The sequence below is a fragment of the Veillonella sp. CNR 79/14 genome (assembly GCF_003992185.1).
GTDB lineage: Bacteria > Bacillota > Negativicutes > Veillonellales > Veillonellaceae > F0422.
Genome location: NZ_RQVH01000002.1, coordinates 1 through 91,514, shown reverse-complemented (window position 1 = coordinate 91,514; position 91,514 = coordinate 1). Strand labels below are relative to the sequence as shown.

The window sequence follows — 91,514 nt, the reverse complement described above, 5'->3', positions numbered from 1 at the left end:
TTCTTATACTATCTATTAGTAAGAGAAAAATTTAAAAACTATCACTATACTAGTATACACTAATCTAGTACTAGGAGATATAGGTAGGTTTTGAATTAAAGGTATGACACCCAAAATATAGCTGAATAGAGACATTGTTAAACTTGATGTTTCATTGAGAGCGATATATAAGAGAAGAATAATGCATATCTGAATTAGCAGTGAAATAAAATTTCTAACTATAGTAACGTTATGGTAGATATAGATTAGAGCAAATAAAACGTTTTATTTTTACTCCTACCGTGCTATACTGAAAGGTAAGAAATAGAACGGAAACGCGAGGTAAATCCATGAACAGTATGACAGGCTTTGGTCGCGGCATAGTGACTACAGAAACAGGAAGTTTCCAAGTAGAGATTAAAACGGTAAACACAAGATATTGTGACATTACTATTAAAAGCCCTAAACAATTTAATATCTTTGAGGATAAAGTACGACGGTTAATCCAATCTGCCTTTCAACGTGGTAAGGTAGAGGTGGCTATTCTCTATAAAGAATCTGGTGAGCAAGAAAAAGACTTGCGGATGAATCGTGCTTTATGTGGACAGATTAAACAGTTTTTAGTAGATGAAGGATTCTATACAGATGTGAAAGAGGTCCCTTTATCGGCAATTATGTCCATTTCTTCAGATTGGATTACTGTAGAGGAACCACCTACTGACGAAGATGCCATAGGACGTGCCTTAGAAGAGGCTACAAAATTGGCCATAGACGGTGTTCTTGATATGCGTGCTAAAGAAGGCATTGCGATGAAAGAGGATATTACAAAACGACTTCAAGGAATTGAAACATTATTTGCTTACATGGAAAGTCGAAGAGACGTAGCCTTAGCGCACCATGAAGAGCGATTATTGCAAAGAATCCAAACTATGCTAGATAAAGTGGGCGTAGATTTTCAAGAAGAACGGTTTATGCAAGAAGTGGCTATACTTTCAGATAAGGTAGATATTTCAGAAGAGATTGCCCGATTTGCCTCACATGTGGTACAATTAAAGGAAATCCTTGAGGAAGAAGGGCCTATTGGACGCAAGTTAGATTTCTTGTTACAAGAAATGAACCGTGAGGTCAATACAATGGGATCTAAGGGGAATGAAATTACAATTGTAGATACAGTTGTACAGTTGAAAGTAGAGTTAGAAAAAGTAAGAGAGCAAATTCAGAATATAGAATAATGTGTAAGTAGTATTGGAGTTATCATGTCTGATAAAGGAATATTAATCGTCATTTCAGGACCATCTGGGGCAGGAAAAGGCACGATTTGTGCAGAACTCCGTAAACAAATGCCGAATTTGGTCTATTCTGTATCGATGACTACACGTCAACCACGAGTGGGTGAAGAAGAGGGCATTAGCTATTTCTTCCGAGATGTAGATACATTCGAAAAATTAATCAAAGAAGATGCATTCTTAGAATATGCAAAAGTGTACGATAATTACTATGGTACACCGAAAGAGCACGTCATGAACTTACTAGAAGAAGGTAAGAGTGTGATTTTGGAGATTGATATTCAAGGAGCTATGAAGGTAAAAGAATCCTACAGCGATGCTGTCTTTATCTACGTTGTGCCGCCATCCTTAGATGTGTTAACATCTCGTTTGCATGGTCGTGGTACGGATGATAAAGAAGTGATTCATAAACGTTTATCTTTAGCTTGTTCAGAATTAGCATTAGCACATCGTTATGACTACATAGTGGTGAATGATGATTTGGAAGATGCCATTGAACGAACAGCTTCTATCTTGCGAGCTGAAACATGTAAGATTAGTCGCAACAAAGAAAAGATTCAATACATTTATAAACGGTATAGCAATGAACAAGGACAGCAATAATATAGTAAGTAGATAAAGGAGACGTTCATTATGATGGTAGAACCGCATTTAAAAGATTTAGAAAAACAGGTGGACAGCAAATACACGTTGGTAACATTAGCAGCTAAGCGTGCTCGTGAACTGACAGATGGAGATCCATCCCTTGTAGGTGAAGTAGGAACAGAAAACCCTGTATCTATTGCTTTATATGAAATCGCTGCAGAACAAGTAGGTTTCGAACGCACTAAAGATGGTGTGAAATAAGTTTATATTATGATGATAAGATACCTAATGAATAGAGGAATCAAAGCTGTATTCATTAGGTATTTTTTTAACGTATACTACATTCCTAAAAGCTATAATAAAAGCACCTGAAAAGGTAGAAAATATAAGGTATTTAGGGTATAATTAAACTGTTCATGTAAATAATTATTGGAGGTTTATATGGCTAAAGATTGTTCATTTGATGTTGTATCCGAAGTGGATATGCAAGAAGTAGATAATGCAGTAAATCAAGCGAAGAAAGAAATCGGTACACGCTATGATTTTCGTAATAGCAAAGCAGATATAGAACATGATGGTGATACCATTAAAATTCATTGTGATGATGAATATAAATTAGGAGCCATTATTGATGTCCTAAAAGGTAAAATGGTAAAACGTAATGTAGCCATTAAAAATTTAGAGTATGGTAAAATCGAACCAGCATCTGGCGGCACTGTACGTCAAGTTGTGACTATTAAGAATGGTATCTCTAAAGAGGTGGCTAAAGATGTTGTCAAATTAATTAAAAATATGAAATTAAAAGTGACGGCTCAAATTATGGAAGACCAAGTACGTGTAGCAGGAAAAGATAAAGATCAATTGCAAGCAGTGATTACTATGCTTCGTGAACAAGATTTACCTGTGGAATTACAATTTGTGAATTTCCGATCTTAATTAAATAAAGGAGCATCACCCAATGGATGCTCCTATTTTATCATGTGAGGGACTATGAACGTAGAAGATATGCGTGGTGGATACACCACTGGTTCCTGTGCAACAGCAGGGGTAAAGGCTGGACTCCTTGCTCTCATTGAAGAAGAAATTGTAGATCAAGTTTCTATACGAAATCCTCAAGATGCATTCATTGATGTGCCTATTTCTAAGGTTGAGGTTCTCTCTCCTGCAGAAGTAATGGTGACAGTTGTAAAAGATGGTGGTGATGATCCAGATGTGACCCATGGTACAGATATTGTGACCACGGTAACATTAAATCAATCAGGAGCCATTACGTATGAAGCTGGGTTTGGAGTGGGTATAGTGACTAAGCCGGGCCTAGCCTTACCTGTAGGAGAACCTGCTATCAATCCAGGGCCTAGAACGATGATTTCCTATGTATTCGAAGAGCTCGTACCAAAGGGCATGGGCATTCATGTGAAAGTATCCGTACCAGCTGGGGAGACCTTAGCTAGAAAGACCTTGAATGGCACTCTTGGTATTGAAGGTGGTATTTCCATCATTGGTACAACAGGTATTGTAAAACCAATGAGTGAAGAAGGGTTCAAAAACTCTTTAGTACCGCAATTGCGTGTCATGAAAGAAGCAGGCTATACAACAGCTATCTTAGTGCCGGGGCGTATTGGTCAAGAAATCGCAAAAGAACAACTAGGAATTTCTATCAATCAAATGGCAGAAACAAGTAATTTTATTGGCTTCATGCTAGAACAATGTGTCAAAATTGGATTTAAAAATATCCTCATCATTGGTCACATTGGTAAAATTATCAAATTGGCTAGCGGCAGCTTTCATACCCATAATCGCATGAGTGATGGACGTATGGAAACGATTGTAGCTTATGCAGCCTTAGAAGGGGCATCTCGAGAAGTTTGTGAAGAATTGATGGACTGTCGCACAACAGAGGCTGCCATGCCAATTATTGAACGGGAACACTTAGAGGGCATTTATCAGCGTGTAGCGGATCGAGCGTCCTTGCGTTCTATGCGCTATATTGCGCAAGATGCAAAGGTTGGTATTATCATATCTACCCTAGATGGCACTATATTGGCCGTCGATGAGGTAGCGAAGGAAATAGGAGAAGAAGAATCATGGCACATACCTTGTATGTCGTAGGTATTGGCCCTGGGAACCCAGAGTATGTAGTACCTAGAGGATTACATCTAATCAAGCAGGCTAAAGTTCTGGTAGGAAGTGAGCGAGCATTAGAAGATTTTGCTCAGCCAGGTCAGGAAACCTTTCCTATTGCGAAACTAGCACCTATGGCAGAGTGGATGGGACAGCAACTACAATCCAATGACATTGTAGTCTTAGTCAGCGGTGATACAGGATATTATTCTTTATTGCCGTATTTAAAAACTAAGTTTCCTAACCATCCTATCGATGTAACACCAGGAATTAGCTCTATGACATTTGCCTTTGCTAGACTTGGAGAAGTATGGCACAATGCAGATTTAATGAGCTTTCACGGTCGTCGACCAGAGGAAACAGATTTGTATTATGCAGAAGGACGTAAGTTAGGTTTCTTAACGGATCCTGAACAAAATCCTGCCTATATTGCAAGATATTTAATCGAAGAGCATGGTTGGCCGAAGAATACAAAAGCGGCAGCCTGTGAACGATTGAGTTATGAAGATGAGCGTATTGAACGCGGTACATTAGAAGAATTACAAAAATTGGAGGGCTTTGGGCACTCCGTAATGGTGGTATTAGGATGAGACATTTTTTTGGAATTGAAGACGAGGAATTTATTCGTGGCGATGTGCCAATGACGAAAAAAGAAATTCGTATGGTAGTCATGAATGCAGCTCGTGTGGAAGAAGATAGCGTGGTTCTCGATGTGGGAGCTGGTACTGGTTCCATTTCGATTGAAGCTGCCATAGCTGCTCCGAAAGGACATGTATACGCTATCGAACGCTTTGAAAAAGCGACAGATTTAATTCGCCAAAATCAAGAAAAATTTGGTGTAAAAAACTTAACAATTATTGAAGCTAAAGCGCCAGAAGGTATGGAAGATTTACCAGAATTAGACGCTGTTATCATCGGTGGTAGCGCTGGTGGTATGGGGACGATTATGGACGAAGCCACACGGTTGTTAAAAGTGGGCGGTCGTCTTGTAGTAACCGCTGTGACTATGGAAACAGGATATACCATTTTAAAAGAACTAAAAGGTAGACCGTATACTTATGAAGGGTTTCAAATGCAAGTGAGCCGTTTCAGAAAAGCTGGTCCATACCATTTATTAAATCCATTGAGCCCTATTTTTATCGTAACTGCAGTGAAACAGGAGGCATAATATGGCACAAGTGCATATCGTGGGCGCAGGCCCTGGAGATCCGGAATTAATTACCCGTAAGGGATACCGATTGGTACAAGAAGCAGATGTAGTAATCTACGCTGGTTCCTTGGTGAACCCAGCAATTTTAGAAGCTTGTAAAGAAGGCTGTGAAATACATAATTCTGCGTCTATGAGCTTAGATGATGTATTAGCAGTCACAAAAGCTAGAGTGGCAGAAGGTAAAACGGTAGTGCGTTTACACACAGGTGACCCAGCTATCTATGGAGCGATCCAAGAGCAAATGGATGCTTTGAAAGAAATGGGGATCACTTATGATGTAACACCTGGGGTAAGCTCCTTCTTAGCAACAGCAGCAGCCTTGCAACAAGAGTACACACTGCCAAATGTAACCCAAACTGTGATCATCACTCGCATGGAAGGCAGAACGCCTATGCCAGAAAAAGAAAAATTATCTATGTTGGCTAGCCATGGCGCTACTATGTGCATTTTCTTGTCTGTACAAATGATTGATAAAGTGGCAGCAGAATTAATTGAAGGTGGATACGATAAAACGACACCAGTGGCTATCGTTGTGAAAGCATCTTGGCCAGACCAACGCATCATTCGTGGTACTTTAGAAACGATTGCTGATGTGGTGGCAGAAGAAGGCGTTATCCGCCAAGCTATGATTGTAGTAAGCCGTGTACTGGATACAGATTATGAATTATCTAAACTCTATGACAAAGGCTTTGCTCATATGTATCGAGATGCTAAGTAATGAAGATTGCTATCGTATCTGTTACAAAACGTGGGGCTAAGCTAGGCCAACAAGTACGCAGTGCCTATATACAGGAACATGTGGTGGACTGTTATGAAAAAGTAGAGCGTGAAAGTGGAGACACAGCCATATCCTTTTCTTCTTTGAAAATGCATATAGAACAGTTGTGGAAAGACTATGACCGCATCTTATTCGTTATGGCCACAGGCATTGTAGTGCGTATGATTGCACCTTTTATCAAGCATAAATCGGAAGATCCAGCTATTTTAGTGATGGATGAAGGTGGTCACTTTGTGATTAGCCTATTATCTGGACATTTAGGTGGCGCTAATGAATGGACTAGCGAGGTGGCAATGATTACGGGTGCAACTCCAGTGATTACGACAGCTACAGACGTGAATCAGTTGCCCGCACCAGATGTATTGGCTCGTAAGATAGGCGCCAAGGTAGAAGACTTCTCCATGCTTATCAAGGTGAATGCGGCTATCGTCAATGGAGAAACTGTCAAATATTATTTAGATAGTACTTTGGCAGATGACTTTGAAAGGGCTGTACAAGCACATCAAGTGGACTATGCTCTCTTCCATCCAGAGGAAGCATTCCCATGGGGGAATGAGCCAAAGGTTGTCATTACAGATAGAACCATTGATTGTATAGGTGTTACACTGGTGCTGCGACCACCGACTATGACGGTAGGCATCGGATGTCGCCGTGATACACCGAAAGAATTGATACTTTCAGCCGTAGCAGAATCATTGCAAAATGTAGGACGATCCCCATTAAGTGTCAAAGGAGCGGGCTCAGTCATCGTAAAAGCTGATGAAATAGGATTATTGGAAGCCGTGGAAGAACTTAAATGGCCTATCCAATTTTATACACAAGAAGAAATGGCCCCTTGTATTGAAGAGGCACAAATTATAGAATCAAATTTTGTTAAACAAACCATAGGAGTAGGAAACGTATGCGAAACGACAGCACTATTACTAGCGCAGGGGCAGGAGCTACTGCAACACAAAACAATATTTCCGAGAACAACCGTAGCCATTGCACGGGTACATTACAAGTCATCGGAATCGGACCTGGTAATCCAGAATTCATGACGCCAGAAGCACGCGAAGCGATTCTACAAGCTGACCGTGTAGTAGGTTACATTACCTATTTAGATTTAATTAAAGACCTTGTAGCAGACAAAGTAACTGTAGGTACAGGCATGATGCAAGAAGTAGATCGTTGCCAACAAGCAGTGGATTTAGCTGTAGAAGGTTATAAAGTGGTGGTAGTATCTAGCGGTGACCCTGGTGTATACGGTATGGCTGGACTTGTTATCGAATTGGCTAATAAAGTGGCAGAGGAAAAACGCCCTCCTGTACATATCGTACCAGGTTTAAGCGCTGTAAACATGGCAGCAGCTGTGTTAGGTGCTCCATTGATGCATGATTTTGCTGTTATTAGCTTGAGCGATTTGATGACACCATGGGACTTAATCAAAAAACGTGCAGCTCTATGTGCAGAAGGTGATATGGTTATCGCTTTATACAACCCACGCAGTAAAAAACGTGTGACACATTTAGATGAAGTACGTGAACTAGTATTGCAACATCGTGACCCTAAAACGCCAGTAGGCATTGTCCAAAAAGCAGGTCGTGTAGGTCAACATATTATTATTTCTGATTTAGAACATTTCCACAAAGAAGAAATCGATATGCAAACATTAGTTATCATTGGTAACAGCCAAACGTATGTGGAAAATGGTAAAATCATTACGCCGCGAGGATATAAACTGTGATTTGGGTTATAGCGGGTACGCTAGATGGCCGTAATTTGGCGGTAGCAGTACAAGAGCATACAGGATTACCTGTGTTGGTGTCTGTGGTGAGCCAATATGGGGCACAATTAGCATCTCATCCAGGCATTGAAGTTCATGAAGGACGCTTAAATTTAGAGGAGATGAAAGCTCTCATTCAAAATAAAGGCATAACGATGCTTATTGATGCGAGCCATCCCTATGCGGCGATTGTGACTGCCACAGCTCGCGAAGCCGCTGCAGATATGGAAATTCCTTTCATTCGATTTGAACGGAAAGAAGTGTCATTGCCAGAGTATGATAAATTACATCATGTGAGCAATGAAGAAGAGGCAGCTACTTTAGCAGGTGAATTAGGTAAGGTGGTATATCTTACAACAGGTAGTAAGACGATGCATGTCTTTGCCAAGTCCGAAGCTCTACAAGATAAGGAAGTATGGACCCGTGTATTACCGACGGCGGAAGTGCTGCAAATGATGGAAGATTTGGGAGTATCTCCTAAACATACCATTGCTATGCAAGGACCATTTTCTTATGACATGAATAAGGTCATGTTCCAAGATACAAAAGCAGAGGTAGTAGTCATGAAAAACTCTGGCCTTGTAGGAGGTTCGGACACTAAGTTACAAGCTGCTATCGATTTAGATGTTCATGTCATTGTTATCGATCGCCCAACACCGGCGAAAGGAGCAGTGACGATTTCAACAGTAGAAGAATTTAAAACCCTATGGGAGGATTACGATGGATTACATTAAAAACCCGAAAGCAATTGAAGATAAAAGTATGGAAATTATCTATCCATATGTTAAAGATATGGGATTTACTGAGGACGAAATTCGTGTGGTATCTCGTACCATTCATGCGTCTGGTGACGTAGAATATGCAAAATTATTCCGTACTAGTGAAGGTGCTGTAGCGGCTGGAATTGCAGCTGTTAACAATGGCGCTCATGTTTACACTGACGTGGAAATGGTGCGCACAGGTATTTCTAAACCAGCATTGAAACTTCATAACAGTGAAGCACATTGCTTAATTCGTGACGAAAAAGTGGCTGAAATGGCAAAAGAATTAGGCGTAACACGCTCTATTGCTGCGATGCGTACATTCGGTAAACAGTTAGAAGGCCAAATCGTGGCAATTGGTAATGCACCAACTGCTTTATACGAAGTATTGCGCCTTGCCTTAGAAGAAGGCATTCGTCCTGCTTTAATCATTGGGATTCCAGTAGGCTTCGTAGGTGCTGCAGAATCTAAAGATTATTTGGCAGAAGTATCTCCAGTTCCTTACATTACAATTCAAGGTAACAAAGGTGGTAGCTCCATTGCTGCATCCGTTGTTAACGCATTGTTCTACACAGATGTAAAACGTAACGACATGTTATTTGTAGAAGGAAAAGAAAAGAAATAATGAATAGAACGAGTAAAACACGCAATGCATGGCGTATGTTTCTCGTTCTAGTGTTTGGGGCAGCAGCGATTGCTGCCCTCATCTTGTCTTTAGTATTTGGGTCCGCCCAGACTACATTGGCTCAAATATGGCATACATTGTGGTCTCCCACTTTATCTGATACAAATTCACTAGTCATATGGAACATTCGCTTACCGAGAAATATAGTCGCGGCCCTAGTAGGCTCGAATCTAGCTGTAGCAGGTGCTATCTTACAAGCAGTTATGAAAAATCCATTAGCAGATCCGCAAATCGTAGGGGTTTCCTCAGGTGCAGGATTAGCTGGTGTCATAGTATTAATTTTATTTCCTTACCTAGAATATGCGGTGCCATTCATCGCCTTTATTGGCGCTTTGACAGCGGCCATACTTGTATATGCCTTGGCCTGGAAACAGGGTATACGTCCAAGTCGTATTATCTTGGCTGGCGTAGCCGTAGCAGCATTCTTAGGGTCCATGATATCTGCCCTTCTCGTATTCTATGGAGATCGAGTGCAAGGGGCTCTACTATGGATGGTTGGCGGTCTAGCCGCTCGTAGTTGGCCGCAAGTGTATGTCTTAATTCCGTATACCATAGGGGGCTTGTTATTTGCCTTCTTAGGGGCAAAACGATTGACCATACTCAGCTTAGGCGATGAAACAGCACGCAGTTTAGGCTTAGCCGTTGAAAAAACACGGTTTATGATGACAGCTGTGGCAGCATTATTAGCAGCCAGTGCCGTATCAGTAGCGGGTTTAATTGGTTTCGTAGGATTGATTATTCCACACATTGCGCGCATGATGTTGGGCACAGATTATCGCTTCTTATTGCCAGGATCTGCCTTCTTAGGAGCCTTTGTGCTTGTTATCAGCGACACAGTGGGACGTACATTATTTAGTCCTATCGAGATTCCAGTAGGCATCATTATGGCTTTCTTCGGCGCTCCATTCTTCTTGTATTTATTGAGGAGGGATGACTAATGAAACCAGTAATTTCTGTGAAAGATTGTCGTGTCTCCTTCGGTGAAAAAGAAGTCTTAAAGAGCATTGATTGGACGGTCTATGAAGGGGAAATCGCTACCTTAATCGGTCCTAATGGTTGTGGTAAAAGTACATTATTACATGCCATTACTAGTGCAATTAAAAGTACCGGAACCATCCAAATTGCAGGGAAAGAGGCAAAGGGCTATTCTAATAAAGAATTAGCTAGATATATGGCATTCTTACCACAAGTACCATCTATCCCGAAAGATATGTTAGTAGAAGAACTTGTCAACTGTGGTCGATTCCCTTACCAATCTTGGTGGAAGCAACAAGAGTCTCATGATAAAGAAGTGGTAGATGCTGCCTTAGAGGCCACACAAGTGAGTCATTTGCGGAATCAGCTAGTATCTTCCTTATCCGGTGGGGAACGGCAACGTGTATGGATTGCCATGGCATTAGCTCAAGAACCAAAAGTGTTAATCTTGGATGAGCCTACTACGTATTTAGATATTAACCACCAATTGGAGATTATGGAGTTATTACAGGACTTAAATCGCCGTGAAGGGTTAACAGTTGTCATGGTTCTTCATGAATTGAACCAAGCTGCACAATATTCCCATCGGGTCGGTGTACTCTATCAAGGACAGATCTTAGCCGATGGCTCACCAAAAGATGTGATGACAGAAGAATTACTAGAGAAAGTATTTGCTGTTAGAACCGATGTAGAAGTAGGGGAGTTTCCTTATATACGGATACAGGGGTTGCTTTAAAGTTAGAGAAATCTGATTATGGTTTATGAAAATTATTAAGAGAAAAAATCTAACATGAGCATTTAATTCAGTTGTACGAAAATATCGTACAACTGATATAGCTAATACTAATTTTCCCAACTTTTAAAGAATCAAAAAGATAGTAAAAATGACTACACAGGAGTAAACACACTCTCGTGTAGTCATTTTATGTTATACAGAGTTCCTTTTGAAGGGGTCCTCAAAAAATGTTATTGTATCATCTAAAATTGTACTTTCACACCATAGATAATATTGACTAATTCAGCCATAGCTTCTGGTGTTTCTAGTCCTGGATTCAATAAGAACCATTGGGATGGTAAGAAAATAACTTTGTCGTTTTTCACAGCTTGTAATTGATTCCAAGCTGGGTTGCTAGTCATTTCTTTGGCAAAGGTTGCATTGATTTCATCCTTCTTACCCATGGTAACGACAAGGATTATGTCCGGGTTATCTACTGTTAATGTTTCTAAGGAATAAGGCACTGTTTTAGAAGTTACATTATCTTTTAAATGCTGTTCTACTACATTAGTAATGCCTAATTCATGAACCATAGATGCCGTGATTGCTAAAGGAGTTTCTGCTGTTACCGATTTACCGGTAGCACGTAAAACAGCGACTTTGACAGGTTTATCTTTTGGAATCGAGGCTTTCACTGTATCGATTTTTTTATTGTAATCTTCGATGACAGATTTGGCCTTGTCTTCTGTATGGAAAATATTGCCCAATAATGTTAATAATGGAATATTATCATTGATTCCATCATAGTTAATCAAAATAGATGGAATGTTATTGCTATCTAGTTGCCCTTTGAATTTTTCATGCTGGCTAGGTAATCCTAATACTAAATCGGGATGTAGACCCACTAATTGTTCCATATTAGGACTGGCTGTATGGCCTATGCTTGGTAATGATTCAATTTCACTAGGTAATTTTTCGTTACTTTCAACACGAGCGATGGCTTTGCCACCTACAGCATAGATCATTTTAGAAATAGAGTTAGATAGGGATACCACCTTGGATGGGTTAGCAGGAATTGTGTAGGACTGATCTTGGTAAGAGACAGTGCGAGTTGTTTCTGTTGTAGTAGGACCTGTTTTTGCACATCCACCTAGTAACAAAGAAGTGGAGAGTAAGACAGCGCTACAAATTTTTAAATATATTTTCATTGTTTATTTCTTTCAAATAAGGGGATACGAATCGTATCCCCTATTGTTATTGCTACTATAGTGTTGTTATGCGATTATTTTACTAATGCATCATATGCTTCGGAAGCACGTTCAGCAAAGATATCACGGATTAGTTGGTTTTCACCAGCACCATGGATGTAAGTATCTACAGTGAAGCCTTCTTTCATAAGGATGCTTTTGTGTGAATCAGGTTCGTCACCAGCCATGTCGTTGTTTGCATGGTCACCAGCCACCATCATTAATGGCATTAATGTAACGTGTTTGATACCTTTTTCTTTCAATTGAGGGATTACTGTTTCAAGGTTTGGCCATCCTTCAACTGTGTAAAGGTATGTATTTTGGAATCCCATGGAATCGATACGATCTTGGATTACTGCATAGTACGCATTAGATGGATCTGGAGTACCATGAGCCATGATCAATACAGCAGAATCTTTTGTTTGGATCATAGGGAATTGGGAAGAGTATGCTTTTAATGCTTGTTCAATATCATCGCGTTGTTCTTCTTGGCCCATCCAGTACATTAAAGGTAAACCTAATGTCATTTTTTTGAAATCTTGTTTATGATGGTTGAATACAGCACCAGCATAGTTATATTCCATGCCTGGAATCATATTTAATGTTGTTAAAGCAACACGAGTGTATCCATCAGCTTTTAATTGGTCTAATGCTTCTTCTGGAGTAGGGTATGTAATACCTTCATGGGCTTTAATGCGATCAATAATAATATGGGATGTAAAAGCAGTTACAACTTTAACATTTGGATGTTGTGCTTTGATTTCATTGATAGTAGCATCAATTGTTTTTGCACGAGTATCTTTGAAAGTAGTGCCAAAGGACATAACTACGATAGCATCTTTATTCATTGCGTTTTTCATCATTGGATTTTCATATGTGCGAACACCAATGGAAGCAGCTTCTTGTAATGCTGGAGTTGCATCTTTTACTTCAGAGTTTAACATGTACGCCGCATCAGTAGATTGAGAAACGCCGAAAGCTGCAGTTACTGCTAATGCCGCAATCATAGCGCTTTTAGAAAAGAATTTCATAATAATTCTCCTTACCTAAAACTAGAATATACCCAAAAGCATGAATCTTTATTTCCCTATTCATACTCATTTATTATTATATTCCTAGCTGTGATAAGTGTCAATGAAATATAAACATATAATCATGAAAGTTAGATATAATTAAAGTATATTATCATGAACTCATCGTCTAAAATATAAATATAATTTTACAATTCGTGAATCAAATGGAGCATTTGAAATCCATATGGAGTAGATGTGATATTTGATTAGGTCTATAATACAAATGATTAATATTATCAAATTTATTTGTATTTATAGGAAGATGGTGGAATGCTATGCATTATTCTAAGCCGTATCAGAAGCGTTTACTTACTGGTGCAGTCATGAGTTGGATGGCTTGTTCTTGGTATCTACTTGGTGGATTAGCACCTGTACAGGCAGAAGGATCTGTGTTTGTTACAGCAGACCGTGCACAAGAAGAAGCAAAATATAACTCTCAACAAGTGCAAATCATTACTAAAAAAGATATTGAACAAAAACAGGCTAAATCTGTGGAAGATATTGTATTTACACAAGCTGGTGTGAGTCGTACAGTGGACAGCATGGGTCGTGTCGGTGTATCGATTCGTGGTGCTGAACCTCGTCATACATTAATTCTTGTAGATGGGCAGCCAGTGATGGGTGAATTTGCAAAATACCAAGGTCAAGGTGATGAATTACAACGACTAGGTACAGAAAATGTAGAACGTATAGAAATTATCCAAGGCGCTGCGAGTGCAAAATATGGATCCGATGCTATTGGTGGTGTTATCAATGTAATTACGAATAAACCAAATAAAAATGCGAATATCCGTATCAATGGTGAAAGCATTCGTTCCCGTGGCGATCAAGGTTTGTTCCCATATAGTAACTTCTTTATGCGTGCTGACTCTGGTCAACAAGGTAAATTACGTGTCAATATTCATGGTAGTAAACGTGATATCGTTCCTGTATATGCTGCGAGGGAAAGAAAAGAAGTTCCATTTGGAAATGCTACTGTCAATGAACAGTTTCCTAAAAACTCCCTAAGATATTATGGGACAAATTCCAATTTAGGATTGTCTGCGATTTATGATGTGAATCAAAATAATTCGTTTACCTTTACAACAGACCGTTATAACGAAGATTTAGAACGTTTTGTAAAACGTACAAATTCTGAAGATGAACCACAAGTTCATTACAAACGTGATTTAGATAGAAATAAAAGTAACCTTTCCTATGCAGGACAAGATGAAAAAAGCAATTGGAAGGTTGAATTAAACTATACTCGTACGAAAGAAGATGATGTAACCTTAACAAGTGAGTATGGTCGCAGTAATTATGAAGGTAAAAACACATTGAACTATGTGGACAATGTGGACCATAAGCAGTGGAGCTTTAATATCACTGGAGACACACAGGCAAATGATAATCACTTACTTTCTTATGGTTTTGGATATACTACTGAAAGTGGTGAAGGTAGCCGACTAAAAAGTGCACCTCATACATGGGTACGTAATATTGACCCGTGGGACTATGATAAGAGTTTAGCTGTAAAACACGGAAAACCAGATAGTACAATCTATCGTCATTCTTTCAAAGAAAATGGAGAAGGCGTATTACGGTGGGATAAAGAAAAAGAGTGGTATGGTTATGATGGTTCAGATAAAACAAGTGTACCAGAGTTCACCTACGAAGACTTTAAAAACTATCTAGATCCAGAAGCAGGATTAGATCCAGCCGCATTCCATGGACTTGTGTATAACTCTGGATATACGCCAAACAATATGGAATCCCGTAACCCAGAAGCATTGAAACGATTCAAGGCATTTAATGATAAATTAAATGAAATTCCATACAATAAAGAACTGATTGCTAAGTATGGCCCAGGTCATCAAGGTACAGAAACCATTGATGGGGTCAAACCACCTGTAATTAATAAAGATTATTTAGCTTTATTCTATTACATGGAAGATCCGTCCTTCAAAATTGTACGACCTCAATTTAATGGCGGTCATTTCAAAGATGAATACAATAAACGCATTAACCAACAAACCATGGGTAGTGCAAGATTACGGAAACAGCACTTCTTCTTGCAAGACACATGGCAAATCAACAAAGATACTTTGTTACAACCAATTGTACGTTTAGATCATAGTGATTTATTTGGATCTCATATGACGTTCAATATGGGTGTTACTCACAATGTCAATGGGAATGCACATCGTCGATTGAAAGCAAATGTCGGCACTAGTTATACAGAGCCAGGTATGGGTGAATTATACTATAACTGGGAAATGTTTGGACCTACGGTAACGAATGTGGCTCCATTGTCTGGTGGACGTGCTCGCTTAGGTTGGTATTGGATTGGCAACCCTACATTAAAACCTGAAACGTCAAAAAATATAGATATTTCCTTTGAAGGAGAAAATAAAAATACCTATATGAAATTGACGGCTTTCCGTAATCAAATTCGCAACTATATGACCATTGCTAATACTGGACATTTAATGGATTTCTATCCATATCTCGATGAAAGCACTTATTTCGGGGCTACAAAATATGCGCATGCACCAGATATGCTTTATACATTCCGCAATATCGGAAAAGCTCGTGTCAATGGTGTTGAACTAGAAGTGAAACAACGGTTGAATGACCATGCGAAATTGAAAGTAGGTTATACATATTTAGATGCAGTGAACAAAACAAATCCAGATATGCCGAAACGATTGTTGGATAAACCAATGCATAAATTGGATTTAGGATTGGAGTTAGAAGATAAAGTAAGTGGCTGGAGTGGCAACATTTGGACTGATTACTATTATGGTATGTTAGATAGTAACTCTGTTGCTGGTGGTGGTAACTACATTACATCACAAGTGGACCCTGCTAATAATGATAAGTCTATTATCACATACGAGTTCAATACGAAAAAAACAGCTGATATGTACAAGAAGAAAACCTATGGCATTTGGAATATGATTGTACAGAAAAAAATCGATAAAGATTCCCTTGTGTACTTTGGTATGAACAATCTATTTAATCATCGTGATGACGACCGTGCCTTACAAGGACGTCAGTTCCGATTCGGTATGAACTTAAAATTTGGTTCCGATGGATCTAGTAGTTCCAAATATACTGATACTAAGACTGTAGCAGTGAATAATGGTACAACTCCAATGACGGAACATTCTGTATCGAAAGCTCAAGGATCTCTAACATCATCTGTATTAGAGTCTCAATTTGATCAACATCGAGAAAAAGGTGCTACCGTAGTGGGAGATATTCGCTTTGGTGGAGATAGTCATTTAGGTAGCGATCGCCCAGCGAACCGTGTGACAGCAGTCAGCTCAATTAGCGATGGTGCATTGAAAAACTTACAAGATAAAAATGAACATGGCTTCCATAGTCGTTTACGATTAGGTGTTGATGCTCGTGTAGGAGATCATACGAATGTAAAAGTAGTAGCTACAGCACAAGGTCAAGAGGGGGTGGATGCATCCCATGTGACAACAGGATCTAAAGGACTTTCTCATAGCCGTTTAGAAACAATAGATGTCACAAACCATCATGCTAAATGGGATTTCAGTGTCGGTCGATTGACTGAGAAATTTGGTATGACCGGATACTGGTTTAATAAGGAGTTTGATGGATTACGTACTGTTTGGACTAGTGATAAAGACCAATTACGTATTGGTTACGGTGATTTCCGTCATAGTACAGGTATTGAAGATTCTGCATATACCCATGCAATCTTCACTAAATTTAAACGACCTCCGACTGTTGATGAATTCATAGGAACAACCTTTGATTACACGGGTCTTTCTGAAGAAGAGAAAAAATTAGTAGGTGGTGCAAAAGTTGAAAAAGTTGTGAAAGATGCACCAAATACTATCAACTTCTATCAACAGCTGAAAGCTTTACAAGGGGATTATAAATCACTAAGTGAGAAAAAAGAAACATTTGCTAGTGAAATTGCTACCTTAAAAGATTATATGGACAATGACTACATTGCTGATACGCCTGAAAAGAAAGCGCAATACAAAAAAGATATTGATGCAAAAACAAAAGAACTTGAAGAAGTTACTACTAAATTAGATGCCAATATTGATGCTCAATATGGTGTTGTTGCTCACATGCAAGAGCTTGCTGTAAAAGCCTATGGACATGATAAAGGCTTTAAAAAATATAATGTAGCTAAAAAAGCAGAAGAAGAAATTACGATTCCAATTAAGATGCCAGAAATAACTTATAGACTAACTGGTAAAGAAAAAAGCTATAAGTATGATGATGATGGAGAACTAGTATATGGACCTGATGATCAACCTGTAGTGGATGGGCCAGATAAGGAAAGTTCCTTTACTAAAGCAATCAGTCCGAGTGGTGCAAACCTAGATAACCCTATCTTTAAATTAAAATTAACTGATATGAAAGTTCTGGGAAATAATAAAAAAGAGTTTTTAAAAGAATGGTTTAAAGCGAATAAAGAAGCAATCCTAAAAGGTTATCAAGAACAAGCAGAAGCTATTGCTAAAAACTCATTTAATGCAGGGGTAGTAAAAGTTGAGGCAGAGAGTAGCTTGTTAGATAACATAGGCGATAAACTTTATGAAATGAATTATCTTGCTATCGGTACTCCTGGTGAATCTTCTATTGCTAAAACATATGAATCAGGTATGTATCCATATCTTGTAGCGCAATATTTCAATGAAATCGTAAGTGCCTTAGAAGCCACAGATGGACATAGTAAATTACCACGAGAAGCTTTCATTCCATATACTGGCGCTATCATTCCAGCAGAAGGTATCGTATTACAACGTGATGTCATTCCACCGATTAAACGAGCGGCCTATGTACAGTTACGCCATATGGTAGGTCAACAATTAGGTTTGACTGCTTGGTACTTACGCTCTATGGGTAATGATACAAATACAGTACAATTTGCTAGTGGCTTAGGTACATCAAGTACCACTTTCAAAGGTGTGGCTAATGTAGTCGGTATTGGAGCAAAATATAGTACAGGTAATGCATCCGTATCCTTTGATTACGGTCAAAATAGAACTGATTTTGGACGGTATATGAATGGACGCACTGTGTATAACTATGTTCCAGGTAGTATTAACTTTACACCAACTGGTCGTTCAATGGGAGGAAATCCAAGCTTCTGGGTAGTACGTTTTGATATTGGTCAATCCGACTATAAACGTGCAGGTAGTTGGAATGGTTTCATCGATTACAAACGATTTGATCATGGTTCCTTCTTTGGCGGCAATGGTAGTGGTTCTGTACCAGATCGTTACTTAGATGGTATTAGTAGCTTTACTGTTGGAGGCGGCTATGTTCCACGTAAAGACTTGTTATTAGAAGCATTCTACACATTTGATGCAAAAGCGACTGGACAACGTGATACATTATATGGTGGAGAAAACTTTAAATTAGGAAATTATACAAGAATTCAAGGAACGTATAAATTCTAAGTATCTCATACATTTGTATGAATCTATACAATAGTATAAGAAACTATTTTTAATGCCTAATGAGTACATCTATGGTGCTCATTAGGCATTTATTATGTTACATATACTTGGAATGTAAAAGAAGAAAAACAAAAGTAATAGTTATACACATGAAAAATATGAGAATTATTTGCAAAAAATATAACGGAATGGGCTAATTGAAAACGTTTCGGAGTAGATATGATAGAAAAATTGGTATAAAATTAAAGCAAAATGATATTTTTTGTCATTTGTGTTATTATTTGTGTTAATTTTATGATTAGTATTTAGGAGTAGATTGCAATGACGACAAATCGTAGAAAGCAACAGAAGTACTTCATGCTATCTTGTGCGATTGCTACATGGATAGCACTACCAGGGTTGATGTACTCAAACTCAGTACAAGCTGAGGGGTCTGTATATGTTACGGCTGATAGAGCTCATGAAGAGGCTAAATATAACTCACAACAAGTGAGCATTATTACTAAAAAGGACATTGAACAAAAGCAAGCTAAATCAGTAGAAGATATCATTTTCACTGAAAGCGGTGTATCTCGTACTGTAGATTCTATGGGTCGTGTGGGTGTATCTATTCGTGGTGCGGAAGCACGTCATACGTTGATCTTAGTGGATGGTCAAGCCGTACTAGGCGACTTAGCTAAATTTAGTGGCGCAGCGGATGAAGTAATGCGCCTTGGTACAGAAAATGTAGAGCGTATTGAAATTGTTCAAGGCTCTGCCAGTGCGAAATATGGCTCTGATGCTATTGGTGGTGTTGTGAATATCATCACTAAAAAAGCAGCTAAAAAACCAACTATCCAAATCAATGGGGAAGGCTCTCGCGCTAAAGGTGGAGAAACTGGATATGGTAATTCCAATTTCTTCTTGCGTGCCGATTCTGGACAAATGGGTAAAGTTCGTGTAGCTATTTCTGGTAGTAAACGTGATATTTTACCAGTATATGCATCTCAAGAAAGAAGAGATACTGGTGATAAACTAGAAGGCGAATTTAAACCAAATGTGCTTCGTTTCTATGGGGATACATCTGATATTGGGTTAAATGCTATCTATGATATTAATAAAGAGCATAATGTACAATTACGTTTAAATCGTTTTACGGAAGATTTACAACGTGATGTAAAACATAGTACATCTCCTATGGAACCGCAACGTCATTTTAAACGTGATAGTAACCGTAACACATTGAACATGATTTGGAATGGTCGTGGTGGTGCTAGTGATTGGAAATTAGAGTTGAATCATTCTCGCATCAATGAAAATGATATTTCATTGATTAACTATACTGGTCGTTCCCAATACGAAGGTAAAAATGAATTACGTTATATTGATGATGTAGATCATCGTCAAACAGATATCCGTTTCAATGCTAACTCTGCCATTGGTGATAAACATACTTTGAGTTGGGGAATTGCACAAACTCACGAAACGGGAGCAGGTAGCCGACTTAAAAGTTCTCCTAACGTAAAAACTCGTTATATCGATCCATGGGACTACGATAAAAATTTACTAGTAGCAGGTGTAGACCGTTTAGAACGTAGACCTGGTGATAATAGTTTACGTGTTTATTCTCATATTCACGATTACAAATTTAAACCAAGTAAAGATGGATTGCCAATTTGGGATAAAGATTATGAATACTATGGAGCAGAAAACGAAAGCGATATTCCGCCGATTACTTACGAATACTTCCGTGACCATAAATTAGACGACCCTATTAAACCAACAGATCCAGCCTCATGGTATAATAACTTAACAGATTTTGGTGTAGATGACGAACATTGGGAGAAAATTCGAGATTTCAACGATGCATTAAAAAAAGAAAATGATATAAATGGATCATCGGTATATGTGAAATACTTTATGCAAGGAGAATCTTTAGATCCAGCAGAACGTGCTAAAGCGCCAAAATTTAAAGGTGTTAAATTCCTAGAAAAATATCGTGAACGTGAACAACGTATTACTGAAGGTGAAGGTAGTATTGATAAGAGAAATTACTACATAGCAGATGCATGGCAAGTAAATAAAGACTTGTTATTACAACCTACTGTACGTATTGATAAGAGTAATTTATTTGGTTCTCATGTATCTTGGAATTTTGGTGCTACCTATAATGTAAACTCTAATGCTCATCGTCGTTTGAAAGCGAATATTGGCACTGGTTATTCTGAGCCAGGTATGGGTGAACTATGGTATAACTGGCAAATGTTCGCATCCAATCCAGTAGCGCAAGGTGTTGCAAAAATGGGCTGGTACTGGGCAGGTAATCCAAACTTAAAACCTGAAACGTCTAAAAATATTGACATTAGCTTTGAAGGGGAAGGTAAAAATGATTACGCTCGCATTGGCGTTTTCCAAAATCGTATTCGTAACTATATGTCCGTATACTTTACAGGAGAATTACAAGACTGGGCACCACAATTATCAAAAAAAGATAAATGGATGCAAGCACCAGATTTAATTTATAGCTTTAAAAATATTGGTAAAGCAAAAATTACTGGTGTACAGTTAGAATGGAAACATAAATTTGGTTCTAAATGGAGTACACGTTTCGGCTGGACTCGTTTGCAAGCGTTGAATCAATCTGATCCTACAATGCCTGCACATTTATTAGACCGCCCAACTAACAAAATCGATTTTGGTATTACCTATGAAACTAAGAAGTGGAATGCACAATTGTGGGCAGATTATTATCATAAAATGCTTGATAGTAATACACAAAAGAATCGATCCAACTACTGGATTAGTGGTATTGATTCCGATAGTGCCATCTATAATGTATCTAATGAGTACGAAGAAAAATCTTACGGTACATGGAATGCCATGGTACAACGTAAATTTGGCAACGATTCCTTAGTATACTTTGGTATTAACAATATCTTTGATCATCGTGATGATGATAGAGCAACACAATCTCGCGTATATCGTTTTGGTGTAAATCTTAAATTTGGTGCAGGTGGAGATAGTAAAGCTCAAGATGCGAAGATGCAAAATCCTGCAGTAACAAATGGTATAAATGGTAAAACTTCTATTACAAAAGTTCATGTAGATAAAGCTATAGCTACTGTGAATGGCGATGATATGGGACGTGAACATCAATTCTTAGAAAGACCATTTGATGCTAAGAAAGAAAAAGGAACTGAATTTATTGGCGATTATCGTGCACGCTTAATGGCACATGGTGGTTCTGAACGTCCACAATCTTTATACACAAGCACATCCTATGTTGGTAACGCTGAATATAATCTAAAAGATCAAAAAGAACATGGTTTAGAACAACGTATACGCTTTGGTGTAGATGCAAGAATTAATGATAATACAAATGTAAAAGTTCTTGCTAGTGCTAGTGGTACTCACTCTATAGATACAGCAAACACAACAATTAACTCTAAAGGATTAAATAAACAACGATTAGAAAATCTAGATGTTACCCACTCTGGCGGACATTGGGATTTCTCGATTGGTCGCTTATCTGAATCCATGGGTGCTACTGGATACTGGTTCAATAAAACATTTGATGGAGTTCGTGCTGTATGGACGGACCAAAGAAGTCAATTCCGTACCGGTATTGGGTCCTTTAAAGCAAGTACGGGTATTACAGATTCTGCCTATAACCATAGTACGTACTCTACCTATTTTAGAGCTCCAACATTGGAAGAGTTTATTGGTTTAAATAAAATTTATGGGGATAGTGAGACTATAGCGGCAATTTATGGAAATATTTGGAAGACACCAGTAAAAGAAGTTGATGGTAAAAAGGTTCCACAAGAAGGCTCGTTCATGGATATATACCTAAAAGAATTTAAAGGGAAAAATGAAAACCTATACTTTATGGAACAATTAAGTGATGTAGATAATACGATGCCAAATGCAACAGAAGAAGAAAAAATTGCTAAAAGAACTGAAATCATCAAACGTATGGCAAATATCATCAATAAAGCATATCCAGAGTTGGTAAACCATAAATATATAAGCTATAATCCTGTTATATCGGCTGGCAAGGTTAAGGTAGTATATGAAGTAGAGGATGAAAATCATAATGTGGGATATTTAGCGGGTGATATATCATCGTATGCTGAAAGCGATCAATATAGACCTGAAAAAATTGAAAAAGATGATCCAAATAAATTGTATAAGGAAGAAAAAAATAAAGTACTCGGTGAAATAAATGGTACATTGAAAAATGAAGTTAACGAAAAATTTGGAGAATCATTGGGAAATCCATCTTTATTAGATAGAAACTATCTGGAAAATAATAAAGAGAAACTAGAGGAAGGTTATAAGGCTGTTGCTGAATGGGCTGCTAAATCTCATTTTTACGGCACATTAGTGTATCAAACTGATACTAGAGATAAAACCTTAGCTTCCGTCATTAAGGAAGAAATGACCAATTACAATGAGGGGGCTAAGATTACAGCTGTTCTACCAAAGAACCAACCTTTGAATACATTGAATAGTCCTATACATAAATATAAATTTAAGCGTGTAGTAGGCATAAAGAAAGTAGGTCCTTATGACTACACTACATCTTCATATAAAATCGAAGATGTAAACGTTATTAATGAATTAAAAGAGGCAAATTTTAGTTCTATTGAAAATTATTATAGTGAGGGTACAGTTACTAATATTGTGAAAAAATATCTTGAGGAATTAAAAGTAACTATTCAAGACTCTGAACAAGGTAACACATTACCACGTGCAGCTCTCGAAAAAGTAATTGGAAAACCAATTAAAGTGACAGGCCTGAAGTTGGAACGAGATGTAATTCCAGCAATCGATAAGGCATTATTTGCTCAATATAAAACACAAATTAACCCTCGTTTAGGCTTACAAGCATGGTTCTTACGTTCCTTGAACAATAATGCTCATTCTATGCAAGCAGGTCATGCGAAAACTAAGATGGTAACTCATACGGGTATTACGGGATATAATAAAGATTGGGCTGGGGATATCGATCTAAATGATCCTATTTACGGAGAGGTAACATCGGAAGTTCCTGATTTAACCAATGATATGTATACGACAAAACGATTGGCTAATATTTTCGCTATTGGTGCACAATATCAGGTCGGTGATAATGCTCTTATCTCCTTAGATTATGGTTTCAATCGCAGTGATTTTGGTCGCTATATGAACGGTCATACTAATTTTGACCATATTCGTAGTACAGCTGACTTTACAGTAAAAGGCCACTCCATGGGCGGCACTCCACACTTCTGGACAGCTCGTCTTGATCTTGGACAGTCTGATTTCACAAGACCTGGTAGTTGGAATGCCTTCATGGATTACAAATACTTCGCTCACGGCTCCTTCTTCGGTGGCAATGGTACAGGTGCTGTACCAGATCGTTACTTAGATGGTATTCGTAGCTTTACATTGGGTGGTGGCTATGTTCCTCGCAAAGACTTCTTGGTAGAAGCATTCTACACATTCGATGCAAAAGGTATTGGACAACGTGATACTTTATACGGTGGAGAAAACTTTAAATTGGGTAACTACACTCGTATCCAAGGTACATATAAATTCTAATAAAAAATAGTATTTTGCTGAAATTACAATCAATAATGGCTAAGTATATATCTTATAACAGTTATTTGTTGAATGAAAAGTGAAATACCTATAGGAAAAGCTATAACTTAGTTGAGGTATATACTCAATTGGTTATAGCTTTTCTATATGTTATGAAAATGGTCTATCTTACCTATTCAATAGACGAAGTTAATATAATATCAATATTTTTTAATTGTTAACATGAATAATTATTGCTATTTAGTAAGGATTTATATATTAAAGTATAAAAATCAAAAATATAATAAAAATAATTCTTAAAATGTCGCAATGGATTAGTTAGAAACTTTTTAGAGTAGAAAAAGATTATCAATACAAGGTACAATAATAGTAATTTGACTTATTTTCTCATTACTAAGAGAGTTTTGTTCTAATAGGAGGATACCAATGACAAGGAAAAGCGAAGCAAGAAATAAATATTTTATGCTTTCCTGTGCCATTGCTACATGGGTTGGGGGCGCAAGTTTTTTAGTTCCGACTGTAGCACATGCAGAAGGATCTGTATATGTTACAGCGAATCGTGCACAAGAAGAGGCGAAGTATAATTCGCAACAAGTGCAAATTATTACTAAAAAAGATATTGAAGCTAAGCAAGCTAAATCTGCTGAGGATATCGTATTTAGTGAAACTGGTGTGAGTCGTACTGTAGATGCTATGGGTAGGGTTGGTGTATCCATTCGTGGTGCAGAACCTCGTCATACATTAATTTTGGTAGATGGTCAGCCTGTGATGGGTGATTTGGCGAAATATCAAGGTGCAGGCGATGAATTGCAACGTTTAGGTACAGAAAATCTAGACCATATCGAAATCGTTCAAGGTGCTGCTAGTGCTAAATATGGCTCTGATGCTATGGGTGGTGTTATTAACGTTATCACGAATAAACCACGCAATAAAGAAGGTTTACAATTTAACTTTGAAGGTATTCGTGAAAAAGGGAATAGCGATATTCTACCTTTTAATAATGTATTTGTGCGAGCTGACTCTGGTAAAATTGGTAAGGTTAAAGTGAATATCTTTGGTAGCAAACGAGATATTATGCCTATTTATGCTAGTGAAAGTCCTAGACAATCTGCACTAGGAGCTGATGATACTGTCGACCATGGATTCCTAAAAAATTCTTTACGGTATTATGGAACGAATGCTAATGTAGGTGTGGCTAGTATTATAGATGTGAAAGATAATCAAACGATCAGCATGAAGCTAGATCGTTATCGTGAAGATTTAGAGCGCTATGTGAAAAATAGTGATTCTTTCATGGTGCCACAAATGCACTATAAACGTGATCTAAATCGTAATACTATGAACTTAACTTACGAAGGTAGAGACGATGTCTCTAATTGGAAAGCGGAAGTTAACTATACTCGTACCAATGAAAACGATTTAACGTTGAGCAGTGACTATGGTAAAAGCACCTATGAAGGTAAAAACACTTTAGAATACACAGATAATATTGATCATAGACAATGGAATTTTGGAGTATCTGGAGATATCCAAGCCAACGACAATCACCTAGTATCCTATGGTGTTGGCATGTCTCGTGAAACAGGTACAGGTAGTCGTTTGAAAAATGCACCGCATACCTATGTGCGTGATATAGATCCTTGGGATTATGATAAGAGCTTATCTGTAGATCGTAATGGTAATCCAAAATCTAATATTTATGACTATTCTTTCAGTAAAGGCAAAGATGGCATTATCGAACGTAATAAAGAAAAAGAATGGTACAATACAAACAAATCCAATCCAAATAGTAAGGTGCCTGAGTTTACCTACGAAGATTTCTTGAATTATAAAGAGAAGTTGACAGAAGGGGATCCGGCTAACGCTCAAGCTTGGATTTTTGGAACAACAGATAATACATTAAAGAAAAAATATCCTGAAGCTTATGCTAAATATATGGAGTTTGCTGCCACATTAATGGCGGAAAATAAGGCAGCCATTGATGAAAATAATGCGACAGCAACTAGTTGGAGAGATAGAATTTATAGCTCCGATGTAGAAAAGTTGCCATTGTATTATTACGATAATACTGTTAATCCTAAATTAAGTAAAATTATAAAGCTAAATGGGGCTAACTTTAAAGAAGAATCTAACAAACGTATCAATAAACAAACAGTTGGTACTGGTACGATTAACAAACAATATCTATTTGTGCAAGATACATGGCAGTTAAATAAAAACACGATGTTAACTCCAATTGCTCGTTTTGATCACAGTAGCTTATTTGGTTCTAACTTATCTTTCAATATGGGATTAACTCATAATTTGAATGGTAATTCACATCGTCGATTCAAAGCTAACGTAGGTAGTAGTTATGTTGAACCAGGTATGGGAGAATTGTACTATAACTGGGAAATGTTCCCATCCCATATTACAGCATTTAGTTTAAATGGTGGCGAAGCTCGAATGGGTTGGTACTGGCAAGGAAATCCTAACTTAAAACCAGAGAAATCCTTAAATTTTGATGTCTCCATTGAAGGGGAAAATAAAAATACTTACAGTAAATTGACTGTATTTAGAAATAATATTAAAAACTATATTACTGCTTATAATACAGGCCATGTGTTAGATTTCCACACAGATTTAAATGAAAATACAGAACGTGGTATCTATAAATTCTTATATGCACCAGATATGATTTATAGCTTTAAAAATATTGGTAAAGCAAAAATTACTGGTCTTGAATGGGAATTAAAACAAAAACTTTCCAATAAATGGAAAGCTCGTTTTGGATATACATTCTTGCATGCTGTGAATAAAAGTAATCCAGATATGCCACGTCAATTATTAGATAAACCAAGTCATAAAGTGGGTATCGGAGTAGACTACGAAGATGAAAAAACAGGTTGGTCTGGTAGTCTTTGGGCGGATTATTACATCAATATGTTAGATAGTAACTCTGTATCTGGTGGTGGTGGATATATGACATCTGGTACAGCCTATGAAAGAGATCCGATTACAAATGCTATCGTATTTGATCCTGTTACAAGAAAAGCTAAGAAAATAGAAGGTAAATCTGAAATTTCCTACTCTGGATCTGACCGTCGTACCAGCGACATGTATGAACGTAAAACATATGGCATTTGGAATATGATCGTTCAAAAGAAAATCAATAAAGATTCCCGTGTATACTTTGGTATTAACAACTTATTCAACCATCGAGATGATGATCGTGCTTTGTCTACACGTCAATTCCGTATGGGTATTAATTTAAAATTTGGTGCGGATGCGACTACAGATAAGAGTCAACCAAATATGGCGAAAGTAGAAGTGAAAACACAAGTGGTAGACCATTTGAATACTTTCATTCATCGTGACTTTAATGTAGATAAAAAATCTGGTGTAGAGTTTGTTGGTGATTTTAGAAATCGTTGGGATAGCCATTTAGGCTTTGACCGCCCAACTAGTCGTGTAACTGCTACAAGCTATATTGAGGATGACGCAGCAGATAATCTTCGTGATGAAAATAATCACGGTATTACATCACGAGTTCGTGCAGGAGTGGATGCTCGTATTGGCAAAGATGTAGATGTACGTGTGGTAGCTAGTGCCAGTGGTCAACGTGGTGTAGATACAGATCACCAATTAAAAGTGACAAAAGGATTCAACCATCAACGTATTGATGAAGCGACAGTAACTAAACATACCAATAAATGGGACTTAACAGCTGGCCGTATGACGGAACCAATGGGCGTCACAGGATATTGGTTTGGTAAAGAATACGATGGTGTTCGCGGTGTTTGGACAAATGATACAAAACAAGTTCGTGTCGGCTATGGTGATTTCTCACATAGCACAGGGGTAACAGATTCTGCCTATACACATGCTATTTATAATGCATTTAAACGAGCTCCAACTGTACAAGAATTCATGGGTGCAGACCTAAATGGATATAAAGAAATTACCACAGATAAATCCGTCAATACAGTTGGCTTCTATAACCAATTGAAAGAAATTAAAGAGGCTGAAGAAAAAGCTATCGAAGCTGGTCAAGATAAAATTGCAGCTGCCGGTACAACTATCAAAGCAGTAATTGCAGCAACAGAAGCTAATATTGAGGCAACATCAAAACCTATTAATGACCAAATCGAAGTAGTCAATGCAAAAGTAGAAGAAATCAGTACTAAATATGATGAAGCTTCTGAAGCCTATTATGCTGCAGAAGATGGGCCTGAAAAAGAAGCATTAGAAACTAAAAAAGATGATTTAGAAAAAGAGCTTAACGCTGAACGTGCTAAATTAAAACCATTATATGAAAACTTGCGTCTTGCTACGGCTGATGATAAAGCGAAAAAAGAAGCCCTAGAAAAAACATTGGCAAATACTGAAAAAACAGTAAAAGATGAAATTCGCAAACCATTTGTAGAAAAACAATTCGAAGTAGTAAAACACATGCAAGAGTTGGCAAGCAAAGCGTATAGTGCGGACTTCAACAGCGATAAGAATAAATTAATTCTTGAAATACCTGCATTGAAGTTTGATACCTTATGGTCAGAACCAATTTATAGAGAAGAGCCAGATCCAGAAGATTATTATGGTTATAACACAATTAAAGTAAAAGTAGGAGAAACTCCAAATGTTCCACGCACCTTGAACGTAACTCCTAATGATGGTAAAAATAATGGTATTGACAGCCGTTTAGATCTCTTTAAAGTAACACTTACTAATGAAGATTTACTAAAAGACGGTGGTAGAGAATACATCTCTAAATGGTTCGATGCTAATAAAGAGGCTATTGTAGCTGCGTATAAAACAACAGCAGATAGAGAAGTACCACAAAATACTAATGGTACAGCTCATACTGCTGATGGTAATGGTGTATACACATTTGATGAAAAACAAATCGAAACTCTAAAAGAGAAAATTATCGAAATGAATATTTTGACAGATGATACCATAAATGTGACAGGATCTAAACCATATCCTAAATTGTTAGTAAACTTCTTCAAAAAAGTAAACTCTGTATTAGAACGAGCTGACCATTACAGTAAACTTCCTCGTGAGGCTCTAGGAAATGCAACAGGTAAAGTCATTCCAACGGAAGGTGTTATTATCCAACGTGATGTAATTCCTGCGGTTAGACGTGCTGGTTTTATCCAATATCGTCAACAAGTAAATAATAAATTAGGTGTCACAGCTTGGTACTTACGCTCTACAGGCCATGAAAATCATACTGTACATTATACAAGCGATAAAGGAAATGAGTCTCGCAGTTTTGGTCGTTTAGCGAATGTATTTGGTTTAGGCTTAAAATACCAAATTGGTTATAATACAGCTGTATCTTTCGACTATGGTCAAAATAGAACAGACTTTGCTCGCTATATGAATGGTGGAAGTATCTATCAATCTACAGCAGGTAAAGTATATGATAATCCAGCAGGTAATCCTCAGTTTGAATTGAAAGGCCATAAAACAGGTGGTACTCCACACTTCTGGGCACTTCGTTTTGATGTAGGAAAATCTGATTATTATCGTCCTGGTAGCTGGAATGCATTTATTGACTACAAATACTTCGGGCATGGTGCTTTCTTAGGTGGTAATGGCACAGGGGCTGTACCAGATCGTTACTTAGATGGTATTCGAAGCTTCACATTAGGTGGTGGATATGTACCAGCAAAAGATTTCTTAGTAGAAGCATTCTACACATTCGATGCAAAAGGTATTGGACAACGTGATACATTATACGGTGGAGAAAACTTTAAATTAGGTAACTACACTCGTATCCAAGGTACGTACAAGTTCTAAGATAAAGGAATAGAATTCTTATAGATGTTGGACTATGCCTGTGTATAACTACATAGGAAGATAGACTGGCATTCAGTACATTATGATAAACCATAGAGGATAGTTAACGATGTAAGTTAGCTATCCTCTATTATCGTGCTATGTGTACTAGTATGGGAACAAGGGATTGCAAGCTATCTAATGGTATGGGTCATTCTCTGTGTATCCAAAATTATATTGTGATATAATAACTACATTGCGATTAAAGATTGCATTGAAACGCAAAAATTGTCTATTATAGAATAAAAATTACATCGGAATGCAAAAAGTAATTTATTTAAAATAAAGATTGCAATCAAATGCAATCTTAGTTAAAATTATACTAAAGATTGCATTGTAATGTATTTTTGCAATATGCTGAGAGTATGAATAACACTTTCATTGTATTGAAAGGTATCACAAATGATAGAGGAGTAGACATGAAGCTAATTAATAGGGAAAAGTACATACAGTTTCTGAGAAATCACAGAGAAAAACGCGTTATAAAAATTGTGTCTGGCGTGCGCAGATGTGGTAAATCAACTCTATTTTATCTCTTTCAACAAGAGTTACTACAAGAAGGGGTAAAAGAAAATCAAATCATCGCCATTAACTTTGAAGATTTGGAATACAGGGACTTAACGGATTATATACAGTTGTATGAATACATAAAGTCCAAAATAATTCCTAATCAACAAATGTATATATTTTTGGATGAGGTCCAACATGTGCAAGGGTTCGAACGTGTGGTAGATAGTTTCTATATTAAAGATAATGTAGATATCTATATTACAGGATCTAATGCGTACTTTATGTCTTCAGAAATGGCTACCTTATTAGCGGGTCGGTATGTTCAGTTGGATATGTTACCTTTATCATTTAAAGAGTTTTTTGAAGCACATAAAGATACAACCAATCTATCTTTGAATGGTTTGTATCGCCTCTTTGTAGAGGTAAGTGGTTTCCCAGGGACATTAGAATATTCTGGACATGATGAAATGCTACGTACCTATTTAGAAGGTATAGTTAATTCTGTAGTGCTGAAAGATGTTATGACGCGTTTAAAGGGGAGCGATATTTTAATATTAGAAAGTATTATTCGGTATATTGCTGCCAATGTGGGAAGCTTATTAACGCCTAAAAAGATAGCTGATTCTCTTACTAGTATGGGTAGAAAGGTAGATAGCCGTACTGTAGAAAGGTATATGGCAGCCCTGCGAGATGCATTATTAATTTATGAAGCTACTAGATTTGATGTGCGGGGGAAAGAACTACTTAGACTATACTCTAAATTTTATTTAGTGGATCCGGGATTACGAGCGTTTTTCGTGCCTAACACGGGACGAGATACAGGCCATATACTTGAGAATGTGGTGTATTTAGAATTATTACGCCGAGGCTATACGGTCCATGTAGGTATCCTAAAAAATGGTGAAATCGATTTTGTAGCTCAGAAACATGGAGTATTTGAGTATTATCAAGTGAGTCAAAGTGTGTTAGATCCTACTACTTTAGATAGAGAACTAGCTCCCTTATTTGAGGTGAAAGATTATCATCCTAAATTTTTGCTTACCTTGGATGAGATTAATAGCAATGCATCCTATGAGGGAATACAACAAAAAAATGCGCTGGAATGGCTGTTGGAATAGTTTTTTTAGTATTGAGTAAACGTACTAAAATATATGTTATATAGGGGTGACAAGTGAAAGAAGAAATAAAAAAAGAAGTGCAAGAATCAACGGGTGTGATTCGTTATATTTGGATTGTACTGGGTGCTATAAGCTTTGCCTTAGGGTCCTTGGGAATCGTATTGCCTTTATTGCCGACGGTACCGTTTTATTTGTTTGCTGTATTTTGTTTTGCTAGAGGTTCTAAACGATTCCATGAGAAGTTTGTAAACTCTAAACTGTATGCAAACTATGTAGAACCATTTAAAAATAAAAGTGGCATGCCATTGCGTACTAAGATTAATATTTTAGTGTCTGTGTCTATTTTATTAGGTATTGGTGCTTACGGTATGCGCAATATGCCAGTAGCCTTATATGTTATGGGTGCAGTATGGATAGGTCATGTCATTGCCCTTGCATTTATCGTGAAAACAGCACCAGCAGAAGCTAAATAGAAATCTGATTGATATACATAGTATTAATCAATTGAAATATAAAAGAGCCAGATTATGGAGTGAAAGACTTCATAATTTGGCTTTTATTATAAGGTTCCATATGGTATAGTGTTATCGATTATATTTACTTTAGTAATAGACAAGACTGAGTATAATAGTAGTATCTTAAAAACTTTATTTGGATATGTAATATGTCTAAATGCATATATCATGAGGAGGTATAGATGACTAAAAAACTAACAAGTAGTCCAATACAAATTAATACCTGTGCCATTTGCGTTCCTATTGTAGGACCGACGGTAGAAGATATACTTTCACAGGTACAAGAGGCAGTGCAAGCAAAAGTGGACCTTATTGAGCTGCGCCCAGATATGTGGATGAAGGGTTCTCATCTACATGAAGAAGAGTACATACCAACAATAGTAAACTTGGTAGAAGAAGTGCACTCCAGATATGAAAAAATGTCGATATTGTTTACATGGCGCACCTTAGCTGAGGGTGGAGAAACGCTCTTGAGTAACGAAAATTACTGTAACTTATTACAAGCAATTGTGGATCAAAATCTAGTTGATGCGGTGGATGTGGAATTATTTACTTATACAGATACGATCGGTCAAATTATCAAACAAGCTCATCATCAAAACATACAAACGGTGATGAGTTATCATAACTTTCAAAGTACACAAAAACTAGAAACACTGCATGGCTATGCAGAACGTATGATATCTGCAGGAGCCTCAGCAATTAAGTTTGCATTGATGCCAACAACGAGTGATGATGTACTTTCAGTATTACAATTTACAAAAGAATTAACGGAACGGTATCCACAGTTGCCACGTATTACTATGTCTATGGGAAAGTTAGGACAGATGACACGGACCTGTGGCAATGTGTTTGGTAATTGCTTGACCTTTGGCACACTTGGACAAGCATCGGCACCGGGTCAGGTAGACGTTAATCTATTACAACAATTATTGTACTGAGTATATTGTCAATTTATAGTAGACAAATGTTTTTTATTGTGCTAGTATAGTTACATAATTTAATACTCGCCTAACAAACCGATGAGGTGGAGATAAAAATAGAACGTGCACTTCCAGAGAGTGGGGGTAGCTGAGAGCCCCGCAGAACGCAGTCTATTAAATGGACCACCGAGGGTATGGGGAACGGACAATGTGTCTTAGTATAGCATAACGTGTCATGAGCGTTAATCGTGAGGGATATGATAGTATCCTGCAAAGGGGAATGCATGCATTCAAACAAGGTGGTACCGCGATTTATATGAATCTTTCTGCGCAGTAGTGCAGTTATTTGGCATATGAACTCGTCCTTGACAGTTACGTCTAGGGCGAGTTTTTTTATTGCAGGAGGACTTATGAAACCATCAATAGAAACGGTAAAACAATTAGGACAGGGATTTGATATCGTACCGGTTTACGTGGAATTATTATCGGATATACGCACACCTATTTCTGTACTGAAAGCTTTAAAAAAGGTGAGCGCTCATACATTCTTATTGGAAAGTGCAGATAACACCCATCACTGGGGGCGATATTCCTTCTTAGGATATAATCCATTGTTAGAAGTCACATGTAAAAACCATACTATGACGATCAAGGGCGATATGACACGTACTTTCACATGTCATAACCCTGCGGAAGAGATTCGAAATATATTGGGTCAATATAAAAGCCCTAGGGTAGAAGAATTGCCAACTTTCACAGGTGGATTTGTAGGATACTTTGCCTATGAATACATTCGATACCTAGAACCTACCTTGGATCAACACATCAGTGATACAGACACGAGCATGGTTAACGATGTGGACCTTATGCTCTTTGATAAAGTCATTGCGTTCGACCATTATAAAAATAAAATCTATATCATCGGTCATGTACGTACAGACGATATTGAACGTAATTACGAGCGTACCCAATTGGAATTGCAAGCCTTAGCAGACCTAGTGAAAGAAGGCGAAGAGGCTCAAATCGAGCGAGGTGTATTAGAAAGTGAATTCACCTCGGAGTTTACTTCCGAAGAATACCAAGAAGTAGTACGAAAAACACAACATTACATCACGGAAGGAGATATCTTTCAAGCCGTCGTATCCAATCGTAGAGAAGCAAAATTCAAAGGAAGTTTACTCAATGCTTATCGTGTACTAAGAACGATGAATCCATCTCCGTATATGTTCTATATGAGTGGTAAGTCTGTAGAATTAACGGGAGCTTCACCGGAAACATTGGTGAAATTGCAAGATAGAAGCGTCTATACATTCCCAATTGCGGGTACACTGCCACGGGGCAAGAATGAAGAGGAAGATAGAGCGCAAGAGGCTAAGTTAAGCAAAGATGAAAAAGAATTAGCAGAACATAATATGCTCGTCGATTTAGGACGTAACGACATTGGTAAAGTCTGTGAGTTCGGGTCCGTCCAAGTAGAAACGTTACATCAATTACAACGGTTCTCTCACGTGATTCATTTAACGAGTACTGTGAAAGGAACATTAAGAGAAGAGTTTGATGCCTTAGATGCTATTGGCGCTACTTTGCCGGCAGGTACTTTATCGGGAGCTCCTAAAATTCGTGCCATTCAGATTCTACAAGAATTAGAGAAAAGCCCTCGTGGTGTTTATGGCGGTGCTGTAGGGTACTTAGATTTTTCTGGCAATATGGATGTGTGTATTGGCATTCGTATGGCTATGGCAAAAGAGGGGCGTGTCTTTGTTCGGTCTGGTGGTGGCATTGTGCGAGATAGTGTACCAGTAAATGAGTACAATGAAACTATTCACAAGGCACAATCTATGGTGACAGCTATCACATTGGCGCAGGAGGTGTAACATGGTATTACTTATCGATCATTACGATAGTTTTTCGTTCAATATATATCAATTAATCGGTTCTTTAGTGAAAGACATTAAAGTCATCCGCAGTGACGAAATGACAGTGAAAGAGATTCGAGAGCTTTCACCTGACTGTGTCATCCTTTCACCAGGAACAGGACGACCAAAGGATGCAGGAGTGTATGAAGAATTACTAAAAACATATCAAGGTGAGTTTCCTATTTTAGGCATCTGCTTGGGCCATCAAGCAATGGGCGAAGTGTATGGAGCTACTGTAGGGTATGCAAAAGAAGTGATGCACGGTAAACAAAGTGTGGCTACCCAATGTTATCCATCCATATTATGGAAAGACATTCCTCAAGAATTCCCAGTAGCACGGTATCATTCCTTAGCAGTACTAGAAGATACATTAGGAGATGAACTAGTGGTAACAGCTCGCACAGTAGATGGAGAAATTATGGCCATGGAACATAGAACACATCCGATATATGGAGTGCAATTCCATCCAGAATCTATTTTGACACCACAGGGAACGCAAATGGTTAAGAATTTCTTAGAACACCATAAGATTATATAAGGGAGAGATAGAGTATGATTCAACAAGCAATACGCCTCGTCACAGAGGGTCAAGATATGCCGTATGAAGTGGCAAAAGCAACGATGAATGCGATTATGAGTGGAGACGTACAGGAAGTGCCTATGGCAGCCTTTTTAGGGGGCTTACAAGCGAAAGGACCTAGCGTGACAGAGATTACAGCCTTTGCTGAAGTGATGCGAGAAAAAGCTGGTTCTGTGCCACATGACAGTACCGTAGTAGAAATTGTAGGCACTGGTGGAGATGGTAGTAGTACTTTCAACATTTCTACCACATCTGCCATCCTATTAGCTGCAGCAGGGATTCCGATTGCTAAGCATGGTAACCGCAGTGTATCTAGTAAGTGCGGTGCTGCCGACGTGTTAGAAGCACTGGGTGTGAAACTAGAACTGAATGGAGAGCAGAATAAAAAAGTTCTAGAGGAAGCGAATATTTGCTTTATGTTTGCCCCTGTGTACCATGAAGCTATGAAATATGCTGGACCCGTACGAAAAGCTATGGGGGTCAGAACCGTATTTAATATCTTGGGACCTTTGGCAAACCCAGCAGGTGCAACGGTAGAACTGATGGGTGTATACGATCGGTCCTTAGTGGAACCATTGGCACAGGTTTTATCTAACTTAGGTGTTCATCGTGGTGCTGTCGTATATGGTAGCGATGGGCTAGATGAAATTACAGCAACCGGAACAACGATAGTGTGCGAAATCAATCATGGTACGTTCAAGACCTATGAATTAGATCCTAAGGACTATGGATTTGACTGCGCCACACCAGATGAACTTGTAGGTGGTGACGCAAAAGTTAATGCAGAGATTACACGCACTTTATTAGAAGGTAAAGATAAAAGCGGTCGTGCTACTGCAGTGATTTTAAATGCAGGAATGGCATACTACTTAGCTAAAGATGGAGAAGTAACCTTAAAAAGTGCTTTCAAAACAGTAGAAGAACTGTTGTATTCCAGTGCGGGTGCAGAGACGCTTTCAAAATTTGTGGAAGCCTCGCAGAATGCATAATAGAGTGTAATTGTATTTATATAGTTGGACTATCCTTTAGGAATAACATATTCTATGCCTTATTTAGTCATCTTTGTAACTATATAGTGTAGATTCAGGGAGTATATGGATATCATCTAGCTATATGAATACTACTGAGATTAATTTGGCATATACATACTATTAATAAGGTTATTAAAAAATATTTGGATAGAAACAGAGATAGTTATGATATTAGATAAAATAGTTGCCGCTACTGAAAGGCGTGTCAAGGAAGCAAAAGTCAAGCTGCCCTTGCTAGAGTTGCAACAGCAAGTAGAAGGAATGCCAATCACGAAGGACTTCCCTTTTGAACAGGCATTACAAGAATTAGATTTTAATTTTATATGTGAAGTGAAGAAAGCGTCTCCCTCAAAAGGAATTATTGCAGAGGACTTTCCTTATTTAGATATTGCCAAGGACTATGAAATGGCAGGAGCTGCAGCGATTTCTGTGTTGACAGAGCCAGATTTCTTCCTAGGTAGCCCGCAATATTTACAAGAAATTGCTGAAGTGGTACAGATTCCTGTATTACGGAAGGACTTTATTATCGATGAATATCAAATCTATGAAGCAAAATTGTGGGGTGCCTCAGCTATATTACTCATAGCCGCTATCTTGAATGATGAAACAATGGCATGCTTTCATAAGTTGGCAGATAGTTTGGGTCTATCTTGTTTGGTAGAAGCTCACGATGAAACGGAAGTATTGCGAGCAGTGAATATAGGGGCCCGCATCATTGGGGTCAATAACCGAAATTTAAAAGATTTTACGGTGGACGTGAACAATAGCATTCGCCTACGAAGGCTAGTGGATGATTCAGTGATTTTCGTTTCTGAAAGTGGCCTAGATACAGCCGCAGATATCCAACGGTTACGAGACAACAAGATTCACGCTGCACTCATGGGTGAAAGCTTTATGCGATCTAAGGATAAAGTTGCTAAATTAGCTGAATTGTATGGATCTATCAGACCGAAATGTTTTATACATAATAATACAGAACGAGGCAGGTTCAGAACAGAAGATACATCTTGCATAGAGGTACCAAGTGCACCAACAGTAGATGAAGCTACTCAATCTAGCTATGAGGTAAAGGTCAAATTTTGTGGCATAACCCAAGAAGATACAGTTCCTGTATTAATGGAGACACAACCAGACTATGTGGGGTTCATCTTTGCACCCAGCAAACGACAAGTGACGGTAGAACAAGCCAAATCCATTACGAGAAGCTTGCAAGATAGCGTACACACTACAAGCGGTAACAAATGCTGCTCACGGGTAGGCGTATTTGTGAATGAAACGATACCTACTATTGTAGAGATTGCAAAGGCAGTACCACTTTCAGTAGTGCAATTACATGGAGATGAAACTGTAACATATATTGAAACATTACGGAGCCAATTACAGGAAGAACAATTAGAATCCATTGAGATTTGGAAAGCTATACAAGTGCAAGGTAAAGAAGATATCTTGCCATGGAAACAAGCTCCCATCGATGGACTGGTGGTAGATGCCTATTCAAAGGAAGAACGTGGAGGCACCGGTAAGACTATCGATTGGTCATTACTTGATGAGGTGCAAGTTCCATACTACCTAGCAGGCGGTATAGGACTACACAATGTAGCTCGTGCTATTCGTCGACTGCAGCCCTATGGACTTGATATGAGTAGTAGCTTAGAAACAAATGGACAAAAAGATGTGAGGAAAATAAAATCTATGGCACAGATTATTAAGACGGTAACAAATATATGCTAAGAAAATGAAAACTATGGAACAGATCGTTAAGATAGTAACAAACAGATAAGGAGATAGACTATGACAACACATCGCCATGGCTATTTTGGTGAATTTGGTGGACAATTCATGCCAGAAACACTAATGAATGCCATCATTGAACTGGAAGCAGCCTATGAAATGTATAAAAATGATCCTGAATTTATTAAAGAATTAGAAGATTTACATGTGTCCTATACCGGACGTCCGTCCCTACTATATTTTGCAGAACAAATGACAAAAGATTTGGGAGGAGCTAAAATTTACTTAAAACGGGAAGACTTAAATCATACAGGGTCCCACAAATTAAATAATGTGTTAGGTCAAATGTTATTGGCTAAGCGAATGGGTAAAACGAGAGTGATTGCAGAAACGGGTGCCGGTCAACATGGTGTAGCCACTGCTACAGTGGCGGCGTTAATGGGCATGGAATGTGAAATTTTCATGGGCCAAGAAGACTGTGAGAGACAAGCTTTAAATGTATACCGGATGGAACTATTAGGTGCTAAGGTGCATCCGGTTACTTCTGGAACAGGTACTCTGAAAGATGCTGTGTCTGAAACGATGCGGGAATGGACCAATCGAATGGCGGACACCCATTATGTCTTAGGATCTGTTATGGGGGCTCATCCGTTCCCTATGATGGTACGTGACTTTCAGTCCATCATCAGTCGTGAGGCACGGGAGCAAATTTTAGAAAAAGAAGGTAAATTACCTGCTGCCGTATTAGCTTGTGTTGGTGGCGGTAGTAATGCCATTGGTATGTTCTATCATTTCATTCAGGATGAAGGTGTACGACTCATCGGTTGTGAAGCGGCTGGCAAAGGAGTTGATACAGAAGAACATGCAGCAACCATGACAAAAGGTACAGTAGGTATTTTCCATGGTATGAAATCTTACTTCTGTCAAAATTCCTATGGACAAATCGCACCTGTATTTTCTATTTCAGCAGGTTTGGATTATCCAGGAATAGGTCCAGAGCATGCCTATTTACATGACAGTGGCCGTGCTCAATATGTGCCCATAACAGACGATGAGGCAGTGGATGCTTTTGAATATCTGTCTCGTATGGAGGGCATTATTCCAGCTATTGAAAGTGCTCATGCCGTAGCCCATGCTATGCGATTGGCACCTACGTTAGGTCCTGATGAAAGTATCATCATTTGCTTATCCGGACGTGGTGATAAGGATGTAGCAGCTATGGCGAGATATAGAGGGGTGAATTTACATGAATAAGATAACAATAGCAGAGGCTTTCAAAAAGAAAGCATTTATCCCTTTCATTACTTCCGGTGACCAAGGGATTGATGCCACAGAGAAATACATTCGTACTATGGCGAAGGCGGGGGCCAGTTTGATTGAAATTGGCATTCCTTTTTCTGATCCTGTAGCAGAAGGTCCTGTCATTCAAGCCGCCAGTGAGCGCGCTCTATCCACAGGCATTACAACAGATGATATCTTTGATATGGTAAAACGTTTGCGCACCGGTACAGAGCCGTTGACCATACCACTTGTGTTCATGACCTATTTGAACCCTATCTATGTGTATGGTGTTGAAAGCTTCATGACACGCTGTGAAGAAGTGGGAATCCAAGGTGTCATTGTGCCAGACTGTCCATTGGAAGAAAAACAAGAATTATCCCATCAAGCAAAAGCTCATGGCGTTGCTGTCATTTCATTAATTGCACCTACTTCAGAGCAACGAATTGAGGAGATTGCTAGTCAAGCAGAAGGCTTTGTGTATTGTGTGTCATCTCTTGGTGTAACAGGTATGCGCAGTGACATTACAACAGACATTGCTAGCATCGTAGAACAAGTTCGTCAATACACAGATATTCCTGTAGCTGTTGGCTTTGGTATTTCCACGCCGGAACAAGCAAAGGCGATGGCCGCAGTATCTGATGGAGCCATCGTAGGCAGTGCCATTGTGAAACAAATTGGAGAGTGGGGTCCTAATGGTGAACAACAATTATATAAGTACGTTTGTTCTATGGTAGAAGCTGTGGGTAACTAATAGTAATGTATTCTAAGGTAACTCCTATGTATGACAGACTTACTTGGTGATAGTATCCTTTATATCCTATTCTCTTATTTACGATGCCTCTTGAATAGCTGTGCAAGAAGTATATCTTGTGCAGCTGTTTTATATGTAAGAGAGTTAATTGCTTCTTCATGTATGTTTAAAGAATATAGTATGTAGTTCATAAAAATGTTATGGTAACATACATCAATATACGATATACTTAAGAATAGAATAATTCTTAAGAGGAGACATAGGGTATGGAAAAAACGAGTATTGGTGTTGGGCGAGCTGCATTACATGTTGCCATTTCTGAAAGCCGAGCTGAAGAGATGACATTGCGGAAAGAATTTGAATCTCTTGGGATTCGTAGCTGTGCTGTAGATTTTGGAGGACCTTTCACAGAGATTATTCCTAAAATTATTGAACGGGCCGTAGTAGCTGCGGAGCGACAAGAGTTGATTCTTGATAATCATGTTAGCAAAGGTGCTGTAGTAGGTGCTACGGCACAAGCCTTAGAACAACTTAAAAATAAATGTGTAGGCCTTAATGTAGGAGGAAAAGTAGGTATTGCACGAAGCCAAGAACATCTAAGTGTAGCGATTTATTTGGGCGTAGGTGTATTGCATTTAGACGAAATTGCTGTGGCTATGGCACATCGTGCTGTACCAAATCTGTAGAAGTGCTATAAATTTATTACTAGATTTGATATAATATTCTTTAGAGTGTATAGACAATAGCTAATCATTTTGGAGGTAACTATGAGTCAATTCGATTGGAAAGTATTAGATCGTAATTATGAAGATGTAATTTATGAAACATATAATGGGATTGCTAAAATTACAATTAATCGTCCAGAAGTGCGTAATGCATTCCGTCCCAAAACAGTGATGGAATTAATCGATGCGTTTACCATTGCTCGTGAAGATGCAGAAGTGGGCGTTATCATCTTGACTGGTGCTAATCATGGTCAAGGAGAAGATAAAGAAGCATTCTGTTCTGGTGGTGACCAACGTGTACGTGGAGATGGCGGTTATGTTGGGGATGACAAGATTCCTCGTCTAAACGTGTTAGATTTACAACATTTAATCCGTATTACTCCAAAACCTGTTATTGCTATGGTTAATGGTTTTGCTATTGGTGGTGGTCATGTATTACACATCGTATGCGACCTTTCTATTGCCTCTGAAAATGCAAAATTCGGTCAAACAGGTCCTCGTGTAGGTTCCTTTGATGCTGGTTATGGCGCTGGATACTTAGCGCGTTTAGTAGGCCATAAAAAAGCTCGTGAAATCTGGTTCTTATGCCGTCAATATTCTGCAAAAGAAGCCTTAGATATGGGTCTTGTGAATACAGTAGTGCCATTTGATCAATTAGAAGCAGAAACAGTAAAATGGTGTGAAGAAATTCTTCAATTATCTCCAATGGCACTTCGTTTCTTGAAAGCTTCCTTCAATGCGGATACAGATGGTTTAGCTGGGTTACAACAATTTGCAGGGGATGCGACTTTATTGTTCTATACAACTGATGAAGGTAAAGAAGGTCGCGATGCATTTAAAGAAAAACGTAAACCTAATTTCAAACAGTTCCCTAAATTCCCTTAATGGATTAGGCTATGAAGTGGTTATATGAACGAGCACACACCCATAGAGATAGGCTTTTCTTAAATAAATATTCTTATGGTGATGTGTTTACTCTAACAATAGCTACAGCAAAACGACTCGCTCCTCATCTTCGAGGGGAGAGTCGTATTGCTTTATGGGCTGAAAATTCAGTATCCATGGCGATACACCTATTTGCTCTATCTGCATTGGGTATAGAAACATTGTTGCTGAATACGAATCTGACTAACCGAGAAATAACAGAACAGATGGAAAGTACAGGAGTTCGCACCTTATTGATGTCAGAAAAAATGACACACATATTGCGAGCACAGAAGGTAGCCGATGACATAGAGATCACGGATGTTTCTACTTATGAGTATAGCCATAATCAAGTGGACCGACAGTATTTATGCTTTTCTACATGCATAGACACTGACTTCAAGGCTATTTCTCCTATGCATAATGACGAAAATCTAGACTTGAATCCATCTGGTGAAAAAGTATTTTGTATTATCAACACTAGTGCTACAACAGGCAAATTCAAATCAGTCCCTGTACGGTGGTTACAGATAGAGGCTCATGTGAAAGCTTCTGCGAATGTGCTTGGTGTGGAGGAACATGACAATTGGCTTGTAGTGCTCCCTATGTTCCATGTCAGCGGCTTATCTATTATTTTGCGTACCTTGTACAATGGCACAAGAGCGACGATTCGTGAAAAGTTCTCGGAACAAGTCGTACTAGAGGCATTGAAAACAGATGAAGTCACCATGGTATCTTTGGTGCCTACAGTATTACAACGCATAGTAGAACGGATACAAGTACCAACTTTACGGGCTATCTTACTAGGTGGCGAGTTTATTCCTATGCCACTCTTACAAGAGTGCGTACAACGAAATTTACCCGTCTATAAGACATACGGCATGTCAGAAACTTTTGCTCAAAGTACTACCTTTAGTATACAGGAGTATCCGAATAAATTAGCCTCTGTAGGATATCCTTTACAGGGTGTTACTATTGAAATTCGCAATCCTGATGAAGAAGGAGTAGGAGAAGTGTGGCTTTCATCCCCAATGCTGATGAAAGGATATCTTAATAAAGAACTTATAAAAGGTGCTTTTAATACAGATGACATTGGCTACGTAGATGAAGATGGATTTTTATATCTTTTGAATCGCAGAAAGGACATCATCATTTCTGGGGGTGAGAATATTTATCCTAAGGAAATCGAGGATATTCTATATGGAATGGACGGTATACAGGAATGTGCAGTCATTCCTGTATCAGATCCTAAGTGGGGACAAGTACCTGTATTGTGCGTGGTAACAAATTGTTCCAAAGAAGATATATCACAATATCTACTCAGTCGTTTAGCAAAGTATAAAGTACCGAAACGAATGATATATTTTGATGCATTACCGAAAAATAGTATGGGGAAAATATTGCGACAAGACTTGATTCACACAGTAGAAAGGGCATAGTATGAAGGAAACCTCTTTATTAGAACAATTACAGATAGAGACATTTTACTGTACTCAACAGGCCTTTCAAAGTACTATGAAGCTTTCATCGTTTCATGCACAACCCTTTGGATTCGTCAACGGTGGCGTGTATTTAGCCTATGGAGAAGTATTAGCAGGCATGGCATCTAATGCTATATTGGCACAAGAATCAACATCGAGCCATAAAAGCGTGGACTTAGATTCGGCTGAACGAAAAGTAGCTGTAGGTCAATCCATAACGGCTAATCATGTGAAACCGAAACGATGTGAAGGATATGTCGTAGCACGTGGGCAATTGTTACACAAAGGTGGTCGAAATCATGTATGGATGATTAATATCTTTGATGAAACAGATCGATTGTTATCTCATATGACGGTGACAAATAGTATTATAAATATATAGTTAGAGCATCTAGCAATCTCGAAAGTTATGATACATATGCAAGATAAGACTTACCTTTACCAGTAAATAGTTATTTCTAGGATAGATAGAAAGGAGGTGCATAGTCCATGAAAATAGATATTATATCGCTATTCCCAGAGTTTTTTGATGCCTTTTTTACACATTCCATCATCAAACGTGCCTTACAGGCAAATCGATTAGAAATGAAAGTGACAAATCCACGAGAATTTTCTCATAGCAAGCATGGTCAAGTGGACGATACTCCTTATGGAGGTGGCGCTGGCATGCTCATGAAAGCACCTCCTCTCTTTGAGGCTGTAGAGCATGTGTTGCAGATTCCCATAGAAGAACATCGTTGTACAAAGGAGAGTCACAAACGCCATGTTGTGTTTATGGGGCCTACAGGGAGACCATTTACACAAGAAAAAGCAAGGGAATTGTCCACCTATGATCAACTTGTCATCGTCTGTGGACACTACGAAGGGGTAGATTATCGAGTGGAAGAACACTTAGTGGATGAAACTATATCTATTGGAGATTATGTGTTAACTGGCGGTGAACTACCAGCCATGGTGGTAGCTGACGCAGTGGCTCGCATGATTCCCGGTGTTTTAGGAGCTACCTCAGGAGCTATAGAAGATTCTTTTTATCATCCAGTACTTGAATGTCCACAATATACGAAACCCCAAACATACAGAGGTATGATGGTGCCAGATATATTATTAAGTGGTCATCATAAACATATTGAGCAGTGGCGATTAGAAGAGTCATTGAAACGGACTGCTTTACTGCGAAATGATTTGTTGCAACGAGAATTAACTGTAGATGAATTTAAGGCTCTGAAAAGAGTACTAGATAGAGTGGATTCTGAAGAGGAACAACAAGTACTTTCAAAATTGATAGAACAGTCTAATTTCACAGAGGAAAAGAGGAAATAAATGGCGAATTTATATATCGGCCTCGTTCATTATCCCATTATGAATAAACATGGTGAGGTGATCACGACGGCCATCACGAACTACGATATCCATGATATTGCCAGAGCATCTACAACCTACGATGTGGAACGATATTTCATCATTCACAATGTACCGAGCCAACGTGAATTGGCAGAAACTGTGATGAGTCATTGGAAAACGGGATTTGGCAGTACTTATAATCCGGATAGAAAAGATGCTTTCAAACATGTGGAACTTGTCAATTCCATTCGACAAGCCATCGATATGGTGACGGAATTAGAAGGACTGACGCCAATCGTGTGTACTACGGATGCACGGACCTATGATAATACCATTACCTATGCATCGCTCCGTAAATCACTTGAAAGTGAGAGCCGTCCTGTGGTAGTATTATTTGGAACGGGGTATGGTATGACGAAAGAAACAATGGAAGATTTCGATTATATCTTAGAACCCATCTATGGACATGGAGAGTACAATCACCTTTCAGTTCGTAGTGCCGTATCAATTATATTAGACCGCTTGCGAGGCGAAGCGTGGTGGAATAAATAGGAGGACACAATGTCAGGACATTCTAAATGGTCAAATATTAAACATAGAAAAGGTAAAAATGATGCATTAAAAGCAAAAATTACCACAAAAATTAGTCGTGAAATCACAGTAGCTGTGAAAGCTGGTGGTACAGACCCAACAGGTAATATGCGCTTGAAGTTGGCGCTACAAAAAGCTCGTGAAAATAACATTCCTAAGGATAATATTCAACGTGCCATCGATAAAGGTGCCGGTGCAGGGGATGCGAACAATTACGAAGAAATTACCTATGAAGGATACGGCCCAGGCGGTGCTGCTATCCTTGTAGAAGTGATGACAGATAACCGTAACCGTGCAGCAGCTGATGTGCGTCATGCCTTCTCCAAACGTGGCGGTAACCTAGGTGAAAGTGGCTCTGTTAACTGGATGTTTAAACGCAAAGGTGTATTCGTGATTCCCCAAGAAGGCAATGATGAAGAGACATTGACATTATTGGCTCTTGACGCTGGCGCTGAAGACATCAAAGTAGAAGACGATGTATTCGTTATCTACACATTGCCAGATGATTACGATGCCGTAGAAGCTGCCCTAGCAGAAGCATCCATCGCTACAGATATGGCACAAATCACAATGGTTCCAGATACTAATATGGAATTAACCGGTGATGACGCAGTGAATATGCAACGAGTACTAGACATGCTGGAAGACTTAGACGATGTACAAGATGTGTATCATAATGCCATCATGGATGAGGAAGAATAATTTACTATAAAAATCCACCATTCCATGCTATACTATAAACAAGTAAATATTTTAGATTTGCAAGGGAGCCTATGTAATAGGCTGAGAAAGGACTATGAAGTACCTGACCTTTTGACCTGATCGGGATCATGCCCGCGTAGGAAGCACGCTGACATATGTGGGTATCGATGTAATGTCGATACCTTTTTGTGTATAGAGTACCCATAATAGGCTCCTTTGTAATGAAAGGAGCTTTTTATGTTTTACACACAAATGCAAGCAGCCCAAAAAGGCATTGTTACCGACGCGATGAAAGTGGTAGCAGAAAAAGAAAACATGGATGTTGAAGTATTACGAGAGTTAGTGGCAAAAGGACATGTAACAATTCCATGCAACAAACATCATACGGCTTTACAACCGGAAGGAATTGGTCAAAAGTTACGCACAAAAATCAATGTGAACTTAGGTACATCTAAAGACTGTACAGACTATGAAGAAGAAATGAAAAAAGTCCATCATGCAGTGGCATTGGGAGCTGAATCTATTATGGACTTGTCTACGCATGGTGATACAAAAGTATTCCGCCGTCTGCTCACCAAAGAATGTCCCGTTATGATTGGCACTGTGCCTATTTATGATAGCGTTATACATCACCAAAAAGATTTAGGAGAATTGACAGCTGAAGACTTTATTTCTACTATCCGCCTCCATGCAGAAGATGGGGTAGACTTTGTCACATTACATTGCGGGATTACGCAACATACAGTGGAACAAATTAAACGTCATAAACGAAAATTAAATATTGTCAGCCGTGGCGGTAGTTTAGTCTTTGCTTGGATGTCCATGACTGGTCAAGAGAATCCGTTCTATGAATACTATGATGAAATCTTGGACATTTGTGCAGAATATGACATGACCATTTCTCTTGGCGATGCATGCCGTCCTGGTTGCTTGGCAGATGCTACAGATATCTGTCAAATCGAAGAACTCGTTCGTCTTGGTGAGTTAACAAAACGAGCTCGTGAACGTGGTGTACAAGTGTTGGTGGAAGGTCCTGGTCATGTACCATTGAATCAAGTACAAGCCAACATGGAAGTGCAACAAACGATCTGCGATGGGGCACCGTTCTATGTGTTAGGACCATTGGTCACAGATATTGCACCAGGCTATGACCATATTACAGCGGCTATCGGTGGTGCCGTGGCAGCCATGCATGGGGCAGCCTTCCTTTGCTATGTAACACCAGCAGAACACTTAGCCTTACCTGACGAAAATGATGTAAAAGAAGGCATCATGGCTTTCAAAATCGCAGCCCATGCCGCAGACATTGCAAAAGGTATACCAAATGCACGAGACCGTGATGACCGCATGGCAGAGGCGCGCCAAAAACTCGATTGGGAAGCGCAATATGCAGTAGCACTAGATCCTGAAAAAGCTCGTCGTATCCGTGAAAGCCGTGCCCCAGAAGAAGGACATAAAGAAGCTTGTAGTATGTGTGGTAAATTTTGTGCCGTACGGAGCATCAATAAAGCCTTAGAAGGAGAGAAAATTGATATATTATAAATGAGAAACGAAACAGCCAACTCTTGGATAGGAGTTGGTTGTTTTATTGTATAGAGGATGTGAATGGATGAATCTAACCGATCAAAATATATTACGGATAAACTACAATTTATACGCTTTATATAGTTATCATTATTTAGAGATAAAAGCAAAAAATACATAGGAAATATCATGTGAAATAGTTGATTAGTCCTGATATTATGATGTATGATAGTAATAACATATATGTGTTTTAGTTATTTATGTGAGGTGTGCTATGAGAAAAAAAACAGCAGTCGCTCTTGTATTAGCTAGCGTATTTGCAGTCAATGCAGGTACTGCTACAGTAGAAGCTAGTTGGTTAAGTAAAACGTTAAAGAAATTAGACAATGCTTTGGGGGTTCCAGATAGTAATACACAGGTAACAAAACAGTCTGATGGAAAATTACAATTACCACAAGCTGGAGAACGATGGATTTTACTTTCCGAAAATAAATACTATAAAACATATGTAGATAGAACAAAAGTGCGTGCTGATGGAGAAGCTCAAAATCGAGTAGTATATGGTGTATTTAAACGTGAATTTACCCCTATTGGATCACAGTGGTTAGGTAGCGAGGGAGACGTTAGTCCAGATGTGGTAACAGTGGAATATTTACCATTAGCATATGGAGTTAATAAAACATTGGACTATTCAAGGAGAGAGTTTTCAATTGACCCATCCTATTATGATATCCATGGGAATTTAATTTGGAAAGGATATGCTGGGCATTTTACTATTTCTAATATAGAAGGTGTATATCTTGGTAACTATGTCCCTAATTCCGAAGAAGAACAAATTAAAGATAAACTCTTCCACATGTTCGGTTGGGATTACTAATAGTATATCGACAGCTGTGCTCTCATAAGTAAATAATGACTACTAGGGTACATAGATATAATGCATGATTTCCCCTTGCTTTCATCTCACATTTTGTGCTATACTAACCAAGTATGAATACACACGCAACTAGACTATCAGTTCTGTGCGCAATTTCGCGTTTGCTGAGGGATGAGAGTTGCGGAGGTTTTTTAACAGGAGGTGCCAACATGGCAGTAGTATCACTTAAACAATTATTAGAAGCTGGTGTTCACTTTGGACATCAAACAAGAAGATGGAATCCTAAAATGGCTAAATTCATCTTCACTGAACGTAATGGTATTTATATCATTGACCTTCAAAAAACTGTAAAAAAAGTAGAAGAAGCGTATGATTTCTTACGTGAAGTAGCTCAAGAAGGCAAAACAATCCTTTTCGTAGGTACTAAAAAACAAGCTCAAGAAGCTGTAAAAGAAGAAGCTCTTCGTGCTAATATGTACTTCGTTAATGAACGTTGGTTGGGCGGTATGTTGACTAACTTCAAAACTATCGAAGCTCGTATTAAACGCTTAAAACAATTAGAAAAAATGGCTGAAGATGGAACATTCGAAGTTCTTCCTAAAAAAGAAGTAATTCGTCTTCGTCATGAATGGGAAAAATTAGAAAAATATCTTGGCGGTATTAAAGATATGCCAGAAATGCCAGGTGCACTTTTCGTAATTGACCCTAAAAAAGAAAAAATCGCTATCGCAGAAGCTAAAAAATTAGGTATTCCTGTAGTAGCTACTGTGGACACTAACTGTGATCCAGACGAAGTTGATTTCCCTATCCCAGCAAATGATGATGCTATTCGTGCAGTTAAATTATTAGCTGGTAAAATGGCTGACGCTATTTTAGAAGGTCGTCAAGGTGAACAAGACGCTTTCGGTACAGAAACTGCTTCCGAAGAAGCTTAAGAATCTGTAAGATTATTTAACAATATATACAGACATAGTCTTAATTGATAAATAAGTAATAACGATGTAAAATTAAGGTAAGGCTAAGGTCTTACCTTAATTATTTATAGGAGGAAAAATCATGGCTCAAATTACAGCAGCTTTAGTAAAAGAATTACGCGACATGACTGGCGCAGGTATGATGGATGCTAAAAAAGCATTGGTAGAAGTTGATGGCGATATCCAAAAAGCAGTTGACTTCCTTCGTGAAAAAGGCTTAGCAGCGGCAGCTAAAAAAGCTGGTCGTATTGCAGCTGAAGGTGTAGTAGCATCTTACATTCATGGTGGTGGACGTATCGGCGTACTAGTAGAAGTAAACTGTGAAACAGACTTCGTTGCTAAAACTGATGATTTCCAAGCTCTTTGTAAAGATGTGGCAATGCAAATTGCAGCAGCTAACCCAACATACTTAAAACGTGAAGATGTTCCAGCTAATATAATCGAACACGAAAAAGCTGTATTGATGGAACAAGCTAAAGTAGAAGCTGAAGAAGACGTTAAAGCTGGCCGTAAACCAAAACCAGAAGCAGTTCTTGAAAAAATGGTAGCTGGCCGCGTTGAAAAATTCTATAAAGAAAACTGCCTATTAGAACAAGTTTTCATTAAAGACGGTGAAAAAACTGTACAAGCTATGATCAATGAAGCAATCGCTAAAATCGGTGAAAACATTAACGTACGTCGTTATGTTCGCTATGCTTTAGGCGAAGGTATCGAAAAGAAACAAGACGATTTCGTTGCAGAAGTTATGGCTACTGTAGGTAAATAAGTACGGAGATAAGAGAACACCGCAAGTGTTCTCTTATTTTTGAATTATTTGTTAGAAACGTCATAAGGAGAAGGACATGAGTGAACGTAAATTTAAACGTATCATATTAAAACTTAGCGGTGAGGCCTTAGCAGGTGATCAAGGATTTGGCATTAACCCGCAAGTGGTAGAACCATTGGCACAAGAGATTGCATCACTTTCCAAAGAAAGTGGTATTGAAATTGCTATCGTTGTAGGTGGTGGAAATATTTGGCGTGGTCTATCCGGTAGTGCTAAAGGTATGGATCGTGCATCTGCTGATTATATGGGTATGATTGCAACAGTGATGAATGCTATTGCATTACAAGATGCTCTTGAAAATGCAGGCGTAGCAACTCGTGTTCAAACAGCGATTGAAATGCAAGAAGTAGCAGAACCATACATTCGTCGTCGTGCTATTCGTCACTTAGAAAAAGGTCGTATTGTTATCTTTGCAGCAGGTACGGGTAATCCATACTTCTCTACAGATACAACAGCTGCTTTGCGTGCTGCTGAAATCGAAGCAGATGCTATTTTAATGGCGAAAAAATTTGCTGATGGCGTATACGATTCCGACCCTAAAACAAACCCAAATGCTGTAAAATTCGATGAATTAACATACATGGATGTAATCAGCAAAGAATTGAAAGTAATGGATGCTACATCAACTACATTATGTAAAGATAATCATATTCCTATCGTTGTATTTAGCATGGATATTCCTGGTAACATCACACGTGCTGCTAAGGGAGAAGCCATCGGTACTATCGTAAAATAAAAGGTGAACACTATGGAAATTAAAGAAATTATTAGCCGCGAAGAAGCGCGCATGGATAAAACAATTGAATCCTTAAAACATGAATTTGCTAATGTTCGCACAGGTCGTGCGCATACATCTTTGTTGGATTCCGTTATGGTAGATTACTATGGTGCCCCAACACCTGTTAATCAAGTGGCAAACGTATCTGCTCCAGATCCTCGCATGATTTTAATCGCTCCATGGGATAAAACTATGATTGGTGCTATTGAAAAAGCTATTTTAACATCTGATTTAGGATTAAACCCTAATAATGATGGTGAGGCTATTCGTTTGGCTATCCCTCAATTGACAGAAGAACGCCGTAAAGAATTAGTAAAAGTAGTAAGCAAAAAAGCAGAAGATGCTAAAGTTGCAGTCCGTAACATTCGTCGTGATGCTAATGATGCAATCAAAAAAGAAGAAAAAGCGAAAACAATTACTGAAGATGTATCAAAAGATGGACAAGAACAAGTTCAAAAATTGACTGACAAAAAAATTAAATTAATTGATGAACTTCGCGATATAAAAGAAAAGGATGTTATGTCTGTCTAATGGAACATACATCTATTTTGGGATTTCCATGGCAGCTTGCACAGTCTCTTTTGCAGGCTGCCTCTATCCCTTTTACTACAAAAATAGAAAAGAACTATAATCGGTTCTTTTCCATTTCTTCCGAAGAATATTATGTAGGCCGTGTCATAGTAAAAGAAGGCGCATGGGAGATAGTTCTCTTTCATCCTATGGTAGCCAGTCATGTGGCGCAGTCGAATGAGGTACAGTATGCTAAAAAACTTATGGAAGAAAAGTAAACATCAAGAGAGACCGACTATAGATCCAACGAATATTCCAGAACATATTGCCATTATCATGGACGGTAACGGTAGATGGGCAAAGCGTAAAGGCATGCCACGGAGTATGGGTCATCGCGCAGGTGCGGAAGTATTAAAGGATATTGTGAAAGCAGCCCAAGGATTTGGTGTGAAAGCATTGACTGTCTATGGTTTTTCCACTGAAAACTGGAAACGACCAGAAGAAGAAGTCAGCCTGTTAATGGGTCTTATTAAAGAGTATTTACTTTCAAATGTAAAACGTATGCATGCGGAAGGTGTGCGCATTCGTTTTGTGGGAGATATAACCAAGTTATCTGAAGAGTTACAAGGAATCATCAAAGAATCTGAGGAATTAACAAAAGATAATAAGGGAATCACACTGCAATTAGCAATTAATTATGGGGGACGTGATGAACTCACAAGAGCTACAAAACGGATTGTCCAAGATGTGGCAAAGGGTGCTATCACTGAGGAAGATATTACAGAAACATTGATTTCTTCCTACTTAGATACAAAAGAATTTGACCGTGTGGATTTACTGATTCGACCAAGTAATGATGCACGAATTAGTAATTTCTTGTTATGGCAAATTGCTTATGCAGAGTTCTGGTTTACCCCTTTGCATTGGCCAGATTTTACACCGCAAGTGTTGGAAGAAGCCATCTTGGCATACCAACAACGTGAGCGTAGATTTGGTGGTTTAAAAGAGGAGAAATAATATGTTAAAAACCCGTCTCATCACAGCTTTGATTGGCGTTGTCTTGCTGGCGGTTGCCATCACCTATGGGGGCCTGTTTTTTAATCTTGTGATGTCCGTGTTAGCTGTCATCGGTTGGGTAGAATGTGTTAGCTTATTTCGTCATATGAAACGGCGTCTATTACCACTGTGGGGTCTAATTTATATTGCCCTTGTATGCGGTTCCTTACTATTTGGTAGCTACCCATTAGCTTTATTCTTAGGAATTTTGGTGATGTTAGCTATGGTCATTGAATACACCTTCTGTAACGGGAAAAGAACTCTTTCAACAGTGCAATCTACGATTAGTAGTTTGTTGTATGTTACCAGTGGGTTTATCGCATTGATGGTGTTGCGTGATAATAGTATCTATGAAAATACCAGCTATTATGCAGGACAAGAAGGCTTTGGTACGGCTGTCATTTGGCTTGTGTTGATAGCTATTTGGGCTAGTGATACATTTGCTTATTTTGTAGGCCGTTCTTTTGGAAAACGAAACATTGTACCAACTATTAGTCCTAATAAAACATTGGAAGGTTTTATTGGTGGTTTCATCGGCTGTATTTTAACAGGGTGGATTGGATCTCTTTCCTTAGGATTACCGCTGAATTTTGGCGTTGGTATAGGTGTCATTGTTGGGATATTAGCACCGCTAGGAGATTTATTTGAATCAAAATTAAAACGTGAGGCAAATAAAAAAGATTCTGGCACATTATTACCTGGCCACGGTGGCGTATTAGATCGTTTTGATAGTCTATTATTTGCTGCACCATTAGTGTTGGCATACATTCTTATGCTGTAATGATTTAATTGTAGGGAGACCTTTATGAAAGCTATAAGTATCTTAGGCTCCACGGGGTCTATAGGAACACAAACTTTAGATGTGATTCGTCAACATTCAGATCAATTCCAGGCAGTAGCGTTAGTAACACATAGAAATATTGATTTACTAGAGCAACAAATTACCGAATTTAAGCCAATTATGGCGGGTGTTGTAGATGAAAAGGCATATATACAATTAAGAGAACGCTATGATGGACCCACAGAAATTATTGGTGGTAAAGAAGCCTTATCAGTAGCGGCAACCTTGCCTGAAGCTACGATGGTTGTCACTGCCGTAGTTGGTGCTGCAGGCATTGAACCTACCATGGCTGCGATTCGTGCACAAAAAACGATTGGCCTTGCTAATAAAGAAACTTTAGTGGCTTGTGGATCTTTAATTACAAAAGCTGCCCAAGACAATGGTGTTTCAATTTTACCAATTGATAGTGAACATAGTGCTATCTTTCAATGTTTGGAAGGGCAAGATAGAAGTAACGTAGAAAAATTAATCATCACAGCTTCAGGTGGTGCCTTACGTCACTGGAAGTCAAACGATTTATATGGGGCAACAGCAAAAGATTGTTTAGCGCACCCAACATGGAATATGGGAAACAAAATTACTATTGATTCCGCTACTTTATTTAATAAAGGCCTAGAGGTTATTGAAGCCCATTGGCTTTTTGACTTTGATTACAATCATATTGATGTAGTGGTACATCCGCAAAGTATTGTACACTCTATGATTCAAATGAAAGATGGTGCTATTTTGGCACAATTAGGGAATCCAGATATGCGTGAGCCTATCCAATATGCGATGACCTATCCGAAACGATATCCATTACAAATGGAACATTTAGATTTTACCAAGGGATTAGATCTTCAGTTTATGGCACCTCGGTGGGATGATTTTCCTGCCTTACGACTAGCTTTCACAGTGGGAAAAGAAGGCGGTTATGCACCTGCTGTATTTAATGCAGCCAATGAAATGGCTGTGTATGCCTTACTGCATGAACGAATTACCTATGGACATATATATGAAGTAGTTTCTACCGTTCTTGAACGCATGATAAATGGCGTACCTACATCCATAGAAGAAGTACTTGCTATGGATGCCTGGGCTAGACAAGAAGCTACCAAAGAAATACAAAGGAGAAGTGCATGTTAATTACAATTTTAGGAGCTGTCTTCGTATTCGGCGTTATAGTTATGATTCACGAATTGGGGCACTTTCTAACTGCGAAAGCCTGTGGCATGCGTGTTGATGAATTTGCTATCGGTATTGGCCCTAATGTCGTTCAAAAGCAAAAAGGAGAAACACTATACTCCTTGCGTTTATTACCACTAGGTGGATTCAACAAAATTGCTGGTATGGATCCATCGGAAGATGCTGGCGAACGTGGTTTTAATAGTAAACCTGTATGGCAACGATTTATCGTTATCGCTGCAGGTGCTACATTTAACTTTTTATTGGCTATTGTGATATACTTTTTTGTATTTGCGTTCCATGGAACCACAATACCATCTCAGGAACCGATTATTGGAGATATATTAGCAGGAAATCCAGCGGCTACCGCTGGTATCCAAAAAGGAGACAAAATTGTATCCATTAATGGTCAATCCATTAAAGAATGGAAAGATATTACAGAGTCTTTAAAAGGTCATAGCAATCATGTAGTGTCAGTTATTTTAGATAGAAATGGTGAGACTATATCTACGACAGTGATTCCTCGTGAATCTGGTGATAGAGCCGTTATCGGAATCAATCCAGTATTGGAAGTAAAAGAGTATAGTATTGGCGAATCTGCGGTGCATGCTGTATCCCACACTGGATCTACCCTTACTGATATGGTACAAGGATTGTGGAATATTGTAACAGGACATAGTAAAGGCGATGTAGCGGGTCCTATCGGTGTAGCACAAATGGCAGGGCAAGTAGCACAACATGGTTTTATCAGTTTGCTACTATTTACTGCATTATTGAGCTTAAACCTTGGAGTTATCAACCTATTGCCAATTCCCGTCTTAGATGGTGGCCACTTGGTGTTATTAATTCTAGAAGGAATTACAGGCCGTAAACTACCAGAGAAGGCATTACAATACATCCAAATGACTGGTGTAGGCCTATTATTATTAGTGTTTGTATATTCTACATTCCAAGATATTCTACGATTATTTTAGAGGTATCCCATGATAGAACGTAAACCGACAAAAGGTATTCAAGTGGGTACCGTCCATATTGGTGATAACGCACCTGTCAGTATCCAATCTATGATTACTACAAATCCTGTGAAAGTAGAACAATCTATTGAGGAAATCAATCGCCTAGCTACTGCTGGTTGTGAATTGGTTCGTTTAGCTGTTCCTGATATGGCTGCAGCAAAAGCAATTAAAGATATCAAAGAGCGTGCGATGATTCCATTAATTGCGGATATCCATTTTGACTATCGGTTAGCACTGCAAGCTATTGACAGTGGGATTGATGGGCTTCGCATTAATCCAGGAAATATAGGTAGTATCGATAATGTGATAAAAGTTGTGGAAAAAGCGAAACCAAAATTGATTCCTATTCGTATAGGTGTCAATGCTGGTTCTTTACCACAGCATGTATTAGATGCCCATGGTGGACATCCTACAGCGGATGGTATGGTGGATACTGCCTTAGAACATATTCGTATTTTAGAATCTTTAGAATATGACCAAATAAAAGTTTCTATTAAAGCTACAGATGTACCTTTAATGATTGAAGCATACCGCAAATTATCTAGTAAAATACCATATCCATTGCATTTAGGTGTAACGGAAGCAGGCACTATCAAACAAGGAACGATTAAATCGGCTATCGGTATTGGAACACTCTTAGCAGCTGGTATCGGTGATACCATTCGTGTGTCCTTAACGGGCGATCCAATCCATGAGGTAGAAGTAGCAAAAACTATTTTAAGTTCTTTGGAACTTCGTACCTTTGGAGCGACTATGATTTCTTGTCCTACCTGTGGCAGATGTCAAGTCAATTTATTCAATATGGCAGACATTGTTGAAGAACGTTTGAAGGCTATAAAAGCCCCAATCCGTGTAGCTGTTATGGGATGTGTAGTAAATGGACCTGGAGAAGCACGAGAAGCTGATTTTGGTATTGCAGGAGGTAAAGGACAAGGTATTATTTTCCGTAAAGGAAAAGTATTAAAAACTGTACCAGAACAAGAGTTGGTAGATACCTTATTTGCTGAAATCGATCAATATCTTTTAACGTTAGAAGATAATTAAGAGTATGAATCATATAGAATATAAAGGAGTATGTTATGTTAGCAAGTCGCTTATATGCACCGACATTACGTGAAATGCCTTCCGATGCTGATGTAATCAGCCAACAGTTAATGTTGCGTGCAGGTTTTGTTCGTAAAGTAGCAGGTGGATTATATACTTATTTACCATTGGCTTGGCGCAGTATTCATAAAATTAATGAAATCATTCGTGAAGAAATGGAAGCTATAAATAGCCAAGAAATCATGATGCCAATCTTACAACCTAGTGAACTATGGGAAGAATCTGGTCGTTGGGCTGCGTATGGCGCAGAAATGATGCGCATTTCTGATCGTCATAGCCGTGAATATTGCTTAGGACCAACTCATGAAGAAATGGTAACTAATCTAGTTCGAGGAGAAGTCAATTCCTATCGTCAATTACCTTTAAGTTTATATCAAATTCAAAATAAATATCGCGATGAACGTCGTCCACGCTATGGATTGATGCGTAGCCGTGAGTTTATCATGAAAGATGCCTATTCCTTTGACATCGATGAAGAAGGTATGAGCAAGTCTTTTTGGGATATGTATGAGGCATATAGTAAAATTTTCAAACGTTGTGGCTTAACATGTAAACCAGTAGAAGCAGATAATGGTGCTATTGGTGGTTCTGGTAGCTTTGAGTTCATGGCTTTGGCGGAATCCGGCGAAGCAGATGTTATCCACTGCACAAAATGTGATTATGCTGCAAATATTGAAATTGGCCAACCAAAAGCATTGGAAGTGGATACAGAAGAAACTAAGGCATTGGAAACAGTATCTACACCAGATGCTAAGTCAATTCAAGCGGTAGCCGATATGTTACAATTACCATTGGAAAAAACAATTAAAGCAGTAGTCTACAACATTGAAGGTAAAGTTATTCTTGCCATTGTTCGCGGTGACCATGAAGTGAATGAAATCGCTGTACAACGAGCTGTAGAAGGTGGCATTGAACCAGAAATGGCAACCCCAGAAGACTTAGCACGTGTAGGATTAACAGCTGGATTCATTAGCCCAGTGGGACTTTCACAATCAGAAGAGTTTGCCATTGTAGTGGATGAAACAGTGATGAACTTACATAATGTATGTGGTGGTGCTAATACAGCAGATGCGCATTATATCAATATCAATCCTAACCGAGATTTCAATGTAGATGATATCATTGTGGCACCAATTCGTTTGATTACTCTCGATGATCCATGCCCTAAATGCGGTGGTCAACTTCGCATCGATAAAGGTATCGAAGTAGGTCAAGTATTTAAATTGGGTACGAAGTACTCTGAATCTATGAATGCCACAGTATTGAACCAAGGTGGCCGTCCAACTCCATTCCAAATGGGTTGCTATGGTATCGGTGTAGGACGTACATTGGCAGCTGCTATTGAACAAAGTTATGATGAAAATGGTATCATTTGGCCAGTAGCGATCGCTCCATTCGAGGTTGTTATCGTTCCAATTAATGCGAAAGATGATGCTTTGATGGAAGTGAGCGAACGCTTGTATAAAGAGATGAAACAAGCTGGTGTTGATGTACTATTGGATGATCGTAAGGACCGTGCAGGTGTTAAATTTAAAGATGCAGATTTGATTGGCTATCCTGTACGCATCACGGTAAGTAAAAATACTATCGAATCTGGCGAAGTAGAATTACGTATTCGTAAAGATGGTTCTACAAGCACTCTTAAAATTGATGAGGTAAGTACCTCTGTACAAGGATTACTTCGTCTGTTGAAAGATGGATATAGCATTTAATTGCACACATTGAACTGCATAGAATAAGAGAGAACGACTCATCGAGGATAACTTGATGAGTCGTTTTAATTACAAAAAACCGCTTATTCATGCCGTTTGTGAACACTTACGAACACTTATGAATAAGCGGTTATCTTGTTTTGTATTGTGGTGGAGACGAGGGGAGTCGAACCCCTGTCCAAACATGTTGCCCCCTAGACCTCTCCGAGCGCAGTTGATGTTTTGAACTTCAAATAGTGTTTGGACATCAACAACCTAAGCTATTCTAGCTCATGAGATTTAACTAGCTCTAATTGAGCGGATAGAACTAGCTAGCCCGTAGTTTGACGCCACATCCCTCTCTACGGGCGAGAGAAGGTGTGACGTAGCTTATGCAGCTAATGCAAAATTTTCTTCTGCGTTTAATTTAAGTTTCACTGTTTTATGGTCAAGTGAGACACCAGCTCGCTTTCTAAGATACATCCATACCTGTCGAAACCTTTACGTCCCCATATGTAATTATTGTCTTATAATTATATAGATATATCTTGTGAAAGTCAAATGTAATATGTACTTTTTTTTAAAGATAGTGTATACTATTAAATATCATTCCTAGTACAGAGTCACAGGAGGAATCCTATGTCATATGAAACAGAAACAGTAGCTGAGTTTGAACGGTTTTCATCATTATCTGATGAAGAGATTGTTGATATCTATCAACGTGAAAACAATCATTTTGCTACTGATTATATTGTTCAACGATATAAAAATTTTGTACGCTCTAAAGCTAGGTCCTATTTTTTAATGGGTGCTGATAAAGAAGATATTATTCAAGAAGGTATGATTGGTTTGTATAAAGCAACAAGAGACTATAATCGAGACCGTGAGGTCAGTTTTAAATCATTTGCTGAATTATGTATTACAAGACAAATCATTTCTGCTATCAAAGGGGCGAGTCGTCAAAAGCACATTCCTTTGAATTCCTATATCTCTTTAAATAAACCAGCCTATGATGATTCAGAGCGAACTTTAATAGAAGTACTGGAAACAGAAAAAAATTTAGACCCAGAGGAAGTAGTTATTAATAGAGAGCAATACGCTCTTATTAAAGAAGTGATGGAGGCTGTTCTGAGCCCTCTAGAATGGGATGTATTACGTGGATATATGGATGCCAAATCCTACCAAGAAATGGCAGAAGAACATCATCGTTCTATAAAATCTATTGATAATGCATTGCAACGAGTAAAGAAAAAAATGGAAGTTTACTTCGGGCATAACCGTTAATACAGAAAGGAAGAGATTCATGAGAGATTTTCTAATGGTTGTTGAAATTATTATTTCTATTCTTTTAATTGTGGTAGTAGTAGCACAGACCGGTAAAAGTGCAGGTATGGGTGGTGCTGTTTCTGGTGCAGCTGATTCCGTATTCGGTGGGAAAGAACGTGGTGTAGATGGATTCTTATCACGGTGTACAGTTGTGTTAGCGACACTATTCATTTTAGTTAGCTTAGCATTAGATTTAGTGTTAAGTTCTTATTAATACACAAAAAACCCTACCCTATGGTAGGTTTTTTTTATAGATATATTGAGGTACTATGAGAGACGAAATCTTACAATTTTTTAGAGATATATGGCCTGAATCTTATCATATAGAAGATGTTCCTTTCATCTTGGGCTATAAAGATGAGGAAATTAAAGCATATTTTTCTATTTTACATGATTTAGAAACTGCAGGCTCTATTTGCATTAAAGATGGTGAATATGCAACCTATCAAAAAACAGAAAATAGGAAATTACTAGGTATCTATAAAGCTAGTAAAAAAGGGGTTGGATTTGTTATACCTACAGAGGGACACTTACCAGATGTATTCATTCCCAATGGTTGTTCAGGCACAGCCATGCATGATGATGAAGTAGAATATATAATCAAACGGAAAGGAACTAGTGAGCGAAAAGCAGAAGGTATTATCCATCGTATTGTGACTCGAAATACGAATCGTGTAGTAGGTGTTTTTGAGCGTCTAAAAACAAGCGGATTTGTTACACCTCATAATGAACGATTAGGTGAGGATATTTATATTCCTTTAGAAGCTACTTTAGATGCTAGAAGTGGTGCTACCGTAGTGGTAGAATTAACTGCTTGGCCAGAAGAAAATCGTAAAGCAGAAGGAAAAATTGTGGAAATCGTTGGGGATAGTTCTACCCCAGATTTAGATGTCTTGTCAGTGATGGCTACCTTTAATTTGCCAAAAGAGTTTCCAAAAGATGTGCAAGAAGAGGCCCGGAAGATTTCTTTCACAGTTACTGATGATGCAGACCGCTTAGATTTGCGCCACCAAGAAATGATCACCATCGATGGAGAAGATGCGAAGGATTTAGATGATGCTGTGCATGCGAAAGTATTGGATAATGGCAATATTGAATTGGGGGTTCATATTGCAGACGTCAGCCACTACGTGCCAGCTGGATCAATCATTGACCAAGAGGCATACCGCCGTGGCACCAGTGTGTATTTGGTGGATCGTGTGATCCCTATGTTACCAGTGGAGCTATCAAACGGTATTTGTTCCTTACAAGCCAAGGAAGATCGCTATGCCATGTCCTGTATTATGGAAGTAAGTCCTCAAGGTAAAGTGTTGCGCTATTCCATAAAGCCATCCATTATTCATATCACTCGTCGTTGTAGCTATAAGGAAATCTATTTAGCTTTAGAAGAAAACATCATTCCTGATGATTTGGCACCACTCATGGCAATGGTGCGGACCCTAGAAACATTGGCATACCAATTAATGAAGATGCGTCAACAAGCAGGGGCCATAAGTTTTGAATTCCCAGAATACAAAGTTCTTTTAGATGCTACGGGCATACCGCAACGAATCGTACGAAAAGATAGAACCATTGCGGAAAAATTAATCGAACAATGTATGTTATTAGCCAATGAAACGGTAGCTACATTTCTTAGTGAACGATTAGATACTTCTGTGTATCGTATTCATGAAGAACCAAAAGATACGAAGTTAGAACAACTTATTACGGTATTACACCATGCAGGATATCCTGTAAAACTGCCGACTAAGGTTGAGCCTAAGCATATTGAGGAGTTATTACAATCTGTGGCTGGTACAGAGATTGAACCTGTGGTACAAATCATGGTCCTTCGTTCTATGCAACAAGCAAAATACAGTTCAGAGAATATGGGACACTTTGGTCTGGCCTCTTCTACGTACACCCATTTTACATCACCTATCCGTCGCTATCCAGATTTGATGATTCATCGACTATTGCGCTATGTCCTAGAAGGCAAACCAAAACGACTCGCGCCGATTGCTGATGAGTCCTATTTAACACATAGTGCCAGTCATTGCTCAGAGCGTGAACAAATCGCTACAGAAGCAGAACGGGAAACTTTGGATATGAAAAAGGTTCAGTATATGGCACAATATGTTGGTGAAAGTTTCGAGGGACATGTAAGTTCAATTACTGCCTTTGGTTTATTTATTGAACTTAATAATGGGGTAGATGGTTTAGTACCGTATAATTTAATGGATGATGACCATTATGTCTTTGACGAGCCACATTATATGGCCTATGGTAGACGAAGTGGAAAGGAATATCACTTAGGTACACCGGTGACAGTAACATTGATTAAAGCTGATACAGAGCTTCGGCAAATCGATTTTGTCATTGGTGAAGTGGAATCCATTGATGGATACTTACGGCGAGGACAAAGTCGTGAAGAGTCACATTCAAAACCAAAACGGGGAAATAGAAAATCCTATAAGAAGCCAAAAGAAGAGAAACGAAAAAGTCGAGATAGACAAACTCATGATATAATAGAAACGACAGGTACCACGAAAGCGGTAGAGCAAATGCTACGCAGGTTGGATGCAAAAAAGAAAACAGCATTTTATGAAACGATACACAAAAAAAGTAATCATAAAAAAGGAAAGAAACAGAGGAAACGGTAATGGCGAAAGATAACAATGCATTAATTGTAGATAATCGCAAAGCTAGGCATGACTTTCACATTCATGAAACCTATGAAGCAGGGATTGCCCTTACGGGAACGGAAGTGAAATCCATTCGAGCTGGGCGCATCAATTTAAAAGACAGTTTTTGTCGCATTGAAAATGGGGAACTTTTCCTATACCAAGTGCATATCAGTAAATACGAGCAAGGCAATCAATTTAATCATGAGCCAGAACGGACACGTAAATTGCTTATGCATAAACGGGAGATTCATAAATTATTAGGGCAAGTAAAAGAAAAAGGTTATTCTTTGATTCCCTTGAACTTTCACTATAGTCATGGATATGTTAAAGTCACTATTGGCCTTGTGACAGGTAAGAAAAATTATGATAAACGACAAGATATGGCGGAACGTGATGCAAAACGTGATATTCAGCGCCGTATGAAAGAACAAAATCGTTAAGAAAGGAAAGTCTATGTTAGTCGATTTCCACATGCATACGAATGTATCAGATGGTACATATATGCCAAGAGATTTGGTGGCATTAGCAAAGGAAAAACATTTACAAGCTATTTCTATTACAGATCACGATGAAGTAGGAGCCTATGCGCAATTAACGACAAATGATAGAACAGGGATTCAAATCTTTCATGGTTGCGAGTTTAGTACCTATTACCATGAAAAAGAAGTTCATGTGTTGGGATATCAGTTTTCCTTAGAGCATCCAGAACTACAGGATTATATTTCTCATTTTAAAGAAGTACGACGCTCTAGAATTCATAAAATGGTAGATAAATGTGCGGACGCAGGCTATGATATTTCCTACGAGGAATTAGTAAATACATTCACTGATGCAGTGTCCTTTGGACGCCCTCATATTGCGCAACTACTTATTGCTCATGGGTATGTGGAAACCGTAGGAGAAGCCTTTGATACGATGTTAAACCCAAAAGGTCCTTGCTTTGTACCAAAAGAAAAGTATGAGCCTCAACAAGCTATTGATTTGATTCATCGTGCTGGTGGTATAGCTGTACTTGCGCACCCGAAACTAGTAGAGAATGATACCTATGTGAATGAGTTACTAGACCTACCATTTGATGGTGTCGAGGTGTATCATTCTAGTCATTCCACCAAGGATAGTACTAAATATCGCAAGATTGCAGAGACTCGTGGATTGTTAATATCTGGTGGATCCGACTTTCATGGCATTCAAGATCGTTTCCCTGAAAGTATCGGTCTTGGAGAATACGAAATACAACATGAGTGGGTAGCTAATTTTATGAAAGCCTTACAAGGCGCATAGAGGTGTAGTATGGATGTAATCGCATTTATTGGCCCTAGCGGAACAGGTAAAAGTCATAGAGCATTGGTGGTGGCACATGAACATCACGCATCTTGTATCATTGATGATGGAATTTTAATTCATAATAATCGCATTGTAGGTGGTTTTTCTGCAAAAAAAGAAGAAAATCGCATTAAAGCAGTTCGACGTGCTATCTTTCAGGATAAAAAACAGGTAGAAAGCGTAAGAAAAGCGCTAGATGAAATTCAACCAGAACGCCTTATGATATTAGGTACGTCGGAAAATATGATTGGAAAAATTACAAAAGCCCTCGGCATCCCTGGGCCGTCCTATTATATCCATATTGAAGATGTAGCCACCCCGAAAGATATTGAAAAAGCACAACACGCTAGATTAAAAGAAGGAAAGCATATTATTCCCGTTCCAACTGTTGAATTGAAGCCTCATTTTAAAGGCTTTTTAATTGACCCTATTAAATCTTTCTGGCGAAGAACTAGATTATCTTCGAAACAAGATGAAGGATGGGAAAAATCTGTTATCCGTCCAGCTTTTAGCTATTATGGAAAACTAGTTTTTGAAGATGCAGTGATTCAAGCACTCATCAGGAATAGCATTGAAAAATCTCCAGGTGTGACAGATGTACGCAGTATGGACATTAAGAAAAGTAAAGAAGTCACTAATGGTTTAATCTTACAAATTGACGTTACCGTTATGCTAGGATTCGTGGTAAAGGAAATCATGGATACCTTGCAAAAAACGATACGTCAAGAAATTGAATATATTACAGGCATGTCTATCGAAAGGCTTGCCATTAAGGTAGGTGGCACCATTGAGCCATCAAAAGTAAAATACAAGCATAAGGAGTAATATGAAGTCATACTATATTTATACATATGGTTGCCAAATGAATGAAAGTGATTCAGAACGATTGGCACATCAATTAGAGTCTGTTGGATATGTACCTACAGAAGATGTAGATTCATCGGATTTGATTATTTTAAATACTTGTTGCGTTCGTGAAACAGCGGAAAATAAAATTTATGGCCGTATTGGCGAGTTAAAGCATTTGAAAGAAAAGAATAAAAACTTAATCATTGCCATCACTGGCTGTATGGCACAAAAAAACCAAGCGGATATGTTCAAACGAGCACCTCATATTGATATTGTATTGGGTACGCATAATATCCAACATATCAATGAAATGGTAAAAGAAGTGCAACGTACGAAAAAACGCCAAGTCAATGTAGAAATGGATAACACTGTATTACCAGAACTGGCGGCGAAACCAAATGGTACTTTCTTTGCGTGGGTACCAATTATGAATGGTTGTAATAAGTTCTGTACCTACTGTATCGTACCTCATGTGCGGGGCCGTGAAATTAGCCGTCCTGTAGAGGCCATTGTGAAGGATGTGCGTGAACTAGGTGAAAAGGGCTTTAAAGAAGTCACTTTGTTGGGACAAAATGTAAACTCCTATGGTTTGGATTTTAAAGATGGTACAGACTTTGGTACTTTAGTAGATGCCTTAGATGGCATACCAGGTATTGAGCGTATTCGTTATATGACAAGCCATCCCCAAGATATGACGAAAGGCATGGTAGATGCCTTAGGTCGTTCTTCTAATATTGTGACGCAGTTGCATTTACCAGTGCAGTCTGGATCTGACAATATTTTGAAACGCATGAATCGTCATTATTCTGTGGAACAATATAAAGATTTGTTGCAATATTGCCGTAAAAAAATCGATGGAGTTACTATCACTACAGATATTATTGTGGGTTTCCCTGGAGAAACAGAGGAAGATTTCCAACAAACATTGCAATTATTGAAAGACGTACGCTATGATATGGCATTTACTTTCATTTATTCCAAACGCTCTGGTACACCAGCAGCGGAGTTTGAAGAACAAGTGCCTGAGGAAGTGAAACGTGTTCGTTTACAAGCCTTAATGGACGTGCAAAACGAGATTTCCCTCGAGTTGAACCAAGCCATGGAAGGTAAGGTGTACGATATTATTGTAGAAGGACCTAGTCGTACCGATGAAAACATGTGGTTTGGTCGTACATCGGGCAATAAAATGGTCCTATTCCCTAAACAAGAATCTCTAAAAATTGGGGATACCATCGATGTACGTATCGATAAAGGGCAAACGTGGGTATTATACGGCACTGTACTATAGAAAGGAGTTAGCAGGATGGGCAAGAAACAAACGCCTATGATGGAGCAGTATTTTAGTATTAAAGCTCGCTATGAAAAGGAACTATTATTTTTTCGGTTAGGTGACTTTTATGAGCTTTTTTACGACGATGCTATCACCGCATCACGAGAATTGAATATTACCTTAACAGGTCGCAATGCGGGTGAAGAAGATAAAGCTCCTATGTGTGGCGTTCCTTTCCATTCTGCAGAATCCTATATTGAAAAACTCATCAGTAAAGGCTACAAAGTAGCCATTTGTGAACAAGTAGAAGATCCTAAAGAGGCAAAGGGAATCGTAAAACGTGATGTGATCCGGGTTATCACACCAGGTACAGTACTCAGTGAAAACGGTACAAAAGATGGGGAAAATAATTTCTTAGCCTTGACCTATGAAACAGGGGGGCAGCGCATTGTGTTGTTCACAGATATCACTACTGGTGAAGTGATTTGGGAACGTATGGATAGTTCTAGTGAAAGTTCTTTATTTGATGCTTTCACTATGTACCAACCAAAAGAGCTTATCCTAGCTGATAGTAGTGAATTACCTACTAGTATCCAAGATTTTTTGACACGTCAAATGTCAGGCATAGCCTTATCTCCGTTCACGCCTGCAGAAACTATGGATAGTATTCGTCTAAAAGGTCGTGAACATTTTTCTGATGCTGGCTTGCTAGAAGAAGATGTATTAGAAGCCTTAGGTTATGTCATTCTCTATTTACAAGATATTATTAAAACAGATACGTCTCACATTAATTATGTGCACCAACTATCTGTTGGAGACCGCATGATATTGGACACATCTTGTTTGCGCCATTTGGAGATTACAAGAAATGTTCGAGATGGATCTAAAAAAGGTACGCTCCTAGATGTACTAGATAAAACATTAACCCCTATGGGGGCTCGCATGTTGAAACAGTGGATTGAACATCCTTTAATGGATATCCATCGCATCGTGCGCCGTCAAATGGGCATAGGTGAATCTATTGATAATCCAACCATGCGCAGTCAACTGCGTTCTTTACTGACATCAGTTTATGATTTTGAACGCATTCTAAGCCGTGTAGAAACGGGGAGTGTATCTCCTAGAGATTTTGCCTCCTTGCGAGAATCTTTGCGGGTCTTACCGATGATTCAAGAGGTAATACAACATTGTACCTCTAATATTCTTCAAGACTGTCATAGTATGATTCACACCCATAATGACCTATGTGACCTATTAACACGTGCTATCGTGGATCAGCCGTCGTTGGCGTTGAAAGATGGTCATGTTATCCGTGATGGATACAGTGCAGAATTAGATGAATTGCGTTCTTTGGCTACCAATAGTCAAGAGTGGCTACATCGCTTAGAAGAAGAGGCGAAACAGGCTACAGGGATTCGCCTAAAAACAGGATACAATAAAGTATTCGGATACTATTTTGAAGTATCCCAAGGGCAAGTGGGTCTCGTACCAGATTATTTCATTCGTAAGCAAACCTTAACCAATGCAGAGCGCTATATTACGCCAGAGCTAAAAGAGTTTGAAATAAAAATGCTCAATGCAAAAGAACAGATTCAAAAGTTGGAATATTCTTTGTACCAAGACTTGCGTTTGATTGCTAAAGCACATATTAAAGAGATTCAAGAAACGGCTCGTGGCATTGCACAGTTAGACGTGATTTTGAGCTTAGGGGAAGTGGCCTTTACTAATAAATATGTATGTCCTACTATTGTTACAAATGGGGCGATTTCCATCAAAGATGGTCGCCATCCAGTGATTGAAACCTTGCTGAAACAGGAATTGTTCATTCCTAATGATGTGGTGTTGAACCATTCCGAAGAGGAGTTTATCCTCATCACAGGTCCTAACATGGCAGGTAAATCTACCTATATGCGTCAAGTGGCTTTGCTCATGATTATGGCGCAAATTGGCTCATTTATTCCTGCTAGAGAAGCCACCATTGCTCCTGTGGACAGAATTTTTACCCGCGTCGGTGCCAGCGATGATATTTCCACAGGCCAAAGTACTTTCATGGTGGAAATGAAAGAAGTATCCTATATCCTAGAACATGCAACGTGCAACAGTCTAGTCATCCTCGATGAAATAGGCCGTGGTACGTCTACCTTTGATGGCCTTAGCATTGCCCGTGCCGTGGTAGAGCACATTTGTGAAACCATTCACTGTAAAAGTTTGTTCGCTACTCACTATCACGAATTGATTGAACTGGAAGACCAATATAGTAAACTGAAAAACTATACGGTGGCCGTTAAAGATAAAGGCAATGATGTGCTATTTTTGCGCCGCATTGTAAAAGGTGGAGCAGACCGCAGTTATGGTATCCATGTGGCTAAATTAGCAGGTCTTCCTAAGGCTGTTCTAGATCGAGCTAACACAATTCTATCTCATTTGGAAGATGGAAAAGTGGTATCGGAAGCAGTGCCTAAGAAAAAAGAAAAACAAAGTGTTATAGGCCCTCTATTCGGGAGTGGTGATTTATTTACACAACCTGTTCTGGATCAGTTATTAAAGCTAGACATAATGAGTATGACACCCATAGAGGCTATCAGTGAATTATATCGTTTACAGGAAGAGGCGAAACAAGGAGGTGGCAAGTAATGCCAACCATTCATGTCCTAGATGAAACGACTATTAATCAGATAGCAGCTGGCGAAGTGGTAGAACGCCCTGCCTCTGTTATCAAAGAGTTAGTAGAAAATGCTATCGATGCAGGGGCTACTTCCATTGAAGTAGAAATTGCAGAAGGTGGCATCGAATACATGCGTATCACCGACAATGGGTGCGGTATGTCCGAAGTAGATGCACGGCTAGCCGTATTGCGTCACGCTACTAGTAAAATTCGCAGTGCCGACGATTTATACGATATTGCCTCTTTAGGTTTTCGTGGTGAAGCGATTGCCAGCATTGCCTCTGTATCTAAGTTTACCTTACGGACCCGTCAGGAAACGGATACTATGGGCACACGGATTTATATCGAAGGTGGTCATATGGTAGATTGCGATCCATGTGGCACATCGGTGGGCACCTCCATTGAGGTGAAAGATTTATTTTATAACACCCCAGCTCGTAGAAAGTTTTTAAAATCTACTCGTACAGAAGCGAATAAGATTCAAGATATGATTGGCAAACTGGCACTGAGCCACACCCATATTGCTTTCAAATGTATTGTTGATACACGAGTTACCATCATGACACCAGGGAATCATAAGATGGTGGATACTATCGCCGCTCTCTATGGATTTAAAGTTAGTGAAGATGTATTTCCCATTGCTTATGAGACGGAAGGTATTTATGTGGAAGGTGTGGTCAGTAAGCCAACAGTACTAAAAAGTAGCCGTCAATGGCAGACGACCATCGTAAACCAACGTGTTATTTCCGACAAAGCTATCTACAAGGCTATCGATACGGCGTACCATGCCCTATTACCGAAGGGTGGCTATCCCTTGGTAGTGTTACAAATTGTAGTACCTCCAAGGACCGTAGATATCAATGTACATCCACGAAAAAGTGAAGTGAAATTCTCTGACGATAAGCCGGTTTTTAAAGCAGTGTATAACAGTATTTTACAAGCCTTAGAACATCCGACTCATCACAGGACTAGCCAGCAAGAAGAAACCATTGCTACAGCTATCGACTACGATAAAGTATTCACTGGGCGTTCCCAAGGATTTACAGTGATGCGTGAAAAAACAGAGGCTCTCGTGGATACGATTCGTCAAAAGGGATATACAGCGCCACAGCGCACTGTGTATGAGCAAGCTAACTTTAACGAAACCCTAGATGTGAATGAAAACTTTGTGCCTAAAAGTTATACCCAAGAGGATAAAGATCGGTTCAGAGCTATCCGTGAATCACGGCCTAATTTAGTACCAAGTTCTGTAGAGCCATATATAAACCATACTGGAAATGAATCCGTATCGAGATATTTAAGTGCAACACAAGGTCTAGCAGGTGATTCTAATACTGGGGATGCTCTTGGTATAGATAGTTCCTATGATGCTGATCATAGTAATTCATATAATACTAATGCTAGTAAAACAGTAGCTAATCATGGATTACTTCCTATGGGCCAAGTAGCCTCTTGCTATATTTTGGCAAAAAAAGGCGATGATTTATACATTATCGACCAACATGCAGCGCACGAACGTGTGCGGTATGACAAACTATGCAAATCATCCGAGTCCATTCCTATGCAGGAATTATTAATGCCTATGCACATGGATGTTAGCGAGGAAGAATTAACATTGGCGGAAGAGCAAAGAGATACATTGTTAGACTTAGGATTCCAAGTAGACCAAGGAGGACCTACTTCCTTACGCATTGATGGTCATCCTGTGGATATTATTGAAAGCAAAGTTCCAGAGATTTTACAATACGTATTTTCCTACATGCATGATCATCAAAGTCCAAGTGCGGCACAATTACGTCATGAAATGTTGGCCTATGCTTCCTGTCGTGGCGCCATTAAAGCAGGGCATAATCTAAACTTGGTACAAATTGATGCTTTACTACAAGACCTGTTCAGCACGGAAAAGCCCTATGTGTGTCCTCATGGACGACCTACGATCATTAAATTTACACCAGACGAATTAGGAAAATTATTTTTACGGAGTTAATATGTATCTTATTAGCACAAGTTCAAAGACAAATGCATATCTCATTGAACAGGCTAAGAAGCTAAGTCAACTCCTGCAAATGCCCTATGTGCCACGAAAGCATCAGTCCATTGAAGAATTGCTAGATACAAATCACTGCAGTGGTGCCTTGGTAGTGACCAAGGAAGGTCCTTCTTTTGTAACAAAAGAGGGAATACCTCATCAATTTCATCTATCTATGGCACATTTGCGCTTGTTAGAAATTGACCGTGGACATGCAGACCATCTGCTACGAGCTATTGGTTATGAAACGGTCACATCTGTTTTAGATTGTACCGCTGGATTAGGTTCAGATAGTGCTGTTATCAGCTATGGTTGTCCACAGTTAACACGTCATACGGCTATTGAAGGACATCCTATCTTGGGGTATATCACCAATTATGGATTTCGACACTTTCAGCATAAAAATCCAAGTGTAACAGAGGCGTTGCGCCGTATTCAATTGGTCATTTGTAGTTATCAGGAGTATTTACAACAGATAGAATCTAATCGGTATGATGTTATCTATTTGGATCCTATGTTTGAAAATCCTGTTTATGAAAGTCCTCAATTTCTGCAGTGGCGTGGGCATTTGCTAGAATCTAAAGTAACTCCAGAGATTGTAGAACTTGCTTTAGAGAAATCGAAACGTTTGGTCATTAAAGAACGCAAAGGCAGTCGTCTATTCAAAGATATTCCGCCCATAGAAATGGTGGGTGGTAAATATAGTTCCATTTCTTATGGTATCTATGAAAGGAGGTAAGATGAACCAGTTAATCACTATTTTGGGTCCTACCGCAGTAGGGAAAACAGCCCTTACCTTGCGGATGGCGGAAACCTTACAATCTCCCGTACTATCTGGAGATGCTTACCAAATCTATAAAGGGTTGACCATTGGTACTGCCAAACCTACCCTTGAAGAATTGAACAGAGTGCCTCATTATTTCATCGATACCCATGAGCCTAATGACTCGTACAGTGTGGCAGAGTTCAATGCACAAGCTAACACTGTCATAGATGCTGTTAACAAAAAGGGGAAGATTCCCATCTTATCCGGTGGGACAGGGCTGTATGTGCAATCCTTACTAGAAGGATATGACTTTTTAGATGTCCCTCGCAATGAAAGTTTACGCCTTGAATTAGATAATATTTTTGACACCTCTGGATTAGAAGGTTTACAAGCCTATGCCAATGAATTGGCTGAAAAAGAAGGGGTGACGTTACCATTCCAAGATAAACATCGCCTATACCGTGCGATCGAGTGTGTCTTAGCTGGTGAGGGACATGCCTTATTAACGCCATCAAAAGAAGGATTAGTCTTTCATGGTCCTGTCATCGGCTTAGAACGGTCCAGGGAAGAACTATACGAACGGATTAACCTTCGAGTAGAGTATATGGTTCGAGATGGCTTATTCGAGGAAGTAGAACACCTATTGGAATCTGGCGTGAAACCAGATTCGCAGGCGTTCAAAGGCATTGGATATAAAGAGATTATTCCTTACTTTCACGGGGAATATTCAAAAGAACGGGCTATTGAATTAGTCCAACAACATACACGACAATTTGCAAAGCGGCAAATTACGTGGTATAAAAGGATGCCATATATTCAGTGGATTTCTATCACTCCGAATCGCAGTGAAGAAAGCATTTATGAGGAAGCTATGGAACTGGTTCAAGCTAGTTTTGAGTTTTCTATACATAGAAAGGAATAGAATGACTGTAGAAGAAATCCGTCAACAGGCTCTTGAGTTAGCTGAAAAAGAGTTCAAAAAATTTGAGCCTGTGGCGTTATATAATACAAAAAAAGTACTGGAAGCATTTAAAGAGTGTCAACTTTCAGATTATCATTTTAATGGCACCAGTGGCTATGGTTACAATGATGTGGGGCGTGAGAAACTAGACGAAGTATTTGCTCACGTATTTAAAGGAGAGCGTGCCATCGTGCGTCCTCATTTCGTGTCCGGTACTCATGCATTAGCCACAACCTTGCAAGCCATCTTGGGCAATGGATCGAAAGGGAAAGAGTTCGTCTATGCCGTAGGACAACCATACGATACGATGCAATCCGTCATTGGTGCATCACGCCATGTGCCAGGATCATTAACAGAGCAAGGTTTCATCTATAAAGAAGTTCCTTTGGTGAATAATACCTACGATTTAGAGGGCATTCGCCAAGCTGTTACAAAAGACACTCGAGTAGTGGTCATCCAACGGTCTAGAGGGTATAGCACACGAGAACCTTTATCTGTAGAAGACATTGGTATCATTGTGAAAGCTGTAAAAGAAGTAAATCCTGCAACTATAACCTTTGTGGATAATTGTTATGGTGAATTTACAGAAACTAGAGAGCCTCTAGAAGTAGGAGCCGATATTATGGCAGGCTCTCTCATTAAAAATGCTGGTGGCGGTATTGCGCCTACCGGTGGCTACGTGGTAGGTCGAGATGACTTAGTGGAACAAGTGGGGTATCAGTTAACAGCTCCAGGCTTAGGAGACCATATGGGATCCTACGCACCGGGATATCGCTTATTCTTCCAAGGACTATTCTTAGCACCACATGTAGTATTACAAGCTTTAAAAGGGGCGGTCTATACAGCAGCGGTGGGAACCTTATTGGGATATGAAGTATTTCCAAAAGTCGATGCACCACGCTTTGACTTAATCCAAGCTATCAATCTACATGGACCAGAAGAAATGGAATACTTCTGCCGTGGCATGCAAGCCTATAGCCCTGTAGATGCCCATGTTCACCCCATCCCAGGAGATATGCCTGGCTACGAAGATAAAATCATCATGGCAGGTGGAACCTTTGTACAAGGATCCTCCATCGAACTCAGCGCAGATGGACCAGTGCGACCACCGTATACCATCTTTATGCAAGGCGGACTCGTATTTGAACACTCCATGCTAGGTATCTTGGGGGCTGCTGAAGAGATATTAAAACATAGAGGGTAGAATATTTACTTTCTATATGATTAGTAGAAGTCTTTACTACATAGTGATACTTTTGATATAATATTTAAAAGAACTTCTCGAGGTAGAAAATTTGTGGCCTCTACACAACTAGAAATAGGATTGAGATGTGGGGTAAGCGACACCCACCGAGAAGTATCAAAACCACCTGCATAAGTAGGTGGTTTTTTATTATGAGAAACGGATAATTAAGCCAATTATGGGTTTAAATTATTGTCATTATCCCCTAAAATACGGTATAATATAGTGATATGTATAAGTATAATTTTTGTTCAATTATACATCTTCAGACTTTCAATCTGTTTTGATGTATCAATTTGATGGTAGGAGATAATATGGACAAAGTATATGCAGTAGCTATGAGCGGTGGCGTAGATAGTTCTTTAACCGCTTCAATGTTATTAGAACAGGGGTATAAGGTATTTGGTATTACCTTGCGTTTGTGGGTCAGCGACACGGAGGAAGACGAAATTCCCCAAGCCGTGGTGGATGCGAAGAAGATGTGTGATTTTCTTGGTATTGAGCATCATGTGGTGGATGCGAAAGATATTTTCAAAGATAATGTGGTAGATTATTTTATCACAGAATATTCCAATGGTCGTACACCGAATCCATGCGTGTTCTGTAATCGCAATATCAAATTCGATTTGTTACTACAACGTGCCTTATCCTTAGGAGCTACACACATGGTGACAGGTCATTATGCGCAGGTTATGTACAATGAGGCAGCACAACGGTATGAATTACATAAAGGTGACGATCCAACGAAGGATCAAAGTTATGTATTGTACACGTTAACCCAAGATATTTTAAAACATTTAGTCTTTCCTTTGGGGAATCAACCAAAAACGAAAACTCGCGAAATGGCTCATGAAAAAGAATTGCCTGTATGGGATAAACCAGATAGCTTAGATATCTGTTTCTTGCCGAATCATAATTACCAAGGGTTCATCGAAAAAACATCGAAATCGAAACCTAAATCAGGGCGCATTGTCCATGAAAATGGTGAGGTGTTAGGTACGCATAATGGATTATACAATTATACAATTGGACAACGTAAAGGCTTGGGCATTGCCTATGCATATCCTCTCTATGTTGTGAAATTAGATGGCGAAACGAATGAGGTTATCGTAGGTCCTAATGAAAGTTTATTCTCTCGCACCATGTTGTGTAAAAACTATAACTTCCTAGACGGAGTTGTGCCCACATTATTGCAAGCAGAAGGTAAAATTCGGTATGCCGCGAAACCATCACCATGTACTGTTACTTTCACAGAGGACGGTACTATGAAAGTTGAATTTACGGAACCACAACGCGCCATTACACCGGGGCAATCTGTCGTATTCTACGAAGGAAGTCGAGTTCTCGGTGGTGGTGTAATAGATATTGTTTGTTAGAAAGGGAAGTCATGAGTACATCACATATTCGTAATTTTTGTATCATTGCTCATATTGACCATGGTAAATCCACGCTAGCGGATCGTTTAATCGAAGCAACTGGGTCTTTGACGAAACGAGAAATGCAAGCCCAAGTCTTAGACTCCATGGACCTAGAACGGGAACGGGGCATTACGATTAAAGCCCAATCCGTTCGTTTATTGCACACTGCAAAAGATGGACAAGAATACACATTAAATTTAATCGACACACCAGGTCACGTGGACTTCAGCTATGAAGTATCCCGTTCCTTGGCAGCTTGCGAAGGAGCCTTGTTGGTGGTTGATGCTGCACAAGGTGTAGAGGCGCAAACTTTGGCCAATGTCTATTTAGCATTGGAACATGATTTGGAAATCATTCCTGTCATTAATAAAATTGATTTGCCAAGTGCAGATCCTGAACGTGTAAAACGTGAAATCGAAGATGTTATTGGATTAGATGCATCTGATGCTATTTTGGCCAGTGCTAAGTCTGGCATTGGTATTCAGGATATCTTAGAAGCGATTGTAGAGAAAATTCCTGCACCACCAGATCATTCTGATAAACCAGCACGTGCCTTAATTTTTGACTCTCGCTTTGACTCCTACAAAGGTGCCATTGCTTACGTGCGCGTGCAAGAAGGTTCTTTGAAAGTAAAAGATACCATTCGTATGATGCACAGTTCTAAGGATTTTGAGGTCACTGAATTAGGTGTATTTACACCGCATCTGTTGCCAGTCCAAGAATTACCATGTGGCTCTGTAGGCTGTGTGGCAGCAAGTATTAAAAATGTTCGTGACTGTCGTGTAGGGGATACGATCACAAAAGCAGATAATCCAGCTGAAGAACCATTACCAGGATACCGCAAGGCCGTGTCCATGGTATATTGTGGTCTATACCCAACAGATTCCAAAGATTATGAAAACTTACGGGATGCCTTAGAAAAACTAAATTTAAACGATGCTGCTTTAGAATACGAAGCAGAAACATCCTTGGCACTAGGTTTTGGATTCCGTTGCGGTTTCCTTGGACTATTACACATGGATGTCATCCAAGAACGATTGGAACGGGAGTATAATCTATCCTTGATTACGACTGCTCCAAGCGTAAACTATAAGGTATACAAAACAAATGGGGAAGTCATCGAAGTGGATAACCCTGCTAAATTACCGCCACCAACTGAAATTGACTATGTAGAAGAGCCATATGTAAAGGCTACCACTATCGTTCCTAAAGATTATGTGGGGGCCATTATGGAACTTTCACAGGACAAACGTGGGGAATACATCAGCATGGAATACATTGATGAAAGCCGTGTATCTATCGTATACCACTTGCCGCTAGGGGAAATCATTTACGATTATTTCGATAAATTGAAATCTGCTACGAAAGGCTACGCATCCTTGGACTATGAATTGATTGGCTACCAACAATCTCCAATGGTGAAAATGGACATCTTATTAAATGGAGATCCTGTCGATGCCTTGAGTATTATCGTTCACAAAGATCGCGCTCAATTACGTGGCCGTGCCCTCGCTGAGAAATTGAAAGAATTGATTCCACGTCAAAACTTTGAAATTCCAATCCAAGCGGCAGTAGGAACAAAAATTGTAGCTCGTGAAACGGTAAAAGCTTGGCGTAAAGACGTATTGGCAAAATGTTACGGCGGTGATATTTCCCGTAAACGTAAATTGCTAGAAAAACAAAAAGAAGGTAAAAAACGGATGAAAGCTGTAGGGTCTGTAGAGATTCCACAAGAAGCATTCATGGCGATTTTGAAAGTAGAAAACTAATGAATACAACTCGTATTCCAGTAGGTCACAGGGGAATGTATATCCACATTCCCTTTTGCCGTCAAAAGTGTACCTACTGTGATTTCCCTTCGTACCAAGGATTAGAAGACTATTTTGATGTGTACGCCTATGCGTTGCGCCAAGAGATTGAATCTAATCAGGCCTTCTTGGGGACAGAGCCCTTCGATACGATTTACTTCGGCGGTGGAACACCGACTGTATTGTCCATCAAGGAATTGAATCGTATATTAGAGACAGTGTACAAAACATATACGGTTAGCAGTGATGTAGAAATTACCATTGAGGCTAACCCTGGTGAAGTGGATGCACAATACCTGAAACAATTGCATGAACTAGGAATTAACCGCATTAGCTTTGGTGTGCAAACATTTCGTGATGACCATTTGCGTGTATTGCACCGAACCCATACGGCAAAGATGGCACAACAAGCAGTTCTAGATGCCTATGAGGTAGGGTTCCGCAATATTAGCATTGATCAAATTTATGGATTACCCCGACAAACATTGGAAGATATTTCTTATAATCTAGAAGTCATTCAGTCTTTGCCCATAAATCATATCTCTATCTATGGCCTGCAAGTGGAACCTAGTACCTTATTGCATCGCCAAGTTATGGATCATTCGGTCATATTACCGTCTGAAGATATATGCGAACAGATGTACGACTACCTTGTAGAAGGGTTAGAAAAACAGATGTTCGATAGATATGAAATTGCTAGTTTTGGTAAAGATGGAGCTTTCAGTCGTCATAATATCAAATACTGGCATGGCGCTGATTACATCGGCTTTGGTGCTGGTGCTCATTCCTTTGTTGGGAATCGGCGCTTTCAGAATACCCCTTACGTGGTGCCTTACATCCATAAAATTGAAATGGGTGAAAGTCCATGCATTGAGGAAGAAATCATCACTAGCCCTCGTGACTATGAAGATTTTAGCTTTCTTGCGTTGCGCACGAAGTGGGGATTAGTACCTAGTTTGTTTGAAAGTCGATTTAATTTAGACTTTCACAATATATATGGATCTGTTGTAACAGATCTAATACGTAAACAATTGCTTGTTTATGAAGATGATGCATATCGTCTCACTAAGGAAGGGGCCAAGCACGGCAATTATGTGTTTAGTCAGTTCCTTACGTCCTAAGTAGGAATGTACGCCCATACAGTTAATTTAGGAGAGTTTTATGAAAACAGCAGTTATTTTACATGCCTTATTCAGTGAGTTCACATACGAACAAATGGAGGCAATTTTTAGCCTAGCGAAAGAACATAATGGAAAGTTCCGTATCGTTCCTACAGGCATTCAAATTTATGACATTACAAAAGAACAAAAAGAATCTATCTTGGAACATTTACCAGATGGAGTGGTGCAAGTACAACATAAATCGGTGAACTCCATCGTGGCATGCCGCGGTACAGATGGATGTAGCCATGCCTTTATGGAAACCATTCCGATGGCGACTATGGTAGACCAAAAACACTACGGCAAAGATATGCCGAATAAAATTCGCATCGGCATCAGCGGTTGCCCACGATGCTGCGCAGAGTCTATGATCAAAGACATCGGCCTAGTGGGAAAACCAAATGGCTTTACCTTAGTAGCAGGTGGCACAAGCGGTGCCTTGCCTCGAAAAGCAATTACCTTGCTAGAAGGATTATCCCCAGAAGAAGCAGAACAAAAAATCTCGGAGCTCTTAGAATGGTATAGCACTAATGCGAAGCCAAAAGAGAAGTTCGAGCATGTGTTACAGCGATTGGGGAATCCATTCCAGTAAAACGTCACTTGTGATGCTATGTAGCCTGTGGCTAACTAAACTAAATATATTAAAAGGAAGAGCACGGTATACTCCTCACAAACGGTATTTCATAATGTTTGAAGTCGTCACTTCTTCTGTTATGTAATCTTGTGGCTATTGACTAACTAGCAAAGGGAAACGAGCAACATATTCCTCCAGAAACTGATACAGTGGTTAGGTTTCCTCCGGAACATGTTGCTCGTTTCTAGTTATGTGTGATTTAGGTAGTAAGGGGAGCCACAAGATCTGCTACGCATAATGGTGTTCCTCAAGGGGAAAAAATTAGTAGAGTTTGCTACTAAGGAGTCGCCTAACAGTTTTACTGAACTACATGTTGCTCGTTTCTTGTGTATACGTGATTTAGGTAGTAAGGAGGCCACAAGATATGTTACGCATAATGGCGTTCCTAAGGAGAATATGAGTACTATAATACATAAAAAGACCAGTACAACTTACATGCTTGATGTCTTGTACTGGTCTTTTGTAGTTATTTTGAATGATTCATTGGATAGTCTGGAAGAAGTATTTTATGCTAGGGTTTTATAATACACCCCAGCTTTTGGATTCGTAATACGTAGTTTAAGTGGTTCTTCATCTTGTATGATATATAACGTATCTTCTTCTAATCCAGTCCATTCTAATGATATGGAAGTTTCACCTGTAGTGATACCAAGTGCTTCCGATGGAGGGACATACAGCAGTCGTACTCCTTTGGGTAGGAGTGTACTGCTTTTTTTTATGAACTGTAATTGTTCTCCGTGTTTTGCATAGTCCAATATGTGTGCTAATTCGTTATGATGATCTTCGTTTATTAAATCATGAACTTGTGCTTGCTCGACATGTACAAAATTTTCAATGTCATCACGTTGTAATACAATAAATTTCATATACTACCTTTCCTTTATAGAAATCATTAATCTAAAACAAGATTAAGCTAAGGCCTAGCATCTTACAAAGCCTAATATCTTAATAGTTACCAATATTTAATCTTAATATCATTATACTATCAATTCTATGACGATACAATTATAAAAGGGAGTATACATCGATTAAATCTCACACCGAGTAGATGCGTTAGTGAGGTATGTCTATATAATGCACTATGTAAGAGCTAACGTAGAGGATCACAGCAACGCTCGCCCTCAAACTTCCACCAGATTGGATGCGTTGGTGAGATATGTTAAGCTAATGGGCTAATTGATGACAACCCTAGAAGAGCACGGCATGTTCCGGAGCAAACCTAACGAAGTATCAGTTTGCGGAGGAATGTGCCGTGCTCTTCCTTTTGCCCAAATTAGTACTGACATACCTCACCAAACTAAATAATCAAAAGTTTGTTTTTTTGACTAATACGGTATTTACTGAACTTTCACCAATTTTTCACTTGACATATGTTGTAAATGTGATACTATATATCTTGTAGTTAGCACTCAGCCTTAGTGAGTGCTAATAATAACGAGGTGATACTATGGATGAAAGGAAAGAGCGCATTCTGCGTGCTATCATTCAAGATTACATTAAAACAGCGGAACCGGTTGGTTCTCGTACAATCGCAAAGAATTATGATTTAGGTATCAGTCCTGCGACGGTACGAAATGAAATGGCTGATTTAGAAGATCTTGGCTTTCTTGAACAACCTCATACATCAGCAGGTCGCATACCTTCGGCAAAAGGCTACCAGTACTATGTAGACACTTTACAGGAGTTTGAAGACGATGCTGCTGAAGATATTCCTGTAATTCAAGAGTTATGGCAGACTCATCAACAAGAACTTGATGATTTTTTTGTAGAAATAGCAAAACTTATTTCTCGTATTAGTCATAATGTGAGTATGTTTTTAGCTCCCGCCCATGATTCATCTACTATAACCTATATCCATGTTCTTCCTATCGATGAACATAGAGCGGTCATGGTGGTGGTAACGAATACAGGTGCTTTGGATAATGAGCCAATTTATTTTACAGAACCTATTAATAAAGAAGAATTAGCTATGCATGCGCATCGCTTTAATAGTGTACTTCATGATGTATCCATCCAGGATATCACGCAAGAAAACTTAGACAAAATGCGAGTAACTTTGGATTTACAAGATACAACGTATGTAGTTTTTTGTGACACATTATATCGAGCCATTGCTAAGCGAAAACTATTCTATACAATAGGAACTACATCCTTATTAGAACAACCAGAGTTTAACGATATTAAACGGGCCCAACCACTGTTAGCCTTATTAGAACAACAAGATGAGTTAACCCAATTATTAACGCCAAACTCTAGTAGTCCTATCGATGTCAAAATAGGTCACTCCAACGAACTGGTGAAAGATATTAGCGTTATCCAAGCAAGTTTCAATGTTCCTCATCAAGTAGGTACCCTCGCTATTGTAGGTCCTACACGAATGGAATATGGCCGTATTATGGGTATCCTAGCCTATATTAATAAGTGCATGGAAGAATTACAAGAACAGAAAAAGAAGCTGTAAAGAGGTGAAGTATGGAAGAAAATAAACAAGAAGAAACAGTCACTCCTGAAGTGGAAGTTTTGGAAGAAGAAGCTCCTGAAGCAGTAGACCCTACGAAAGAATGGGAGCAACGATACATGCGTTTGCAAGCAGATTTTGAAAACTTCAGACGTCGTACAAACCAAGAAAAAGAACAATTAGGGGTATTTGTTAAATCACATGTTATTGAAGATTTACTCCCAGTCTTAGATAATTTTGAAAGGGCACTTTCAGCACCTGAAACGCCAGAAACGAAGGCTTTCATGGAAGGATTTGTAATGATTCAACAAAGCTTAATGGCAAGCCTATCAAAACAAGGATTAGCGGTGATTGAAGCTGTGGGTCAACCGTTTGATCCAAATTACCACCAAGCTATCATGCGTGTGCCAGCTGAAGATATGGAAGATGACACTGTGTGTGAAGTATTACAAACAGGCTATACTGTAGAAGGCCGCGTGGTACGTCCAGCCATGGTAAAAGTAGTTCATAATGGATAATGTATAAGTAATTTTAATTAACATATTAGAAGAAGTATTAGGAGGTCATGTTAAATGGCAAAAGTAATTGGTATTGACTTAGGTACAACAAATTCTTGTTTCGCAGTAATGGAAGGCGGCGAACCAACTGTTATTACAAACCAAGAGGGAGCTAGAACGACTCCTTCCGTAGTAGGTTTTGCAAAAAATGGCGAACGTTTAGTAGGTCAATTAGCTAAACGTCAAGCAGTTTCTAACCCTGAAAACACAATCATTTCTATTAAACGTCATATGGGTACAGATTACAAAGTGAATGTAGAAGGTAAATCCTATACACCACAAGAAATCTCTGCTATGATTCTACAAAAAATTAAAGCTGATGCAGAAGCTCATTTAGGGGAACCAGTAAAACAAGCAGTTATCACTGTTCCTGCATACTTCACTGACTCTCAACGTCAAGCTACAAAAGACGCTGGTACAGTAGCAGGCTTAGAAGTATTACGTATCATCAACGAACCTACAGCAGCTGCTTTAGCATATGGCGTAGACAAAGGTGAAGACGGTAAAATCCTTGTATTCGACCTTGGTGGTGGTACATTCGACGTATCCATCCTTGAATTGGGTGAAGGCGTGTTCGAAGTATTGGCAACATCTGGTAACAACCATTTAGGTGGTGACGACTTTGACCAACGCATTATGGATTATCTAATTAGTGAATTCAAAAAAGAAACTGGTATTGATTTGTCCAACGATAAATTAGCTGATCAACGTTTAAAAGAAGCTGCTGAAAAAGCTAAAATTGAGTTGTCTGGCGTGGCAAGCACACAAATCAACTTGCCATTCATCACAGCGGATGCAACAGGTCCTAAACATTTAGACGTAACATTAACTCGCGCTAAATTCGATGAATTGACTCGTGACCTTGTAGAAGCAACTATCGAACCTACTCGTAAAGCGATGAAAGATGCTGGCTTATCCGCTTCTGAAATCGACAAAGTATTATTAGTAGGTGGTTCTACTCGTATTCCAGCAGTACAAGATGCGATCAAACGCGAATTAGGTAAAGAACCAACTAAAAACATCAACCCTGACGAATGTGTAGCTATCGGTGCTGCCATCCAAGGTGGTGTATTAGTAGGTGAAGTAAAAGACGTATTGTTACTTGACGTAACTCCATTGTCTTTAGGTATTGAAACTATGGGTGGTATCTTCACTCGTATTATTGACCGTAACACAACAATCCCTACATCTAAATCTCAAGTATTCTCCACAGCAGCTGATAATCAACCTTCCGTTGATATCCATGTATTACAAGGGGAACGCGACATGGCGGCAGCTAACAAAACATTGGGCCGTTTCGAATTGTCCGGTATCCCAGCAGCTCCTCGTGGAGTACCTAAAATCGAAGTTACTTTCAACATCGATGCGAATGGTATCGTAAATGTAAAAGCAAAAGATCTTGGTACTGGTAAAGAGCAAGCTATTACAATTACATCTTCTTCCGGTTTGAGCGATAAAGAAATCGACCGCATGGTAAAAGAAGCTGAAACACATGCAGCTGAAGATAAAGCTAAAAAAGAAGAAGTAGAAGTGAAAAACAATGCTGATAACTTGGTATACCAAGCTGAAAAAGCAGTGAAAGACTTTGAAGGTAAAGCTGATGCAGCACAATTAGAAGCTGTTAAAAAAGCGACAGAAACGTTAAAAGCATCTATTGAGTCTGGCGATATTGAAAAAATTAAAGCTGATAGCGAAGCATTGACAGCTCCTTTATACGAATTGTCCTCTAAAATGTACGAACAAGCGCAAGCTCAAGGCGAACAAGGTGGACAAGAAGCTCCTAAACAAGATGATAATGTAGTAGACGCTGACTACACAGTAGTTGACGAAGACAAAAAATAATAAGAAGGGACATAGATAATGGCTCGTGATTATTATGACGTCCTTGGCGTCAACAAAAATGCATCCCAAGATGAAATTAAGAAAGCATTTCGTAAGAAAGCACGTCAATACCATCCAGACGTAAACCGTGATAATCCTGAAGAGGCAGAAAAGAACTTTAAAGAAGTGAATGAAGCCTACGAAGTATTATCTGATGACACGAAAAAAGCACAATATGACCAATACGGTCATGATGCCTTTACTGCTGGCGGAGGTAACTCCGCTGGCGGTTTTGGCGGTGGTTTTGGTGGCGGCGGATTTGGCGGTTTCGGCGGTGGTGGCGGATTTGAAGATATTTTTGGTAATATCTTTGACATGTTCGGCGGCGGTGGTGGCCGTGGTCAACGTGGTCCAGAGCGTGGTGCCGATTTACGCCAAGATGTACGCATTTCATTCCGTGATGCTGTATTTGGAACAACGATGAAAGTCAATGTACAGCGCCATGAAGAGTGTGATCATTGTCATGGTACAGGTGGTGAGCCTGGTTCTAAAGTAGAAACATGTCCAAACTGTCATGGTTCCGGTCAAGAAGCTGTCATTCAAAATACACCATTTGGACGTATGCAAACGGTGCGCACATGTTCTCGATGCGGTGGACAAGGTAAAATTATTGAAAAACCTTGTAAAGTATGTCGTGGACAAGGACAAGCTATCAAACGTCGTGATATAGAAATCAAAATACCAGCTGGTGTCGACGATGGTGCACGCCTTCGTGTATCTGGAGAAGGGGAACCTGGTACATTAGGTGGCCCTAAAGGTGATTTATATGTGTATATCTCTGTAGCTCGTGACAAAGAGTTTGAACGCAGTGGCAACGATGTTGTATTACGTCAAACTATCTCTTTCTCACAAGCTGCACTAGGTGCTACTATACAAGTTCCTACTTTAGAAGGTAAAGTGGAGTTAAAAATCCCTGAAGGCACACAAACTGGTACTGCTTTCAGAATCAAAGGACAAGGTGTTCCGTATTTACGTCAACCAAGCCAACGTGGTGATCAACACGTAGTTGTCACTGTGGAAACACCTAAAAAATTGACAGATAAACAACGTCAATTATTAGTTGAGTTTGCTGCAGAAAACAAAGAAGATGTAAATACTTTGAAAGTGAACAAAAGCATATTAGAAAATTTAAGTGATAAGGTGAAACAGTTATTTTGCCAAGATTAAAACTTGGTAAGTAAGGAGTCATCTATGAAATGGATAGAAATATCCATTACTGTAGAAGTGGCAGTCATTGATGAAATGGCTGCCATTTTTAATGATATAGAGAGTAATGGATACATAGAAGAAACAATAGCAAATAACCCCAACTTAAGCCGTGTGACCATCTATTTAGGCGTAGACAAAGATAAGGAGCAGTGGAAACAGATCATAGAAACAGCATTACAAGTTGCTAATATTTCCTATAGTGATATGGTAAGTAAAATTGTAGACGATGAGCAATGGTATCATAGTTGGCAACAATATATTATGCCTACGAGATTGTTACCAGACTTGGTGATTTGTCCCGCTTGGCAAAGCTATGATGCCTCTACAGATCCACTCGCTACAGAACAAGATGTGGTAATGACCATGGATACAAAGCTTTCTTTTGGCACAGGAGACCATGAAACTACTAGAAACTGCGCCACTTTATTAGGCAAATATATACACCGTATTCCCGTAGATTTGAGCCAACAGGTTTGCCTAGATATTGGTACTGGTACAGGTATTTTATTACTAGCAGCCCATCATTTAGGGATTCCTAATTTGGTGGGGATAGATTTAGAAGAAGAAGCAGCTATACAAGCAAAGGAAAACTGTGCAAGCAATGGTATTGAGGCAACCATCATTCATGGCAATTTAAGCGATGACTTTCACGGTAAAGCTCATCTCATACTAGCGAATTTAACAGTAGATCCTCTAAAAATTTTATTGCCTATGATTAGGGAAAAACTACACGATAATGGTATACTAATAATAAGTGGTATTGTAGACGATCGGTATGATGAAATTATGCCGTATATTACTAACCACTGGACTATTATGGAAGAAATGGTAGAGGGCCCTTGGCATACCTTTGCCTTAGCATAAGATAGGTAGTATATGAAAAAAATATTTATTGATGGCATTATAGATGAAAGTATCCAATTACCTACAGATACAGCACATCATCTCTTTCATGTATTGCGCCATTCTAAAGAGGAACCTTTTATTGTGGGCAATCATGAAGGGCATACAGGTGAATTTGTGTTAATATCTGAGGAATCAGATATATATATGGCGAAACGATTACGTACCATTGACGTGTCTACATCAGCTACGAAAGTAGTGTTAATTCAATCCTTTTTGAAAGGCGATAAGTTCGAGTTTTTATTGCAAAAGGCTACGGAATTAAACGTTCATCACATCTACGGTGTATCTTCGGTCCATTGTGTAGCTAAATATGATGCTAAAAAATTAAACGCCAAGAAAAGTAGATGGGAAAAAATTATCATAGAAGCAAGCCAACAATGTGGTCGCCCTAATGTACCTACATTAACAGTAGAACAGTCACTTTCAGAAGTACTGCAAATCTTACAATCTGATGAGGGAGTTCTCTTGTTAGGTGCCTATGAACGAGAAGATGACAAGACGATCAAAGATATTTTACAAACACAGTTACATACTAATTCATACCATACCATAGCCATTTGCATTGGTCCTGAAGGTGGTTATAGCCCTACTGAAATGGAACTATTGGAATCCTGTGGAGGCCATAAGGTTAGCCTAGGAGCCACTATATTGCGTGCTGAAACAGCGGCATTAAGTGCTGTGAGTATGATTCAATATGAATTACTAGATTAGGAGTCTCATGAAGACAGTTGCATTTACTACCTTAGGGTGTCGTGTCAATCAATATGATACGGATGCCATGAAAGGTTTATTTATAAAAGCAGGATATACTCCTGTTGGTTTCGATGAAGAAGCCTCTATTTACGTGATTAATACTTGTTCTGTAACAAATATGGGAGAGAAAAAATCACGCCAATTAATCCGACAAGCAAAGCGCCGTAATCCAGAAGCCTTTATTGTAGTCACAGGCTGTTATGCCCAATTGGCGCCAGAAGTGATTTCTGCTATCGATGGGGTTAACCTTGTCATCGGTACAGCGAATCGAAATAAAATTGTAGAATTAGTAGAAAATATTCCATCTACAGAAGAACAGATTTCCATCGTTCGTAATGTAATGGAAGAGTCTACTTTTGAAGAAATGCCTTTATTTGGCAATGAAATTGAAAAATGTCGGGCTTTCATGAAGATACAAGAAGGGTGTAACAATTTCTGTTCCTTCTGTATCATTCCGTATACACGAGGAAAATTAAAGTCTAGAAAAATTGAAGACATTGTGGAAGAAGCAAAACGCCTGGTTGCCTATGGGTATAAAGAAGTAGTACTCACAGGGATACACCTCGGTAACTACGGTATTGAATTACCAGAGCGACCAACCTTAGGCCGCGTTGTGCGTGAATTATTGACCATTGATGGCTTAGAACGCATTCGTTTTGGTTCTATTGAATCTGTAGAAGTATCGGAAGAATTAATCGAGTTAATGGCAACGAACCCTCGTGTATGCCCTAACCTACATTTGCCATTACAAGCAGGATCTGATCCAGTGTTAAAAGCGATGAACCGTCACTATAATTTGCAACAATACAAAGACTTAGTGAAGTATTTACGTAGTCGGATTCCGAATTTATCCATCACGACAGATATTATCGCTGGCTTCCCAGGGGAAACAGACGAATTATTCGAGGAAACCATGCGCACTGTCAAAGAAGTTGGTTTTACGCATATCCATGCCTTCCCATATTCTATTCGAGAAGGTACGCCAGCTGCTAAGATGGAAGAGCAAGTTCCAGAAGCCGTAAAAAAGACACGTGTAGCCTTATTAAATCAACTTGGGAAGGAAGGCTTTAAAGCCTATGCTAACCGTTTCCTTAACCAACCTGTGAAGGTTCTCATCGAACAATGCGATGACTTTTACTATTATGGCTTAACCAATGAATATGTACATAGTAAAATACCTAAACAAGACCATACTTTCAATGTAGGAGATATTGTAAGCGGTAAATTGACAGAAGTACATAGTGATGTGGTGCTAGTGGAGATTTAGAGCTAATTTGTTACGAGGTTCATCATCTAATAGATAGAATTTTTTGAAGGCATTTAATGATGAATTGATCGTATTTTAAGAAATAAATAATAGACTATATAGAATATTTTTGATATAGTTAATATCATAGTATGTAAGTATCATACAGTAGATAAGAGAGGGGATTCCCATGAAAGAAGATTGCTTATTTTGTAAAATTATTAATAAAGAAATTCCAGCTAAGGTTGTATTAGAAAATGACAAGTTCTTGGCATTCCATGATATAGCTCCAGTAGCACCAGTTCATGTCCTGATCATTCCTAAGAACCATGTATCTAATATTGCTCATTTAAATGAAAATAATGAAGCCTATGTGGAAGGTATCTTACCATTTGCTAAATTGGTAGCAAAAGAATTAGGTCTGGCCGCTGATGGATACCGTTTAACATTAAATACTGGCGCTAAAGCAGGTCAAACTGTATTCCATTTACATGCACATTTGTTGGGTGGTAAAGAATTAGGTTGGCCAAATATTGACTAATCTAGGAGGAACAAGTGTCAATAGAACAAACTATTATGAATCAATATAATGTAGATAATATTCTGCATTACTTTCAAGAAATTGCTAATATCCCTAGAAAATCTGGGCATGAACAAGCTATTTCTAATTATATTAAAGACTGGGCTCTAAACCTAGGCTTAGATGTGTTCCAAGATGAACAATATAATCTAATCATTAAAAAAGCTGGTACAGAGGGATATGAATCACATGAACCAGTGATTCTACAAGGTCATATGGACATGGTTTGCACGAAACTAGAGTCTGTGGAGCATGACTTTATTAACAGCCCTATCGCTTTGCATGTAGAGGATGGTATCTTACATGCCAATGGAACTACCTTAGGGGCAGATGATGGCTTTGCAGTAGCCTATGGCATGGCTATCTTAGCATCTACAATGATTCCACATCCTCCGTTAGAGGTAGTATTCACTGTAGAAGAAGAAACTACTTTCAAAGGTGTAAAAACATTAGATTACAGTCATTTACAAGGCAAACGTCTCATCAATATGGATGGAGAACGTATGAATGAAGTGACCATCGGTAGTGCTGGCGGTCATGGTTCTACCGTAACATTGCCTATTGTACAAGTATCTGTGAATAATGAAATGACCAAGCGCAGAATCACGATAGAAGGATTAAAAGGTGGACATTCTGGTTGTGATATCCATTTAGGGCGGGGTAATGCCATTTATATCCTATCTAAGGTATTAGAACGTATCACAGGGGAACATAACATTCGCATCACTGAAATAAGCGGTGGCAGTGCACCGAATGCAATTCCATTACGTGCTTATGCTGATGTGTATCTACATTTACAAGATGTGCCATATGTGCAAGTTCTGTTACAAGAAGAACAAGATAAGTGGAATGCTCATTATGCATCAGCTGGTGAAAGTATGACAATATCTTTATCTGTTGTACCTAAAGTAAATCGTGAAGATTTAGTGGAATTAGACCTAGAAGCCATCACTATGGAACGTGCTTTCAGTAGTGACACTGTACAAAAACTATGTGCTCTTATTCAAGGAATTGAACAAGACGTGTTACAACATGCTCCTGAGAATCCAAATGAAGTATGGTTCTCTAATAATATTGGTGTTTTGAGTATGGCAGATAGTGCTGTATACCTTAAAATGCAAGTACGCAGTACAGATACGAAGAACCTAGAGGCTCATTACAAAGAGTTATCGCAATTGGCAGAAACTCATGGTGCAACGACGACCCTTGAGAGCCCATATCCAGGCTGGCTACCAACATTTGATAGTCCTTTACAACAAGCCTATCAAAAGGCTTATGAATCTGTGACAGGCGCTAAAAACTTACAGTTCAATGTAATCCATGCAGGTCTTGAAGTTGGCTACATGTTCGATAATTTACAAGGTACTGTAGATGCTATTAATATTGGGCCAAACATTCATGACTTACATGCACCTACAGAACGTATGGAGTTAGAAAGTTTTGTTACTACTTGGAATGTATTGAAAGAGTTCTTAAAAACCTTATAAACAAAATATTTGCCATTTGTTTTGGTCTATGATATAATTACTTCCGATAACGATATATTATCGGAAGTAATTTTTTAGTTTAAAATAGCTATATAGATACCAACAGCTCTATATAGTACATCTGAGGTGCTTATGAGTCAATCTAATACACACTTCTATTTACGCAATTATAAAGAGATTATGAACAACTCCAAGCTTAGCGATAAGGCTAAGTCTAGCATTCTATTATCCAAAGCAGAAAATACCGTTGATGCCTACGAATCTGATTGGATGGATTTTGTGGATTGGTGTCAACATAAACAAGAATCCTTTTTTCCTAGTTCACCAGAAATTATTGTCAATTATATTAATGATTTAGCTGATTACGCTAAGGCTAATACTATATCACGTCGCATTAGCGCCTTATCGGAAAACTTTAATGCTTCTGGTATTGAAAGTAACCCTTGTAGCGCTCCTATCGTCAAACAAGCGATGAGAGGTATTCGTAGATCCTTAGGCACTTACCAACAAGGTAAAACACCTGTACTACTGGATGATCTAATGGATATCCTAGACTATATGGAAACTGCTGATATAGCACCTATACAAAAACTTCGTGATAAAGCTATTTTATTATTAGGCTTTATGGGCGCCTTTCGACGTAGTGAATTATCTGCCTTAACCGTAGAATCTTTAAAGTTTTTACCACAAGGTTTAGAAATCTTTGTTGCCAACTCTAAAGCTGACCAAGAAGGCCAAGGTGCAATTGTAGCAATACCTTATATAGATAATGAAGCATTATGCGCCGTAAGAGCCGTAAAAGCATGGCTACGCTTTGTTCCTATTACAACAGGCCCTATTTTTCGAGGATTTACCAAAAATATGAACGTACGCAAAACTGCTATCAGTGATAAAAGTATTGCAGAGATTGTAAAATACTATATGGCAGCTATTGGCGAAGATCCCTCCTTATATGGAGCTCATAGTCTACGTCATGGATTTGCTACCACAGCCGCCCATTATGGCGTAGAAGAACGTAATATAATGAAACAAACTCGACACCATAGTGTCAATATGGTACGTCGTTATATTAATGAAGCCAATAAATTTGTAGATAATCCTATATCTTCTATATTCAAGCCTAAATAGCACCATATTAACTACATATTACTTGAGTTAGATGATGTATATTGAATCTCTATATAGTCGTACATAGACTATATAATACAGAAAATAATCAGATACAATTCTGTCTCCAAAACATGAGAAAGAACAGACAAAAAAGACTGCATACCCCTATGAATAATACATAGGATATACAGTCTTTTTATTCTATCATTCAATATATATATTTTAATATTTTACCGAACATACACATGCTACAATTTAATTATTTGCCCAAGCTGTAATAAAACCGAACATAGTTTTTTCTTTCAGTGTAGGAATCATTAAAGTTTCTCCAGCACGTAATGCCTTACCATGCTGTAAATGATTAATTTCTTCGATCGCTACGATATACTCACGGATATCAATATCTTCAGTTTGCGCCAATGCCTTTTGAGAGATACTCCATAAGGTATCCCCAGCATCTACTTGTACAGCTTTAATATTTTGAGTATCCATCTCTAATGTTGTAGTATTAATCATACCATTTACTACAAATACCATAGCTACCATTACTAAAATAGAAAATAATTTATTCATAATATATACCTCTCTCTAATAATATCGAACAAAATAAATAGTACATCTGTTTGTTTATATTCATATTCTAACACACATACAAATGTTCGGTCAAGCATAATTTTTTAGAACGCATATTTGACAATTTTCGATATTAAATTTATTATAGGTGT

At 38.8% G+C, this 91,514-nt stretch carries 76 protein-coding genes, 1 other RNA gene and 1 riboswitch; of the genes, 72 read left to right on the top strand and 5 right to left on the bottom strand.

What is annotated here, in order from left to right; genetic code table 11:
- Window positions 1–329: 329 nt before the first annotated feature.
- From EO119_RS01040 to EO119_RS00975, 14 genes are all read left to right on the top strand, one after another.
- On the top strand, window positions 330–1,211 hold the full coding sequence (locus tag EO119_RS01040; RefSeq protein ID WP_126940366.1) for a YicC/YloC family endoribonuclease: 882 nt from the start codon (window positions 330–332) through the stop codon (window positions 1,209–1,211).
- Window positions 1,212–1,235: 24 nt separating this feature from the next.
- A complete protein-coding gene (gene gmk, locus EO119_RS01035; protein ID WP_009354106.1) occupies window positions 1,236–1,868 on the top strand; it encodes a guanylate kinase in 633 nt (210 codons plus the stop codon).
- Window positions 1,869–1,898: 30 nt separating this feature from the next.
- Window positions 1,899–2,111 (top strand): DNA-directed RNA polymerase subunit omega, encoded by a 213-nt coding sequence (gene rpoZ, locus EO119_RS01030; protein WP_009354099.1) that lies wholly within the window; start codon window positions 1,899–1,901, stop codon window positions 2,109–2,111.
- Between the two features lie 180 nt (window positions 2,112–2,291).
- The gene (locus EO119_RS01025) at window positions 2,292–2,786 is read left to right on the top strand and encodes a YajQ family cyclic di-GMP-binding protein (RefSeq protein WP_062402554.1); all 495 of its coding nucleotides are present in this window, start codon (window positions 2,292–2,294) and stop codon (window positions 2,784–2,786) included.
- A gap of 54 nt (window positions 2,787–2,840) precedes the next feature.
- On the top strand, window positions 2,841–3,959 hold the full coding sequence (gene cbiD / locus EO119_RS01020) for a cobalt-precorrin-5B (C(1))-methyltransferase CbiD (RefSeq protein ID WP_126940365.1): 1,119 nt from the start codon (window positions 2,841–2,843) through the stop codon (window positions 3,957–3,959).
- Window positions 3,935–4,561: a precorrin-6y C5,15-methyltransferase (decarboxylating) subunit CbiE gene (gene cbiE / locus EO119_RS01015; RefSeq protein WP_126940364.1), complete on the top strand. Its 627-nt coding sequence runs from the start codon at window positions 3,935–3,937 to the stop codon at window positions 4,559–4,561. The genes cbiD and cbiE overlap by 25 nt, the downstream gene beginning before the upstream one ends.
- Window positions 4,558–5,139 (top strand): precorrin-6Y C5,15-methyltransferase (decarboxylating) subunit CbiT, encoded by a 582-nt coding sequence (cbiT, locus tag EO119_RS01010; RefSeq protein ID WP_062402561.1) that lies wholly within the window; start codon window positions 4,558–4,560, stop codon window positions 5,137–5,139. Before cbiE ends, cbiT begins: the two co-directional genes overlap by 4 nt.
- 1 nt (window position 5,140) lies before the next feature.
- Complete coding sequence (gene cobM / locus EO119_RS01005) at window positions 5,141–5,899, top strand: precorrin-4 C(11)-methyltransferase (protein ID WP_062402564.1); 759 nt, start codon at window positions 5,141–5,143, stop codon at window positions 5,897–5,899.
- Entirely contained in the window at window positions 5,899–6,999 is a 1,101-nt protein-coding gene (locus EO119_RS01000) for a cobalt-precorrin 5A hydrolase (RefSeq protein ID WP_240632790.1), read from the top strand. The genes cobM and EO119_RS01000 overlap by 1 nt, the downstream gene beginning before the upstream one ends.
- Window positions 6,996–7,685, top strand: a complete 690-nt coding sequence (gene cobJ, locus EO119_RS00995; protein WP_240629359.1) for a precorrin-3B C(17)-methyltransferase — start codon at window positions 6,996–6,998, stop codon at window positions 7,683–7,685. The genes EO119_RS01000 and cobJ overlap by 4 nt, the downstream gene beginning before the upstream one ends.
- The gene (cobK, locus tag EO119_RS00990; protein ID WP_126940362.1) at window positions 7,682–8,458 is read left to right on the top strand and encodes a precorrin-6A reductase; all 777 of its coding nucleotides are present in this window, start codon (window positions 7,682–7,684) and stop codon (window positions 8,456–8,458) included. The genes cobJ and cobK overlap by 4 nt, the downstream gene beginning before the upstream one ends.
- Window positions 8,445–9,110: a precorrin-8X methylmutase gene (locus EO119_RS00985; RefSeq protein ID WP_062402575.1), complete on the top strand. Its 666-nt coding sequence runs from the start codon at window positions 8,445–8,447 to the stop codon at window positions 9,108–9,110. The genes cobK and EO119_RS00985 overlap by 14 nt, the downstream gene beginning before the upstream one ends.
- 35 nt (window positions 9,111–9,145) lie before the next feature.
- Entirely contained in the window at window positions 9,146–10,108 is a 963-nt protein-coding gene (locus EO119_RS00980) for a FecCD family ABC transporter permease (RefSeq protein WP_370447265.1), read from the top strand.
- Entirely contained in the window at window positions 10,108–10,881 is a 774-nt protein-coding gene (locus tag EO119_RS00975) for an ABC transporter ATP-binding protein (protein WP_126940360.1), read from the top strand. Before EO119_RS00980 ends, EO119_RS00975 begins: the two co-directional genes overlap by 1 nt.
- 242 nt (window positions 10,882–11,123) lie before the next feature.
- Here the strand turns inward: EO119_RS00975 and EO119_RS00970 are convergent, their stop codons facing one another.
- Complete coding sequence (locus EO119_RS00970; RefSeq protein WP_126940359.1) at window positions 11,124–12,068, bottom strand: ABC transporter substrate-binding protein; 945 nt, start codon at window positions 12,066–12,068, stop codon at window positions 11,124–11,126.
- A 74-nt stretch (window positions 12,069–12,142) separates the two neighbouring features.
- Complete coding sequence (locus tag EO119_RS00965) at window positions 12,143–13,114, bottom strand: sirohydrochlorin cobaltochelatase (protein WP_370466826.1); 972 nt, start codon at window positions 13,112–13,114, stop codon at window positions 12,143–12,145.
- 398 nt (window positions 13,115–13,512) lie between these two features.
- On the opposite strand from EO119_RS00965, the gene EO119_RS00960 reads away from it, so the two are divergent.
- The 32 genes from EO119_RS00960 to EO119_RS00805 all read left to right on the top strand — a co-directional run bounded on the left by EO119_RS00960 (window position 13,513) and on the right by EO119_RS00805 (window position 58,505).
- On the top strand, window positions 13,513–18,615 hold the full coding sequence (locus EO119_RS00960) for a TonB-dependent receptor domain-containing protein (RefSeq protein ID WP_126940368.1): 5,103 nt from the start codon (window positions 13,513–13,515) through the stop codon (window positions 18,613–18,615).
- Window positions 18,616–18,936: 321 nt separating this feature from the next.
- The gene (locus tag EO119_RS00955) at window positions 18,937–24,180 is read left to right on the top strand and encodes a TonB-dependent siderophore receptor (protein WP_126940357.1); all 5,244 of its coding nucleotides are present in this window, start codon (window positions 18,937–18,939) and stop codon (window positions 24,178–24,180) included.
- A gap of 426 nt (window positions 24,181–24,606) precedes the next feature.
- Window positions 24,607–29,964 carry a TonB-dependent receptor domain-containing protein gene (locus tag EO119_RS00950; RefSeq protein WP_126940356.1) on the top strand — a complete coding sequence of 1,786 codons (5,358 nt, stop codon included), beginning with the start codon at window positions 24,607–24,609 and terminating at the stop codon, window positions 29,962–29,964.
- A 458-nt stretch (window positions 29,965–30,422) separates the two neighbouring features.
- Window positions 30,423–31,631: an ATP-binding protein gene (locus EO119_RS00945; RefSeq protein ID WP_126940355.1), complete on the top strand. Its 1,209-nt coding sequence runs from the start codon at window positions 30,423–30,425 to the stop codon at window positions 31,629–31,631.
- A gap of 53 nt (window positions 31,632–31,684) precedes the next feature.
- Window positions 31,685–32,104: a YbaN family protein gene (locus tag EO119_RS00940; RefSeq protein ID WP_126940354.1), complete on the top strand. Its 420-nt coding sequence runs from the start codon at window positions 31,685–31,687 to the stop codon at window positions 32,102–32,104.
- Between the two features lie 224 nt (window positions 32,105–32,328).
- Window positions 32,329–33,087 (top strand): type I 3-dehydroquinate dehydratase, encoded by a 759-nt coding sequence (aroD, locus tag EO119_RS00935; RefSeq protein ID WP_126940353.1) that lies wholly within the window; start codon window positions 32,329–32,331, stop codon window positions 33,085–33,087.
- 392 nt (window positions 33,088–33,479) lie between these two features.
- Window positions 33,480–34,943: an anthranilate synthase component I family protein gene (locus EO119_RS00930; RefSeq protein WP_126940352.1), complete on the top strand. Its 1,464-nt coding sequence runs from the start codon at window positions 33,480–33,482 to the stop codon at window positions 34,941–34,943.
- 1 nt (window position 34,944) lies between these two features.
- Window positions 34,945–35,523 (top strand): aminodeoxychorismate/anthranilate synthase component II, encoded by a 579-nt coding sequence (locus tag EO119_RS00925; protein ID WP_126940351.1) that lies wholly within the window; start codon window positions 34,945–34,947, stop codon window positions 35,521–35,523.
- A gap of 14 nt (window positions 35,524–35,537) precedes the next feature.
- A complete protein-coding gene (trpD, locus tag EO119_RS00920) occupies window positions 35,538–36,554 on the top strand; it encodes an anthranilate phosphoribosyltransferase (RefSeq protein ID WP_126940350.1) in 1,017 nt (338 codons plus the stop codon).
- A 207-nt stretch (window positions 36,555–36,761) separates the two neighbouring features.
- Complete coding sequence (gene trpC, locus EO119_RS00915) at window positions 36,762–38,327, top strand: indole-3-glycerol phosphate synthase TrpC (RefSeq protein WP_126940349.1); 1,566 nt, start codon at window positions 36,762–36,764, stop codon at window positions 38,325–38,327.
- 60 nt (window positions 38,328–38,387) lie between these two features.
- On the top strand, window positions 38,388–39,581 hold the full coding sequence (gene trpB, locus EO119_RS00910; RefSeq protein WP_126940348.1) for a tryptophan synthase subunit beta: 1,194 nt from the start codon (window positions 38,388–38,390) through the stop codon (window positions 39,579–39,581).
- Window positions 39,574–40,359 carry a tryptophan synthase subunit alpha gene (trpA, locus tag EO119_RS00905; RefSeq protein ID WP_062402616.1) on the top strand — a complete coding sequence of 262 codons (786 nt, stop codon included), beginning with the start codon at window positions 39,574–39,576 and terminating at the stop codon, window positions 40,357–40,359. The genes trpB and trpA overlap by 8 nt, the downstream gene beginning before the upstream one ends.
- Window positions 40,360–40,625: 266 nt before the next feature.
- Window positions 40,626–41,045 (top strand): HutP family protein, encoded by a 420-nt coding sequence (locus EO119_RS00900; RefSeq protein WP_009352769.1) that lies wholly within the window; start codon window positions 40,626–40,628, stop codon window positions 41,043–41,045.
- 81 nt (window positions 41,046–41,126) lie between these two features.
- The gene (menB, locus tag EO119_RS00895; protein WP_009352753.1) at window positions 41,127–41,969 is read left to right on the top strand and encodes a 1,4-dihydroxy-2-naphthoyl-CoA synthase; all 843 of its coding nucleotides are present in this window, start codon (window positions 41,127–41,129) and stop codon (window positions 41,967–41,969) included.
- Window positions 41,970–41,980: 11 nt separating this feature from the next.
- The gene (gene menE / locus EO119_RS00890; protein ID WP_126940347.1) at window positions 41,981–43,447 is read left to right on the top strand and encodes an o-succinylbenzoate--CoA ligase; all 1,467 of its coding nucleotides are present in this window, start codon (window positions 41,981–41,983) and stop codon (window positions 43,445–43,447) included.
- Window position 43,448: 1 nt separating this feature from the next.
- Window positions 43,449–43,871: a PaaI family thioesterase gene (locus EO119_RS00885; RefSeq protein ID WP_126940346.1), complete on the top strand. Its 423-nt coding sequence runs from the start codon at window positions 43,449–43,451 to the stop codon at window positions 43,869–43,871.
- 107 nt (window positions 43,872–43,978) lie between these two features.
- Window positions 43,979–44,809, top strand: coding sequence for a tRNA (guanosine(37)-N1)-methyltransferase TrmD (gene trmD, locus EO119_RS00880; protein WP_126940345.1), 831 nt, complete (start codon window positions 43,979–43,981; stop codon window positions 44,807–44,809).
- Window positions 44,810–45,382 (top strand): RNA methyltransferase, encoded by a 573-nt coding sequence (locus tag EO119_RS00875; protein WP_126940344.1) that lies wholly within the window; start codon window positions 44,810–44,812, stop codon window positions 45,380–45,382.
- Window positions 45,383–45,391: 9 nt separating this feature from the next.
- Window positions 45,392–46,123 carry a YebC/PmpR family DNA-binding transcriptional regulator gene (locus EO119_RS00870; protein WP_126940343.1) on the top strand — a complete coding sequence of 244 codons (732 nt, stop codon included), beginning with the start codon at window positions 45,392–45,394 and terminating at the stop codon, window positions 46,121–46,123.
- Window positions 46,124–46,174: 51 nt separating this feature from the next.
- A riboswitch (TPP riboswitch) is annotated at window positions 46,175–46,283 on the top strand.
- A 77-nt stretch (window positions 46,284–46,360) separates the two neighbouring features.
- Window positions 46,361–47,665, top strand: a complete 1,305-nt coding sequence (gene thiC / locus EO119_RS00865) for a phosphomethylpyrimidine synthase ThiC (protein ID WP_126940342.1) — start codon at window positions 46,361–46,363, stop codon at window positions 47,663–47,665.
- 256 nt (window positions 47,666–47,921) lie between these two features.
- On the top strand, window positions 47,922–48,524 hold the full coding sequence (locus EO119_RS00860; protein ID WP_126940341.1) for a hypothetical protein: 603 nt from the start codon (window positions 47,922–47,924) through the stop codon (window positions 48,522–48,524).
- Window positions 48,525–48,733: 209 nt separating this feature from the next.
- The gene (gene rpsB / locus EO119_RS00855) at window positions 48,734–49,459 is read left to right on the top strand and encodes a 30S ribosomal protein S2 (RefSeq protein ID WP_062402636.1); all 726 of its coding nucleotides are present in this window, start codon (window positions 48,734–48,736) and stop codon (window positions 49,457–49,459) included.
- 121 nt (window positions 49,460–49,580) lie between these two features.
- On the top strand, window positions 49,581–50,264 hold the full coding sequence (gene tsf / locus EO119_RS00850) for a translation elongation factor Ts (RefSeq protein ID WP_009352758.1): 684 nt from the start codon (window positions 49,581–49,583) through the stop codon (window positions 50,262–50,264).
- Between the two features lie 76 nt (window positions 50,265–50,340).
- The gene (pyrH, locus tag EO119_RS00845; RefSeq protein ID WP_126940340.1) at window positions 50,341–51,060 is read left to right on the top strand and encodes a UMP kinase; all 720 of its coding nucleotides are present in this window, start codon (window positions 50,341–50,343) and stop codon (window positions 51,058–51,060) included.
- A gap of 12 nt (window positions 51,061–51,072) precedes the next feature.
- Entirely contained in the window at window positions 51,073–51,633 is a 561-nt protein-coding gene (gene frr / locus EO119_RS00840; protein WP_009352764.1) for a ribosome recycling factor, read from the top strand.
- Complete coding sequence (locus tag EO119_RS00835) at window positions 51,633–51,890, top strand: hypothetical protein (protein WP_126940339.1); 258 nt, start codon at window positions 51,633–51,635, stop codon at window positions 51,888–51,890. Before frr ends, EO119_RS00835 begins: the two co-directional genes overlap by 1 nt.
- A complete protein-coding gene (locus EO119_RS00830) occupies window positions 51,862–52,629 on the top strand; it encodes an isoprenyl transferase (protein WP_126940338.1) in 768 nt (255 codons plus the stop codon). Before EO119_RS00835 ends, EO119_RS00830 begins: the two co-directional genes overlap by 29 nt.
- A 1-nt stretch (window position 52,630) precedes the next feature.
- The gene (locus tag EO119_RS00825; RefSeq protein WP_126940337.1) at window positions 52,631–53,449 is read left to right on the top strand and encodes a phosphatidate cytidylyltransferase; all 819 of its coding nucleotides are present in this window, start codon (window positions 52,631–52,633) and stop codon (window positions 53,447–53,449) included.
- Window positions 53,450–53,473: 24 nt separating this feature from the next.
- Window positions 53,474–54,634, top strand: coding sequence for a 1-deoxy-D-xylulose-5-phosphate reductoisomerase (locus tag EO119_RS00820; RefSeq protein ID WP_126940336.1), 1,161 nt, complete (start codon window positions 53,474–53,476; stop codon window positions 54,632–54,634).
- The gene (gene rseP / locus EO119_RS00815) at window positions 54,628–55,647 is read left to right on the top strand and encodes an RIP metalloprotease RseP (protein WP_126940335.1); all 1,020 of its coding nucleotides are present in this window, start codon (window positions 54,628–54,630) and stop codon (window positions 55,645–55,647) included. Before EO119_RS00820 ends, rseP begins: the two co-directional genes overlap by 7 nt.
- A 9-nt stretch (window positions 55,648–55,656) precedes the next feature.
- A complete protein-coding gene (gene ispG / locus EO119_RS00810) occupies window positions 55,657–56,733 on the top strand; it encodes a flavodoxin-dependent (E)-4-hydroxy-3-methylbut-2-enyl-diphosphate synthase (RefSeq protein WP_126940334.1) in 1,077 nt (358 codons plus the stop codon).
- Between the two features lie 35 nt (window positions 56,734–56,768).
- Entirely contained in the window at window positions 56,769–58,505 is a 1,737-nt protein-coding gene (locus EO119_RS00805; RefSeq protein ID WP_126940333.1) for a proline--tRNA ligase, read from the top strand.
- Between the two features lie 148 nt (window positions 58,506–58,653).
- Here EO119_RS00805 and ssrA read toward each other — a convergent pair.
- Window positions 58,654–58,995: a transfer-messenger RNA gene (ssrA, locus tag EO119_RS00800) on the bottom strand.
- Window positions 58,996–59,123: 128 nt separating this feature from the next.
- On the opposite strand from ssrA, the gene sigH reads away from it, so the two are divergent.
- The 16 genes from sigH (at window position 59,124) to EO119_RS00720 (ending at window position 78,560) form a co-directional block, all read left to right on the top strand.
- Window positions 59,124–59,768 carry an RNA polymerase sporulation sigma factor SigH gene (sigH, locus tag EO119_RS00795; RefSeq protein ID WP_062402655.1) on the top strand — a complete coding sequence of 215 codons (645 nt, stop codon included), beginning with the start codon at window positions 59,124–59,126 and terminating at the stop codon, window positions 59,766–59,768.
- Between the two features lie 19 nt (window positions 59,769–59,787).
- On the top strand, window positions 59,788–60,024 hold the full coding sequence (secG, locus tag EO119_RS00790; protein ID WP_038144301.1) for a preprotein translocase subunit SecG: 237 nt from the start codon (window positions 59,788–59,790) through the stop codon (window positions 60,022–60,024).
- A gap of 55 nt (window positions 60,025–60,079) precedes the next feature.
- Window positions 60,080–62,452 carry a ribonuclease R gene (rnr, locus tag EO119_RS00785; RefSeq protein ID WP_126940332.1) on the top strand — a complete coding sequence of 791 codons (2,373 nt, stop codon included), beginning with the start codon at window positions 60,080–60,082 and terminating at the stop codon, window positions 62,450–62,452.
- Window positions 62,452–62,916 (top strand): SsrA-binding protein SmpB, encoded by a 465-nt coding sequence (gene smpB, locus EO119_RS00780; protein ID WP_126939072.1) that lies wholly within the window; start codon window positions 62,452–62,454, stop codon window positions 62,914–62,916. Before rnr ends, smpB begins: the two co-directional genes overlap by 1 nt.
- Window positions 62,917–62,929: 13 nt before the next feature.
- Window positions 62,930–63,757 carry a PHP domain-containing protein gene (locus EO119_RS00775; RefSeq protein ID WP_062402657.1) on the top strand — a complete coding sequence of 276 codons (828 nt, stop codon included), beginning with the start codon at window positions 62,930–62,932 and terminating at the stop codon, window positions 63,755–63,757.
- 9 nt (window positions 63,758–63,766) lie between these two features.
- Complete coding sequence (locus EO119_RS00770; protein WP_009352777.1) at window positions 63,767–64,624, top strand: hypothetical protein; 858 nt, start codon at window positions 63,767–63,769, stop codon at window positions 64,622–64,624.
- 1 nt (window position 64,625) lies between these two features.
- Window positions 64,626–65,936, top strand: a complete 1,311-nt coding sequence (gene miaB, locus EO119_RS00765) for a tRNA (N6-isopentenyl adenosine(37)-C2)-methylthiotransferase MiaB (protein ID WP_126940331.1) — start codon at window positions 64,626–64,628, stop codon at window positions 65,934–65,936.
- Between the two features lie 15 nt (window positions 65,937–65,951).
- Entirely contained in the window at window positions 65,952–68,552 is a 2,601-nt protein-coding gene (gene mutS, locus EO119_RS00760; RefSeq protein WP_126940330.1) for a DNA mismatch repair protein MutS, read from the top strand.
- Window positions 68,552–70,570 carry a DNA mismatch repair endonuclease MutL gene (gene mutL, locus EO119_RS00755; RefSeq protein WP_126940329.1) on the top strand — a complete coding sequence of 673 codons (2,019 nt, stop codon included), beginning with the start codon at window positions 68,552–68,554 and terminating at the stop codon, window positions 70,568–70,570. The genes mutS and mutL overlap by 1 nt, the downstream gene beginning before the upstream one ends.
- Window position 70,571: 1 nt before the next feature.
- Complete coding sequence (locus EO119_RS00750; RefSeq protein WP_126940328.1) at window positions 70,572–71,351, top strand: class I SAM-dependent methyltransferase; 780 nt, start codon at window positions 70,572–70,574, stop codon at window positions 71,349–71,351.
- A gap of 1 nt (window position 71,352) precedes the next feature.
- A complete protein-coding gene (gene miaA, locus EO119_RS00745; RefSeq protein ID WP_126940327.1) occupies window positions 71,353–72,300 on the top strand; it encodes a tRNA (adenosine(37)-N6)-dimethylallyltransferase MiaA in 948 nt (315 codons plus the stop codon).
- Between the two features lies 1 nt (window position 72,301).
- A complete protein-coding gene (locus EO119_RS00740; RefSeq protein WP_126940326.1) occupies window positions 72,302–73,543 on the top strand; it encodes a methionine gamma-lyase family protein in 1,242 nt (413 codons plus the stop codon).
- Window positions 73,544–73,896: 353 nt separating this feature from the next.
- Window positions 73,897–74,958, top strand: coding sequence for a tRNA 2-thiouridine(34) synthase MnmA (mnmA, locus tag EO119_RS00735; protein ID WP_126940325.1), 1,062 nt, complete (start codon window positions 73,897–73,899; stop codon window positions 74,956–74,958).
- Between the two features lie 11 nt (window positions 74,959–74,969).
- Window positions 74,970–76,769 carry a translation elongation factor 4 gene (gene lepA / locus EO119_RS00730; RefSeq protein WP_126940324.1) on the top strand — a complete coding sequence of 600 codons (1,800 nt, stop codon included), beginning with the start codon at window positions 74,970–74,972 and terminating at the stop codon, window positions 76,767–76,769.
- Window positions 76,769–77,929, top strand: coding sequence for a radical SAM family heme chaperone HemW (gene hemW, locus EO119_RS00725; RefSeq protein ID WP_164725654.1), 1,161 nt, complete (start codon window positions 76,769–76,771; stop codon window positions 77,927–77,929). The genes lepA and hemW overlap by 1 nt, the downstream gene beginning before the upstream one ends.
- Before the next feature lie 40 nt (window positions 77,930–77,969).
- Window positions 77,970–78,560 carry a nitrite reductase gene (locus EO119_RS00720; RefSeq protein ID WP_126940323.1) on the top strand — a complete coding sequence of 197 codons (591 nt, stop codon included), beginning with the start codon at window positions 77,970–77,972 and terminating at the stop codon, window positions 78,558–78,560.
- Between the two features lie 548 nt (window positions 78,561–79,108).
- On the opposite strand, the gene EO119_RS00715 is transcribed toward EO119_RS00720, so the two are convergent.
- Entirely contained in the window at window positions 79,109–79,468 is a 360-nt protein-coding gene (locus EO119_RS00715; protein WP_126940322.1) for a hypothetical protein, read from the bottom strand.
- 581 nt (window positions 79,469–80,049) lie between these two features.
- Between EO119_RS00715 and hrcA the strand changes: the two genes are divergently transcribed.
- The 10 genes from hrcA to EO119_RS00665 all read left to right on the top strand — a co-directional run bounded on the left by hrcA (window position 80,050) and on the right by EO119_RS00665 (window position 90,807).
- Window positions 80,050–81,063 carry a heat-inducible transcriptional repressor HrcA gene (hrcA, locus tag EO119_RS00710; protein ID WP_126940321.1) on the top strand — a complete coding sequence of 338 codons (1,014 nt, stop codon included), beginning with the start codon at window positions 80,050–80,052 and terminating at the stop codon, window positions 81,061–81,063.
- 11 nt (window positions 81,064–81,074) lie between these two features.
- Window positions 81,075–81,578 carry a nucleotide exchange factor GrpE gene (gene grpE, locus EO119_RS00705; RefSeq protein ID WP_126940320.1) on the top strand — a complete coding sequence of 168 codons (504 nt, stop codon included), beginning with the start codon at window positions 81,075–81,077 and terminating at the stop codon, window positions 81,576–81,578.
- Between the two features lie 54 nt (window positions 81,579–81,632).
- On the top strand, window positions 81,633–83,459 hold the full coding sequence (gene dnaK / locus EO119_RS00700) for a molecular chaperone DnaK (RefSeq protein WP_126940319.1): 1,827 nt from the start codon (window positions 81,633–81,635) through the stop codon (window positions 83,457–83,459).
- A gap of 18 nt (window positions 83,460–83,477) precedes the next feature.
- Window positions 83,478–84,665 carry a molecular chaperone DnaJ gene (dnaJ, locus tag EO119_RS00695; protein ID WP_126940318.1) on the top strand — a complete coding sequence of 396 codons (1,188 nt, stop codon included), beginning with the start codon at window positions 83,478–83,480 and terminating at the stop codon, window positions 84,663–84,665.
- A gap of 24 nt (window positions 84,666–84,689) precedes the next feature.
- Window positions 84,690–85,571: a 50S ribosomal protein L11 methyltransferase gene (locus EO119_RS00690; RefSeq protein WP_126940317.1), complete on the top strand. Its 882-nt coding sequence runs from the start codon at window positions 84,690–84,692 to the stop codon at window positions 85,569–85,571.
- A gap of 12 nt (window positions 85,572–85,583) precedes the next feature.
- Window positions 85,584–86,324 carry a 16S rRNA (uracil(1498)-N(3))-methyltransferase gene (locus EO119_RS00685; RefSeq protein WP_126940316.1) on the top strand — a complete coding sequence of 247 codons (741 nt, stop codon included), beginning with the start codon at window positions 85,584–85,586 and terminating at the stop codon, window positions 86,322–86,324.
- A 7-nt stretch (window positions 86,325–86,331) separates the two neighbouring features.
- Window positions 86,332–87,633, top strand: coding sequence for a tRNA (N(6)-L-threonylcarbamoyladenosine(37)-C(2))-methylthiotransferase MtaB (mtaB, locus tag EO119_RS00680; protein ID WP_126940315.1), 1,302 nt, complete (start codon window positions 86,332–86,334; stop codon window positions 87,631–87,633).
- Window positions 87,634–87,802: 169 nt separating this feature from the next.
- Complete coding sequence (locus EO119_RS00675; protein ID WP_009352788.1) at window positions 87,803–88,153, top strand: histidine triad nucleotide-binding protein; 351 nt, start codon at window positions 87,803–87,805, stop codon at window positions 88,151–88,153.
- 14 nt (window positions 88,154–88,167) lie between these two features.
- A complete protein-coding gene (pepD, locus tag EO119_RS00670; RefSeq protein ID WP_126940314.1) occupies window positions 88,168–89,679 on the top strand; it encodes a beta-Ala-His dipeptidase in 1,512 nt (503 codons plus the stop codon).
- Between the two features lie 132 nt (window positions 89,680–89,811).
- Window positions 89,812–90,807 (top strand): site-specific integrase, encoded by a 996-nt coding sequence (locus EO119_RS00665; RefSeq protein ID WP_126940313.1) that lies wholly within the window; start codon window positions 89,812–89,814, stop codon window positions 90,805–90,807.
- 237 nt (window positions 90,808–91,044) lie between these two features.
- On the opposite strand, the gene EO119_RS00660 is transcribed toward EO119_RS00665, so the two are convergent.
- Entirely contained in the window at window positions 91,045–91,362 is a 318-nt protein-coding gene (locus EO119_RS00660) for a LysM peptidoglycan-binding domain-containing protein (RefSeq protein ID WP_062402758.1), read from the bottom strand.
- Window positions 91,363–91,514 lie beyond the last annotated feature (152 nt).

What these genes read in the sequence shown, in the direction of transcription:
- trpC (WP_126940349.1), top strand. Translation starts at nt 36,762, where the DNA reads ATGATATTAGATAAAATAGTTGCCGCTACTGAAAGGCGTGTCAAGGAA.
- EO119_RS00825 (WP_126940337.1), top strand. Translation starts at nt 52,631, where the DNA reads ATGTTAAAAACCCGTCTCATCACAGCTTTGATTGGCGTTGTCTTGCTG.
- aroD (WP_126940353.1), top strand. Translation starts at nt 32,329, where the DNA reads ATGACTAAAAAACTAACAAGTAGTCCAATACAAATTAATACCTGTGCC.
- mutS (WP_126940330.1), top strand. Translation starts at nt 65,952, where the DNA reads ATGGGCAAGAAACAAACGCCTATGATGGAGCAGTATTTTAGTATTAAA.
- EO119_RS00835 (WP_126940339.1), top strand. Translation starts at nt 51,633, where the DNA reads ATGGAACATACATCTATTTTGGGATTTCCATGGCAGCTTGCACAGTCT.
- EO119_RS00930 (WP_126940352.1), top strand. Translation starts at nt 33,480, where the DNA reads ATGAAACCATCAATAGAAACGGTAAAACAATTAGGACAGGGATTTGAT.
- tsf (WP_009352758.1), top strand. Translation starts at nt 49,581, where the DNA reads ATGGCTCAAATTACAGCAGCTTTAGTAAAAGAATTACGCGACATGACT.
- EO119_RS01025 (WP_062402554.1), top strand. Translation starts at nt 2,292, where the DNA reads ATGGCTAAAGATTGTTCATTTGATGTTGTATCCGAAGTGGATATGCAA.
- EO119_RS00770 (WP_009352777.1), top strand. Translation starts at nt 63,767, where the DNA reads ATGGATGTAATCGCATTTATTGGCCCTAGCGGAACAGGTAAAAGTCAT.
- EO119_RS00980 (WP_370447265.1), top strand. Translation starts at nt 9,146, where the DNA reads ATGTTTCTCGTTCTAGTGTTTGGGGCAGCAGCGATTGCTGCCCTCATC.
- mutL (WP_126940329.1), top strand. Translation starts at nt 68,552, where the DNA reads ATGCCAACCATTCATGTCCTAGATGAAACGACTATTAATCAGATAGCA.
- smpB (WP_126939072.1), top strand. Translation starts at nt 62,452, where the DNA reads ATGGCGAAAGATAACAATGCATTAATTGTAGATAATCGCAAAGCTAGG.
- EO119_RS00775 (WP_062402657.1), top strand. Translation starts at nt 62,930, where the DNA reads ATGTTAGTCGATTTCCACATGCATACGAATGTATCAGATGGTACATAT.
- EO119_RS01000 (WP_240632790.1), top strand. Translation starts at nt 5,899, where the DNA reads ATGAAGATTGCTATCGTATCTGTTACAAAACGTGGGGCTAAGCTAGGC.
- grpE (WP_126940320.1), top strand. Translation starts at nt 81,075, where the DNA reads ATGGAAGAAAATAAACAAGAAGAAACAGTCACTCCTGAAGTGGAAGTT.
- rpoZ (WP_009354099.1), top strand. Translation starts at nt 1,899, where the DNA reads ATGATGGTAGAACCGCATTTAAAAGATTTAGAAAAACAGGTGGACAGC.
- cbiE (WP_126940364.1), top strand. Translation starts at nt 3,935, where the DNA reads ATGGCACATACCTTGTATGTCGTAGGTATTGGCCCTGGGAACCCAGAG.
- EO119_RS01040 (WP_126940366.1), top strand. Translation starts at nt 330, where the DNA reads ATGAACAGTATGACAGGCTTTGGTCGCGGCATAGTGACTACAGAAACA.
- cobJ (WP_240629359.1), top strand. Translation starts at nt 6,996, where the DNA reads ATGACGCCAGAAGCACGCGAAGCGATTCTACAAGCTGACCGTGTAGTA.
- pyrH (WP_126940340.1), top strand. Translation starts at nt 50,341, where the DNA reads ATGAGTGAACGTAAATTTAAACGTATCATATTAAAACTTAGCGGTGAG.
- EO119_RS00685 (WP_126940316.1), top strand. Translation starts at nt 85,584, where the DNA reads ATGAAAAAAATATTTATTGATGGCATTATAGATGAAAGTATCCAATTA.
- EO119_RS00875 (WP_126940344.1), top strand. Translation starts at nt 44,810, where the DNA reads ATGGCGAATTTATATATCGGCCTCGTTCATTATCCCATTATGAATAAA.
- EO119_RS00665 (WP_126940313.1), top strand. Translation starts at nt 89,812, where the DNA reads ATGAGTCAATCTAATACACACTTCTATTTACGCAATTATAAAGAGATT.
- rnr (WP_126940332.1), top strand. Translation starts at nt 60,080, where the DNA reads ATGAGAGACGAAATCTTACAATTTTTTAGAGATATATGGCCTGAATCT.
- cbiD (WP_126940365.1), top strand. Translation starts at nt 2,841, where the DNA reads ATGAACGTAGAAGATATGCGTGGTGGATACACCACTGGTTCCTGTGCA.
- EO119_RS00715 (WP_126940322.1), bottom strand. Translation starts at nt 79,468, where the DNA reads ATGAAATTTATTGTATTACAACGTGATGACATTGAAAATTTTGTACAT.
- EO119_RS00960 (WP_126940368.1), top strand. Translation starts at nt 13,513, where the DNA reads ATGGCTTGTTCTTGGTATCTACTTGGTGGATTAGCACCTGTACAGGCA.
- EO119_RS00740 (WP_126940326.1), top strand. Translation starts at nt 72,302, where the DNA reads ATGACTGTAGAAGAAATCCGTCAACAGGCTCTTGAGTTAGCTGAAAAA.
- EO119_RS00750 (WP_126940328.1), top strand. Translation starts at nt 70,572, where the DNA reads ATGTATCTTATTAGCACAAGTTCAAAGACAAATGCATATCTCATTGAA.
- EO119_RS00870 (WP_126940343.1), top strand. Translation starts at nt 45,392, where the DNA reads ATGTCAGGACATTCTAAATGGTCAAATATTAAACATAGAAAAGGTAAA.
- dnaK (WP_126940319.1), top strand. Translation starts at nt 81,633, where the DNA reads ATGGCAAAAGTAATTGGTATTGACTTAGGTACAACAAATTCTTGTTTC.
- rpsB (WP_062402636.1), top strand. Translation starts at nt 48,734, where the DNA reads ATGGCAGTAGTATCACTTAAACAATTATTAGAAGCTGGTGTTCACTTT.
- hrcA (WP_126940321.1), top strand. Translation starts at nt 80,050, where the DNA reads ATGGATGAAAGGAAAGAGCGCATTCTGCGTGCTATCATTCAAGATTAC.
- EO119_RS00675 (WP_009352788.1), top strand. Translation starts at nt 87,803, where the DNA reads ATGAAAGAAGATTGCTTATTTTGTAAAATTATTAATAAAGAAATTCCA.
- menE (WP_126940347.1), top strand. Translation starts at nt 41,981, where the DNA reads ATGAAGTGGTTATATGAACGAGCACACACCCATAGAGATAGGCTTTTC.
- miaA (WP_126940327.1), top strand. Translation starts at nt 71,353, where the DNA reads ATGAACCAGTTAATCACTATTTTGGGTCCTACCGCAGTAGGGAAAACA.
- EO119_RS00965 (WP_370466826.1), bottom strand. Translation starts at nt 13,114, where the DNA reads ATGATTGCGGCATTAGCAGTAACTGCAGCTTTCGGCGTTTCTCAATCT.
- EO119_RS00975 (WP_126940360.1), top strand. Translation starts at nt 10,108, where the DNA reads ATGAAACCAGTAATTTCTGTGAAAGATTGTCGTGTCTCCTTCGGTGAA.
- hemW (WP_164725654.1), top strand. Translation starts at nt 76,769, where the DNA reads ATGAATACAACTCGTATTCCAGTAGGTCACAGGGGAATGTATATCCAC.
- EO119_RS00955 (WP_126940357.1), top strand. Translation starts at nt 18,937, where the DNA reads ATGACGACAAATCGTAGAAAGCAACAGAAGTACTTCATGCTATCTTGT.
- EO119_RS00970 (WP_126940359.1), bottom strand. Translation starts at nt 12,068, where the DNA reads ATGAAAATATATTTAAAAATTTGTAGCGCTGTCTTACTCTCCACTTCT.
- trmD (WP_126940345.1), top strand. Translation starts at nt 43,979, where the DNA reads ATGAAAATAGATATTATATCGCTATTCCCAGAGTTTTTTGATGCCTTT.
- dnaJ (WP_126940318.1), top strand. Translation starts at nt 83,478, where the DNA reads ATGGCTCGTGATTATTATGACGTCCTTGGCGTCAACAAAAATGCATCC.
- rseP (WP_126940335.1), top strand. Translation starts at nt 54,628, where the DNA reads ATGTTAATTACAATTTTAGGAGCTGTCTTCGTATTCGGCGTTATAGTT.
- EO119_RS00820 (WP_126940336.1), top strand. Translation starts at nt 53,474, where the DNA reads ATGAAAGCTATAAGTATCTTAGGCTCCACGGGGTCTATAGGAACACAA.
- sigH (WP_062402655.1), top strand. Translation starts at nt 59,124, where the DNA reads ATGTCATATGAAACAGAAACAGTAGCTGAGTTTGAACGGTTTTCATCA.
- EO119_RS00945 (WP_126940355.1), top strand. Translation starts at nt 30,423, where the DNA reads ATGAAGCTAATTAATAGGGAAAAGTACATACAGTTTCTGAGAAATCAC.
- lepA (WP_126940324.1), top strand. Translation starts at nt 74,970, where the DNA reads ATGAGTACATCACATATTCGTAATTTTTGTATCATTGCTCATATTGAC.
- trpD (WP_126940350.1), top strand. Translation starts at nt 35,538, where the DNA reads ATGATTCAACAAGCAATACGCCTCGTCACAGAGGGTCAAGATATGCCG.
- cobM (WP_062402564.1), top strand. Translation starts at nt 5,141, where the DNA reads ATGGCACAAGTGCATATCGTGGGCGCAGGCCCTGGAGATCCGGAATTA.
- EO119_RS00900 (WP_009352769.1), top strand. Translation starts at nt 40,626, where the DNA reads ATGGAAAAAACGAGTATTGGTGTTGGGCGAGCTGCATTACATGTTGCC.
- EO119_RS00860 (WP_126940341.1), top strand. Translation starts at nt 47,922, where the DNA reads ATGAGAAAAAAAACAGCAGTCGCTCTTGTATTAGCTAGCGTATTTGCA.
- EO119_RS00690 (WP_126940317.1), top strand. Translation starts at nt 84,690, where the DNA reads ATGAAATGGATAGAAATATCCATTACTGTAGAAGTGGCAGTCATTGAT.
- miaB (WP_126940331.1), top strand. Translation starts at nt 64,626, where the DNA reads ATGAAGTCATACTATATTTATACATATGGTTGCCAAATGAATGAAAGT.
- mtaB (WP_126940315.1), top strand. Translation starts at nt 86,332, where the DNA reads ATGAAGACAGTTGCATTTACTACCTTAGGGTGTCGTGTCAATCAATAT.
- thiC (WP_126940342.1), top strand. Translation starts at nt 46,361, where the DNA reads ATGTTTTACACACAAATGCAAGCAGCCCAAAAAGGCATTGTTACCGAC.
- EO119_RS00805 (WP_126940333.1), top strand. Translation starts at nt 56,769, where the DNA reads ATGTTAGCAAGTCGCTTATATGCACCGACATTACGTGAAATGCCTTCC.
- EO119_RS00925 (WP_126940351.1), top strand. Translation starts at nt 34,945, where the DNA reads ATGGTATTACTTATCGATCATTACGATAGTTTTTCGTTCAATATATAT.
- menB (WP_009352753.1), top strand. Translation starts at nt 41,127, where the DNA reads ATGAGTCAATTCGATTGGAAAGTATTAGATCGTAATTATGAAGATGTA.
- frr (WP_009352764.1), top strand. Translation starts at nt 51,073, where the DNA reads ATGGAAATTAAAGAAATTATTAGCCGCGAAGAAGCGCGCATGGATAAA.
- EO119_RS00660 (WP_062402758.1), bottom strand. Translation starts at nt 91,362, where the DNA reads ATGAATAAATTATTTTCTATTTTAGTAATGGTAGCTATGGTATTTGTA.
- EO119_RS00950 (WP_126940356.1), top strand. Translation starts at nt 24,607, where the DNA reads ATGACAAGGAAAAGCGAAGCAAGAAATAAATATTTTATGCTTTCCTGT.
- secG (WP_038144301.1), top strand. Translation starts at nt 59,788, where the DNA reads ATGAGAGATTTTCTAATGGTTGTTGAAATTATTATTTCTATTCTTTTA.
- ispG (WP_126940334.1), top strand. Translation starts at nt 55,657, where the DNA reads ATGATAGAACGTAAACCGACAAAAGGTATTCAAGTGGGTACCGTCCAT.
- EO119_RS00885 (WP_126940346.1), top strand. Translation starts at nt 43,449, where the DNA reads ATGAAGGAAACCTCTTTATTAGAACAATTACAGATAGAGACATTTTAC.
- gmk (WP_009354106.1), top strand. Translation starts at nt 1,236, where the DNA reads ATGTCTGATAAAGGAATATTAATCGTCATTTCAGGACCATCTGGGGCA.
- cbiT (WP_062402561.1), top strand. Translation starts at nt 4,558, where the DNA reads ATGAGACATTTTTTTGGAATTGAAGACGAGGAATTTATTCGTGGCGAT.
- trpB (WP_126940348.1), top strand. Translation starts at nt 38,388, where the DNA reads ATGACAACACATCGCCATGGCTATTTTGGTGAATTTGGTGGACAATTC.
- EO119_RS00830 (WP_126940338.1), top strand. Translation starts at nt 51,862, where the DNA reads ATGCTAAAAAACTTATGGAAGAAAAGTAAACATCAAGAGAGACCGACT.
- trpA (WP_062402616.1), top strand. Translation starts at nt 39,574, where the DNA reads ATGAATAAGATAACAATAGCAGAGGCTTTCAAAAAGAAAGCATTTATC.
- mnmA (WP_126940325.1), top strand. Translation starts at nt 73,897, where the DNA reads ATGGACAAAGTATATGCAGTAGCTATGAGCGGTGGCGTAGATAGTTCT.
- EO119_RS00720 (WP_126940323.1), top strand. Translation starts at nt 77,970, where the DNA reads ATGAAAACAGCAGTTATTTTACATGCCTTATTCAGTGAGTTCACATAC.
- EO119_RS00985 (WP_062402575.1), top strand. Translation starts at nt 8,445, where the DNA reads ATGGATTACATTAAAAACCCGAAAGCAATTGAAGATAAAAGTATGGAA.